Genomic DNA, 115,343 nt, shown 5'->3' with positions numbered 1-115,343 from the left:
CCAACCATCCCAATCATCTTCGGCCATACCGTCTTCAATTGACTTAATCGGATAAGCTTTCACCAAGTCTTGATAATAGCTGACCATCTCATCGACTTTGAGCTTCTTACCCTCACCTGCCAAATTATAGATGCCATCTTCATAAAACTCGGTAGACGCAGAGTCTAACGCCAATGTAATATCGGTTCCGGGCTTATAACCGGCTTTTTCTATGGCCTTCATCACATAATCCAGCGCAGCTTGAGTGGAGGCAATATTGGGCGCAAAACCGCCTTCATCCCCAATGCCCGTGGAGAGACCATCAGCAATCAGCAAACCGCGTAGAGTATGGAAAACTTCAGCGCCCATCCGCACGGCCTCACTAAGATTTGGCGCGGAGACAGGCTGAATCATAAATTCCTGAATATCAATCGGGTTATCTGCATGTGCGCCGCCATTGAGAATATTCATCATTGGTAGCGGCATGACATGCGCTTGCGTCCCGCCAACATAGCGCCAGAGGGGCAAACCCAAACTATCCGCCGCCGCTTTCGCAACAGCCAACGATACGCCGAGAATAGCATTGGCACCGAGTCGGGATTTGTTATCCGTTCCATCCAAAGCAATAAGAGTGCGATCAATATGTTGCTGTTCCAACGCATCAAAGCCACTAATCGCCTGAAAAATTTCCTGATTAACAGCGCTGACGGCGTTCAATACGCCTTTACCATTATAACGATCACCACCATCACGCAGTTCAACAGCTTCAAACGCACCGGTTGAAGCACCCGATGGCACACCCGCACGACCAAAGCCGCCACCCTCGAGCCAAACATCCACTTCAACAGTCGGATTGCCCCGACTATCAATGATTTCACGACCAATTATATCTATGATTGCTGTCATTTTTTCCTTTTCGCTTATGAAAAGCTTCATACAGAAAATTTAAAAAATTTGCAAATATATCCAGAGTTATTGACCTGCTACACTTCACTGTTAGTAATGAAGCATGACAGATTCTCGAACTGCATTGGTACTGTTTTCGGGTGGGCAGGATTCCACAGTATGTCTGGCGCATGCGCTGGCGACCTATAGCCATGTGGAGACTGTCGGATTTGATTATGGGCAAACGCACCGCGTTGAATTGGATTGCCGGCTGGATGTGCTGGCACAAATACGCGCCGCCTTTCCTGATTGGGCGGAAAAGCTGGGCGATGACCATGTGCTTGCCTTGCCTGCCTTAGCGGATATTGGCGGCACGGCGCTGACAGGCGACGGAGAAATCCGGGTTCTGGACAATGGCTTGCCTTCGACTTTCGTGCCGGGGCGGAATCTTCTTTTCCTAACTTATGCGGCGGCTATTGCTTACCGTCGTGGCTTGTCGGTTCTGGTTGGTGGCATGTGCGAGACAGATTACTCCGGCTATCCCGATTGCCGCCGGGATACGCTTGACCATCTCGCCAAAGCCATATCGGCAGGCATGGACGCCCCCATTGAGATTGAAACGCCGCTTATGTATCTCGACAAAGCCGCGACATGGGCTATGACAGAAACATTAGGGGGTGATATGTTAATTGACCTCATTCGCGAAGCCACACATAGCTGTTATCGCGGTGATCGCACCACCCGTCATGAATGGGGCTATGGCTGTAATGACTGCCCGGCCTGCGAGCTTCGATCCAAGGGGTACGCGCAATGGGTAGCCCAAAAAAAGGTATCGCATGACCTATAGTGTGAAAGAGATGTACTACACCTTGCAAGGCGAAGGCGCACAATCCGGGCGTCCAGCTGTATTTTGCCGCTTTGCCGGATGCAATCTCTGGTCTGGGCTTGAAACTGATCGCGCCACTGCGACCTGCACCTTTTGCGATACAGACTTCGTCGGCACGGATGGCGAGAATGGCGGCAAATTCTCCACCGCCGAAGAACTGGCGGACAAAATCGCCGCGCTCTGGCCCGATAAAGACGCGCTGGCTGATGCTTATGTCGTGTTTACGGGTGGTGAGCCACTGCTTCAACTGGATACAAAACTTCTGGAAGCGTGCAAGGCGCATGGCTTTGAAACAGGTGTCGAGACCAATGGCACACAAATAGCGCCCGCCCATCTGGACTGGGTATGTGTCAGCCCCAAACCGGACAGTCCTCTCGTGCAAGATAGCGGGCATGAATTGAAATTCATTTACCCGCAAGAAACGCTCTCCCCCCATGAATTTGCCGACTATGATTTTGAGCATTTTTTTATTCAGCCCATGGAGGTGGAAGACCCAGGGGCCTATCACCATAATATTCAGGCGAGCATTGTTTTTTGCCTGCAAAACCCGCAATGGCGGTTGAGCTTGCAGACGCATAAAATTATCGGCATTTCTTAGCATTTGTCTTTATTGACGATTTCGCACGGATGGGGCATAAGCCGTGAACACCCTTTTTGTTTGGGGAAAAAATGCAACTGACACGTGAATTTTGTTTTGATGCGGCACACTGCCTCGAGAATTACGACCCCGGTCATCCGAACCGCCGGATACATGGTCACTCCTTTCGTGTGCGCGTAACCCTGACGGGCATGCCGGACAACAAAACCGGACAGATTGTTGACCTTGCTGAATTCGGCACGATTTTGGAACATCTGCGCCAGCAACTTGACCATCACATGCTGAACGAGATTGACGGTCTGGAAACGCCGACGCTGGAGAATATTTGTCTCTGGCTGTGGGAACATCTGATGCCCGACCTGCCGGATTTGAGCGCGGTGGAAGTCTTCCGCGATAGTCTCGGTCAGTCCTGCCTTTATCAGGGAAGTCGTCATGTCAACTAAACAGGGAAGCGACACAACTGGCAGCACCATGCTTGGGCAACAAACGCCCATGCCCAACTCACCCGATGAGGCGGTGCTGGAGCGTGTGCCGAACCCGCATCCCGACACCTTATATGTTGCGCGATTTGCCGTGCCGGAATTCACCTCAATTTGCCCCAAAACAGGCCAGCCGGATTTTGCACGCCTGATTATCGACTATGTGCCGGAAAAATATTTGGTCGAAAGTAAAAGTTTTAAGCTCTTTATGGGCAGTTTTCGCAACCATGGCGCGTTTCATGAGGATTGCACCATCGAAATCGCAAAACGCCTGATTGCATGCATGGAACCCCGCTGGCTGAGGATTGGCGGCTACTGGTATCCGCGTGGCGGTATCCCGATTGATGTGTTTTACCAGACCGGCGAACCCCCTGCCGACCTCTACATCCCCGATCAAGACGTCGCCTCCTATTCGGGACGCTAAATTTTTGCTAGGCTGGTTATGCAGATGCGGAACGTCATCTGCGGGGTGCTAAGAACACCTTTAATCTTAGCCGCAATTTGTATTGCGTATGCGGCTTAATGCAAACCTGATAACAGGGACAAGCATTAAACCTTTTTTTATGAATATGCGGAAAACTCGTTCACCCATGACTCAGGTCGAGGTGACGACGAAATAAGGCTATGCCGAATACGTCGTTGCCGTACTCAGTTTCGGTTGTTCTTAGCACCCCGACACCATTCTTTGGATGGTGTCGGTTTTGTTAGGAACAGGAGACCGCGCCATGAAGAAGCGCAGCGCTAAATCAAAAAACACGCCAGAGAGTATGAACGCCGGAAATGCAGAGAATATTCGCGAAGATCTTTGGCTCTAACGCGTCTATAACGGGCTGTCGCGCTATCAAATGGCGGAGGGCATCACCAAGCCCGGACAGTATCGATCTTATGAATGTGGCTTCCAGCACGTCGATGACAAGCCCAATGGTTTCCTTATCTTTCAAGAAACAAAAAAATCTTCCATTCTTCCCTCACGCTTATTTGGTGCGTGTTTGGGAAGACTTTACGGCTAACTCACCGCTTCGTGCAAGACCTTAAGCTGACTGAGCAGGTCGCGGGCGCCACTGAGGGGCAAGCAACTCGGTGCGTCGCACAGCGCGCTATCCGGCTCGGGGTGGAATTCAAGAAACACACCATTCGCGCCCGCCGCCACGGCTGCTTTCGCCAGCACCGGCACACCTTCGCGCCGCCCGCCTGTGGACGCGCTCCCCCCCTGAGCATGGGCGGTGCGCGGGTCGGCACCGGGAAGCTGAACCGCATGGGTGGCATCCATCGTCACCGGCACACCGAGCTTTTTCATCTCGGCAATGCCGAGCATATCGACAATCAGATTATTATAGCCAAAACTCGTGCCGCGCTCGCACAGGATAATCTGCACATCTGGCGACACCTCGCGCGCTTTGGTGATGATATTCGCGCAATCCCACGGGGCGAGAAACTGCGCTTTCTTAACATGTAACCAGCCTTGTTGCGCGCCCACGGCCTTTGCCGCCGCGACGACCAAATCCGTCTGGCGTACCAAGAAAGCCGGCAGTTGCACCACATCGGCAATCGCCGCCACGGGTTCGGCTTGCGCGGGCGTGTGCAGGTCGGTCACAATCGGCACATTATGCGTGGCCTTGACCTTGGTGAGCATGGCAAGGCCGTCCGCCTCTCCCGGCCCGCGATAACTGCTCACGGATGAGCGATTGGCTTTATCGAAACTCGCCTTGAAAATATACGGCAAGCCCAAATCGGCACAGATAAATTTCAACTCGGCACAGACCTCTAACGCCAGCGCTTCATCCTCCAGCACATTCAGCCCTGCCATCACAACCAAGGGCGCACCGTCCCCAATCGCGATATTCCATTTATCAAGTTTCATTTGCATCACGCAGATATCCTATACAAGTCTGCTCTGGTTGAGCGCCGCCTCAATGAATGACGAAAATAACGGGTGCGGCTCAAAAGGCCGCGATTTTAATTCGGGGTGATACTGAACGCCGATATACCACGGGTGGTCTTTAAACTCGACAATCTCCGGCAACAGTCCATCCGGCGAAACACCCGAAAACGACAGCCCCGTCGCCTCAAGCTGATCACGATATGCCATATTCACTTCATAACGGTGGCGGTGGCGTTCGGAAATCACCTCACTGCCGTAAATATCAGCGACCTTACTGCCCGCCGCAAGTCTCGCCTGATAAGCACCCAGCCGCATTGTGCCGCCCATATCGACATCAATGCCACGGGTCTCAAGCTGGTCATCCTTCATCCATTCCGTCATCAAGCCAATCAGAGGCGTTCCATTGACGCCAAACTCGGTTGAACTGGCATCCTTAATGCCGGCGAGATTCCGCGCAGCTTCCAAAACCGCCATCTGCATACCAAAGCAAATACCAAAATATGGCACATTGCGCGTGCGGGCAAAATTTGCGGCGGCAATCTTGCCCTCCGACCCGCGCTCACCAAAACCGCCTGGCACCAAAATGCCGTGCACCTTTTCCAAATAAGCCGCGGCATCTTCGCGCTCAAAAACCTCTGCATCCTGCCATTCAAAATTGACCCGCACACGATTGGCAATGCCGCCATGTTGTAGCGCTTCGGTGAGTGACTTATAGGCGTCTTTCAATTCCGTGTATTTGCCGACAATGGCGATATTCACCTCGCCTTCGGGAGCGCGCACCGGCTCAACCACGCGCCGCCAGCGTGTAAGGTCAGGTAGTGGCGCATCGCTCATGCCGAAAGACTCCAGCACCTCCGTGTCCAGCCCCTCCATATGATATGCTTCAGGCACGGCATAAATCGTATCGACATCCTGCGCCATAATGACAGCGCTCTCGCGCACATTACAGAACAGCGCAATTTTGCGTTTCTCACCTTCAGGTATCGGGCGGTCACACCGGCACAACAAAATATCCGGCTGAATACCGATGGAGCGTAACTCTTTAACCGAGTGTTGTGTCGGCTTGGTTTTCATCTCACCCGCCGCAGGAATATAAGGCAAGAGTGTCAGGTGAATATAAATGCAATGACTGCGCGGCAAATCATTCCCTAGCTGACGAATGGCCTCAAAAAACGGGAGGCCTTCAATATCGCCAACCGTGCCGCCAATTTCACAAAGCACAAAATCAACATCATCCGTTTCCGCGCGCACAAAAGATTTAATCGCATCCGTCACATGCGGAATAACTTGCACCGTGCCGCCAAGATAATCGCCACGGCGTTCGCTGGTGATAATCTGCTGGTAAATCTGTCCAGTGGTGACGTTATCACCCTTGCTGGCTGGAACGCCCGTAAAGCGTTCATAGTGACCGAGATCGAGATCTGTCTCAGCGCCATCATCCGTGACAAACACCTCGCCGTGCTGATAGGGACTCATCGTACCCGGATCAACATTAAGATAAGGGTCAAGTTTCCGGAGCTTTACAGAATAACCTCGGGCTTGAAGCAATGCCCCAAGAGCCGCAGATGCCAGGCCTTTTCCGAGTGAGGAAACCACGCCGCCGGTGATAAAGATAAATCGCGCCATGGGTGGACAGAATACATAGTCCTATCGAGTCGTGCGAGAGGAAAATGCATCGAAATAAAACTTTTTGGGGTTTATTCAGATACAGGCGGTAGCGGAATGTCAGATTGTGTGCCGGTAGGTCCAACAGGCGGATCAATTTCAGGCATGAGCGGTGCTGGAGCCGTTTGCTCGTCAATCTCTGTCGGGACATAACCTTCCAAGATAGACTCGCGTCCGGACATGCTACCCAAAACTGTCAGGCCGATACTGGTCAGGAAAAACACAAAGGCCAGTATCGTCGTCATTTTAGTCAGGGCATTACCAACCCCGCGGCTGGAAAACATGTTGCCGCCGCTACCTCCACCGATGCCGAGTGCACCACCTTCGGAACGCTGAAGAAGCACCAGAACAATCATGGCAAGTGTGATAATCAGATGAATGACCAAAAGGGTCGCGGACATGTTTAACTCCTGAAATTTGGTTGGATTTACCCCAAATAGGCGAAAATGAAAAGAAAAAACTGTGAGGTAAAGCTTTTAAAATGATTTAAGAATAGCTGTGAAATCCTTAAATGACAGGCTCGCACCACCAACCAGCGCACCGTTAACATTCTCCAGCGCCAAAATGTCAGCCGCATTCGCCGCGGAAACAGACCCACCATAAAGAATTCTAAACTTAGCGCCTGATTTAGGATGAAGTTTCAGCAAGGTTTTCCGCAAATGTGCATGTGTCCTGATAATATCGGCGGGTTTTGGTGTTCGCCCCGACCCAATCGCCCAGACTGGTTCATAAGCAATTAAAGTGTTTTGCGGCGTCGCAGTTGACGGTAAAGATCCTCGCAACTGACGACCGACAACCTGCAAAGTTTGCCCCTTGTTAAATTGCTGGCGAGTTTCGCCTAAACAGATAATTGCCTGTAACCCCTGCCCGATGACCGCTTGTGCTTTTTGGCAGACTTGTTTGTCTGTTTCACCATATTCGGTTCGTCGCTCTGAATGCCCGACAATCACAGCCTTGGCGCCTGCATCTTTCAACATGAGCACGCTGACATCACCCGTAAACGCGCCGGACGGCTCGATATGACAGTTTTGCGCTCCGATTTTGAGTTTTGCGCCTTTTATGGCCTCGCCCAAACGGTCAATAAGGGTTGAGGGCGGGCAAATCATGACGTCAGCAACAATCTTTTGCTTATCAAGAAAATCAGCAAATCGGCGAACCAACTTTACATCCCTGCCGGAACCGTTCATCTTCCAGTTTCCGATAATCGCAGGTCTTATCGACATAAATGCTATCCTTTTCACTCTCTTTTGAGTTTAATCTTAAATATGCGAAGTAAGCATGTCATGATTATCTATGATTCATCAACTTTGAAACCACAATTAGAACGATAGACGCGCTATCCTTTGCTTGTTTTTAACTATCGCAAACTTTATGATGCGGCAAAATTCTGGCGTCCTTAGGAGTTATCATGCTGACAAAAATCAGAAAAATATTTAGCGGAGTGCTTGGCTTTGCACTCATCGGATTGCTTGTGATTGCTTTCGCCGCATGGGGCGTTGCGGATATGTTTGACATGGTCGGACGCGGCAGTGTCGCTAAGGTAGGTAATCAAAAAATTCCGACTAATGAATATCGCTTCCGTCTGGCCCAACAAATGGATCAGATTTCACGCGAGCTCAACGAGCCTCTTAGTATTGAACAGGCACGTACATTCGGTGTAGACCAGCAGGTTCTTGGCAGAATGATCACCCTCGCAACTTTGAATGAAGCCACAGATAAACTCGGATTGGATGTTAGTGACGATTATATCAGAGATCAGATTATCAATGACCCCAGCTTCGCTGGGCCAGGGGGCGGCTTTGATGCGCCGACATTTCGTCGTCTTCTTGCTCTGAATGGTCTGACCGAAAAAGTATTTGTTCGTGACAGACGCAACAACAAAACACGTGAGCAAATGCTTGATGCGATTTCATATGCCACTGTTTTTCCTACTAAGTTGAACGAAATTATCTACACGCACTCGCTTGAAACCCGAAAAGTGGAATATATCCTCATCCAGCCGGATATGGCGGGTGTAATAGGTGACCCGTCTGAAGATGAACTCCGCTCACTTTATCAGCAAGTACCAAACATCTTTACCGAGCCGGAACGACGTACCGCTACAATTTTGAACCTCTCACCAAGTAACCTCATTGATACAATCACAGTGACAGAAGAGGAGTTACGGGAAGAATATGACATCCTGCAAGATGATTATATCAATGCCGAAACGCGGGAAGTTAACCAACTTGTACTGACAGATGAAACCGAAGTCCAGAAAGCAATGGATATTTTGGCGTCCGGAAAAGAGTTTGAGGATGTTGCGCAAGCACTCAATCAAAAAGTTTCAGACACTGATTTAGGTGAAATGTCACGCGGAGACTTTATCGCCGATGAACTGGCTGACCTTGCCTTTAGTCTTGAAGAGGGTCAAACAAGCGGGATTATCAACGGCCCACTTGGCAAAGTCATCATGAAAGTGCGGAAGATAAATGAACAAACTGTACAGTCATTCGAAGATATTAAAGAAGAAATTAGATTAAAATTAGCTCAGGAAAAAGCCGAAGATGATTTGGTTGTCCTCTCCGAAAATATATATGACCGCCTCTCAGGTGGGAGCTCGCTGGAAGCCTTATCTGAGGAGAGCAACCTCGAGTTACTTCGGGTAGAAAATATTTCCCGTGATGGGGCCTTAGAGAACGGCTCAATTAATGAGATTATCGGCAAAAAAGAAAAAGTGATGAGCCGCATTTTTGAGTCCGACATGGGCCAAGAAGCCGGCGCCGTTGAGCTTGAAGATGGCAGTCTGATTTGGATACGTGTTGACGGTATCATGCCCGAGCGTGTTAGCCCATTTGAAGATGTACGTGAAAAAGCAACCCAGCAATGGAAGTCCAGAGAGCGTCGAGCTTTACTTGAGGGTCTTGCTGAGCATATTGTCAGCGAGGGTAATAAGGGCAAGAAATTCTCCGAACTTGCCGATGAAGTCGGAAAATCGCCAATTACATCGCCCGCTGTTAATAGACAAACAGATGATGAGACCTTTTCGAGACAAGCTGTTCGTAAACTTTTTGTCGCCGAAGAAGGGGAATTCACTTGGAGTCAGGTTGGTTTCGGAGAGAGTTTGATTGTTATGCGTGTGGCTGAAATTGTAAAGCCAGACCTCAACAATAAAATAATGCTGAATGCTTTTATGTCATCCGCAAATCAATCGGTGAATGATGCCGTGCTCACCCAGCTAATTCGAGATTTCCAAAATGAGTTAGGTGTGAGTGTAGACAATCAGACATTGGAAGCGCAGCTTAGCAGCTTTCAACAATGACCGACAAATTTTCATCCAACTTAGCACCCTCTCGCGCTGATTTTGGAAAAGCCTATAATGATGGCAAAATCCAGCTTGTTAGTCGGAAACTGAGTAGCGACCTTGAGACACCCGTTTCAGTCTACTTAAAGTTATGTCAGGACGAGTCTCACAGCTTCTTAATGGAGTCCGTACAGGATGGCGAAATCAGAGGTCGCTATTCAATGATTGGTTTCGCACCGGAAATGTGTGTGAAAGTTATCAACGGCACAGCCTATCTCAATCAGGATGCATTGACAGATCCGTCAGCTTATGAGGCCCTGCCCGGCAACCCGATTAAAAAACTTGGTGAATTATTACAACAAAATCAGATTGATATGCCCGAAGACATGCCGTCTATGGCAGCCGGTTGGTTCGGCTATATGGCCTATGACATGGTTCGTTATATGGAAACTTTACCCTCTGAGAACCCTGATATTCTTGGTCTACCGGAAAGTATTTTTATCCGACCATCCATTGTTGTGGTGTTTGATGATGCGACAGACACGATGCAAATTGTAACGCCTATCTATCCGCACGCAGAAATGACTGCTGAAGCGGCCTATGACCTGGCAGCACAAAGATTAAATAAAATTTTTGAGCAACTGCAATCAGCACCACCAAAGAATGATTTTAAAAACATGTCATCTCTGCAGCAGCCGATATCTAATATGAGCCGCGCCGCTTATCTGGATATGGTCAAGAAGGTCAAAGAATATATTGTGGCAGGAGATATTTTTCAGGGCGTTGTCAGCCAGCGATTTAGCACACCTTTTTCTTTGCCGCCATTTGAGCTTTATCGTTCTTTGCGGCGGGTCAACCCATCCCCATATCTATTTTATCTGAAAATGGATGATTTTTCTCTGGTCGGTTCCAGCCCCGAGGTGTTGGTTGGTCTCACGGGCAAACAGGTTAATATCCGTCCAATTGCCGGCACACGAAAAATCGGAAAAAACTATGCAGAAAACCAAACGATAGCCTCCGAACTTCTCGCGGATGAAAAAGAACGTGCCGAACATTTAATGTTGCTTGATTTGGGCCGCAACGACGTCGGGCGCGTGAGTGAAAAAGGCTCGGTAGAGGTTACAGAGGCATTTTCTATTTTGCAGGCTTCACATGTCATTCATATCATTTCTAACGTCGTCGGTACGCTGTCAGAAGATTGCGACTTTATTGATGCGCTGATGGCCGGTTTTCCTGCGGGAACGGTGTCGGGCGCACCAAAAATCCGCGCTATGGAAATTATTGATGAGCTTGAACCTGAAAAAAGAGGTGCCTATGCAGGCTGTGTAGGGTATTTTTCAGCAGGCGGAGATATGGATACCTGCATTACGCTCCGTACAGGGATTGTGAAGGATAACCAACTTTATGTTCAGGCAGGTGCTGGTGTGGTTTATGACTCCGTTCCTGAGATGGAGTATGAAGAGACCGTCAACAAAGCTATGGCATTGTTCAGGGCAGCCGAGGCGGCAATAGAGCAGAACAAACCTGATTGATTAGAAACATGATATTACTCATTGATAATTATGACAGTTTTACATTTAATATTGTTCATTTTTTGAGTGATTTGGGCATGGATACCACTGTCGTTCGCAATGATAAAATTACCCCACGGGAGGCGCTGGATATGTCGCCGGAGGCTATTGTTATCTCTCCAGGTCCATGCACCCCCAATGAAGCTGGTATCTGCCTCGATTTAATTAAAGCTACGGCTGAGGCCGAAAAGCCTGTCCCTGTCTTTGGCATCTGTCTGGGGCATCAATCCATCGGGCAGGCTTTTGGTGGTGACGTTATCTCCTGTCATGAGATAAAACACGGCAAGCTCAGCAAAATTACACATAATGAAAAAGGCTTGTTTGAGGGTCTGCCGAACCCCTTAAATGTTACCCGTTATCACTCGCTGGTCGTGTCACCCAAAAATCTACCGGATTGTCTGGAAGTAACCGCGAAAACAGATGACGGCATTATCATGGGTATTTCCCACAAAACCCTCCCCATTCACAGTGTTCAATTTCATCCAGAAAGCATTGCAACACAACAAGGGCATAATTTGTTAGCAAACTTCTTGACAGCGGCGGGGTGCGACCCCTCAGCGCCACCACCAACCCATAATCTTGAACTGGAAATTCCCTCATGAGCGATAACGACACAATGAAACCGTTTATGACCATTCTGGCTAGCGGTAAAAGTCTGACCAAACAAGAAGCAGGAGACGCCTTTAAAGCTATTTTAAGTGGTGCGGCAACATCGGGACAAATCGGCGCTTTTCTAATGGCGCTCAGTCAACGTGGTGAAACGCTTGAGGAACTATTAGCCGGCGCAGAGCTCATGCGCGAGCTTGTTGTCCGAGTAGATGCGCCTGACAACGCCATTGACACATGTGGCACGGGCGGAGATGCGGGGAGCGCAGGTGGTGGAACCTATAACATCTCGACAGCAGTCGCATTTGTCCTCGCAGGATGCGGCGTTCCAGTTGCCAAACATGGTAATCGTTCTCTCAGTTCTAAATCCGGATCGTCAGAAGTACTGGAACAAATGGGCGTTAATTTGAGTTTAAGTCCTGAACGTATCAGCGCCTGTATTCATGAAGCTGGTATGGGCTTTATGTTCGCCCCGGCTCACCACAGCGCCATGAAACATGTAGGCCCTGTACGCGCAGAACTGGGGATACGTACTATTTTTAATTTGCTTGGCCCAATGTCCAATCCAGCAGCAGCAAAATATCAACTTATGGGCGTATTCGATGATAAGTGGTTAATGCCTTTGGCAGAAACACTTAAAGGACTCGGTTCACAAAAAGCATGGGTTGTTCATGGTTCAGACGGGCTGGACGAAATTACGACTACCGGGCCGACATCCGTCGCGGCACTTGAAGATGGCACAGTGCGCCGCTTCGAAGTATCGCCAGAAGATGCCAAGCTCCCTATAGCAAAACCTGAAGACCTACGCGGAGGGTCACCAGAGGAAAACGCAATTGCCATGAAGGCACTTCTGGCAGGCGATAAATCTGCCTATCGTGACATCGTTGTACTGAACAGCGCGGCAGGACTTATTGTTGCCGGTCAAGCCGAGAATTTAGAAAACGGCGCCCGCATGGCGGAACAGGCGATTGACTCCGGCAAAGCGAATGACGCACTCAACAAACTCGTTGAGATTTCACAACAGGGCTGACATGACAGACATCCTGCAAAAAATTTCGGATTATAAAAAGCAAGAAATTAAGGCCGCAAAATCGTCAATGCCTCTGGAAACCTTAACCGCCAAAGCCGAAGCCGCCCATAGCGTAAGAGGTTTTGAAGCCGCCCTACGCGCCAAGCGCCAACAGAGTAAACCAGGATTAATTGCAGAGATTAAGAAAGCCAGCCCATCTAAAGGACTCATCCGCGAAGATTTTAACCCAGCCCTTTTGGCAAAAGCCTACGAGGCAGGCGGCGCAGCATGTCTTTCGGTTTTGACAGACACACCAAGCTTTCAAGGTGCTCCTGAATATCTGGGTCAGGCACGTGAGGCCTGCACCCTACCGGTCTTGCGAAAGGATTTTATGTTCGACACATATCAGGTCGCCGAAGCGCGTGCCTGGGGCGGTGACTGTATCCTTATCATCATGGCGGCTGTGACTGACTCAGAAGCCCGCGACCTACAATTCGCCGCCCGTGATTGGCAGATGGATGTTCTTTTCGAAGTCCATGATGAGGACGAGCTAACCCGTGCCTTAAAACTCAAACCGAGTTTGCTGGGGATCAACAACCGAAATCTCAGAGATTTTTCCGTTAGCCTTGATACCACTTTAAAGCTTTGCAAAATGGCACCGGATGATTGCCTTATTGTGAGTGAAAGCGGGATTTATACACCCGATGATATGCGTCTGCTGGCCAATGCAGGCATCACAACTGTGCTGGTTGGTGAAAGCTTAATGCGCCAGCAAAATCTCAGCGAAGCAACAAAAAACCTTCTTTCTTAAAAATCGTGCTTGACAGATTCGCATGAACTAAACTAGAACATTCACGTTGATGTTTTGTTCTATTTAATGTTAATCATCTTTACTGATTTACATTACTTTGATGGAGCCACCTTTTAAGGAGCTAGCTATGCTAACCAATAAGCAATACGAATTATTGATGTTTATTAGTGAACGACTTAAAGAGAAAGGTGTCGCGCCTTCTTTCGATGAAATGAAGGAAGCCTTAGATCTGCGTTCCAAATCAGGCATCCACAGGTTAATCACCGCGCTCGAAGAACGTGGCTTCATCCGCAGACTTGCACACCGCGCACGCGCTCTTGAGATTATCAAAATGCCGGATGCCGCATCACCGAGTCTGGCAATATCAAACCACACCACTGCCCCTATGGAAGCTGAAGCTTCTAACGACAACAACTCCGTTAGCCTATGCGTGATGGGTCGGATTGCAGCAGGAACACCTATTGAAGCCATTCAGGAAGAAACGCACCGCATCAGTGTGCCGCTGGAAATTATGCGTAGCGGCGAACATTATGCTTTAGAGGTCAATGGCGACTCCATGATTGATGCAGGTATTTTAGATGGTGACACAGCAATTATTCAGCGCAGTGATTCAGCAGAAAGTGGGGACATTGTTGTTGCCCTTGTAGAAGAACATGAAGCCACGCTGAAGAGACTGCGTCGTAAAGGGGATATGATTGCTCTTGAAGCCGCTAACCCTGCCTACGAAACAAGGTTGTTCAAATCCAATCAGGTTCGTGTCCAAGGTCGGCTTGTCGGTATCATCAGAAAATACTAACGCCTAATCCAGCCAAATCCTTTTTTAGTTTTAATCCCACCTGCGAAATGCGTGGGAACATCGTCACCTGCGTTGAATTCATAAAATAACGTCTCTCCCGGTTTCGACATTCCCCTGTGAAAAACTAACGGACAAAAGAGCTTCTTTTTGTTAACGATTGCCAAAATAACTATATCGGCCTTGATGCAAGCTTGTGCAATTCCGGCGTTTTCATAAATGACAGCAAGCCTCTTGTCTTTAAGAGAGATATAACAAACTGGATGTGTACAAATCCTCTGCACTCCTTTTGCCTTGCGATCATCACCATCACTCAACAACCACCGCGACGGCACGAAGCTATTTTTGATTTTAGAGATAATTACCAATGAACCATCCAACTGACGCGCAGCCACATAACTGGCATTACCATTAATCATTAAATCCGGCTTCTTGCCCTGCCCCATCATGAGGGACACCGCCAAAAGCACAGGCCAGGCAGCATGCCTCAATTTACTTTTAACCAGACATAGCCAAACTAAAGCAATACCAAACAGCGGTAATGCAAGCTTTGCTGAAGCGGCGATATAAGATACAGGGGCAGGAAGTGTAAGACACCAGTTTGCAGCCATCAGTGCCTTTTCAATTCCCCATAGCATAACCATGAGCGGTGTTTGCTCCAGACCAAACGGCATGGCAATTAAACCCGCCATTGCCGCAGGCATAATCACCACCCCAAGTATTGGCATAGCGAGGAGATTTGCGAGCAGTCCATGGTTGCCAATCAAATTGAAATGTATAATCCCGACATATCCCGTTGTTAAACCAGCAATGATACTGGTCATAAACAAAGCGATAAAATAGAGCCAGATAAGACGGATGTTTTTTTCAACAAGTCCAATTCGGCGTTTCGGCCATGGCATTAACCGTCCTCTGCCATACACTTCATAAAAAGCAACAAGCGCCACCACAGCAGAAAAAGACATTTGAAAGCTTGCTTGCATCACAGATTGCGGGGCAAGAAGCAAAACAACCATAGCGGCAAGCGCAACATTGCGCATTGTGAGTGCCGCCCGCCCAAGTATTATGGCGAGAAACACCAGCGACATCATAATGAAAGCGCGTTGTGTCGCCACCATCCGACCCGAGATAAACAGGTAAAAAAGTCTAAATGACCACGCAATAAGGACACGAAATATGCGTGTATTATGCGTTTGTACCAACACAGGAATAAAAGCAAGCATCACCCCCAATAAGGCATAGACCGTGCCAGCAAACATCGCCATATGCATGCCAGATATTGCGAGCATATGCGCGAGCCCAGTATGTCTGAGTGTTTCTCTATCAGCGGGTTTTATCTGTCCACGCACACCGGTAATTAATGCAGCTGCAATCCCGCCCGCTGAAGGAGACATGGTAGTTGTAATCCGATGGGAAAGCGCCAGTCTTTTTTGAGCGAGCCAGAATGAGAAACGCTCACTGCGCGATATTTCAGCCGTGGGATTTTCTATACTTTTACAATCCACAGATTTAAATTCCCGGATAAAACCAACAGCACCTTCTTGATGAAAATGCGATACAAAAAGAGGTTCATAAACCTCTGGCCAGATTGCAAACTCATTGGGTCGGAGCTGAACACGAAGCAAGATCTCACAGCCCGGCTGAGTTTCTTCCAAAAAGCTATGTTTTCCATAAACTCTGACACGATGCGGGCGGTAGCGCGGATGAATTTTATCCGCCTTTAAAACCTTTAAGATAAATAGACTGCCATTTACCCGCTTTTCTTGCCATTCAACGAGCGCCACCATATCCGCTGTAATCGGATATTTTAAGAAGGGACTATCAACACGAGATGTCTTGATCTGGGCAAACAGAAAACCTGCTGAAACAATAATCAACGATAGACCCAAATATCGATATATCTGGTCAGGCTGACGAACGGATAACAAAATCCCCACACCCAATGCTGCTAACTGCACGAGCATAACTGGCACAATAGAAGGTTCAAAAGGGAGGCTGAAATAGATGATAATTCCGATTGAGAAAATTACCAGAATCCACAGAATGTATTGGCCTTTAAACCCTTCATGGAAAAGAGAAATCAGTATATTAATTTTTGTTTTGATGACTGACGAACTCCTTGCGCTATGATATGAACGCAGAGTTAACAAAATCGGTGAATGTACTTAACGAAGAGTTTCCACTATTTGAGGAGACGCCACCAGCAACTGAGGCGTGTATTCAGGAGAACCACAAGCAATATGACCAGCTCTGAGACAAAAATCATCACGCGATTTGCCCCCTCCCCGACGGGTTTTCTTCATATTGGTGGCGCCCGCACGGCTTTGTTCAGCTGGGCTTTTGCACGTAAACATCAGGGATTGTTTTTGTTAAGAATTGAAGATACTGATAGAGAGCGTTCGACTGACGATGCAATACAAGCAATTCTGGACGGTTTAGATTGGCTTGACCTGACACCCGACGCACCGCCCGTCTATCAGCATCAAAATATTGAACGCCACCGCGAAATCATCGACCAGATGCTAGCTGAGGGTCTTGCCTATAAATGCACATGCACCAAAGAGGCCCTTGATAAAATGAGAGAGAAAGCCAAAGCCGAAGGAAAACCTATACGCTATGACGGCACATGCAGGAACAAGGAAAGCGTGCCAGATGATTTGCCTTTCACTGTTAGGTTTAAAGCGCCACAAGAAGGCACAACCGTGCTGGGTGATTTGGTTCAAGGAGAAGTCAGCATTGAGAACAACCAGCTTGATGATCTCATTCTCCTGCGCTCGGACGGCACGCCGACTTATAATCTTTCGGTTGTCGTAGACGATCACGATATGGGAATTACGCATGTTATTCGCGGTGATGATCATCTGACAAATGCGGTACGCCAAAGTCAAATTTTTGATGCGTTATCATGGTCGCGCCCTGCTTACGCGCATATACCACTTATTCACGGAGCTGACGGCGCTAAGTTGTCAAAGCGATATGGTGCACTTAGTGTTGAAGCATATAAGGATATGGGTTTTCTACCAGAGGCAATGCGGAATTATTTAGCAAGATTAGGCTGGAGCCATGGTGATGATGAGCTTTTTTCAACAGCTGACCTCATCAACTGGTTTGACATTGCTGCAATTGGCAAGTCCCCCGCCCGACTAGATATGGAAAAAATGCAAGCCACTAATATTCATCATATCCAACATGGAGATGAGGATGTTTTAGCTGATTATGTCATGGAACAACTTTCGCTTTCACCGGAGAATAAAACTAAATTGATGACAGCCTTACCGATGATAAAAAAAACAGCCAAAAGCTTGGATAATCTCGTAGAGAATCTTCGTTTTTTATTCCTTACGCGTCCCGTTAAGCTAAATGACAAAGCGCTAGAAAGCCTGACCGATGACAAAATGGCAAATGTCCGGAAAGTCTTCCCGGCACTCCAAAAGCTTGATGCATGGGACGCAGATGGCATTGCTAATTTTTTCGGAAAATTTATGGAAGAAAATGATTTGAAATTAGGACAGTTCGGCCCCGTGATGCGCAATATATTGACCGGAACGGGTTCGCCATTAGGTGTCTATGATTTATTGCTTTTGCTCGGTAAAGAAGAAAGCTTAGCAAGGTTGGATGATATCCTCGCAAATTGAATAAAAATACCAGTCTGGCTATGGTATTTTTGCTTCAATTTAATTATATTGCCCTCAATTCACACCCCCTTAAGGAGTTCAAATGAGCGAGCCTAAAGATGCACCAGCCGCTAAGCTTGAGTCAGGCGGAAATGACTATAACCTAAACGTTCATGGCGGGAGCATAGGCCCAAGCGTTATTGATGTTTCAGGTCTCTATGGTTCATCTGGTCAGTTCACTTATGACCCCGGTTTCACATCGACAGCAAGCTGTAAATCTTCCATTACTTATATTGATGGCGAGGAAGGTATTCTTCTGCACCGCGGCTATCCGATTGAACAACTGGCTGAAAAAGGCAATTTTATTGAAACCTGTTATTTGCTCATGCATGGCGAACTCCCTAATAATGACGAGCTACAGGAATTTGAACAAGCAATAACCATGCACACCATGGTTCATGAGCAACTGCAAAAATTCTATTCTGGCTTTAGACGCGACGCACACCCAATGGCAATTATGGTCGGCGTTGTTGGCGCACTGTCCGCTTTTTACCACGACAGCACGGATATCAACGATCCTGATCAACGTAAAATCGCCAGTCGTCGTCTCATTGCTAAAATTCCAACAATCGCAGCTATGGCTTACAAATATCATATTGGTCAGCCTTTTGCTTATCCGCAAAATAATCTTAGCTATGCAGCTAACTTTCTACATATGTGTTTTTCCGTTCCCAGTGAGCAGAGAGAAGTTAATCCTATTCTCGCCCGTGCAATGGATAGAATTTTTATTCTCCATGCAGACCACGAGCAAAATGCATCCACATCAACCGTGCGTCTTGCTGGTTCCTCAGGCGCTAACCCCTTCGCATGTATAGCAGCAGGTATAGCTTGCTTATGGGGACCAGCTCATGGCGGCGCCAATGAAGCGGCTCTTGATATGCTGGCTGAAATCGGATCTGTTGACCGTATCCCGGAATTTATTAAACGTGCCAAAGATAAGAATGACCCATTCCGTCTTATGGGCTTTGGGCATAGGGTCTATAAAAACTACGACCCACGCGCCCGTGTGATGCATAAAACATGTCATGAAGTTCTGGGTGAGCTTGGCATCAAAGATGACCCGCTCCTTGACGTGGCAATGGAACTTGAACGCATTGCGCTCAGCGACGATTATTTTATAGAGAAGAAACTCTATCCAAATATCGATTTTTATTCCGGCATTACTCTCAAAGCCATGGGTTTCCCAACAACCATGTTCACAGTTTTATTTGCCCTTGCAAGAACTGTCGGCTGGGTATCTCAGTGGAATGAAATGATTGAGGATCCGAGTCAGCGTATTGGTCGCCCACGTCAACTTTATATCGGTGCGACACATCGCGACTACGTTCCAGTAGAGAAACGCTAACTAGCTTAAAAAATCCAGTATCTGGCTTGCTGTTTCCGAACTTGGATCACCAGTTTCAATACTCATTATATCTTTCAGTGATTTAAATGCTTCAATTTGATTAAGCCTGTCTTCACTCGTCTCATCTAATAAGGGTTGCAACGCGGCTGACAATTTTTCCGGCGTGCATCGATGCAGGAGAAATTCCGGAACAACAGGCTTATCAAGTATAAGATTTGGCATAACAACCGAGGGGGTTTTCGCCATTCTCATAACAAAATAAGCCATCCATCGGTCAATATCATAACCTATAACAGACGGCACCCCTGCCAAAGCTAGCTCTAGAGACACTGTACCTGAGGCCGCAAGGGCAGCCGTCGCACACCCAAAAAGACCCAGCTTATCGCCTTCCCCCTCAATCAAGGTTATCTGAAACCCGTCAAGCGTGCTTGCCTTTTGCTTTAAAGACGCTTCTATTTTATCGCGGATATGAGGCACAGCAGGAATAAACACCCGTAATCTTTGTTTCTTGTCTTCGAGCAAACTAACAGTTTCTAAAAAGGGTGCATTAAGGCGATTAACTTCACTTACACGGCTTCCCGGCAGCAAAGCCAAAACCTGCTCCTCCTCTGTGATGTTATATTTATTTTTAAATTCATTAACATGCTCACCGTTTGGGAGATTTGCGACTGCGGGGTGGCCCACATAGCGACATTCAGATCCATTAAGATATTGATAAACACGCGGCTCAAAAGGAAGCAGAGCAAGGATAAGGTTGTAATATGGCTTAATGGCCTTTGCCCGTCCCGGACGCCAACCCCAAACAGTTGGCGCCCCATACTTAATCATAGGCAAATCAGGTCGTAACCGGCGAAGGCGCTTCGCAACCCGAACCGCAAACTCAGGGCTGTCAATAAAAACAACTGCATCCGTATTAGATTGAATAATAGACTCAACTGTTTCGTCTATTCGTTGATAGATTAATTTCAGACGCGGAAGAATTTGCTGTAAGCCCATAACCGCAATATCTTCCATGGGAAAAACGGATTGGATGCCTGCTTTGGTCATTTCAATGCCACCTACCCCAGATAATGCAATGTCTGAAACCTGACGTCTTAGTGAAGCAATTAATCTGGCACCCAAAAGATCACCGGATGTTTCCCCCGCAATAATTGTTAGGTGAAGCCCCATCAGGGTTTTAAACCTTTTAAGAACATGCCAAGTTCGTCCGCAAGTTTAATGCATGCATCTGCATCAATTAGTTGAGTTTCCTCACCTGCGAAAGCAATACCGGCAAGACCTGCAAGTGAGGCATTTTCAATAGTTGTAAGACCGAGTGTCGGCATATCAATACGGCGATCTTGATTTGTCTTGGGTAGTTTAACGAGCACCCCCTCGCGTTTCGTAACACTTCCTCTCATCGCTTGAGAAAGTTGTGCAACCCTCTTTAACATTTCATCAGTACCTTCTGGTCCTTCAACAGCAAGAACCTGCCCACGACAAACAACGCAACATTGACCAATATCCAAATCTCCTATGGTATCGGTTACAATGCGGCCTCTCTTGATATCAATATCATTTTTGTTTGAAGGTTTGGATTTTGTTAGAACACCTGCAGGTGCCATTATATCTTCAATAATATCTTTGGTCGCACGAATGGTAATGCCGTTTTCTTCAAAAATACTGACGAGTATACTTAAAACGGTATCATCACCAATCCCGTTTTTCTTAGCTTCTAACGCCACACGCGCGACAAACTTCATGGTTCCAAAATCTGGTATGAAACGAAAAAGGTTAGGCCGCGTAACCCCGCCGACAATCACAACTTCTTTACATTTGTTTTTTTTAATTGTTCGAAGGGTCTGTCCAAGACGCTGGGGATAGATTTTATGATCAATTTCAAGCGATAGATCATAAGCATCACTTATTCCAAAAACACAGACATCATATCCTTGTTTTTGCGCTGCCTCGACAACTAAACCGGGTAAAGCACCATTTCCAGCAATAACACCCAATTTTTGTGGTTTGCCCGACATGTTTATTCACTTATTAATTTTTAATTTTGTGGAGGTAAACATATGCCCCGCTTATCAATAGATTTAATAAAACTCAATAAGTCATTAACCAGAGGTGATCCACCAAACTCTTCTTCTGCTTGTTGTACACGCTGCTCTAATAAATCCACATCAGAGGATGAAAATAACAATTTGTAAGCGTTACGTAAGCTATGAATATCCTCACGTTTAAAATTAGCGCGTTTGAGTCCAACCAGATTTAACCCTACAAGACATGCTCTGTCTCCCATGACAGTGCTAAAAGGAATAACATTACCTACGACCATAGCCCCAGCACCAATAAAAGAATATTTCCCAGCTTTAGAAAACTGGTGAATTGCACTGAAACCACCAAAAATTACGTTATTCGCAATCTCGACGTGCCCACCAAGTGCCGCGTAATTCGCCATAACAATATTGTCACCAAGTATACAATCGTGAGCGATATGAACACCCACCATAAACAAACTGTTATTACCTACACGCGTAATACCACCGCCACCTTCTGTACCAAGATTTATGGTGACATTTTCACGGATACGATTGCCATCTCCAATCTCAAGAAAACTTTTCTCATTTTTGAACTTTAAGTCTTGAGGAATATGCCCCAGTGAGGCATATGGGAAAACTTCATTTCCCATGCCTATTGTTGTATGGCCAGAAATGCTCACATGTGAATGTAAAACAGTGTTATCGCCAATTTTTACATTTGGACCAATGACACAAAAAGGGCCAATTTCCACCCCATTCCCTATTTCTGCGCCTTTATCGACTTCGGCTGTTGGATGTATGTTACTCATAGCTGATTTGACCTCAATCAGGGATTGGCGAACATATTGCGTTAGATTCTATTTGGTGAAAACAAATTATTTTATTCGCCTTTATTAGTTTTTCTCTTTCTGAGCAACTGGCCTAATAATGCCGTTTCCTTGCGCCAAAGCGAAGAAGCCCGTGCTGGGTAACCGGCGACTTCTTGACCGGCAGGTATACTTTTCACAACTACGGAAGCCCCTAGTATCCGAGCCCCTTTTCCGACATGAATATGACCGTTAAAAGCTGCTTGCCCTCCGGACATAACATAATCCTCAATTATTGTGCTTCCGGCAAAACCGACTTGTCCGGCAATCAAACAGTGACGCCCAATCCGGACATTATGTGCAACATGAACTTGATTATCTAATTTTGTGCCTTCCCCTATCATCGTATCGCTCAGGGTACCTCTGTCTATATCAGAGCCAACACCGATGCTCACATGGTTTTGAATAATCACCCTGCCCAGCTGGGGAATTTTTACATGGCCTGAAAAATCAGGCGCATATCCAAAGCCATCCTGACCAATTGAAACATTCGGGTGAATATGAACATCATCACCAATAAGAGCAAATTGTACGACGCTGTTAGCACTAATAACCGATCGACGCCCTACAACACAACCCGGGCCAATTACTGCATTAGCACCTATAATTGTATCTTCACCAATTTCAGCCCCAGCGCAAATTACAGCACCATAACCAATCTCAACATTTGTGCCGATAATAGCATCGTCATGAATCTGCTCTGCCTGAACCCCTACCACAGGTTTTGCCTGCGCTTGATCCGGAAAAATTTTTTGAGCAATCAATGCATAAGATTTATAAGGGTCATCAACAACCAATACAGCGGCAGGAAAATCACCGATACTGTCAATGTCGCCAGCGGATATTAATAAAGCGCCTGCACGGGTAACAGCCAAATCATTTTTATATTTGACGTCGTTATAGAAAACGATATCACTCTGCTGAGCATCCAATAAAGAGGAAACACCGTTTATAGAAGCATTCCCATCCCCCTGCTTGATTTCTACATTCAGAAATCCGGCTAATTCAGCAATCGAAAACGTCTTACCAGGGGGATAGAAACGGCTATCTACCATTTATTTTGCAGGTGCCTCAACCTTTACAGAACTCAGAACACCATCAAGGCGTTTTGTGGCAGTGTCTGTAATATCAACATCAGGGCTACCGATAAGAACAGCACTACGTTCGAGAATTGCAATAGCACCCTTCTCGTTCATAATATCTTTCAAAATCGGGCTGAGGCTTTTCAAAATTTCTGCTCTTGCGGCAGCAAGACCAGCATCAATTTTGCGCAGCTCTTGTTGAAGCTCTTGGTTCTTAGCAATTTCTTCAAGTTTAAGCTCATCTGCTTTAGCCTGAAGTGCATCAGGTGCCATCATTGTTTTCTGAGATTCGAGCTTTTGAACCTTATCAGAAAGATCCTTTTGTGCCTTATCTCTTTGAGACTTGATTGCTTCTTGCTTCTTTTGAACCTGAGAAATCATACTTTTGCCAGCCTTAGAGTCGGCAAAAAGTTTTTCAATATTCAAAATCAGAACATTCGACTGAGCAAAGACTTGTTGTGGTACACTAAATAAAAACAGTGCGAACGAAAATATTACGAGTTTTTTAAGCATTAATCCCTCTCTTAAAAACGTGTTCCTGCAGTGAAACGGAAGAACTGAGCACGGTCATATTCCTCTTCCGCTAATGGTCTGGCCAGATCAAAACGAACAGGCCCAAATGGCGATTTCCAGTTAAAAGTTAAACCATAACTTGCCCTGAAAGCAGTATCATCTTGAACATTGGTAGCCTCAACGTCAGTTTTACCAATAACACCAAAATCGGTGAAAATGTATGTTTTTATTCCAAAATCTTTTGGAATTCCTAGTGGGACTTTCGCCTCCAAAGTTCCAACAAGGTATTGCTTAGCACCTAAAACATAATCTGTCTGTAGGTCACGAGGGCCAACACCAGATCTTTTGAAACCCCTAATGATAGAACCACCAACAAAAAAATTGTCGTTATATGAGATACCTTCTTTCTCATAATCTCCAATAATTCCTCCACTCAATTTTGCGTGGAAAACCCATTCTTCAAAAAATGGTTTGTAATAGTCCGCTACAATGGTTGATCTAATATATGTAACGTCACCAAGTGGAGTTGCAATATTTTGAGAAAAAATAAAGTCCCAACCCTCAGTTGGATCAATCACATCGTCTCGCTTATCAATTGTGTAAGTATACCCTAACTGCGCTTTTAATTCTGTAAAAGGTCTAAGATATGCTCCAAATTGAGGCGTGTAAGCATCGTTAATTAACTCATTTTCAGAAAGGCGTACAAAAATATTCAACCTTGCATCCTCTGCAACTGGGAAGCCAATTGAACCACCAAGACCGGTTTCAGATGTCTCAAGGGCTGCCTCTGTGTCATAATCAGTCGTTGTTCTGAACACATCAACACTTCCGAAGAGATCTCTATTTAGGAAATAAGGCTCAGCAAATCTTAGATTTAGAAAGGTACGTTGAGAACTAATTGAAGTGGACAAACTCAGAAGTTGACCACGACCGAGAAGGTTGCGCTCAACAATTGAAAACTGGGTTGAAAGATCCTCGACCGAAGAATAGCCTATACCGAATGCTAACTCACCTGTTGATTGCTCCTCGACATCAATATCAAGAACTACAGAGTCTTCATCATCTCCGGGTGTCTCGGTTATTTCAACTTCACCAAAGAAATTTAAGGCTTTAATATTTCTTTCAGATTTATTCAACAACGCACGGTTAAAGGCATCCCCTTCTCTCAGGTACATTTCACGTCTAATAACGCGATCTTGTGTGCGCACATTATTATTCACATTAATGCGCTCTACATAAACACGCGGCCCCTCTTGAATACGATAGGTGATGTTAACAATCAGGTCTTTTCGGTTACGACGAACACGTGGACGAACATCTGCAAAAGCATAGCCTTTTGTACCAAGAGCCTCTGTTAAATCATCTACCGTGTCGTCAACTTTTTTGGAGTTATAGACGCGCCCTGTCTCGTGTCGAATAAGCTGCTCAAGCTCCTGGATATTTACGTCTTTGAGGTTCGTGTCGATGACCGAGTCACCAAATTCGTATTTTTCACCTTCTTCAACATTAAATGTTACAAAGAATTTTTTACCGTCACGAGTTAATTCTGCAAAAGAAGAAATGACGCGAAAATCTGCATAACCCTTGCTAAGATAAAATCGGCGTAAAAGGTCACTATCATAAGCGATACGGTCAGGGTCGTATTTGTCATTTGAGGACAAAAAGCGCCACCAACGTGACTCCTGTGTGGAAATTTCTTCGCGCAACCGGTCATCATCAAATCTTTTATTACCGATGAAATTAATCGACCGGACGCGCGTGGTTTCACCCTCTTCAATCTCAAAAACAACATCCACGCGGTTTTGTGGTAATTGAATGACTTTTGGTTCAACCTTCGCTGAAAAACGACCAGAGCGACGATATAGTTCGACGAATTTCTCTACATCATTTTGAATTTTGGAACGCGTATAGACCTGTCGTGGACGCAGTGAGGACTCTTCATAGAGGTCATCATCATCCAGCTTATCATTACCCTCAAAAATGACGCGGTTAACAATTGGATTCTCAACCACGGTGACAATAAGCCCACCCCTTTCTCGCCTGATCGTAACATCCGCAAATAGGCCTGAAGCAAACATGGACTTGAGTGACTGATCGAGTAATAGGGGATCAGCAGTCATACCGGGTTTTAAAATCATATAAGACCGAACTGTATCGGCTTCCACACGCTGGCTACCCTCAACCTCAATGAATTGGATACTAAAATCTTCTTCGGCTGGTGCTCTATTCTCTTGCGCAGCCAATGGTTCAGCAATAATTGTGGCTAGGTATGTAAAGGCAAACAAAGCAATGAAAGCTGAGAATTTTGAATTTGTCATAACGTTATGGCCTCAGTTGAACAGGCTTATTTTAGAAACATCATTCCACGTTACGAAAACGAAGAGCATAATAACAAAAGCAAGGCCGGCACGCATACCATACTCCTGAACTTTTTCAGGCATTGGTTTTCCTATAACGGCTTCGTAGGAATAGAACAACAAATGACCGCCATCAAGCATCGGTATCGGGAAAAGATTAATCAGTCCGATACTTACTGAAATTAGTGCAATCCAATTAAAAACCGCAACCCAGCCTAAAGAGGCCATCTGACCTGATATCTGAGCAATTTTAACCGGCCCACCCAACGCATCAGCGCTCTCACGTCCAGAGATAATCCCGCCTAACGACCTGAAGGTCTGAGTGATGATAAATGTAGTTTCTGAGACACCCTTACCAATTGCTGTAATGGGGTCGTAATAAACTTTGCTGACGCGCGTTTGATCTGGTCTGCTCGTAATGCCGAGCCGCCCCAGGCGATATCGGTTTCCGAAATTATCAACATCTTCAACCAGTTCAGGGCGTGCTACCAGTTCAACTTCCATGCCGCTGCGCTCAACAACAAACACCAAATCACGGTCAGGATTAACGGATACTGTCCGGGCGACATCGTTAAAACTCTCAACCGGAGAACCATCAATGGATAAAATAAGATCACCGGGAATAAACCCTGCCCGTTCAGCAGCGCTATTCTCACGGATGGTATCAACAATCGGAAGAGAAATTTGCTTGCCGACAAATGTGAAGAGACAGGCATAAATTAAGATAGCCAGAACAAAATTAGCTATAGGTCCAGCCGCGACTACAGCTGACCGTTGCCACAGGGGTTTAAAGTGGAAAACATCTTTTTGATCGTCTTCGGTCAGCTCTTTTAATTTTTCATTATCTGGGCTGCTGGCAGCATCCTCATCACCGTAAAATTTGACATACCCACCTAATGGCCACAGGCAAATTTTCCATGACGTACCCTTACTATCCATCCATGAATAAAGGGTGTGCCCAAAACCAATAGAAAAGGTTTCAACCCTTACCCCGCACCGCCTTGCGACCCAGAAATGCCCTAACTCATGGAAGAATACCACAACCATGATTACAAAAAGGAAAGGAACAACAACTCCAAACAAGGCGTTAAAGATTATATCCAAAACGGTCTCCATTAAACGGCAATATTGAAAGCATTTATTAACATGGTTTTATCATTAGTGTTTGTTTTTTTTCTTCATTTTACAGAGAGATACTGTCCAATGCCTCTCGTCTGGCAGCTTCGTCAACGGCATAAACATCAGCCAAGCAGGAAATGTCAGCATCGGTCATTTTGTCCATAGTATCGCGAATAAGACCCGCTATATCCGCAAAACCGATTTGCGCTTTTCTAAACGCCTCAACTGCAATTTCATTCGCCGCATTCATAACAGTCTGCATGCCTTGTCCTGCATTAAGGACTTCAAAAGCGAGTTCTAAACAAGGATAACGTTTTAAATCAGGGGTCAAAAAGCTCAATTCCCTTTCATCAGCAAGGTCAAGCGCAGCTATATTAGCCTTTAAACGCTCTGGCCACCCCAAACAGTAAGCAATGGGTATCTGCATGTCAGGCGTTCCCATATGCGCCATGACTGATCCATCATGCATGGTCACCAGACCATGGATAATTGATTGTGGATGTATCAGCACTTTGAGTTTATCTGCTGGCACCGCAAACAGATGCTGAGCTTCAATAAGTTCAAGACCCTTGTTTAACATTGTCGCGGAATCTATTGAAATTTTTTCTCCCATAGACCAGATGGGATGCTTAACTGCCATTTCCGGGGTAACTTCAGCAAGTTGATCTAATGGCAAATTCAAAAAGGGCCCGCCAGAAGCAGTTAGCGTCAGATGCCTCACATCCTCAATAGATTTGCTAACAAGAAGCTGATGCAATGCATTGTGCTCAGAGTCGACAGGTAATACAGTCGTGTTTTGTTGCGCCGCAATGTCCATAAATAGAGACCCAGCCGCCACCAAACATTCCTTATTTGCAAGCATGACAATTGAACAGTTTTCTAGTGCAGTTAATGTTGGCTTCAGGCCAGAAAACCCGGTAATCGCTGCCATCACGCGGTCTGCAGGATAAGCCGCAGCTGCCAACACACCTGCTTCGCCGCAAGCAGTTTCAACTTCTAAGCCAGCCAAAGCAGCTTTGAAATCTTCATATAACGCTTCATCGGCAATCGCGGCGAATTTTGGTCTAAAACGTTTACAAATCTCGGCTAAACGCTCAACATTATTTCCGGCAGTAACAGCAGAAACGCAAAAATCATCTGGATGAGCATCTATCACCTGCAGTGTACTATCCCCGATAGATCCGGTAGCACCTAATATTGAAATCTTCTGTACCATTATTTTACCAGACCAGAACTGCGTTTGCGGTCAATCCTTTGTCAAAACTTCTGGCAATGAGAAGCAGGAATACTGTAATCGCTACGGCGAGCATACCATCTAGCCTGTCAAGCATACCGCCATGCCCCGGCAATATCCCCCCAGAGTCCTTCACGTCATATTTTCTTTTTAAAGAAGACTCAAACAAATCACCTATTTGAGAAATGACCGCCAGAATACCACCAAACACAATGAGATATATGGCTGAGGTATTGGGAATAAAGAAACTCATAACGGCCCCGATAATGGCGGCGCCTATAATACCGCCAGCAAGACCAGCCCAAGTTTTATTTGGCGAAATCACCGGTGCGAGTTTGGCTCCCCCTATCGTTTTACCAAAAACATAGGCCATAACATCGGTAGCCCAGACAACCCAGAAAACAAAAAGTACCAACCAGATGCCATTATCAAGGCTCCTCAAAAGGATGATAGATAAGGTTGCTGCACCAATATAGGCAAAGCCGCCCCCTAAAAGAGAGAGCTGCAACCCAAGTAATAAAGACAAACCAATTGAAATAAGAAGTCCGAAGATATAAAAACCCAGGCCGGCCCCAAACCCTTCATGACTTGCCAAAGCGATTAACACCAACAAACTACTTAACAAAATTTGAGCGAGTTTGGCTTCTTTAGAGATGATATTAATCCACTCAACACCCATGATGACACAAATAATGGCAATGAAAGCCGTAAAGGGAAGCCCACCCTGCCATAAGATAATCAAAACAATCGGAAGCGCTAGAACGGCTGTTATGAAACGTGATTTAAGGCCGCCCTTAGGCGACGAACCGACAGCCTGAACAACTTGTTGGTTCATTTTGAGGCCTTTTTGAGCGAGAACTTTTCATGAAAGCTCTTATCTTTTTTATCGTTAGAGTTGTCATCTTCTATAATCCTACCAAAGCGCCGCTCACGCCTAGAATATTCTTTCAGAGCTATATCAAGTTCCCGTTCATTAAAATCAGGCCAGTACACGTCGGTAAAATAAAGCTCCGCATAAGCAGCTTGCCAGAGCATGAAATTACTAAGCCGATATTCACCACTTGTGCGGATAATCAAATCTGGACTTGGTAAACCAGCAGTTCTGAGATGTTCCTCGAAAACCTCTTTGGTAATATCCGCAGGGGAAAGTTTGTTCTCACTGACTTTAGTTGCAATTGATTTGGCGGCATAAACAATTTCTTCTTGTGAGCCATAATTGAAAGCAATCTGTAGAGTCATTTTGCTGTTATCGCGTGTCGCGTTCTGTGCATGTTCAATCAGCTTAAGCGTGGCTTGAGGTAGCCCATCAATTTCACCGATAATTTTGATATAAACGCCTTCTTCTGCAAGATCCTTCAAATGCTCATCAAAATATCTATGCATGAGGTTAAACAGAAAATTCACCTCGGCTTCTGGTCTGAGGCGGTTTTCCGATGAAAAAGCAAACAATGTTAGAACTGGCAAATTACGATAAAGGGCGGCTTTCACAATCCGTTTAATGGCTTCTGCACCAGCCAAATGACCCTCGGGACGGCTTAACCCTCTAGATTTCGCCCATCGCCCGTTACCATCCATAATAATGGCGACATGCGGAAGTGGCTCAATCGTTTCGGTAATTTCATGTGGAGGTGTCATCAATCAACCATTTAATTGAAACTAAAGTTAAACCTGACGGATTTCAGCTTCTTTTTGCGAAAGCGCTTCGTCGATCTTTTCAACGTAATCATCAGTTAACTTTTGCACATCATCAGAAAGTGACTTTTGTTCGTCCTGACTAATCTCGCCGTCTTTTTCACCTTTTTTAAGCTGATCCATGCCGTCACGTCTAACGTTCCGAACAGCAACGCGGCATTGCTCGGCATATTTACCCGCAATTTTGACCAACTCCTCACGGCGTTCTTCATTGAGTTCGGGCAATGGCACACGAACCATTTGGCCATCCGCCATCGGGTTCAATCCCAATCCAGCCTCACGTATAGCTTTTTCAACAAAGGAAACCTGCCCTTTATCCCATACCTGAACAGAAAGAAGGCGTGGCTCCGGTGCTGAAATCGTACCTACTTGAGACATTGGCATTTGCTGCCCATAAGCCTCCACCATAATAGGTTCGAGTAGCGTTGTGCTGGCACGGCCTGTTCTCAAGCCACCAAAATCGCTTTTCAGGGTGTTTAAAGCCCCTTCCATGCGTCTTTGTAAATCATCCATATCAGCAGACATTTTATATCCCTATTTTTTTAAGTTTAGAAGATTATTGTACAATTTTCATTATCTTCAAGTACTTTGAGAAACGCACCATTTGATTGAATTGAAAAAACCACGATTGGTATATTATTTTCCCTCGACAAACTTACTGCAGATGCATCCATTACTTTCAAATCTTTAGATAGCACATCCATATAGCTTAACGTATCAAATCGAGTCGCGGAACTATCTATTCGCGGATCAGCTGAGTAAACCCCATCAACATTGGTTCCCTTCATCAACGCATCGCAATTCATTTCAGCCGCACGCAAAGCCGCAGCTGTATCAGTAGTAAAAAATGGATTCCCCGTACCGGCAGCAAAAATCACAACCCGGCCTTTTTCCATATGGCGAATGGCGCGTCGTCGGATATAAGGCTCGCAAACCGTCGTCATTGGGATAGCCGATAACACCCGCGTTTGAATGTCTTGCCGCTCAAGTGCATTTTGCATGGCAAGCGCATTCATAACCGTTGCCAGCATGCCCATATAATCTGCACTAGACCGATCCATCCCACCGGCAGCACCAGATAGCCCACGGAAGATATTACCGCCGCCAATAACAAGACAAATTTCAACGCCGGATTGGCGGGCCTGACTAATTTCGGTTGCTATTCTATCGACAGTGCCAACATCAATGCCATATTGTCCGTCACCCATGAGGGCTTCACCAGAGATTTTCAGAAGAACGCGTCTAAATTCTCGTTTTTCTGTCATTTCCAGTAACTCCGGCTGATTTCTATATTCGCTTTATTGTGGTTGGTTTAAGAACTGCCCACTGCGGCGGCAACTTCAGAAGCAAAATCTTCTTCAGGGCCTTTGTCAATGCCTTCACCCAGTCCAAAACGGACGAACCCAGCCAACTTTACCTCACCACCAATATCGGAGGCTGCATTTTGCAAAACTTTTTCAATGGTGTTTTCGCCATCAATCACGAAAACCTGATTAAGAAGCACAACTTCTTCGTAGAATTTACGCAACCGTCCTTCAACCATTTTTTCTATAATCTCTTCTGGTTTGCCGCTTTCTCGCGCTTCAGTAATAAGCACTTCACGCTCACGATCAACTTCGTCTTTCGACAAATCATCCGTTGAAAGTGCCAACGGGTTTGTCGCAGCAACATGCATGGCAATCTGCTTGCCAAGCGCACCAAGCTTTTCACTATCGCCTGAAGACTCCAGAGCAACAAGCACACCAATCTTACCCTGACCCTCAACAACCTGACCATGCAGATAGGATGCCACCACACCTTGTCCGACAGACAGAGCTGCCGAACGTCTTACAGACATATTTTCTCCGATTGTACCAACCATTTCAGCGACATGATCCTGAATAGATTTACCCGCACCGGGGTAATCGGCAGCGACAAGTTTATCAAAATCACCATCAACACTCAGGGCAACTTTCGCAATATCGGAAACCATATTCTGAAACTGGTCATTACGCGCAACAAAGTCTGTTTCCGAATTGACTTCAACAACAGCACCTTTTGTTCCGTCAGTGATAATAGAGACAAGCCCTTCTGCAGCAACGCGGTCAGCTTTTTTAGCTGCTTTAGAAAGCCCTTTAGTTCTTAACCAATCAACTGCAGCTTCCAAATCACCATTCGTTTCGGAAAGTGCTGTTTTGCAGTCCATCATGCCTGCGCCGGTTTGTTCACGCAGTTCCTTGACCATTGAAACAGTAATATCAGCCATTGTCGCTCCATTTTCTTATAGAGTTGGATAAAATTTATGATCTAGTCAGCTTTTTCTTCTGTAGCGTCTTCCTCAGCGGGTGCTTCTTCAACAGGAGCTTCCTCGGCAGGCGTTTCTTCAGTAGAAGTTTCCTCTGCAGGCGCATCTTCTTGAGGCACTTCTTCCTCTGTGGCCTCAAGAGCAGCTTCAGGCGTTGGTTCGGCTTGAGCGCCAATATCCACACCTGATGAAACTGCACCCTGCTCAATACCGTCAATGACGGCTCCCGAGAAAAGTGAGCAATAAAGTTCAATCGCCCGTGTCGCATCATCATTGCCAGGTACCGGGTAAGTAATGCCATCAGGGTTACAATTACTGTCAAGAATAGCAATCACAGGAATACCAAGCTTATGCGCTTCTGCAATTGCGATAGACTCTTTATTCGTGTCAATCACAATCATCAGGTCCGGCAGACCACCCATATCCTTGACGCCGCCAATTGCCAGTTCAAGCTTATCGCGTTCACGTGTAAGGTTCAGAATTTCCTTCTTAGTGAAGCCAGTGGAAGCCTCATCAGACAACAAATTTTCTAGTTCGCGTAAGCGCTTAATAGAATTGGAAATTGTTTTCCAATTTGTCAGCGTGCCACCCAACCAACGTGTGTTCATGTAATATTGAGCACATTGTTGCGCCGTGCGCGCAATAACTTCCGTCGCCTGACGTTTTGTGCCGACAAACAGAACCCGTCCGCCAGCAGCAACAGTATCACGAACCGCGACAAGTGCCTGATGCAAAAGCGGAACGGTTTGCGCCAAATCAATAATATGAATACCGTTTCTGTCCCCAAATATATAAGGGGCCATTTTGGGATTCCAGCGATGTGTTTGGTGACCAAAGTGAACACCAGCCTCTAAAAGCTGACGCATATTGTAATCCGGTAGAGCCATAACTCTCTCTCCTTTCTCCGGTTAATCCGCCATGAGGAAATGGGCTGAACATCTCAGCACCGGAGGGGGTTTACATTTAAGCAAAGCCAATCCCCATGTGTGTAATGCGGCGGGTATAGGACAGGTTGGGCAGGAAAACAAGCCCCAATTATCATTGAAATGAGCTTTTAAATATCTTCAACATGCAACACACCGTTCAAAGCCTTGATAGCCCCTGAAATGCGTGGGTTTATCTGATATTTTCCAGGCAGACGAAGTTCAACCTCATGACGCTCATTTTGCATAATGAGGGTTACAATCCCCCCCTTTGCAGTGCTCAGTTTGATATCTGTGTCACCCTTACTACACCCTTCATCCAGTTGTTTCCTGATATAGGGCAATGCAGTTTTATTTTCGACGAAAATGCGGAGGCTTGCATCATTGCCCGAAGCGACCACCTCATCAAGTGAACGGATATTCTCGGCCTGTAGTCTGATTGTATCATCCTCTCGAGAGACTTTAGCGCTGATAATCACGGATTGCCCGACACTCAGAATCTCGCGTTTATTATTTAAGACTTCTGAAAACACGATCGCTTCAAACTGACCTGTAGGGTCGGAAAGCCCTAAATATGCGAAAGGATTTCCCTGTTTGGATTTACGTTCATCCATCTTAGCAATCGTTCCGGCAAGCAGGACATTATTTTCAACCGATTTGGCAAGGTCTTCAAAACCCAGCACATTCATCCGGCGTAATACCGTCCGGTAATCATCTAACGGATGACCGGAGAGATAAAACCCGATGGCATCAAATTCTCGGGTCAGGCGTTCAACAGGCGACCATGGGGCGACCTCTTGCAATGTGCGGCTCTCAGAAATTTCTTCTTCACCAAAAAGATTACTTTGCCCTTCTTTTCTCTCGTTCTGGGCAATCGAAGCTTCAGACAAAAGCATTTTCACGGATTCAAAAAGTCGAGCGCGGTCAGTTTCCAAACAATCAAATGCCCCCGATGAAATCAAATTTTCCAGAAGTTTGCTGTTAATCCCGACAGCACCTACCCGCCTAGCGAAATCAAAAATATCCTTATAGGGCCCGTTTTGTGTACGCTCGGCAACGAGATCAATCATGGATTGGCGTCCGACATTCTTAATCGCAGACAGAGCATATATGATTTCCTGTTCGCCGGTTTCAAACATCACATCCGAACGATTAATGTCCGGCGCAGATACTTTGATATCGTGGGCCAACGCATCCTGTACAAAAATTTGTAATTTGTCGGTGTTTTCATAATCAAGCGACATTGATGCCGCGTAAAAAGCCACAGGATAATTAGCTTTGATAAACGCAGTCTGATAAGCCACAAGCGCATAAGCGGCAGCATGACTTTTGTTGAAACCATATCCGGCAAACCTATCAACCTGATCAAAAACCGCACTGGCATTCTTTTGGTCAACACCGTTTTCTGTTGCCCCTTCAAGAAATCTACTTTTTTGCGCCTGCATTTCCTCTTTAATTTTTTTACCCATGGCGCGGCGAAGCAAATCCGCCTCTCCCAGCGAAAAGCCGGACATGACCTGAGCAATCTGCATGACCTGCTCCTGATAAATAGGCACACCATAGGTTTCCTCGAGCACAGGCTTCAGCATGTCATGCATATAATCGGGTTCTTCCTCCCCTTTCTTACAGGCGATATAGCGCGGAATATTATCCATCGGCCCTGGACGATACAGAGCAACGAGCGCGATAATATCTTCAAAGCAGTCCGGTTGCATTTTCCGAAGCACATCGCGCATACCGGTACTTTCAAACTGGAACACACCTACCGTATCGCCGTTACCCAGCATGGTGAAGGTTTTCTCATCATCAAGTGCTAATTTGCTGAGATCAATCTCTATACCGGTCTTGGCAAGTAGCTCTACAGCACGCTCCAGTACAGTAAGGGTTTTCAGGCCAAGAAAATCAAACTTCACAAGCCCTGCATTTTCCACCCATTTCATATTGAACTGCGTAACCGGCATATCAGACTTTGGGTCACGGTAAAGTGGCACAAGCTTTTCTAGGGGGCGATCACCAATAACCACACCGGCGGCATGCGTTGAAGCATGGCGATAAAGGCCTTCGAGTTTGAGGCTAATCTCAATCAGTTGGGCGACGGCGGGGTCATTATCCCTCTCTTCTTGAAGACGCTGTTCACTATCAATGGCTTCCTGCAGGGTTACAGGCGCGGCAGGATTATTGGGCACCATTTTGCACAGCCTATCGACTTGCCCGTAAGGAATTTGCAGCACCCGCCCTACATCACGCAAAACAGCCCGCGCCTGTAGCTTCCCGAATGTAATAATTTGCGCGACCTGATCGACGCCGTATTTTTGCTGAACATAGCGGATAACCTCATCACGCCGCGTCTGGCAAAAATCAATATCAAAATCCGGCATGGACACACGTTCGGGGTTTAAAAAGCGTTCAAACAGCAAACCAAAACGTAAAGGATCGAGATCTGTAATCGTCAAAGCCCACGCAACTACCGACCCCGCACCCGACCCCCGTCCGGGACCAACAGAAATGCTATTTTGCTTTGACCACTGGATGAAATCAGCAACAATCAGGAAGTAGCCTGGAAAGCCCATGCCGTTAATAACCTCAAGCTCGTAATCAAGCCGGTTGAAGTAGGTTTCCCGATCTGTAGCGGGTGGCGTGTCCGTAAGGCGTTTTTCAAGCCCTGCCCGTGCCTGACGCGCTAATTCATCGGCCTCGCCCTGCCCGCCATCCCCGGATACAAAATCGGGCAAGATAGGCGCATGTTTTTGCGGACGGAAAGCACATCTACGGGCAATTTCAACAGTATTTTCTATGGCTTCAGGCAAATCTGCAAAAAGAGAAACCATTTCTTGCGGCGTTTTGAGACGATGATTAGGTGTTAGTTGACGCCGTTCCGTTTCGCGCACATATGTTCCCTCGGCAATACAAATCAAAGCATCATGTGCCTCAAAGTCTTCTTCGGACTCGAAGAAACTCTGATTAGTCGCCACAAGTGGGATGTCATGCGCATAGGCAAAATCTATCAGCCCTGCTTCAATTTCCTCATCATCCTGAAGCCCATAGCGTTGCAATTCTATATACAGATTATTAGGGAAAATATCACACAGTCGGTGAAGAATGTTTTCAGCCTCTATTTTGTTTTGAGCGCCTAAATACTTATCAATCGGCCCCTCGCGCCCCCCGGTAAGGCAAATAATGCCTGCCCCTGCTTTAGAAACATCTTCTAAGGTAACACCAGGTGGTTCAATGCCATCGCCCTCCAGATGAGCGCGGCTAACAATGGAAAGCAAATTCAAATATCCCGTTTCATTTTGGGCGAAAAGTGCAATAGAAGGCAGGTCATAGCGGTCACGCCCCGGTAACTCCAGACCTCGCAGAGATAAAGTCACGCCAATAATTGGTTGCACGCCGATATCAGAGAGTTTTTCTGAAATCTCCAGCGCCCCGAAGAGATTATTGCGATCCGTCACGCCAATGGCAGGCGCTTCAAATCGGAGAGCCGCATTAGCCAAAACCGCTGGCTTTAATGCGCCTTCAAGCAGGGAATAAGCACTATGTGCCCGCAAATGTATAAATTTAACGGGCACAGCTTCTTTTACGTCACTCATATTTTCGCTTGCTATGTTTTCTGTCGTGGCCATCATTTTACTCTACTCAATGTGCCACCAGTTCTGAGTCTTGTCAGTCACTGGATGATGTTTTTCACAACATAGAGAGGAATCGATTGTGGGTAAGTCTAAAGAAATACACCTAGACTAAACTTTGCCCGCTAGACACAAATTTAAAGGAAACTACCTATCATAAGAACAAAATAACCAAATGAAATAAGCGATACCAACGCAATTAAATCCTTCACAATCATCAATCCTGACCCTCAATTATAACGCACAGAGCCCCTATTGTTCACTTTTTGTTCTTTACTGTCAATAAATATAATTATCAAATAATTACAGTTAATTATAGGTGTTTAAATAAGTTCATGCATGAATAAGACCGTCCGTAAGAGTTATTTGACGATCCATCAGATTCGCAAGCTCAGGATTATGCGTTGCAACCAGTGCTGCACTCCCACGTTCATTTGCAGTTTCAAGCAGAAGCTCAAAAACCATCCGCCCGGAAGCCGGATCAAGATTGCCCGTCGGTTCATCAGCCAAGAGGAGTACAGGGTCATTTGCCAGCGCCCGGGCAATGGCAACACGCTGCTGTTCGCCACCAGATAGCTGCCCCGGATAATGCTGGTGACGCTCGGTTAAATTTAACCGGTTAAGGAGTGTTGCAGCCTTATCGCGCGCTATATCAGAATTTGAACCTGCCAGACGCATTGGCAGCATGACATTTTCCAAAGCCGTGAACTCAGCCAGTAAATTATGAAACTGGTAGACAAAGCCAATAGACTGACGCCTTAAAAAAGTTTGCTCAGCATCCGAACAACCCGCCACATCTTGCCCCAAAAGCTTTATATGACCTTTATGCGCCGTTTCCAGAAGGCCAACCAAATGCAAAAAAGTTGACTTCCCTGCCCCTGACGGCCCGAGTAAGGCTACATTCTCACCGCGATATAACGAAAAATTGACCCCGTTCAGCACTCTTACCAGCTTATCTGTATCACCATATTGGTGATGTAGATCGATGATTTCCAGAACTGTATCGCGTTTAGTCATTTCGCAACACCTCTACAGGCGCCAGCGATGCCGCGCGCCAGGACGGATAGAGCGTCGACAAAAATGAAAGCGCCAACGACAACCCCGCTACCATCACAACATCTTCAACAATGATTTTGGCAGGGAGTTCATTCAGAAAATATATTTCAGAGGGAAATAATTCAGTTCCTATGAGGGTTGTAATAAGTTGCCTGATGGCTTCAATATTCTGGCAGAACACAACGCCAACAATGACGCCAACCAGCGTACCAATCACGCCGATAGACGCGCCGGTGATGAAAAATATCCGCAAAATCGCCCCTCGCTTCATGCCCATAGTGCGTAAAATAGCAATATCGCGGCTTTTATCTTTGACCAACATCACCAGACCGGAAACAATGTTCAGCGAGGCCACCAGCAAAATCATCGTCAGAATAAGGAACATAACATTGCGCTCCACCTTCAGCGCACCAGAAAGCGCGGCATTGGTTTGTTGCCAGTCTCTAACCCAACCGGCCTCCCCAACAGCGCGGTCAATCGCGGGTCGTAAGTCCTGAATTTTATCCGGTTGCGCAACAACAATCTCCAGCGCAGCCATATCTGTGCTTGTTCCAGTCAAGGCAGAAACTGTATCCATATCCGTGTAGATAAATGTGGCATCATAATCGGACAAGCCAACTTCAAAAATACTCTCCACGGAGTATTGGCGTACACGCGGTGCTGTACCGAAAGGCGTTTTTGCTCCTTTTGGTGCTATCAGTGATAGCGGCATACCTATTTCCAGCCCATAAATTTCCGCCATGCGCTGACCAATAGCTATGCCTGGAGTTGTATTTTCAATTTCTCCAACACGCGATAAATCACCCAGCACTTTATTATCCGTCAAAACAGGAAGTTGAGGAATAAGAGCTTTATCAACACCCCGTAATATCGCGCCGCGTGCGGTTGTACCGACTGAAACCATAACCTGAGCTTCCAGAACAGGGGTAACACGCTGCACGCCGTCCAGTTGGACAAGTCGATCAACTACTTCTTTTTGAGATTGAAATGCCCCACCATAGGGGCGAACTACCGCATGCCCGCCAACACCGAGAATGCGCTCAAGTAAATCCGCGCGAAAACCGTTCATTACCGCCATAACAATAATCAGGGTCGCAACACCAATCATGATGCCAAGGAATGATGCCCAAGCAATCAGAGATATAACCCCTTCGCGGCGGCGAGACCGAATATATCTACCGGCAATCTGCCATTCAAATCGGTTGAAGATACCTGCCATTACTTCTTTTCAGGCGGGGGAGAAACCAGCCTGTCCATCGCTGCCTCCAGCGGAAGAGTTTCTTTTTCTCCGGTAGCGCGGTTCTTAATTTCGACCTCTCCGGCCTCAACACCACGCGGCCCGATTACCGCCTGCCATGGGCAGCCAATCAAATCCATATCCGAAAACTTTCCGCCCGCGCGCTCATCCCGGTCATCATATAAAACATCAATACCCTGTGCAGTGAGGCGTGCGTAAATATCCTCGCACATGGTGTTACACCCTTCATCTGCAATTTTTAAGTTAATCAAACCAACCTGAAACGGAGCAACACTCCAAGGCCAAATAATTCCGTCGTCATCATGCGAGGCTTCAATAATCGCCCCAACTAAACGCGAGACACCAATCCCGTATGAACCGCAATGTAGCGTTACGTTTTGCCCATCAGGCGTTGCCACAGTCGCATTCATTGCTTCACTATATTTGGTTGCAAAATAGAAAATATGCCCGACTTCAATACCACGCGCTTCAACCCTTTTATCTGCTGGAACTGCCGCCTCAAAAGCGGCCTGGTCATGCTTTTCATCCGTGGCAGCGTAGCCAGATATATAAGGTTCAATAACAGGTGTGAGGTCGTCCTCATAACTGACTTCATCACCGGGGGCTGGCAATTCGATTAAATCCCGATGGCAGTAAACCGCAGACTCACCCGTCTCAGCGAGAATAATAAATTCATGGCTCATATCGCCGCCAATTGGCCCTGTATCTGCTGCCATAGGAAGTGCCTGCAATCCGAGTCGTTCAAAAGTCCGCAAATAGGCAACAAACATCTTACGATAGGCAATACGCGCCGTATCCACACTGACATCAAAACTATAGGCATCTTTCATCAAAAATTCGCGCCCCCGCATCACACCAAAACGCGGACGTATTTCGTCTCTGAACTTCCATTGGATATGATAGAGGTTCAGCGGTAAATCCTTGTAGCTCCGGACATTATCGCGAACAATCTGAGTGATTTGCTCTTCATTGGTGGGGCCAAAAAGCATGGGGCGTTCATGGCGGTCGGTAATCCTCAGCATTTCTTTGCCATAACCGTCATATCTACCGGACTCTTCCCACAACTCTGCAGACTGAATAGTTGGCATCAACATTTCAAGCGCGCCTGATCGGTTTTGTTCCTCTCTGACAATATCAGAGATTTTGTTCAATACGCGATGACCAAGAGGCAACCAGCTATAAATACCGGCACTTGCTTGACGCACCAGCCCGGCACGCAACATTAATACATGCGATACAATCTGCGCCTCAGCAGGGTTTTCTTTTAGAGTTGGCAAAAAATAAGCAGATAGACGCATTCAATTTTCCTTTATTTATCATACGCCGAATGCCGCTAAATGCCGACAAGAATATCCGAGGTAAGAAGCCAGTAAACGATTATAAATAAAACGCTCGATATAAATGTTGTGATAAGCAACTTACGTCCGATACGCACATTGGCAGGCGCGCTTCCAGGCGATCCGGGTTCAACATCGCCAGCTTCGTCCTGAGTGACAACCCCAAAAGGCAATACCGTAAAAAGTGTCACAAACCAAATCATGCCATAAATGGCAACGCCAAAGGTAAAACCAATATCAATCATTAAACCTGTTCCAGCTCAATCAGCGTCCCGCAAAAATCTTTTGGATGCATAAACAGAACCAGCTTGTTATGCGCGCCGTTTTTAGGCTCATCACTTCCGGCAAAATGTGCGCCTTCTGCAATCAACTTATCTCGGGCTTCCATAATATCCCCAACTTCTAGGCAAATATGATGCATGCCCCCTTTTGGATTGCGCTCGATAAACCCGGCAATCGGTGAGTCATCACCAAGCGCTTCAAGCAACTCGATTTTTGTATTCGGTAATTCCACAAAAACTGTCGTCACCCCATGCTCGGGCAAGGCAACCGGATCTGTGACCTTGGCGCCCAATATATTCCGGTAAACACTTGCTGCTTCTTCCAAATTTGGAACGGCAATTGCGATGTGATTTAACTGACCAATCATAGTGAACTCCTTAATTCTTATCCCTTTTTTATACTGTGATGAAAGTGACTGCAACTTCAGGCTTTTTACCACAACGCCGCCGCATCTCTGAACGCACTTGTCTGGAGATTTCCTGCTCAGCACGCTTCGGTGTAATTTTTCCATTTTCAGGAATGACACGCTCCAGCGCATCAAACACCCAATCTTCAAGACTTACACCCAAGCCGTCATCATCCGGCAGGCCAATGAGAACCACACCCGGCGCACCTGCTAATCGACTGGCTTTATCCAGCGCTAAACTAATCCCAACAAAGCCATTAAAGGAAAGCTTTCGCCTTTCACGAGAAGGGCATTCATCTGCTGGCATAAACACATCACCATCAAGATGCAGTCGCCCTGCATAAACGCGATCAATAATCTCAGCATTGCCGGGCGCAAGCCTAACCATATCTCCATTACGCGCGCAAACGGGTTGCGGAACTTGTAGGTCTTTTGCCAACTTCTCATGCGCGAGCAAATGTCTAAACTCACCATGTACAGGCACTGCTGCTTTAGGTTTAGCCCATCCATACATTTCAATCAGTTCATCACGGTTCGGATGCCCGGACACATGCAATAGACCATCACTACCAGTCAGCACCTCAACACCTATCGCAGCCAAGCGGTTTTGTAACTCCATCACAGAAGTCTCATTCCCCGGTATCATTTTTGAAGAAAAGATGACCGTATCCCCTGGCTCCAAAACAAGGTGTGGATTTTGCCCAGCCGCCAATCGAGATAACGCAGCCCTCGCCTCACCCTGACTGCCGGTACAAACTATGAGTGTTTTATCCGGTGGCAAATAACCTGCTTCTTGCTCATCGACAAGCGAAGGAAAATCTTTGAGATACCCGGTTTTTTGTGCCGCGTTAAAAATTCGAAACATGCCGCGCCCAAGCATTGTCAAATGCCGGTCATTTTTACTAGCAGCTTTACCGATAGCCGAAAGCCGCGCCACATTCGAAGCAAATGTTGTGATGACAACACGGCCTTTACAATGCTTAACGGTTTCCGCAAGTGACTCGGCAACCAACGACTCGGAACCTGATGTACCGGGAGATAAGACATTGGTCGAGTCGCAAATTATCGCCTCAATACCCTCTTCCCCAAAAGCTTTGAGCTTTTCAACATCTGTAACCTTGCCAATTTGTGGATCAGGGTCAATTTTCCAATCACCGGTATGAAGAAGATTTCCAACAGGCGTGCGAATAGCCAGCGCACACGGCTCCACGATTGAGTGTGTCAGACCAACCAAATCAATCTCAAAGGGGCCAAGTGTTATTTGGCTGTTCAAGGGAAGGATGTTCAGCTCAACCTGATCCTCTAAGCCAGCTTCAAGAAGCTTGCTGCGCACTAATTCAGCGGTGAATGGCGTTGCAAAGACCGGACACCGAAGACGCGGCCAGAGATACGCGACAGCACCAATATGGTCTTCATGCCCATGCGTTAGCACCAAACCTTTTAAGCGTTTCTTATGCTGTTCGATAAAACGTGTATCTGGAAGAATGACATCAATACCCGGCTCTCTCTCATCGCCGAACATGACACCTGCATCGACCATAATCCAATCGCGGTTTCCTGGCAGACCAAATCCATAGAGATTCATATTCATCCCTATTTCGCCTGTCCCACCAAGCGGAACAAATACCACATCTTCTTGTCGCTCAAACTCTGGGTTTTCAGTCATTTATCGCACCTTTGGTTGCACCAAAGAAAATATCCCCGGCTGCAATGAGGTGGATGCTGCCATTGCTTTTTTCAAGTAAAAGCCTGCCATCTGCGTCAATATCTCTGAAAACTCCCGTTAAAGCCTCATTGGTGAGAACGGCGGTTATGTCTGCCCCAACGCCGTAAGCTTGTTCAAGCCACAAGGATCGAATGGCAGAAAACCCGTTACGTTCCCATAATACATGCAAGCGATTAAAGTGAAGTGCCAGAACCTTCATCATCTCTCTGGGTGTCGGAGAAACACCTGCCGCCGCGTTTAGAGAAATTGCCGGATAAGGCGTATCAGTCGGATGGTGTTGTAAATTCACACCAATACCAATGGCCAGACCTATTTCCTGCGCCTCATTCGAAAGGGTCTCCAAGAGAATACCAGCGCATTTAGCCCCCTCTATTAAAACATCATTTGGCCATTTGAGCTTGGCTGGAAGTGATGTCGTTTCCTGAATACTCGCCTGCACCGCCAAACCGGCAACAAACCCCAACTGACCCATTGTACTCAGATCACAATTGGGCTTGCACATTAAGCTCGTCATGAGATTGCCTTCGGGGGAAGACCAATTTCGCCCCATACGTCCGCGACCAGAAACCTGCCTATCTGTCATTATCCAAATGGGCGATGCACTTCCATCGGGTTGAGAAGCAAATAAGCGTCGCGCTTCATCATTCGTGCTATCGGTTTCAGTGAAATGAATAAGACCTGTGGCTTCTGGAAAATCTGATGGGAATACCACCGGAAATTCAGGCAAAGTCATTTAGTTGTATCCTGATAATGCACATAGCCCGGCTGAACATCTATCTCCAGAAAAGCATCTGCAGCATTATCAACCACTGAGACAAGTGGCTTGGGATATATGAAAAATAGAATCATCAAAAAGGCTGATGCCCCCGCCAAAAAACCAAGATTTCTTGGCATAGGAAGATTCACCTCATCATCAGGCGCATCTAAATACATGATTTTTACAATGCGGAGATAATAATAGGCACCGATAACACTCGTAAGAACCCCCAAGACCGCAAGCGTATAAAGCTCTGCATTAATTGCGGCTCTGAACACATAAAACTTGCCGAAGAAACCGGCTAGAGGTGGAATACCAGCCATGGAAAACATGAAAACCGCCAGACAAAATGCCATGAAGGGACGCGTCTGACTGAGACCGGACAAATCGTCAATTTGTTCAACCATGCCCTGTGACCGGCGCATGGACAAAATACACGCAAAAGTCCCAATCGTCATAACGGAATAGATAATGACATAAATTATAACGCCGCTTACGCCTTCTGCGCTGTTATTTCCTGCGATGGCTGCAAAACCGACCAGCGCGAAACCGATATGCCCGATAGACGAATAGGCCATCAAACGCTTAATGCTTTGCTGTCCAATCGCCGCGAGTGAACCCAAAACCATACTGGCGAGAGACATGAAAATAATAATTTGCTGCCATGCATCTTGCGCCTGCGGGAAAATGGTGATTACCGCACGCATGAACAGCGCCATGGCTGCAAGTTTAGGCGCAACGGCCAGAAAAGCCGTCACAGGCGTTGGCGCACCCTCATAAACATCAGGTGTCCACATATGAAATGGCACAGCAGAGATTTTAAAAGCCAATCCAGCCATTAAAAAGACCATGCCAAAGACCAGCCCAATATCGTTGCCTGTAAAGCCAAGACTTGCCAATTCTTGAAAATTAACAGTCCCGGAAAAACCGTAAATCAGCGAGACACCATATAACAACATGCCGGAGCTCAACGCCCCCAGCACGAAGTATTTTAGCCCGGCTTCAGTAGATCTGACGGAATCACGATTAATAGAGGCAACGACATAAAGCGCGAGACTTTGCAGTTCTAGCCCCATATAGACAGCAATTAAATCATTGGCAGAAATCATGATAGACATGCCACAACTTGCCAGAAGAACCAGCACCGGATACTCAAATCGCTCAATTTTTTCCTGATGCATAAAATCATGCGCCAGTACCAAAGAGGCGGCAACGGCGAGTAAAGTCAGTGCCTTCATCAAGGCTGTGAAATCATTCATCAATAAGGCGCCATTAAAGGCAAACTGTGCTTCTTCTGATTGAAACAACACAACAATAGCCGCAACCAGTAATAAAATAATACTGCTCCAACTAATCGGGCGATTCAGATTTGATGAACTGAACACACCAACCATCAGCAAACCCATAGCGCCAAAAAACAGAATAAGCTCTGGCAATATGGCCATTATGTCTAATTGTAGCATCATATTAATTGCCAACCCCTGTCAGTGCGTCTTGGTAATTTGTGATAAGCGCTTCAACCGAAGCGGAAATAAGATCCAAAATTGGTGCCGGCCAGACACCAAATATAATCGTCGCAGCAACCGGCGCAGCTATCACGGCTATTTCTCTGCTGTTCATATCTGTTATGGATTGCAGAGCCTCATTCTCTAACTCACCAAAACTAATTTTACGATACAGGGTCAGCGCATAGCAGGCAGACAAAATAACGCCTGTTGCAGCAAGTAGTGCTGTCCATGTGCTCACCTGAAAAGTGCCGATGATGGTCAAAAACTCTCCTACAAATCCGGATGTTCCCGGCAAGCCTACATTCGCCATAGTAAAGAGCATAAAGACGGCAGCATAAATCGGCATGCGGTTTGCCAACCCGCCATAGGCCGCAATTTCACGTGTGTGCATCCGATCATAAATTACCCCAACGCATAAAAATAGCGCACCGGAAATCCAGCCATGCGACAACATCTGAAAGATTGCGCCCTGAATACCTTGCTGAGTGGTAGCAAAAATACCCATGGTGACGAACCCCATATGAGCAACAGATGAATAGGCGATAAGTTTTTTCATGTCCTCCTGCGCCAACGCAACGAGCGAGGTATAAATGATAGCTATCACACTCAATACAAAAACTAACTCTGTGAACATGTCAGTCGCCAGTGGGAACATAGGCAAAGAGAAACGCAAAAAGCCATACCCCCCCATCTTCAACATCACGCCTGCAAGAATAACAGAACCAGCTGTAGGGGCTTCAACGTGAGCATCCGGTAACCAAGTATGAACAGGCCACATTGGCATTTTTACGGCAAAACTGGCAAAGAAGGCCAGCCAGAGCCACATTTGTTCTGAGCTGGAAAACTGAAAATTAGCCAGCGCGGTCATATTGGTCGTTCCGACCTGCCAGTACATGTAAATTAGTGCCAGCAGCATGAGCACGGAACCGAGGAGCGTATAAAGGAAGAATTTAAAACTCGCATAAACGCGTCTTGCCCCGCCCCAGATGCCAATAATCAGGAACATGGGTATCAACCCAGCTTCAAAGAAAAGATAGAAAAGCAACAAATCCTGCGCGCAGAAAACCCCAATCATCAGAGTTTCAAGAACAAGAAATGCTACCATATACTCGCGTACGCGGATTTTAATTGACTCCCATGATGCAAGAATACATAGCGGCATCAAAGAGGTTGTAAGGGTAATAAAGAGGACGGATATACCGTCCACACCCATAACGTAGTCAATATCGCCACCGAGCCATGAGGCTTGCTCATAAAATTGTAAATCCGTGCGGATTCCGTCAAATTCAAACAACATAACAATGCTGAGAATGAAAGTCGCAACCGTGGTCCAAAGCGCAACAGCGCGCGCATTTCTTCCGACTGTTTCATCCTCACCAGGAATTAAGAGAATGAACAATGCACCCAATAAAGGTAAATAGGTGATGGTGCTGAGAATGGGCCAATCCAACATTATTTGCCACCTCCCAGCATAAACCAGCTAATTAACCCTGCCACACCCAGTAACATTGCAAAGGCATAATGATAAACATAGCCAGACTGCAACCGAACGACATTACGCGTTATATTCATTACAGTTGATGCAATTCCGTCCGGCCCAAAACCGTCAATCACATAACCATCCCCGCCCTTCCAGAAAATTCTGGCAAGCCATTTAGCCGGACGGACAAAAATGAAATTATATAGCTCGTCGAAATACCATTTCTTAACGAGAAAACGGTAAAGTAAATCGTGCTCACGCGCGACGACAGTAGGTAAATCTGGACGGGCGATATAATAATACCAAGCCAAGACAAATCCTGTAACCATCATGATTAAAGGTGAAAATTTCACCAGCTTTGGCACTTCATGCAAATCATGCAGAACATGATTATCCGCTGCTGTGAAAATCGAATTTGCCCAGAAACCAGCCTGACCATCTCCGATAAACAGGCCTTTAAACGCAAAACCTGCAGCTACCGCACCAACGGAAAGCACCAGAAGGGGTATCAACATCACCATTGGGCTTTCGTGAATTCGGCTCAACTGGTCATTTGTAAGGCGTGTCTTGCCATGGAAAGTCATAAACATCAGACGCCATGAATAAAATGACGTGAACAGCGCCGAGACAACCAGCAAGGTAAACCCAAACATATGGGCTGGGTTATGAGCCGCAAAAGCAGCTTCGATAATCGCGTCTTTGGAGAAATAACCTGCCATAAACGGAAAACCTGTAAGCGCCAGCGTACCGATAAGCATAAACAGCCAGGTGAACGGGATCATTTCTCGAAGACCGCCCATTTTTGTCATGTCTTGCTCATTATCAACCGCATGGATGAGCGATCCTGCGCCGAGGAACAATAAGGCTTTAAAGAAAGCATGCGTAAACAGGTGAAAAATCGCGACCTGATAGGCCCCTACACCCAAAGCGACAAACATATAACCCAACTGGGAACAGGTTGAGTAAGCAATAACCCGCTTAATATCGTTCTGAACCAACCCAACAGTAGCCGCAAAAAATGCTGTAATCGCTCCGAATACCACCACAACGGTCATGGCGGACGGCGCAAGTTCAAACAAAGGGGAACAGCGCGCAACCAAGAACACCCCAGCTGTTACCATTGTTGCTGCGTGAATGAGCGCGGAGACAGGCGTTGGCCCCTCCATGGCATCCGGTAACCAGGTATGAAGTAAAAACTGAGCCGATTTGCCCATCGCACCCATAAAGAGAAGCAGACAAATAGTCGGCAGGATTGGCACAATTTGTCCAAGGAACACAAAGCTACCCTCAGCAAGCGCGGGAGCCGCAGCAAAAACATCATCAAAATGTATGGAGCCAACTGTGAAAAAAATCGCACCTATACCGAGGATGAGACCAAAATCACCAACTCGGTTGACAACGAAAGCTTTAATCGCCGCTGTGTTTGCCGATGGTTTTTTGAACCAAAACCCAATCAGCAGATAAGAAGCAAGCCCTACCCCTTCCCAGCCGAAAAACAACTGTAAGAAATTATCTGCGGTTACCAGCATCAACATTGCGAAAGTGAATAAAGATAAATAGGCAAAGAAACGCGACTGGTGCGGGTCATGACTCATATAGCCAATGGAATAGACATGAACCAGGCAAGAGACACCATTCACAACCACAAGCATTACCGCCGTCAGCGTATCAATACGTAGTTTCCAATCAGCTTCAAAATTGCCTGAATGTATCCATTCCAAGATGGTGATGGTTTTCGGCCCCTCATAAATGGCTACATTTGCAAAGGCGATTGCCGAGAGAATGGCTACAAGCACCATGAAACCAGATGTGACATAAGTTGACGCGCGCGCGCCAATAATCGGCCCGAAAATGCCGGCTATAAAAGCACCTAGTAGAGGAAGAAAAACAATGGCTTCATACATGGCTTAACCTTTCATCTGGCTGACATCTTCAACTTCGATGCCGCCGCGATTGCGGAAATAAACAACCAGAATGGCGAGACCAATCGCCGCCTCCCCAGCAGCAACTGTTAAGACAAGAAGCGCAAAGACTTGCCCGACGATATCTCCCAGAAAAGAGGAGAAAGCAACTAAATTGATATTAACGGCAAGCAACATTAATTCGATAGACATCAAAATGATGATGATGTTTTTCCGATTAAGGAAAATCCCAAATATTCCTATGGTGAATAATATGGCCGCAAGGGTCAGATAATTACCAAGACCGATGGCAGTGTTAAATTCCATATGCGCCTCTCAGCTCCCTAAAACCCTTTATAAACCCTGACCAGGTTTAACTTTTACAACCTCGACGCTTTCATCCCGACGACGGGCATTCTGCGCCGCAACGGATTGACGTTTTGGGTTATCACGTTTTTGTAAGGTCAGAACAATCGCACCAACCATGGCGACGAGTAGAATGGCCCCAGCAGTTTGAAAAAAGAAAACATAATCCGTGTAAAGCACCAGCCCCAGCGCTTCGGCATTTGTCATCTCATCAGTCGTCGCCTTAGGTCCACCAGCAATCATATCCGGTGCCATGGCTGACCCGCCCAGCACCATAATCAATTCAGTGAGTAGAACCAGCCCAACAAGCGCCCCGACTGGTAAATATTGCAAAAAGCCTTCATTGAGTTCGACAAAATCAATATCCAGCATCATCACAACAAACAAAAACAGCACCGCAACTGCGCCGACATAAACAATGACCAGCAACAAGGCCAGGAACTCTGCCCCTAACAATAGAAATATCCCTGCCGAGTTAAAGAAGGTCAGGATAAGAAACAGCACCGAGTGTACCGGATTACGCGCCGAAATAACCATGAGCGCGGAAGCAACAGTAACGGTGGCAAACATGTAAAAAGCAAAGCTGGAAAGTGTCATGATTATTCTTATGGCCTCAAATTATCTGTAAGGGGCATCCAGTTTAAGGTTCTGGGCAATTTCAACCTCCCAACGGTCACCATTCGCCAAAAGCTTCTCTTTATCATAAAGAAGCTCTTCTCTGGTTTCAGTGGCAAATTCAAAATTCGGCCCCTCTACAATCGCATCAACCGGACAGGCTTCCTGACAGAAACCGCAATAAATACACTTCACCATGTCAATGTCATAGCGAACGGTACGACGAGTGCCGTCATTATTGCGTGGGCCAGCTTCAATTGTGATGGCCTGAGCAGGACAGACAGCTTCACACAATTTACATGCAATACATCTTTCCTCACCATTAGGGTAGCGGCGAAGCGCATGCTCCCCTCTAAAGCGCGGGCTAAGCGGGCCTTTTTCATAAGGGTAATTAACTGTCATTTTTGGACTGAAAAAATAACGCATAGCCAGCATGAATGCTGAAATAAATTCTGTGAGAAAGAGACCTCTTGCAGTGCGATCAAGCCAAGCCATTACTTATTACCCTATTTCTAATCCCTATATTCTTATGGTGCTAATTGGAAGTACTGAAGAACACCAGCAGTCAAAACAACCCAAATTAATGAGAATGGCAGGAATATCTTCCAGCCCAAACGCATAAGCTGGTCATAGCGATAGCGCGGAACCATTGCTTTGACCATGGCAAACATGAAAAACATCAAACATAATTTCAGGGTGAACCAAATGACGCCGGGCACCATATTAAAGGGCGCAACATCTATGGGCGGCAACCAGCCACCCAGAAATAAAATCGTGGTCATGGCACACATCAAAACAATATTTGCCAGTTCACCAATCATAAAGACCACATAAGGCGTTGAACTGTATTCAACCATGAAACCGGCAACCAGTTCGGACTCCGCTTCAGGCAAATCAAATGGCGGGCGATTGGTTTCAGCCAACGCCGAGATGAAAAAGACAACAAACATCGGGAATAACGGTACGCAAAACCAAATATTATTCTGTGCCAGAACAATATCCGTTAGATTCAGCGACCCAACACATAACAGCACGGTGATAATTACAAGACCGATAGAGACTTCATAAGATACCATTTGTGCGGCAGAGCGAAGCGCACCGAGGAACGGATATTTCGAATTAGAAGCCCAACCACCCATAATCACGCCATAAACTCCAAGCGATGAAATGGCGAGAACATAAAGTATACCAAGGTTAATATCAGCGACTGCCCAGCCCTCATCAAAGGGAATAACCGCCCAAGCACTCAGCGCGAGGAACATAGTCAAGAATGGTGCGAGCAGGAATACACCTTTATTCGCCGTGGTTGGGACAACCACCTCCTTGAACAGGTATTTCAGAATATCCGCAAAACTTTGCAATAACCCGAAAGGGCCAACAACATTAGGCCCACGACGTAGCTGTACAGCGGCCCAGACTTTCCGATCCGCATACATAAAAAATGCCAGTGCCAGCAACAAAGCAATCATAATCGCCAAACTATGCGCTGTTATAAGCATAAAAGGCATCACATAGGCCTGAAAAAAACTGAGGCTTGCATTATCCATCAGTACCCGTCCCTTCGGTAACATTTCTGGCCTGCGCCTGAATACTGCATTCCGCCATAATTTTGGAGGCACGCGCAATCGGGTTGGTGAAATAGAAATCTTGCATGCCATTCACAAAAGGCGCGTCGGATAGCGGCACGTTAATTGTGAGTGAAGAAACATCCGGCAAACCTGCGTCGACAAGCTCATCAAGACCAGCAAGATGCGGCGCTGTTTCAAACATCCGCGCCCGAAGTGTTTCAACATTATCATAAGGCAGTTTTTCACCCAGCACTTCTGATAAGGCACGGAAAATTTTCCAGTCTTCTCGTGCTTCACCGGGCGGGAAAGCCGCTTGTTCAGTCATTTGCGCGCGGCCTTCCGTATTGACATAAATCGCCTGTTTTTCCGTGTAGGTCGCACCCGGTAGAATTACATCAGCGCGATGCGCGCCCGCATCACCATGCGTCCCTATATAAACCACAAAACTGTCACCTAGACGGCTCATATCCAGCTCATCAGCACCCAGAAGGAACACGGTTTTAATATCACCGGAAGTTACACCATTTAGAATACCATCCAAATCATGACCATCCTCTTGCGGTGTGAAACCTATATCTAGCCCCGCAACGCGCCCTGCAGCAGTATGCAGAACGTTAAACCCGTTCCAGTCATCACTTATCATTTTGCTTTTTGAAGCTAGCTCAATTGCCGCTTCCAGAACGGCAAGGCCATCCTCTCGGGCCAGCGCCGATTGTCCGATAATAAGCATGGGGCGTTTAGCTTTTTTGAGCGTGGAGAAAAAACCTCCTTTTCCTGAAGCAAGCTCTGCAAGTGTTTCTGCGCCATTACCCAGATGCTTCGTCGGATAGGTCAAATCTTCATCTTGTCCGATAATACCGATTGGGAAATTACCCGCAACCCAACGCTTTCGGATACGAGCATTCAGAACCGGCGCTTCACGGCGCGGGTTACTGCCGATAATCAACAACGCATCTGCATCGTCAATGTTAGCAATACCTGTATTGAACAAATAATTTGCACGCACACCATTCGAGGGCAGTTGCGCACCATCCTGTCGGCAATCGAGATTCGGGCTACCAAGCTGCGCCATCAAATCTTTTAGTGCCATCATACCCTCGGCACAGGCAAGGTCACCGGCGATTGCAGCTGTATTGGTTTCTTGGCCTTTGACCTTTTCAGCGATGACTTCAAATGCTTCGGCCCAACTTGCTGCTTCCAGCTTGCCATCTTTGCGAATGTAAGGGCTATCAATACGTTGCGTGTTCAACCCATCCCAGACAAACCGGGATTTATCTGACAGCCATTCCTCATTAACGTCATCATGGTTTCGCGGTAAAATTCGCATCACTTCACGCCCGCGTGTATCCACACGGATGTTACTGCCAACCGCATCCATAACATCTATGGTTTCAGTTTTCTTCAATTCCCAAGGGCGGGCCGTAAAGGCATAGGGCTTGGATGTCAGCGCCCCAACAGGACACAAATCAATCACATTTCCTGAAAGTTCAGAACTGAGTGAAGCCTCAAGATAGGTGGTGATTTCCATATCCTCACCGCGTCCGATAGCACCGATTTCTGGCACGCCAGCAACCTCCGTTGCAAAACGAACACAGCGCGTACACTGGATGCATCTTGTCATGATGGTTTTAACAAGTGGCCCCATATTTTTATCTTCTACGGCTCTTTTATTATCCTGAAAACGGCTTTCATCAACGCCGTAACCAAATGCCTGATCTTGCAAATCACACTCACCGCCCTGATCGCAAATCGGACAATCCAACGGGTGATTAATTAGCAGAAATTCCATTACGCCTTCACGCGCCGCTTGCACAGCTTCAGACTTTGTATCTACTTCCATATCGGGAGCGACGGGCATAGCACAACTTGCGACAGGCTTGGGGGCGTTTTTCACATTTACCAAACACATGCGGCAATTACCGGCAATGGACAATCGTTCGTGATAACAAAAACGAGGTATCTCTGCGCCAGCTTCCTCACATGCCTGTAGAATGGTCGTGCCGGGAGCGACTTCCACCTCTACACCGTCAACATTTACTTTGACCAAATCACTCATTATTCGGCAGCCTCCTGCGATGAATGACCACTTAAACGGGCTTCAATCTCGGGGCGGAAATGCCTGAACAATCCCTGAATAGGCCATGCCGCAGCATCACCAAGCGCACAAATCGTATGACCTTCAATCTGCTTAGTGACTTGAAGCAGAGTATCAATTTCTTGGGGCTTGGCCTGACCTTTGGCAATTCGCTCCATAACACGCCACATCCAACCAGTACCTTCACGGCACGGTGTGCATTGTCCGCAACTTTCATGTTTATAAAAATGTGAAATGCGGGCAATCGCCTTAACCAGATCCGTCGATTTATCCATGACAATCACAGCAGCAGTGCCAAGACCGGACTGAACTTCTTTCAAACTGTCAAAATCCATGAGAACTGTGTCGCAAATTTCTTTCGGCAACATCGGGACAGAGGATCCGCCGGGTATAACAGCGAGGAGATTATCCCATCCGCCACGCACCCCGCCAGCATGCTTCTCAAGAAGCTCCTTTAGGGGGATACCCATTTCTTCTTCAACATTGCACGGCTTATTGACGTGCCCGGAAATGCAAAACAGCTTCGTGCCGGTATTGCCTTCCCTGCCAAGACCTGAGAACCAACTTGCCCCGCGACGGCAAATGGTTGGGGTAACAGCAATACTCTCAACATTGTTCACAGTCGTCGGGCATCCATACAGGCCAACATTGGCCGGAAATGGCGGCTTCAGACGGGGTTGACCTTTTTTACCCTCTAGAGACTCAATCAGCGCAGTTTCCTCACCGCAAATATAAGCCCCTGCCCCATGATGGACGTAAATATCGTAATCCCAGTCAGAACCACAGGCGTTTTTGCCGAGCAAACCTGCATCATAGGCCTCATCAATGGCCTTTTGCAGAGCCTCACGCTCGCGGATGAATTCACCGCGCACATAAATGTAACAAGCATGCGCGCCCATTGCGAAACCTGCCAGCAAACACCCTTCGAGAAGTTTATGTGGCTCGTGACGCATAATATCGCGGTCTTTACACGTTCCCGGCTCGGACTCATCAGCATTGACAACAAGGTAATGCGGGCGTCCATCATTTTCTTTTGGCATGAAAGACCATTTCAAGCCTGTTGGAAAACCAGCCCCACCTCGGCCTCTCAAACCCGATGATTTGACTTCCTCAATCACCCAATCACGGCCTTTTGCGAGAAGGTCTTTGGCATTGTCCCAATCACCGCGTTTTTGTGCGGAAGCTAAATCAGCACCGTCAGGGCCATAGATATTCTTGAAAATGCGATCACTGTCTTGCAGCATTACGCGTCTCCTTCAATACTTTTGAGAACGGTTCTACCGCCTTCAGGTTCAGATGCCTGCCGGCTGGTTTGTGGGCCAGGGATAACAGTATCGCCTCTTTTCAAATCCAGCAGAATTTTCTCAAACCATTCGGCGGTCAAATCTTCATAAAAATCATCATTAATCTGAACCATGGGGGCGTTTACACACGCACCCAGGCATTCAACCTCTAGCCAGCTTAATTTTCCGTCTTCAGTAACTGTGTTTTGTTCACCGATAATTTTCCTGCAGACATCTTTTAAGTTATCTGCTCCGCGCAACCAGCAAGGGGTTGTTCCGCAAAGCTGAACAAAATGCTCACCAACAGGTTCCAGATTGAACATGGTGTAGAAAGTAGCAACTTCCATGGCACGCATATGAGGCATATCAAGGAATTCAGCAACGTATCTTATCGCGGGTTCAGGCAACCAGCCACCTGACTGTTTTTGGGCTTGCCATAAAAGCGGGATGATTGCACTGGCCTGACGCCCTTTCGGGTATTTAGCTATCTGCTCTTTTGCCCAAGAAATATTTTCTTTAGTGAAAGCAAAGTCATCAGGTTGGTTTTCTGCAACACGACGCACACTCATCGATCAACCTCCCCAAAAACAATATCCAACGAGCCGAGAATAGCTGAGACATCAGCCAGCATATGGTCGCGACTGAGATAATCCAGAGCTTGCAAATGTGCATAGCCCGGCGCCCGTATTTTACAGCGATAGGGCTTATTGGAGCCATCTGCAACGAGATAGACACCAAACTCACCCTTTGGCGCCTCTACAGCACGGTAAATCTCGCCAGGTGGAACATGATACCCCTCAGTGTATAACTTGAAGTGATGTATCAAAGCTTCCATAGAGCCTTTCATTTCGCCGCGCTTGGGGGGAACAATTTTTCCATCAGTGGAAGAAACCGGGCCATCAGGCATTTGCTCAAGACATTGTTTCATAATCCGAACAGATTGGCGGCACTCTTCAACACGACACAGATAACGGTCATAGCAATCACCGTTTTTACCTATCGGAACATCAAAATCTAAATCCGCATAAACTTCATATGGTTGGGCTTTCCGCAAATCCCAAGCTAGACCGGACCCGCGGGCCATCACGCCAGTAAGCCCCCAATTATTAATGTCGTGATGAGATACCACGCCAATATCAACATTACGTTGCTTAAAAATTCTATTTTCTGTCAGCAAGCTCTCAATATCATCCATGACTTTAAGAAACGGGTCACAAAATGCATGAATATCGTCAAGCAAATTTTGCGGTAGATCTTGATGCACACCGCCAGGACGGAAATAAGCTGCATGCAACCGAGCACCACTGGCGCGTTCATAAAATATCATCAATTTTTCACGCTCTTCAAAGCCCCAAAGCGGCGGTGTCAGCGCACCAACATCCATGGCCTGAGTGGTGATATTCAAGAGATGACTGAGAATACGTCCGATTTCAGAATAGAGAACGCGAATATACTGTCCACGAGCCGGGACAGTTACACCCAACATTGCCTCTACGGCCAGCGCAAATGCATGTTCCTGATTCATCGGCGCGACATAATCAAGGCGATCAAAATAAGGAACCGACTGCAGATAAGTCTTGTGCTCAATCAACTTTTCAGTACCACGATGCAATAAGCCGATATGCGGGTCGATACGTTCTACAATTTCACCATCCAAATCCATAACCAGCCGCAGAACGCCATGCGCAGCCGGATGCTGAGGTCCGAAGTTAATTGTGAATTTTCTATCTTCAGCTTGTGACATAATCTTCCCCGGCCTGTTACAGCCTTACTTAAACCTCGTCCGAAACATCCGCTTCGGCTTTTTCATCTCCGGGCAGAACATCCATCTGCCCGCGCACCCCTTCCCAAGGGCTGACAAAATCAAAATCGCGGAATTCCTGAATGAGTGTCACAGGTTCTTGAACAACCCGCTTCTCATCATCATCCCACCGAACCTCTACGTGACCAGTCAACGGGAAATCTTTTCTTAACGGATGACCTTCAAAACCATAATCCGTCAGCAAACGTCTTAAATCCGGGTGACCAGAAAAAAGAATGCCGTAAAGGTCAAATGCTTCGCGTTCAAACCAACTCGCTGAGTCGAATAAGTCTGTTGCACTTGGCACAGCCGTTTTCTCATCAACAGATAATTTAACCCGCACACGCTGGTTCTGGGTCATGGACAGCAAATGATAAACAACGTCAAAACGCTCTGCTCTTTCGGGGTAATCAACCCCGCACACATCAATAAGCTGGGTAAAAGCACAGGCCGCATCATCTCTGAGATATTTCAAAACATCCAGCACTGTATCGACGGTTACGATGAGTGTAAGATCCCCATGAGAAATAGAAGAGTCAGAGATCTTGTCGGAAATCCCGTTAAGAAGATGATTCAGCAAATCCTGATTCTGATCGGTCATGTTGCTATCTTCCTAACGCTCAATCGTGCCTTTACGGCGGATTTTCTTTTGCAGTTGCAGCACGCCATATAGCAGTGCTTCAGCAGTGGGTGGACAGCCCGGCACATAAATATCTACAGGAACAATACGATCACAGCCCCTCACCACAGAATAGGAATAGTGGTAATATCCGCCGCCATTAGCACAAGACCCCATTGAAATCACATAACGAGGCTCAGGCATCTGATCGTAAACTTTGCGGAGCGCAGGCGCCATTTTATTGGTCAATGTGCCAGCAACAATCATCACATCCGACTGACGCGGGGACGCACGCGGTGCAAAGCCGAATCTCTCCCCATCATAGCGCGGCATAGAGGTGTGCATCATCTCAACCGCACAACAGGCCAACCCAAAAGTCATCCAGTGCAGAGACCCAGTCCGTGCCCAATTCACCAGGTCTTCAACACTGGTAACAACGAAGCCCTTATCTGCCAGAGCATCAGAAACCTCGGCATAATAAGGATCTTTCGAAAAATCTGCATTATCAGTGACAAGTTCCAGTTCTTCAGAAACGGTTTCACTTGGGCCTTTATTTTCGTAATTTTCCAAATCAGCCACCTAGTCCCACTCTAAAGCGCCCTTCTTCCATTCATAGGCAAAGCCGATAGTTAGAACTGCAAGAAAGAACATCATTGACCAGAAACCGAAAAGTCCGATATCGCCAAAGGCAACTGCCCAAGGGAAAAGAAATGCGATTTCAAGATCAAAAATAATGAAGAGAATGGCCACCAAATAAAACTTAACGTCAAATTTCATTCGCGCATCGTCGAAGGCTTCAAACCCGCACTCATAGGGAGATAGCTTCTCCGTATCAGGGTCTGAGGGCGCAACCAGCAATGGAACAACCAACAAAGCCAAAGTTACGATAGCAGCGAGTCCCATGAAAATCAGAATTGGCATATATTCTGTAAGAAGTGCTTGCATCTTATTTCGTCCAATTAATCACTGAATACGGGGTATGAATGTTTATATTTACCCGAAAAAGAATCTACTCGACTATATCCTTACTCTCAAAATTTGAAAAGCATTAGAGAGAGTTATCGTTCAAAATATTCCCTTTTAAAGCCATTTTTTCCGCGTCGGAGTGACGCAGTTTTCTGCAGGGCCTTTCCGGTGAGTGAGAAACAAGAAATTTCTAACGTTACGTGTAGTGAATATTATTTCCATCAAAGGGGAGAAGTGATTAATCCGGTGGGAATGGCGAGAGTGACGGGACTCGAACCCGCGACCTCCGGCGTGACAGGCCGGCGCTCTAACCAGCTGAGCTACACCCCCACACGGAAAAACTATTAGACGATTTACGCCCACCCGAATGACAAGTCAAGGTCTGCAAGACAATTGACCGGATATAACGGATGGTGGGCGGTGACGGGATCGAACCGCCGACCCTCTCGGTGTAAACGAGATGCTCTCCCAGCTGAGCTAACCGCCCTAGAGGCTGATTTATTAAACGACAAGTCAGAAAAAGTAAATCAAATAAAAAGCCGACCGATAATATCGGCCGGCTTAAATACTATTAAGAAGCTTCTTATCTGTTGGCAGCTTCTTTAAGAGCTTTACCAGCTCTGAATTTAGGCTGGTTTGACGCAGGTATCTGGATTGCTGCACCAGTTTGTGGATTACGTCCGGTAGAAGCGTTTCGCCGAGTCACCAAAAAAGTACCAAAACCTATAAGACGAACTTCACCACCTGAAGCGAGTTGAGCAGTTATAGTATCCAACACGCTTTCGATAGCGTTAGCTGCGTCTGATTTAGTCAGGCCAGTATCACCTGCAACTTTACTAATAAGATCATTCTTGTTCATGTAAATATCCCTCCAAATGGGCGCGCTATGTTAATGGATAGATTAAAGCCCCGATTCGAGGTCTGGTCAAAACAAAAAACTCAATGTTTTGACCCGCCTGTGTATATTTTAGGGATAAAATTAACGATTAATTAATGCGCTCTTTGTGTATCTTGAGGGCTGGTCATCGCCGATTGTTGTTTGGCTTCATAAGCGGTCTGATCCCACTCAATGGCTTCAGGCATTCTCGTAAGAGCAATTTCAAGAACTTCAGTCATAGATTGCACCGGAATGATGTCCAGACCATCCTTAATGTTGTCTGGTACTTCGGACAGATCCTTGGCATTCTCATGGGGGATGATAACCCGCTCAATACCACCTCGGCGTGCAGCAAGTAGCTTTTCTTTCAGGCCGCCAATTGGCAACACCTGACCGCGCAATGTAACCTCCCCGGTCATTGCGACCTCCTTGTGAACCTCAATACCTGTCATAAGGGAAACAATAGCTGTAGCCATGGCAATACCTGCCGAAGGGCCATCTTTGGGAGTCGCCCCTTCCGGTACGTGAACGTGAATGTCTTTCTTGTCAAACAGTGGAGGTTCTATGCCCAAATCCACACTTTTAGAACGCACAAAGGATGAAGCAGCGCCAATTGACTCTTTCATGACATCCCCAAGTTTACCCGTTGTGGTCATCTTGCCTTTTCCGGGAAGCATGACACCTTCAATGGTCAATAATTCGCCGCCAACTTCTGTCCAAGCAAGACCGGTAACAACGCCGACTTGATCTTCCTTCTCGGCTATACCGAAGCGATAGCGGGAAACACCCAGAAAGTCTTCAAGGTTATCCGGAATAACAGACACGTCTGAGATATTCTCACGCACAATTTTGGTCACAGTCTTACGGCATACATTGGCAAGATCGCGCTCCAAATTCCTGACGCCGGCTTCACGCGTGTATGTACGGATAATCTGTCGCAAGGCATCATTCGATAACTCAAACTCGCCTTTTTTCAAACCGTGATTTGCGATTGATTTTGGAAGAAGGTGACGTTTAGCGATTTCAACTTTCTCATCCTCTGTGTAACCCGGGATACTAATAACCTCCATACGGTCAAGCAAAGGCCCAGGAATATTGAGTGTGTTTGCAGTTGTGACGAACATCACATTTGACAAATCATAATCAACTTCGAGATAGTGATCGTTGAAAGTTGAGTTTTGCTCAGGGTCAAGCACCTCAAGTAAAGCCGAAGCTGGGTCGCCGCGATAATCCATGCCCAACTTATCAATCTCATCTAGAAGAATAAGCGGATTACTGGTCTTCACCTTTTTCATGGACTGTATGATTTTACCCGGCATAGAACCGATATATGTCCGGCGATGACCGCGTATTTCACTCTCATCACGAACCCCACCAAGAGACATTCTCACAAATTCACGGCCTGTGGCCTTGGCAAGCGACTTTCCAAGTGACGTCTTACCAACACCGGGAGGGCCAACCAGACACAAAATTGGACCTTTGAGCTTATTGGTCCTGTTCTGAACCGCGAGATATTCAAGGATTCGCTCTTTAACCTTTTCAAGGCCATAGTGATCTGACTCAAGCACCTGCTCTGCATTGTCTAAATCCTTTTTGACGCGGCTTTTCTTCTTCCACGGCACAGCAAGCAACCAGTCGAGATAGTTTCTCACAACAGTCGCTTCGGCGGACATAGGACTCATATTTTTAAGCTTTTTGAGTTCAGCTTGGGCCTTATCGCGAGCTTCCTTTGAGAATTTTGTTTTCTCAATTTGGGCTTCGAGCTCGGCAAGGTCATCCATACCGTCCTCACCCTCACCCAGTTCTTTCTGGATGGCTTTGAGTTGCTCGTTCAAATAATATTCACGTTGGGTCTTTTCCATCTGGCGCTTTACCCGCCCGCGGATTTTCTTTTCAACTTGCAAGAGACCAACTTCATTTTCCATGTGACCAAGCACATTTTCAAGCCGTTCGGCAACAGACACATTTTCAAGCAATGCCTGCTTTTCGGAAATCTGGATATTTAAATGCCCCGCAACCGTATCAGCAAGCTTTTGCGGGTCGTCAATCTCGCGAATAACATTCTGTACTTCTTGCGGAATTTTACGGTTCATTTTGACATAATTGTCGAACTGCCCAACCACAGTTTTTGATAAGCTTGCGAGATCCGGGCTATCAAGGTCTTCTTCTTCAATCCCGATAACACTGGCTTGAAAGAATGACTCATTGGGCACAAAATCGATCAATTTGGCGCGACGCAGGCCTTCAACAAGCACTTTAACCGTGCCATCAGGGAGTTTTAGAAGCTGCAAAATCGTACCGACTGTGCCAATATCATAAACATCTTCTTCACTCGGATCATCAAGGTCACCGTCGCGTTGGGCGACAAGCATAATCTGCTTGTCATCAGCCATGACATCTTCAAGCGCCCGTATCGATTTGTCTCTCCCGACAAATAGCGGCACAATCATGCCGGGAAATACGACGATATTGCGGAGCGGCAGAACTGCAAGCACCTCTGGGATTTTAATGTAATCTGTGGTGTCTGTCATATCACTCATCGGATGCTCCTATTTGGGTCTTATATTTACGTGTTTATATTTAATGCCGTCACATTGATGTTGTTAGATGGACATAACCATTACGATTGATTCCAATGACGCAGTCAAAACCATTAGTATGTATATGTTGACACTCGAGACCGTTTTCAACAGTTCGATGCAAATTTCACAAAAAATTACAGAAAAGTTATCTTTAAGATAATTTTTTAAGACGCGCGATCGGCTTCTTCAGTTGTCTTTTCAGAGTAAATATAAAGCGGTTGAGCTTTTCCTTCGACCACTTCGGGGCTGATGACAACTTCCTCGACACCTTCTGTGGTCGGAAGTTCAAACATGCTATCCAACAACATGGACTCCATGACTGACCGTAAACCCCGTGCACCGGTTTTGCGCTCAATCGCCCGACGAGCAATGGCCTGCAATGCCTCGTCTTTAAATGTTAGCTTTGTGTCTTCCATATCAAAAAGACGCTGATATTGCTTAACCAACGCATTTTTCGGCTCAGTCAAAATGCGTACAAGTGCTTTTTCATCCAAATCTTCAAGCGTCGCAATAACCGGCAGACGACCAACAAATTCTGGTATCAGGCCAAATTTCAGAAGGTCTTCAGGCTCAAGCGTTTTTAACAAATCGCCCGTTGATTTACTCTCAGGCTGGGCAACATTGGCACCAAACCCGATGGAAGTTTCACCACCTCGACGAGAAATGATTTTCTCCAGCCCAGCAAATGCACCGCCGCAGATAAACAAAATATTGGTTGTATCAACTTGAAGGAATTCTTGTTGCGGGTGCTTGCGTCCGCCTTGCGGAGGGACAGAAGCAACCGTACCTTCCATAAGTTTCAACAAGGCTTGCTGAACCCCTTCGCCCGATACGTCGCGCGTAATGGACGGGTTATCCGCCTTACGGCTAATTTTATCAACCTCATCAATATAAACGATACCGCGCTGTGCACGTTCAACATTATAATCTGCAGCCTGTAGCAGTTTTAGAATAATATTTTCTACGTCTTCACCGACATAACCAGCTTCTGTCAAGGTCGTGGCATCTGCCATGGTAAAAGGCACATCGAGAATTTTCGCTAAAGTTTGAGCAAACAGTGTCTTACCGCAACCGGTAGGGCCAATGAGCAAAATATTTGACTTACTGAGTTCAATCTCAGCATTTTTCGCGCTGTGATTTAAGCGCTTGTAATGATTATGCACGGCAACAGACAATACACGCTTGGCATGAGCCTGACCGATAACATAATCTTCAAGAACATCGTGAATCTCCTGAGGCGTGGGAACCCCCTCGGAGGTTTTGAGCATAGAAGATTTATTTTCTTCTCGGATGATATCCATGCAGAGCTCAACGCATTCATCACAAATGAATACGGTTGGGCCGGCAATCAACTTGCGAACTTCATGCTGGCTTTTGCCGCAGAAAGAGCAATAAAGAGTGCTTTTACTATCGCCTGTTCCACCAACTTTGCTCAAGTTTAGCTCCTGCTTGTTTGTTATTCATGAGGGCCTCATGTTTAGAGGCCTAAAAATTCTTGAATGGATACGCTCTGATTACTCTATGGTCAAACGAATCACACTTCCAACATTCCTTAAACTGACTCAACTGTCAATCTTAGAATATAAATGGTTTTAACCATTTAGCTTTATTCTGACTCTTCCTTAACGGCTTCACGTTTATCGACAACCGTGTCAATGAGACCAAAATTCTTGGCTTCATCGGCAGTCAAAAATGTATCGCGTTCAAGAGCGTCTTCGATTGTTTTCAAATCCTGGCCGGTATGCGTGCAATAAATTTTATTCAAACGTGTCCGCATATCAAGAATTTCTTTCGCATGGCGTTCAATATCCGAAGCCTGACCCTGAAATCCACCTGATGGCTGATGCACCATAATCCGCGCATTAGGGAGAGCAAAACGCATATTCTCCTCACCCGCACAAAGCAGAAGTGAGCCCATGCTTGCAGCTTGACCGATACATAGTGTGGATACTGGCGGGCGGATATATTGCATTGTGTCATATATTGCCATACCCGATGTGACGACGCCGCCGGGTGAATTGATGTACATTGAGATTTCTTTTTTAGGATTTTCTGCCTCAAGAAACAGCAGTTGGGCCGTAATCAGGCTAGCCATGTAATCTTCAATCGCGCCTGTCACAAAAATCACACGCTCTTTCAGAAGTCGGGAATAAATATCATAGGCACGTTCACCACGATTGGTCTGTTCAACCACCATGGGAACCATTGTGTTCATGTAAGTATCAACAATATCATTCATCTATCTATCCTCTAAATGCTTAAGAGCAACTTCTTAAAAGGGTTAACATGCACATGTTCACATGACTATATTATTCACGTCACTTAGACACAAAAACAAAAGGCAAAGATTGCGAAAAATTACTTATCTGCTTTTTTCTTTGCCGGTGCTTTTTTTGGAGCAGGCTTTTTGGCTGCTGGTTTCTTCGCTGCTGGTTTTTTCGCAGGTTTTTCATCACCCTCTTTGGTATCAGCTTTTTTCGCAGGGGCTTTTTTCGCGGGAGCTTTTTTCGCAGGGGCTTTTTTAGCTGCAGTTTTTTTGGCAGGCTTCTTCTTGGCCTTGGGCTTTTCTTCAGACTCCTCAGGGGGTGCCATAAGTTCCTCAATACTGACAGTAATATCAGTGACATCCGCCTGTTCAATTACAAAATCAATGACTTTGTTTTCAAACAGTGGGGCTCGAATTTGTGCCATCGCTTCTGGGTTATTGCGAAAATAATTAAGGACTTCTTGCTCCTGACCTGGGAATTGACGCACGCGCTCCATCAGACCTTGATTGATTTCTTCCTGGGTAACTTCAATCTCGTTATTAGAACCTATTTCAGCAAGGACAAGCCCTGTGCGAACTCTGCGCTCGGCAATCTCACGATACTCCGTCCTTAATTCATCCTCAGTCTCGTCCAATTCGTCGATTTTCTTGCCCTGATTTTCGAGTTCACTTTCAAACTGATGCCATATCTGATTGAATTCCAAATCCACCATACGGTTTGGTAGTTCAAAATCATGCGCATCGCTTAACTTGTCGAGAAGATCACGCTTTACCTGCTCACGAGAAAAATTTTGATAGTCCTTACTGATTTGTTCACGCACCATCTCTTTGAGCTGGTCAAGTGACTCCATACCCATTGAGGTCGCAAACTCGTCATTAATTTCAATCTTTTTCGGGCCACTCACTTCGTGAACAGTTGTCTCGAAAACAGCAGCTTTATTAGCCAAATCTGCATTGCCGTAATCTTCAGGAAAACTCACTTCTATATCGAAGCTATCACCTGCTTTTTTGCCGATAATTTGATCTTCAAAACCTGGGATAAATTGATTGGAGCCTAGCTCCAGCTCAAAACCTTCTGCTGCTCCACCTTCAAATGGTTCGCCATCAATCTTGCCGAGGAAATCAATTTTTACACTATCTCCTGTTGCCGCTTTGGCGGTTTTCGCCTTTTGTTCAAATTGTTTTCGCGATTCAGCAAGGCGCTGGATAGACTCGTCAACTTCTGTATCGGAAATCTCTGCAACTTTGCGATCAAGAGATATATCTTTAAAATTAGCCAGCGTGATTGGCGGGATGATGTCGTAAATCATGTTGAAAATAAAATCGGCATCACCGTTGATGACATTTTCAACATTTCCTTCGAGATCAACTTCAGGTTGCAAAGCCGGACGCTCATCACGGTCACTCAACGCTTGCTGGCTCTGATCATTGACAACCTCTTGAAGAATTTCACTCATCAACCGCGAGCCATAAATTTTTTTCAAATGCGTCACAGGAACTTTACCTTTGCGGAAACCCTTGAGTTGAACCTGATCTTTCAGTTCAAGTATTTTGGTATCCAACCGCGTTGCAAGAGTGTCTTTTGAAATGGTAATTTTCAATTCGCGGGAAAGGCCTTCTGCAGAGGTCTCTTCAATTTGCATCATTACATCCATTTTTTTTGTTGCTCAATTGTACCAATGAGCAGTGATTAATTTGGTTAGTTCGCTTATGGTGCGGGCGGAGGGACTTGAACCCCCACGCCTCTCAGCACTAGAACCTAAATCTAGCGTGTCTACCAATTCCACCACGCCCGCCTTTAAGCTTAACTAACTATGGCGCGGGGTATAGCAATTTAGTTGACCGATGACCAGTGCCTTGTGAAGATTTGTTGAGAGTCTTTAAGACATTTTTTATAATATTGGGACCTACAATAATGTTTATTTTTTAATCAACTGAACAAAATTTAAGCAAGTGTTCACCTTTTCATAAACGTGTTTTAAAGATTGTAAAAATAATACAGTAAATTCATAGTCTTACACACCACCCTGTTCAGAAAAATTTTTGGCACGGTTTCTGCTTTATCAATAACATAAATTCTGAAAGGACAATTCTATGAAAAAAGTAGAAGCGATCATCAAACCCTTCAAATTAGATGAGGTTAAAGACGCATTACAGGAAGCTAGTCTTCAAGGCATCACTGTAATCGAAGCAAAAGGTTTTGGTCGTCAAAAAGGCCACACCGAATTGTACCGCGGTGCAGAATATGTCGTTGATTTTCTGCCCAAGGTAAAAATAGAGCTTATCATTGGCGATGATATGCTTGAAACTGCGATTGAGGTTATTCAAAAAGCCGCTCAAACCGGTCGCATTGGGGACGGGAAAATATTTGTTTCCGACATCCAAGAAGCCATTCGCATTCGGACCGGAGAATCCGGTATCGATGCACTCTAAACTACCTAACTTAAATTACCCGGAGATAAAATAATGTCTGATGCTTCCAAAATTCTTAGTAAAATTAAAGACAAAGAGATTCAATATGTGGATCTTCGTTTCACTGATCCACGCGGCAAAATGCAACACGTCACGCTCGACTCATCCCTTGTTGATGAGGACTTCTTCTCAGAAGGCGCCATGTTTGACGGCTCATCAATCTCAGGCTGGAAAGCCATTAACGAGTCCGATATGTGCTTGATGCCTGACACTGATTCAGTATCCATGGATCCATTTTATGCACAACCGACCATGACAATTTTCTGCAATATCACGGATCCAATCACGGGTGAGTTCTACAACCGTGACCCGCGCTCAACAGCTGTAAAGGCAGAAGCTTATCTCAAATCAACAGGTATCGGCGATACAATTAATTTCGGCCCCGAAGCTGAATTTTTTGTTTTCGATGATGTTCGCTTTTCATCAGACCCCTACAATACAGGCTTTGCCTTAGATAGTACTGAACTGCCAGTTAATTCAGGCACTGAATATGAAGCCGGTAACATGGGCCACCGCCCACGTACAAAGGGCGGCTACTTCCCAGTCAACCCAGTCGATAGCGGTCAAGACCTGCGTGGCGAGATGCTCAGTGTCATGAAAGATATGGGCCTCGATGTTGAAAAACACCACCACGAAGTTGCTGCCGCTCAGCATGAGCTTGGCCTGAAATTCAGTACCCTAACAAGCATCGCTGACAATCTTCAGCTTTACAAATATGCCGTTCACAATGTCGCTCACGCCTATGGCAAAACAGCGACCTTTATGCCAAAGCCTGTATATGGCGATAACGGTACAGGTATGCACTGTCACCAATCCATCTGGAAAGACGGCAAGCCACTCTTCGCAGGTGATAAATATGCGGACCTGTCACAAGAGTGCCTTTACTATATTGGCGGGATCATCAAACATGCTCGCGCCATTAATGCACTGACAAACCCATCAACAAACTCTTACAAGCGTCTTATTCCAGGCTTTGAAGCACCGGTGCTTCTGGCTTATTCTGCGCGTAACCGTTCAGCGTCTTGCCGGATTCCTTATGCGACATCCGCGCCGGGCAAGAGAATTGAAATTCGCTTCCCTGATCCAACAGCCAACCCATATTTGGCTTTCACAGCGATGATGATGGCCGGACTGGATGGTATAGAGAATAAAATCGACCCAGGCGATCCAATGGATAAAGACCTTTACGAACTGCCACCTGAAGAACTGGCTGAAGTGCCACAGGTTTGCGGCTCACTGCGAGAGGCTCTCGAAGCTCTTGATGCAGACCGCGACTTCCTCAAAAAAGGCGGTGTGATGGATGATGACCAGATTGACGGATATCTGGAGCTTAAGTGGGATGAAGTTTATCGCTTCGAGCACACACCTCACCCTGTAGAGTTCGATATGTATTACAGCGTCTAATAACGCTTCATAAAACAGAAAAGGGCCGGTTCATCCGGCCCTTTTTTATGTGTTGTTTGTAGTGCAACTTTTCAGTCACTGAGCTTATTGCGTGTCTCAGTTGTTACACGCACAAGATCCATTTTGGAGATCTGCCAGCCTTTGCCCGGCACAAAAACCACTTCATCCACATAAGACCCCATAAACATCCAGATCTGGTTATTTGGTAAATCATGCCATGCCTGAACATAACTTTCCAATCCGGCAGAACCACCCGTGACATTACAGTCTGCTGATATCTGCACCTCTAAATTGGTGACACGCTGGGTTCCGGTAAGATGCTGGGTGGGCCCCATTGGCCCGAGGGTCTCTACGACGATATCAGCCCAGGCATCAGGCCCGACGGCACTCATTTCAGGCGCACCCTCACCCGAGACAGAAAACTTAGCATCGGCCGTAAAGATTGTGCGGTAAAGCTCACGCCCTTCATTAAAAGTTTCACCTTCAGTGATGCCGAGCAAATCCGTCGCCTTTGCATAGCCGCGTTGGAGATACTCTATATCCTGACGCGCTGCAGACTCAATCAAACCTGCTGGACAGGCAATCTTGGCTCCGACATCACGCTGCATGAATATCGGCGCGCTGAAGGAGACCAGCACGAACAGAATTATGCCAGCCATTACCCCCTTAACATTTTTCATTAATCTCTCCCCAATTAAATTATCAATATCCGTAATTTTCTTTATAACGCGCAGCAGCTTGTTTCTCAAAAGCTTGAAACCCTGACACAGCTTTCAGAACCCCCATTTTCAAATCTGGTTCTTGCCCCTCGCCCATCCGAATAAGTTGAAGGCAGAACCAGCCCTGACGTCCCCAACCGTTAATGCCGCGAATAAGCGCAAATGGACTGGCATCTCCGAGAATTCCGGGGCCAAGCCTGACGGTTTTTTCAAATTCTGGCGTCGCTTCTACTGCACCTGATAACAGCTTATTCGCAATATCAGAATCACTACACATAGGACGGGCAAGACCAACCATATCACAAGCACCCGCCTCTAGGGCGGCATCCATGCCAGCGCGGGTTCGGAAGCCGCCGGTCACCATCAATGCCCCGTCAAAAACATCTCTGATATCTTTTGCATATTCTAGAAAATACGCTTCGCGGGCGATCGTGCTGGGCAATCGTTCTTCGCTTTTTGATGAGTCCATCGCACCACCCTCAAGACCTGACATGCGCGGTTGTTCATAAGTACCCCCGGAAATCTCGAGAAGATCGAGCTTTTCGTCATTAAGCCACTTGGCAACCTGAACGGCTTCCTCATGACTGAACCCGCCACGCTGAAAATCGGCAGAATTGAGTTTAACGGCAACGGGGAATTTTTTTCCCACGGCTTTGCGGGTTGCACGAGCAGCCTCTAGCAAAAAACGCGCACGGTTTTCAAGCGTCCCGCCCCAGCCATCCGTCCGGACATTTACGTCCGGAGATAAAAATTCTGAAATTAAATAGCCATGTGCCGCATGAATCTGAACACCTGTAAAGCCTGTCTCTTTCGCGGTTTTGGCAGCAAATGCAAAGCCGTCAATTGCAGCCCGAATCTCCTCTTCCGTCATGGCTTGCGGGTCACCAAACATCTTACCGGGCATGTTGACTGGCAAGTTTGATGGCCCCACAGGTGTTTCATTCACAGCTATTGGGGTTTGCCGACCGGCATGGGAAATTTGCATCCAAAGATGCGTATCATTTGCCGTGCCTTGTGTGCTCCAATCTGTAAGCGCTGCCAGTTGTTCGTTTGATTGTGACCCTTCAATGACGACATTTCCTGCGCGCTCCAGATATTTATGATTGATCTGAACATTACCGGTTAACAACATTCCTGCACCGCCATCCGCCCAGCGTCTATATAGCTTAGAGAGCTTCGAAGTTGCGCGGTTAGCTGAGTCAGACAAACCTTCTGTCATAGCACCTTTGGCAATTCTATTTTTAATAACGACGCCGCAAGGCAAGGTGAGCGTATCTGAGAGAGTTGTCATGGTAATCCTTTTACTGAATGAACAAGCACACTACTTTGAAGGAAATATAGTCGCAAGCGTTTCAGGCAGACTAAATTTTTCATAGACCAGATTTTTCACCACGAGAGAACAAACTTGTTTAAAATCCGGTTTATCGAATGATTCGACTTAACATTTCGATTGCCGCAATTTTGCTATAGGTTTGCTCATGCCAGCGCGAAAAAAATCAGACGATACGCCGGACTTATTTGGCTCAGAATCGAAATCAGAAGCAAAAAAACCACCAAAGTCAGAAGCTAAAAAATCTTCTAAGACCGCGGCGCAGTCCACATCCAAGAAACCCTCAAATCCAAAGCCGAAGACACCCGCTAAAAAATCAGGGCAGTATAGCGCTGCCGATATAGAAGTTCTCGAAGGCCTTGAACCCGTAAGGCGACGCCCCGGCATGTATATTGGGGGTACGGATAACCGTGCTTTGCATCACCTGTTTGCTGAAGTGATTGACAATTCCATGGACGAGGCGGTCGCTGGACATGCCAGCTTTATCGAAGTGAATTATCAAGCCGATGGCACACTCACAGTCGGTGATAATGGGCGTGGCATACCTATCGACCCACACCCAAAATTCAAAGACAAATCTGCACTGGAAGTGATCATGACAACCCTACATGCCGGAGGTAAATTTGGCAGTGGTGCCTATGATACTTCGGGCGGTTTACACGGTGTGGGGGTGTCTGTTGTCAACGCTCTATCTGACAAACTGATGGTTGAAGTAGCACGCGATAAGACATTGTATTCTCAGGATTTTTCTAGAGGGGTTGCTAAAGGAAAATTAAAAAAAATAGGCCCTGCTGGTAATCGTCGCGGCACCAAAGTGAGCTTCACGCCCGACAAAGATATTTTCGGCAATAACAGCACCTTTGACCCTTACCGCCTCTATAGCATGTCAAAGGCCAAGGCCTATTTATTTGGCGGCGTTGAGATTAGATGGCACTGCGCTCCAGAGCTAATTTCTGATCCAGAAAAATGCCCGTCGGAAGCTATCTTACGTTTCCCGGAAGGGTTAAGGGACTATCTGGATGAGCAAATCGGCAATCGCCCGACTGTCACCCCCAGCCCATTTGCAGGCAAAGTTCAAAAAGATGGCTCTCATGGAAGTGTCGAATGGGCAATAAGTTGGGTGGGTGGCAGTGACTCACACGTCTCATCTTATTGTAATACGGTCCCGACTCCCGAAGGCGGAACACATGAGCAAGGTCTTAGAGCTGCGCTCACAAAAGGCCTGAAAGCCTATGGTCAACTGGTCAGTAACAAGAAAGCCGACATCATTACCGCCGATGACGTTATGGGATCAGCCACTGCCTTAGTCTCTGTTTTTATCCGTGAACCTGAGTTTCAGGGACAAACCAAAGACAAGCTCGCCTCGCCCGAAGCCACACGCATCACCGAGCAGACTGTTCGCGATGCTTTTGACCTCTGGTTGGCTAGCGATAAGCTTTCTGCAACTAAACTACTTGAGTGGGTTATAGACCGCGCCGATGAGAGACAACGCCGTAAGCAAGAAAAAGAGGTCAGCCGAAAATCTGCCGTGCGTAAACTGCGCCTTCCCGGTAAGCTGGCTGATTGCAGTCAAAACGGTGCCGCAGGCTCAGAAATTTTTATTGTCGAGGGCGACAGTGCAGGTGGGTCAGCAAAACAGGGGCGAGATCGAAAAACCCAGGCGATTTTGCCGCTTAGAGGCAAAATCCTGAATGTTGCGAACGCGACAGCCGCCAAGAAACAGCAGAGCCAGTTGATTTCCGATCTGGTTCAAGCCCTCGGGTGCGGAACCGGAAGTGCATATGACGGCGATAAACTAAGATATGAGAAAGTTATCATCATGACCGATGCCGATGTTGATGGCGCACATATTGCGGCTTTGCTGATTACATTTTTCCACGAAGAAATGCCCAATCTCATTAGAGATGGACATCTCTATTTAGCCGTACCGCCGCTTTACCGACTCGCACAGGGCGGGAAAACCCTTTATGCCCGAGACGAAGAACACCGTGATGAACTTATGGCGTCAGAATTCAGAGCCAACGCCAAGGTTGAAGTCAGCCGTTTTAAGGGGTTGGGCGAAATGCTTCCGGCTCAGCTGAAAGAAACAACCATGAAGCCGGAAAATAGAACGCTCCTACAAATCCAGCTCCCTGAAGAGGAGTCGAAAAAGACCGCTGATTGCGTTAACCGCCTCATGGGTAATAAGCCTGAAATGCGCTTTAGATTTATTCAGGATAATGCTGCTTTTGCCGATGAGCAACTGCTGGATATTTAAGGGCATTTAACGTACCAGATCGCTTTACAAAGCCTTAAATTAAACTATCTTAAAAAATTACCTGCAGGTCAGGCCGTGGGGCCTGAATTTAGCCGTTCCATCGGGGATTGCGCGATTAAAAACAACTTTGAATAAAACAATTATAACGTCACGGAAAATTATGAAATTTGATGAACTGGGTCTCGCACCCGAAATTATGAATGCTATTAATGATGCTGGCTACACCACGCCAACACCCATTCAAGCAGAAGCCATTCCGCATGTGATTGCCGGTAGAGATGTGCTGGGAATTGCCCAAACCGGCACCGGCAAAACAGCAAGTTTTACCCTACCCATGATTCATCGCCTCATGAAAGGGCGTGCGAAAGCCCGAATGCCCCGCTCGCTTATTCTGGAACCGACTCGCGAACTCGCGGCACAAGTGGCGGATAATTTTGATATTTACGGCAAAAACACCAAACTTACCAAAGCTCTCCTTATTGGCGGCGTAAGCTTTGCGGATCAGGAAAAAGCAATTATGCGTGGTGCAGATGTGTTGATTGCCACACCCGGCAGATTACTTGACCATGTGGAACGTGGTGGCGTTTTATTGCGTGGGGTGGAAGTGCTGGTTATTGACGAAGCAGATCGCATGCTTGATATGGGGTTTATTCCCGATATTGAACGGATTGTGAAATTACTTCCCTTTACGCGCCAGACCTTATTTTTCTCGGCAACCATGCCACCAGAAATTACCCGCCTGACGCAACAATTTCTTTCAGCACCTGCCCGTGTCGAAGTTGCGCCCCCCTCCTCTACTAATGAGAATGTAAGCCAACTGCTCATTTCAGTATCCAAATCCCAAAAGCTGAAAACCCTAAAAAAATTATTTGATGAAGAAGACATCACCAATGGCATTATCTTTTGTAACCGTAAAAGAGATATTGGAGATTTGCTGAACGCGCTGCAAAAAAATGGGTACCCTGTGGTCTCATTACACGGGGATATGGACCAACATATGCGGCTTAAAATGCTTGATCGGTTCAAAGGTGGGGAAGCGACCTATCTGATTGCCTCAGATGTTGCCGCGCGCGGACTAGATATTCCGGCTGTTAGTCATGTTTTCAATTATGACGTGCCGACCCATGCTGAGGACTATGTCCACCGTATTGGACGCACAGGACGTGCTGGCAGAAAAGGTGCCGCCATAACGCTGTTCACTAAAGAGGATAGCAAATATATTGACGCAATTGAAAAGCTGATTAATCGCAAAATTGATGTCACCAAAACTAATATTACGCCGGAAGACGTCACATCAGACAAAGAAGAAAAAGCGGCCTCCAAACCGCGCCGTAAAAACGACGATAAAGGTGATAAAAAGGGAAGAGAAAAAGGAGAGAGAAAAGGCCTCGCTGCTTTCTCCAAAAATAAGAAAGAAAAGAAACAGGCAAGTAACGCACCACGCTCAACTAACAAGCCTGTTCAGAAAGAAACCAGAGCTAACAAGGCACCAGTGGGATTTGGTGAAAATATTCCAGCATTCCTGAAAAATGCACCGGAATAATTTTTTCTAATTCGCCATTGATTTCAATAGATTATAGAATTTTTCAGTATAAGGCGGGCGCATCATTTGAAGGGCTTTTTCAATAGGCGTCTGGCGATATATCGGCTTAGCATGTGAGAAGTTTTTAAAACCCTCAATGCCATTATAGGCTCCCATACCACTCGCCCCAACGCCACCGAAAGGTAAGCCTTCCTGTGTCGCATGCACGAGCAGGTCGTTAATTGTCACGCCGCCTGAAATAGTTCGAGAAGTCACTTCATTTTCTTCATTCTTATCAGCACCGAAATAATACAGCCCGAGTGGACGATCATAGGTATTCACATAATCAATCGCTTCATTGATTGTATGATAGGTTTTGATCGGCAGGATAGGCCCAAAAATCTCCTCTTGCATCAGCTTCATATTATCTGAAGGGTTAATCACAAGAGTTGGCGGGATTTTAAAATGTTCTTGCTGACTAAAGTTCTCATTCGCTGGATTTATCTCAATGATTTCAGCGCCCTTTTTCTTGGCATCTGCAAGATAGCCCTTCAATCTGTCATAGTGCCGCTCATTAATAATAGATGTGTAGTCCTGATTATCTTTTATTGTTGGGAACATCGTACGGACACTGTCAATTGCCAAATCTGAGAAGGTTTCTTTCTGGTTTTCAGGCAACATAACATAATCTGGGGCTAAGCAAATCTGCCCTGCATTCAATGTTTTGGCAAACATGATGCGGTCAGCGGTCTGCTTCATATTTGCAGATCTTGAGATAATCACAGGTGATTTACCGCCAAGTTCGAGTGTCAGCGGTATAATATTTTCAGCAGAGCCACGAATAACATGTGGCGCAATGGACGTAGATCCGGTGAAAAGTAAATGATCGAAGGGCATTGTCGAAAAAATTTCACCTGTTTTGGGGCCACCGGTTACGACTGCCAGTTCCGTAACATCGAAATATTGTTCGACAAGCTTCTTCATGAGATGTGTGCAATGAGGCGTATATTCAGAAGGCTTCATGACACATCGATTACCTGCCGCAAAAATACTTCCCAGAGGAGAAAAAGCGAGATTAAAAGGAAAATTCCAAGGAACGACATTACCGACAACGCCAATCGGTTGATATTTTATGGATGCTCTCCCCCCGAGCAAATTAAACGGAAAAGACGCGGCTCTGGAACTATTTTTCATCCATTTTGCACACTTGTTTCGGTTAGATTTTAGAGAGCTTATCGTGGCATAGATATCCGTCATCATGCTGCCTGCATTACTACGATTTCCGTAATCCGCATTTAGAGCCTTAATGATTGCGTCTTGATTGTCACCCAAAAGTGCTATCACGCGATTGATACGGTCAATACGAAGCCTCAAGGATGGAGACCCTTCAGCAAGCTGAGCGTTTTTTTGAGTGTCAATTATAAGTTGGATTTTTTTCCGACTAGTATCAGGTACTCTAGGGGCTTTAGCCATAAACTTATCTCCAAAACAGCGTATTACACCTAAATTCATTCCAAAATTAAGTCAATTACTGCTTATTTATTTTAACTGACATAAATTAGCTTATTAGATATTGAAGTCATAGGTCAAACTAATAGTCAAAATGACGCTGGGCTGATACAAAGAGGCCTATCACATTTATTCGAACTCTAATTCCGTAAATATAACAGCAGAGGAAGCCAAAATGATTGAAATGTCTCTCTCAGATGTCATTCTGAAAATTGATAACGAACTGGCAACCATCACTTTAAACAGACCAGACACTCTCAATGCGCTCTCTAAAGGGGTGCTAGAAGGCATCTATGAAGCTCTAAATCATATCGAGTTTGGCGAACATAACATCCGATGCCTTATAATTACTGGTGAAGGACGCGCGTTTAGCTCAGGTGCTAATCTGAGTGATACAATGGAGGGAGGCGCTAATGAAAATGGTTTCCCCGTGGATGTCGGCCATCAATTAGAGCTTAGTTACCATCCAATCATGCGCCGTTTAAGAAATTTACATTGCCCGATAATTAGCGCAGTGAATGGCCCGTGTGCGGGCGCGGCTGTCGGCATTGCCCTATCATGCGATCTCATTATGGCTGCGCGTTCATCTTATTTCCTCCTCGCCTTTCGTAATATCGGCCTTGTGCCCGATTGCGGTGTAACATGGATTGTTCCAAGGCTCATTGGCGGCGCGAGGGCACGGGAACTAGCACTTCTGGGGGAAAAACTTCCCGCAGAAAAAGCTCAGGAATGGGGACTCATTAATCGCGTATTTGACGACGAGACTTTCATGGAAGAGACAGAGAAAGTTGCAAGAAAACTTGCTGAGGGGCCTTCAGGTCAACGCTTTATTCGTCAAGTTATGTGGGACAGTCTGGATAATAATTTTGAAACTCAACTCGACTTAGAGCGCCAAACGCAATTCCAAGCCGGACAGACCAGTGATTTTTTTGAAGGTGTGAACGCATTTCTTGAAAAACGTCAGGCAAAATTTACAGGCAAATGAGCCGATTGATTATCAAGAAATAACACAGCTTGCCAGAAGGCCAAGAAAGCTCACGCCCATGAGAATCATAAGATGCGGCATGGTCTATTCTTCAATGCCGAGTTTTTGGAGAACCAATTTGTTAACCGATTGCGGATTAGCTTTACCGCCTGTTGACTGCATAACCTGACCGACAAACCAGCCAGCCATTTTTGGCTTTTCTTTGGCTTGTGCGACCTTATCTGGATTAGCCGCCAGCACCTCGTCAACTGCCGCTTCAATGGCGCCGGTATCGGTGACTTGCTTTAACCCCTTCTCCTCAACAATAACCGAAGGGGCTTTGCCTTGATCTGGCCCATCCTCAAACATCATTTCAAACACATCCTTTGCGATACGGCTGGAAATGGTATCGTCTGAAAGAAGATCCACAAGTGCGCCTAAATTTTCTGGGCTAACCGGACTATCGTTAATATTCAAACCAGCTTTGTTCAACCCAGCAAACAGACTGCCAATGACCATATTTGCAACAGCTTTAGCATCCCGTCCCGTTGCTGCCGCTTCAAAATAAGCTGCGCTTTCGGCCTCAGCGACGAGTATCCCCGCATCATAAGCAGACAAACCATAGTCAGTCATAAACCTGGCCTTTTTATCATCGGGTAACTCCGGGAGAGTCGCTGCAATCTCGTCGACAAAATCCTGAGAGAATGTCAAAGGCAATAAATCAGGGTCAGGGAAATATCTATAATCATGCGCTTCTTCTTTTGTGCGCATGGAGCGGGTTTCGCCATTTTTAGGATCAAAAAGACGTGTCTCCTGATCAATCGTACCACCATCTTCTATAATGGCGATTTGGCGACGCGCCTCATATTCAATTGCCTGCCCGATAAAGCGAATAGAATTCACATTTTTAATTTCACAACGCGTCCCAAGAGGGTCACCTTGTTTTCGCACGGAAACATTCACATCGGCACGTAAGCTACCCTGCTCCATATTGCCGTCACAAGTTCCAAGATAACGCAATATCGCGCGGAGTTTTTTTACATAAGCTTGCGCCTCAGCAGAAGAACGCATATCGGGACGCGAAACAATTTCCATAAGTGCCACGCCGGATCGATTTAAATCGACAAAGCTTAAATCAGGGTGTTGGTCATGTAGAGATTTACCCGCATCTTGCTCAAGATGAAGCCGTTCAATACCGACTGTCTTTGTTGACCCGTCTTCAAGATCAATAATGATTTCTCCCTCCCCCACAACAGGCTGGAGAAATTGCGAAATCTGATAGCCTTGCGGCAGATCAGGATAAAAATAATTCTTTCGGTCAAAGACAGAATAATTATTGATCTGGGCTCTTAACCCGAGGCCTGTTCGAACGGCCTGCTCAACACATTTCCAATTAATCACTGGCAACATGCCGGGCATCGCCGCATCCACTAAAGAGACCTGCGTATTCGGTTCAGCGCCGTACTCAGTCGCCGCGCCAGAAAACAACTTAGCCTGTGACAGCACTTGGGCATGCACCTCCAGACCGAGAACAACTTCCCAATCTCCAGTTACGCCACTGATTAAATTATCATTAGTTGCTTCACTCATGACCTTTACCTTATCGCCACCCTATTCCCACCAGACATCAGGACGGGCATCAAACCCGGCAGCCTGTTCAATTTTTTCGGCCATCCCCAACAGGGCCTCTTCTCCGAAAGGCTGACCAATGAGTTGTAGGCCCAGTGGCAGACCCTGCGCATCAAGACCAGCTGGAACAGAAATTCCCGGTAGACCCGCAAGATTAACCGTAACTGTGAATACATCATTCATATACATAGCCAGTGGATCATCGAGATTTTCACCAATCGCAAATGCCGAGGATGGCGTTGCCGGTGTTAGCAGGACATCACATTTCTCAAAAGCCAGCTTAAAATCATCAGATATAAGACGTCTAACTTTCAGAGCCTTGAGATAGTAGGCATCATAATACCCAGCAGAAAGCACATAAGTGCCAATCATAATACGGCGGCGGACTTCAGCTCCAAAACCTGCGCCTCGGGTTTTTTCATACATATCAATGAGGTTCTCGCCCTCAAGCCGCGTGCCATATCTTACGCCATCATAGCGTGCTAAGTTGGATGATGCTTCAGCAGGCGCAATAATGTAGTAAGCTGGAAGCGCATATTTTGTATGTGGCAAGCTGACGTCAACAATTTCCGCACCGGCATCTTTCAACCAATCAATGCCTTGTTGCCAAAGCGCCTCAATTTCACCTGACATCCCATCAATTCTGTACTCTTTCGGAATTCCGACTTTTTTGCCTTTTAAGTCAGCGCCAAGAGCTGCTTCGTAATCCGGCACAGGCGCATCAATTGATGTGGTGTCCTTTGCGTCATGCCCAGCCATTGCACCGAGCATGATGGCTGAGTCTCTTACTGTTCGGGTAATAGGACCAGCCTGATCCAGAGAGGATGCGAAAGCGACAATACCCCAACGGGAGCATCTGCCATAGGTTGGCTTCAACCCGACGGTCCCCGTAAAAGCAGCCGGTTGCCTAATGGATCCCCCTGTGTCTGTCGCGGTAGCCGCTACGCCAATATGCGCGGCAACCGAAGCTGATGACCCGCCCGATGACCCACCTGGAACGAGATTTGTTTCCTTGTCTTTATTACGCCAAGGATTGTTCACTGGCCCGAAGCAGGATGTCTCATTTGACGAACCCATGGCGAATTCATCATTGTTAAGCTTGCCAAGATGAACCGCACCCGCATCCCATAAATTTTGTGTAACCGTACTTTCATAAGGGGGGGTGAAATCGCCCAGAATTTTTGAGCAGGCTGTTGTGCGTACACCTTTCGTACAGAATAAATCCTTTACACCAATCGGCAGTCCTTCAAGCGCGCCACCGTCACCGGTTGAGAGCTTGGTGTCAGAGGTCTTTGCCATATCTAGCGCCTTTGCGGGCGTTTCAAGAATAACAGCGTTGAGCTTCCGACCGGCTTCCATCGCCGCAATATGCTCTTGTGTAAGTTCTACAGAAGTAAAGTCTTTCCGGCGAAGCCCATCGCGAGCTTCAGCAAGTGATAATTCTGTGAGTTTAGAAGCGCTCATTAATTACTCCACCACTTTTGGAACGGCAAAATAATCATCGTCACTGGCAGGCGCATTAGCTGTGACATCGTGAACGTAACCACCATCCGTGACCGCATCCTCGCGCCGCTTAATTTCGGTTTCTACAACAGCGGTCATTGGCAAAATATCATCAGTATTTACCTCGCTAAGTTGCTCGATAAATCCGATAATTGTATTAAGTTCCGTTCCGAGCGAAGCAATCTCTTCTTCGGGAACGGCAATTCTTGCCAACCGGGCGATCCGGTGAACGGTCTTATCATCAACAGACATAGACACCCCTAACCAAATATTCAAAAAGTGACCGGAACCTAACACCCGCATAAATACTAATCAATCTATACGGGAAAATATCGCCCTGTTTGCAGAAAATATCACCAGAAATATCAATAAAAGAGAAAAACTGCTATGGTGAACCATGCCTATTCTGGAAGACCCCAAAACCTTGCCGCAATTTATCGAGTCCGGTCAAAAACTTATGGGGCTTGACTTGGGCACCAAAACCATTGGCCTCGCTGTCAGCGACACTAGGTTTAAAATCGCCACCCCACTTGAGACCATCAAGCGCAACAAGTTTACAAAAGATACGCAAGCTCTGCGAGCCTTCGAAGCAACGCATAATATCGGCGCCCTAGTGATTGGCTTGCCTTTAAATATGGATGGCAGTGAAGGGCCAAGAGTTCAGGCAAGTAGAGCATTTGCCAGAAATCTTCTTCTACAAAAAGACCAGCCTATCGTGTTTTGGGACGAAAGGCTCTCCACTTCTGCCGTGACTCGCACACTTATTGACGCGGATATGAGCCGCGCAAAGCGGGCAAATGTCGTCGATAAAATGGCCGCCGCTTATATTTTGCAGGGCGTTTTAGATTTACTGAATAATTAATAATGGAATTAAAGAGCGCCTTTATTTCGATACCTTTCTTCGAAAGTTTCATTGCGGCACAGGTTCGCCTTGAGTTGATGTGAAAAATAACCTCAATCAATCAGACATTCCCAGAAAGATAAAACTGAAGGTCTATTATTTCTTTTAAAATATACCTTTAAGCCCTTGCCAAGACTCCTACGGACCAGTATATAATCACGTTTTAATGACTGGTACGTCCGAACCATCAGCCTTTGAGGGCTTCCCCGGCCGACATCTTCTCGGCATAGAAGGGCTTTCTCCTTTAGAAATTGATTATCTGCTTAATCTTGCTGACGACTATGTCGAGTTGAACAGGCGTGCTGATAAAAAGAATGATATTCTTCGAGGGCGCACTCAAATCAATTTATTTTTTGAAAGTTCCACCCGCACCCAGAGCTCATTTGAACTTGCCGGCAAGCGACTTGGTGCGGATGTCATGAATATGAACCTTTCCGCTTCCTCTATTAATAAAGGTGAAACACTTGTCGATACGGCTGTGACACTGAACGCCATGAATCCTGATTTGCTGGTTGTCCGGCACGGATCTTCTGGAGCTGTGAACCTACTATCGCAAAAAGTTTCCTGCGCTGTCCTCAATGCAGGGGATGGATCGCATGAACACCCAACGCAAGCCCTACTGGACGCCCTAACTATTCGGCGTGCAAAAGGTAAACTTCAGGGCCTCCGCATCGCTATATGTGGCGACATTATCCATTCCCGTGTTGCCCGATCAAATATTCTCTTGCTGCAAGCTATGGGCGCGACTGTAAATCTGGTCGGGCCTCGTACCATGCTCCCAAAGAGTTTTGAAAATCTTGGCGTCCACTGCTTCCATGACATGAAATCAGGCCTTCATGAATGCGATATTGTTATGATGCTCCGCATCCAAAATGAACGTATGGATGGGGCTTATATCCCTTCTGTGCGTGAATATTTCCATCTCTACGGGCTGGATTATGAGAAGCTTAAATTCGCCAAAGAAGACGCGCTCGTTATGCACCCCGGCCCGATGAACAGAGGTGTTGAGATTGACAGCATCCTTGCCGATGACCCCGAGAGAAGCTTAATTGCCGAGCAGGTTGAAATGGGGGTCGCAGTTCGCATGGCCGTATTGGAAGCATTGGCTAAAAATCTGCCGAATGGATCAGGAAATAGGGGAGACGCTTAATGCGTGCGATATCAAATACCCGTCTTTTTGACCCGGCCTCCAACCTCGACGAGATAGGAAACATCTTGTTTAATGAGGAAGGTATTATTGCCTGCGGAAAAGATATCCCCCTTCCCCAAGACGTCACGACAATAGATGGTACTGGGCTGGTTACAACACCGGGGCTTGTAGACATGCAGGTCTTTATTGGCGAACCGGGCGGGGAATATCGTGAAACACTTGCCACCGCATCACAAGCTGCAGCAGCAGGCGGCGTCACCACCATGATTATGATGCCGGATACGCAACCCGTCATTGATGACGCCGCGCTCGTTGATTACATCTCGCGTCGCGCACGTGGCACAGCACTGGTAAATGTGTACCCCATGGCAGGCATCACCAAAGGGTTAGACGGTGAAATGATGAATGAGTTTGGCTTGTTACATGAAGCTGGTGCGGTTGCCTTTACGGATGGAAGCCGTAGCGTCATGAATGCCCGCATCATGCAAAAGGCAATGAGCTATGCGGCTAATTTTAATGCGCTAATTATGCATCACGCCATTGACACTAATCTTGTTGGCGAAGGGGTAATGAATGAAAGCGAGCTTGCAATCCGCTTGGGTCTGTCAGGCATCCCCGTTATTGCCGAAACAATTATGATTGAAAGAGATATCCGCTTGGTAGAAGCCACCGGAGCAAGATATCACATCGCGCAAATTTCATCGCGAAAGAGTATCGATATTGTCCGCCAAGCTAAAGATAAAGGTCTTCCGGTGACATGCGGAGTCTCATCAAATCATCTGATGCTCAATCAAAATGATGTCGAAAATTATCGAACTTTCGCGAAATTAATGCCACCGCTTCGGACGGAAGAAGATCGCCAAGCGTTGATTGAAGCGATTGCGGACGGAACAATTGATGTGATTGTCTCTGGCCATAACCCACAAGGTGAAGACGCAAAAAGAAGACCTTTTGGGGAAGCGGAATTTGGCTCGATAGGGGTCGAAACGCTGCTCGCTGCTGGATTAACACTGCATCACGAGGTTAAAGTCCCGCTCACCCGCCTTATTGAAGCCATGAGCACGACACCGTCGCGACTACTCGGGCTTTCTGCGGGTACACTGTCAATCGGTCACCCTGCAGATTTGATTCTTATTGATATTGACGCACCTTGGATTGTTGACGCGGACAACCTCCATTCACGATCTAGAAATGCGGCAATTGAAGGTCGGAAAGTTCAGGGAAAAGTCACAGAAACGATTGTTTCCGGCAAAACTGTTTTTAGTAATAATGACTGAGATAGAAATCATCTTTGCATTTATTCTTTTGGGATATCTTATCGGCTCTTTCCCCTCTGGTTTGGTTTACACGCGCCTTTCCGGTATGGAAGATATCCGCACTATCGGTTCGGGTAATATCGGCGCGACCAATGTTTTAAGAACCGGCAACAAAAAAATCGCGCTGGCAACGTTATTTACTGACATGCTTAAAGGTATTGCCACTATTCTTATAGCAAAACATTTTTTGTCAGATAACGAGGCAGCCTTTATCGGCATGGCGGCATTTTTGGGGCATATCTATCCAATCTGGCTAAAATTTAAAGGCGGAAAAGGTGTCGCGACTTATATCGGGGTTCTTGCTGGTCTATCAATCTGGGCGGTAACGAGTTTCGCAATTATATGGCTGGCAATGGCATGGTTGTTTAGATACTCATCACTTGCGGCTTTAACAGCAAGTCTGGCTGTTCCTGTGATTTTTTATCTCCAACCGGAATCGCAAAATATTGCCGCAATAAGTCTAGTGATGACATTTATTGTTTTTTTCAAGCATCTTGAAAACATTCAACGCTTGTGGAAGGGTGAAGAAACCAAAATTGGTAACACCTAAAAATAAAAAGAAATAATCCTGTGTTTCCCTCATCCTATAGTTCGATGCTTAAGAGCTCTAACGCGCCATCTTGCTCAGACGCTGGAGTTGCTCATCAGGTCATTTCGCGGGGTCAGCATGCTCGAAGAAACCGATGGCTAATCACACCAACCGCTTCTTTTGCCCCCACTATATGCGCGAGCGAGTTTTTTGGAAATAAGCGTGTCGCGTAAATCTGGAGCAGATACCAGTAATCGACCATATTTACCTCGTTTGCCGTCTGTATATAAAAGCCCTTGCTTTTCCAAAAACTCTTGAGTCAATTTACGCGCTTTTTCCGCAAGCTTTCTTTCTGACACACATTTTGCACTACCCAATTCCGGAGTATCAAAATCAACAAATCGAACTTTTTGTGTTGCGAGAAAAGGCGGTGCTTCTTGAAAGCTTAGAGTGCACGTATCGCCATCATAGCACCCAAGCAAAACCGCCGTGTACAGAACACCAGAAAAAACAACACTCACCATCTACCACACCCTCAAATAACTGAAAAACCAACCACGCAACTATCTAGTTTGAATAAGAAATAAATTCATATCTACCAACCAGAAGATGCAAAATTATAAATTTTTTTATGGCGTTTAGCATTCCAAATTTGACATCTTGGTCAGTTTCACCCATTTATGCGTCTCATAACTAATTTGCCCTATTGTGTTAGAGGATTTGGAGAAACTGATGGACCTTGTCATTGTCGAGTCACCGGCCAAAGCAAAAACCATCAATAAGTATTTGGGGAACGACTATAAAGTCCTTGCCTCCTTTGGTCATGTGCGCGATTTGCCTGAAAAAAACGGTTCGGTTGATCCGGATGAAGAATTTTCCATGATCTGGGAAGTTCAGTCAGCTTCAGGGCAGCGTCTGAACGAAATCGCAGATTATCTTAAAAAATCCGATCGCCTTATTCTTGCAACCGACCCAGACAGAGAAGGTGAAGCAATTAGTTGGCATGTTTTAGAGGTCATGCGAGAAAAGGGGGTTCTTGACGGCAAACAAATCCAGCGCGTTGTATTCAACGCCATCACGCGCAATGCTGTTACAGAAGCGATGAACCACCCGCGTGAACTGGATGAAAAGCTTGTCCACGCCTATCTGGCTAGGCGCGCCCTTGATTATCTGGTTGGGTTTAACCTATCGCCTGTTCTTTGGCGCAAGCTACCCGGCGCGCGTTCCGCAGGCCGTGTGCAATCCGTTGCGTTGAAGCTAATTTGTGAGCGCGAACTGGAAATTGAAAAATTTATCCCGCGTGAATACTGGTCCGTATCCGCTGATTTCACCACACAAAACGGGGACAAACTGCCAACACGTCTAACGCTTTTAAAGGGCGGCAAGGTTGAGAAATTCACCCTTACCAATGAAGCTGAGGCTATGGCAGCCAAGGATGCTATTGAAACCGGGCGCTTTAAAGTCAACCGCATTGAAAGTAAGCCAGGGCAGAGAAACCCCTCTGCACCTTTCACAACTTCAACCTTGCAACAGGAAGCGGCGAGAAAACTCGGCTTTAACGCCAAACGCACTATGCAAATTGCCCAACTTCTTTATCAGGGCATTGAAATTGACGGCGAAGCCACTGGCCTCATTACTTATATGAGAACAGATGGCACGCAAATCGCACCTGAAGCGGTTACTGAAACAAGGGATGTCATTAAGGCCGACTTTGGGCCAGATTATCTACCTGAAAAGGCTAGAGAGTATCAAACTAAAGCCGCCAACGCACAGGAAGCGCACGAGGCTATTCGCCCGACATCGCTGACTAGACGCCCAGAATATATTGCTTCTACATTAGATGTTGATCAGGCTAAGCTTTATGAGCTCATCTGGAAACGCACCATGGCAAGCCAGATGGAAAACGCACGTGTGCAACGTACAACCATCGACATTACTGATGAGTCCGAAGCTACTGGTTTGCGCGCCAGTGGGACGGTAATTACCTTCCCGGGCTTTTTGAAACTCTATGAAGAAGGCAAGGATGACGAAAAGTCCGATAAAGAGGAAGAACAGACATTACCTCAGGTGATAGAGGGCATACCTCTTGATTTACAAAAAGTATCGCCCGATCAACACTTTACTGAGCCTCCACCCCGCTTTAGCGAAGCTACATTGGTGAAAAAAATGGAAGAGTTGGGCATTGGCCGTCCGTCCACCTATGCAAGTGTTTTGAGTGTATTGCGTGACAGAGATTATGTTTTTATGGATCGCAACCGTTTCCATCCTCAGGATAAAGGACGCCTCGTTACCTCCTTTCTGGAAAGTTTTTTCAACCAATATGTTGAATATGATTTTACGGCAGCCCTGGAAGGGGATCTCGATAAAGTCTCAAATGGTGACCTCGACTATAAGGATGTCCTGAGAAAGTTCTGGGAGAATTTCTCATACAGCGTGGACTCAACCATGGAGATTAGAAACACTCAAATTCTCGACAAAATGAACGAGGTACTCGGCCCGCATATTTTCAAGGATACCGGAGACGGAGACCCACGTATTTGCCCGAAATGTAACGAGGGTGAGTTAAGCCTGAAAACAGGTAAGTTCGGTGCTTTTGTGGGGTGTACACGTTACCCAGAATGTCGCTTCACGCGTCCTTTTGCACAGGCTGAAGGCCGAGAAGGTGATATTGAGCGCGAGCTCGGCAACGATCCTGAAACTGGATTAATTGTTTATCTCAAGGACGGACGCTTCGGGCCTTATATTCAACTTGGTGATGCGGGCGAGGATAATGAAAAACCTAAACGCTCCGGTTTGCCAAAAGATATGAGACCCGCCGATATGACGTTAGACTATGCGTTGCGTCTGCTCTCCCTGCCCCGCCTTGTCGGCAAACACCCTGAAACCGGCGAAGATATAACCGCTGATCTGGGACGTTACGGGCCTTATTTAAAACATGGCAAACAATCAGCCAGCCTTGAGACAATTGATGAGATTTTCGAGATTGGTGTAAACCGTGCAGTAACGGTTATTGCTGAAAAGAAATCTAAAGCCCCTGCACGCGGGAGTTCTGTGATTAAAGAACTGGGTGAACATCCTGATGACGGCAAACCCGTCAACATAATGAATGGGCGTTATGGACCCTATGTGAAGCATAACAAAATCAACGCGACAATCCCTAAAGACGAAGACCCCGACTCTGTTACGCTGGAACGTGCTTTGGAACTTATCGCCGCACGCGCTGCAAAGGCGGGGGCTGGTAAGAAAAAAGCAAAGAAATCGTAATCGCAGCTTTTTAATCTTTTTGCCAATTCCCGCTCTTAGTTTGGCACAAACAAGAAGCGGGAATGCGTTAAGGAAAACAAAGTGTGTAGCCATTCAGTCAGACCCGAACGTCAAGATATCCTGGACTTTATCGCTCAAAACCCTGGCAAAACCGACAAGCGAGATATTGCCAAAGCTTTTAAAGTTAAAGGTTCTGACCGGATTTATCTAAAGCAACTGCTCAGAGATATGACAGCCGAGGGGCTTATCGAGGGCAATCGTAGGGACGGCGTTAGAAAAGCCGGTATACTTCCTGCTGTTGGCGTGGTCGAGATTACCGCACGCGATGAAGAAGGCGCGCTACATGGCAAGATTATCCTGCGCGGTGAACAACAAGATTTTCCGGATATAATTATTTACTCCAAACGCAAGCAGCCCGTAATAGGTGACCAGATACTCGCTCGCCTTAATGAGATCTCAGCAGGTGTATATCGAGCAGATACGATAAAAGTTATCACCCGTGCGGGAAGTGAAAAAGTTATAGGTATTCTCAAAGGCAATCTCGAAGCCGACAAGAAAGGTAGAATTTCTGCTTATATTGAACCGATTGAAAAACGCTCACGGCATATTTTTAATATCAGCGGTGCTCTGCCGGATAATTGTCAAGATGGCGATATTGTTGTCGCAGAAAAAATATCAACCACCCGTTCTGCCCAAAGACATCATCCTCAACAGGTAAAAGTGACGGAACGCGTTGGCGCTGCCGATGCGCCGGATGCGTTCAGTCTGATTGCTATTGCCGAACAAAGTATACCTATTGAGTTCCCTGATACTGTAATCCAGCAATCAGAGACACTGACACAGTTCAGCATAGAAGGTCGTCAGGATTTAAGAGGACTCCCGCTGATTACAATAGACCCCGCCGATGCCCGTGACCATGACGACGCCGTTTATGCTTGCCCCGACGATAATCCTGACAATGAAGGTGGATATCTCGTTTGGGTCGCCATTGCCGATGTGGCAACTTACGTTCCCCCAGAAACGTCCCTAGATAAAGAAGCCCGCAAGAGAGGTAATTCCGTTTACTTACCTGATCGCGTGGTGCCGATGTTGCCGGAGAAAATTTCAAATAATCTCTGCTCTCTGCGTCCGGATGAAGAGCGCCCATGTCTCGTCGTCAAAATGACGATTGATAAGAACGGAAACCGGATAGATCACAAATTCTCCCGTGCAATAATGAAGTCGGCAGCACGGTTAAGTTATCAGCAGGCGCAGACAGGCTTTGATGGCAAACCTGATGCGGCCGCCGCGCCGGTTTATGAAACCGTCCTGCAACCCCTTTGGGCGGCCTATCAATTAATGGCAAAGGCACGAAATAAACGTGCACCGCTTGATCTTGATATTCCAGAGCGCAAAATCATTATGAATAACGGGAAAATTGAAGATATCTTCATACCGCAACGCCTTGAGGCCATGCGTTTAATTGAAGAGATGATGGTTAGCGCCAATGTCTGTGCGGCAGAAACACTCGAAAAACATAAAACACCTCTGATTTACAGGGTACATAATATTCCAAGTGAAGAAAAAGTTTATGCACTTGCCGGTTTTGTAAAACCGCTTGGCGTGGTGATTGACCTAGGTCAGCCCATGATACCTCGACTGTTTAACCGTTTGCTAGATGGTGCACGGGAGACAGATTATGAATTTATGGTTCAAGAAGCGGTTTTACGCACTCAGTCCCAAGCTGTTTATGACCCCGAAAATATTGGTCATTTTGGTTTGAATTTATCACGCTATGCTCATTTTACCTCTCCGATTAGACGCTATGCAGATTTAATTGTACATCGTGCTTTAATCCGCGCTCTGAAATTCGGCAATGACGGCTTACCTGACAATCAAATCGAAAGTCTTGATGAAACGGCTGTTCATATTTCAGCAACAGAAAGGCGGGCAATGCTCGCCGAACGAAGCGCAAAAGAACGCTATCTGTCGGCTTTTATGTCAGTTCGCATAGGAGATGAATTTGCGGGACATATTACAGGCGTAACAAAATCAGGGCTGTTCATTCGCCTCGACGAAACCGGCGCAGAAGGTTTTTCTCCTATGTCTTACCTCGGACGTGAGCGTTTTTTTGCCAATGATGACGGTATGTCACTCACCGGTGGCACAACCGGCAAAAGCTACCGCATCGGGCAGGCTCTTACCGTTAGATTACTCGAAACAAATCCTATTGCCGGTGGCATGTTAATGGAACCCGTATCAGATGATGAATCCAATAATGGGGTGACACCTCGCCGAGCAAGCTTAAGAAGGCCTACTCATGGTAAAAGAGAAGGTGCTGGTAAAAAACAAATGCGCCCGACCACCAAAAAATCAAAATCTTACAAGGGCAGGAAAAAAAGCACTTCAAGGGCTGGTCGTCGCAAAGCAAAAAAGCTAGAAAAACCCAAGGGTGATTAAGAGGTGGCATTTATGCAAAAAATAAAAGAACTTTCAGAACTCGACACCAAAATCGAGAATAGCGAGGATGAACGTGCCGACCTTACCCTACCCTATATACGTCCAGTTGATGCCGCGACATTGATTATTGTCAACCGACAATCGAAAACCCCGAAAGTTTTGATGGGTAAACGATCTGCCCAACATAAATTCATGCCAAATAAATTTGTATTTCCTGGGGGACGTGTTGATCCTTGTGATAGCCGTCTAGTTGTACCATCAAAAATGCGGACACCAGTAATTCGGCACCTGCAAGCCAAAACCAAAAAAAGCATGACACCAGCCCGCCTAAAAGGGTTGGCGCTTGCAGCCATCAGAGAAACCTATGAAGAAACAGGATTGGTATTAGGGCGGCCCACAACATCTGATGTAACCTCGCGCCATCCTGTTTGGCGAACATTTTTGGAACTGGGTGTTGAACCAGCCTTGAGTAATCTTGATTATGTCGCACGCGCTATAACGCCGACAAAGCGCAATAGACGCTTCGATACACGTTTTTTCATGGCTGATGCGTCAGAGCTTCATAACAAACCTAGTGATATAAAAAATGGCAGTGGGGAGTTGCTTGACTTGCACTGGATTGGCCTCAAGGAAGCTCTAAAACTCGACCTTCCAATTATCACGTATGAAATTGTCAAATGTATTGAGGAACGACTGCAATATCCTGATACCCGCCGCTATACCCGTCCAGTACCCTTTTACCGATTTGAGCATGGCAAATTTATCATTTCAAATCTGCGGGCAAGCTGAATAGTCTTGACTTTCCGGTGTAAATCTTTAGTTTCCCAAAATCTAATTTAGGCAATCATCTTGGGGAAAGCTTATGGCGAAACCAACAACAGTTAAGATTAAGCTCGAAAGTACGGCAGGCACAGGGTATTACTATGTTACCAAGAAAAATGCACGTACCATGACGGAAAAAATGGTTGTTCGGAAATATGACCCCGTTGCCCGTAAGCATGTTGAATTTAAAGAAGGTAAAATCAAATAAATTTGATTAAATCTCTTTGACCCAATAAGCATTAAGCCGGTTCCGTCCGGCTTTTTTATTGTTCTTTTCTCCTCATATATTTTGTTACATCGTGAATTTGCGCTATCTGGAGTAATGTATCATTTTGAATTCCCGACTCGATAAGACAAAATATGGCACAACAGGAAACAGCTGAAATTCTTGCCCTTAATATGCTGACATGGATGGCAGGCAATGAAGACGCGATGAACAGTTTTTCATTACAAAGCGGCATGGCAATTCAGGATATACTGGATCAAATAGGCAATCCGGCAGTTCTGGCAGAGCTTCTAGCAGGCGTGATGGACTTCATGCTCGGTCATGAAGAATTACTTACACAATTTTGTGACGATAATGATATGAACCCAGAAGAACCAGTTCATTTCAGACGCCATCTTCCTGGCGGTGACGCTCCCGATTGGGGGTAATTACGGAGTTAAATGAGTTATATGCTATCCGAAGAAATCTCTAACCAAATTGAAACATTGGAGCTTGATCCTGATCGCCCGCTTGTCATTTCAGATGCAGACGAGGTTCTACTTCAATTTATGCGCCAATTTGAAATTTATCTTGATCGCAATGATATGTGGATTGATTTGAGCAGTTTCAGATTGCAGGGAAACATTAAATATAAGGGTAGCGACGAAGCCGTCGATATGACGAACAGAAATATCATTGATGATTTTTTTGCTGCCGAAACATTAAACTTCTCCCCCGTGGAAGGCGCAGCGGAAGCTTTGAACGCTCTCAGTAAGGAAGCACAAGTTATCATTCTGACTAATCTGCCATTAGCACAAAAAAGCGAACGCCAGATAAATCTGTCAAAGCACGGCATGGATTATCCTGTTATTGTTGGCTCTGGTCTTAAAGGCCCGGCGGTTAAAAGCCTCGGCGAGAAAATCAATGCGCCTTTATTCTTCTTGGATGACATTCCTCATAATATCAATTCGGTTGCCGAATATGTTCCAACGTCTGGGCGTATTCATATGATTGCTGACCCGCGTTTATCAAAACTCATTGGGGCAGCGGAAGGCGCCTCTGCCAGAATTGACCAATGGCAGGAAGCTCAGGCTTGGATACTGGATAAACTCACAGGCTAAGTTAAGCAGATATATTTTGATGAGCTATATCTAGTGCTTGAATTTCAGCACAGCTCTCGCAAGAATAGAATATGCCGAAACCCCACTCCAAACGAGAGTCAAAACCCTCTGCTATCACTGGCTTATGCCGTGACTGTGGCATACGCATTAAAAGCCCTCGGGCTGACAAAAAACCTACAAGATGCCCCAGTTGTAAAAGCCCTCGCCTGCTGTTTCATCCTGAGCTTTTTGACCTTGGCATTGCCCATATTGATTGTGATGCATTTTTTGCAGCCATTGAAAAACGTGATAACCCTGAACTGGAGGATAAGCCTGTCATTATTGGCGGCGGGCAAAGGGGTGTTGTATCTACCGCATGTTACATTGCGCGTATTCGAGGCGTAAATTCTGCAATGCCAATGTTTAAAGCATTAAAATTATGCCCTGATGCCGTTGTCATAAAACCGCAAATGGAAAAATATGCAGAAGCGGGATACCAAATCCGAGAATTGATGAAGAAATTAACTCCCCTCGTCCAGCCTATCTCTATTGATGAGGCTTTTCTGGATCTGCGTGGGACAGAAAAACTTCATGGCCTTACACCGGCTGAAACAATTCTAAATCTCGTTAGAAACATCCGTAAAAATGTCGGCATAACCGTATCTGTGGGTCTCAGTCACAATAAATTTTTGGCTAAATTATCCTCTGACCTTGATAAGCCGAACGGCTTCACAGTCATCGGACAATCTGAGACACTTGACCGGCTTGCGCCTATGCAGGTTGAAAAAATCTGGGGTGTCGGAAAGGCCATGCAGAAAAAACTTTCAGCTAATGGTGTGAAGACAATAGGACATCTCCAAAAGCTGGACGAAGAATTTTTACTAAAGCAATATGGCAATGTCGGGCAACATTTATTCAGGCTTTCTCGCGGACTGGATGACAGGCCTGTTTCCCCGGAACGGGAAGCTAAAAGCATTTCTTCAGAAACGACTTTTGATAAAGATATTTCTGATGCAGACAGCCTTTCCCAAACCCTCTGGCATTTAAGCGAGAAAGTTTCCTCGCGATGTAAAAAAGCAAGCAAGGGTGGCAAAACTGTTGTTCTAAAACTTAAAACCGGCAATTTTAAATCGCTTACCCGAAACCGCACTCTCCCTGTTTCAACCTGTATGGCTGAAAGAATTTTCAGTGCTGGAAATGATTTGCTTAACGCAGAACTCCAAAACAACCCTCGAACTGCCTACCGACTAATCGGTATTGGTGTTACGGGACTTGTTGAGGCAGAATTCGCAGACACACCGGATTTGGTTTCAACGGATAAAAGAAACCTACAAGCTGAATTGGCTATGGACAAAATTCGAATTAAATTTGGTCATGAGACAATTCTTAAAGGGCGGTCTCTTAATCGCAGGAAAAAATAAACCAATTAAGGAAACATAATGACAAATCCTGAAGACAAAATTGAACAACTCGGTCTAATCCTTCCTGCGCCAAAATCGGCTGTAGCGAATTATTTACCTTATACACAAACCGGCAATCTATTGCTGATTTCGGGCCAAGGCCCTGTTACGGCTTCAGGTGATGCCATTAAAGGCCGACTGGGTGAAACTATTGAAATTGAAGACGGGCAGCGTGCTGCCCAACTTGCAGCATTAAACTTACTGGCTCAGGTGAAATCCGCACTAAATGGTGATTGGTCGCGCTTTGGTCGCTGCCTCAGATTATGCGGTTTTGTTAATTCCACGCCGAATTTCACGCATCACCCTGCAATTATTAATGGTGCTTCAGATTTAATGGTTGAACTTTTTGGCGATAACGGGCGACATAGCCGCTCTGCAGTTGGTGTAACAAGCCTGCCTATGGGTTGGGCTGTCGAAATTGACGCCATATTTGAGGTTCATTAATGGGTGATATTGAACCCCCCATATTGCGCACTGTAAGCAAAGTGGCTGAGATACCTGCTGACCAATGGAACGCCTGCGCCAATCCACATCCGGCACGTTATAACCCTTTCACCGACCATGCTTTTCTACTCGCTCTGGAGGAAAGTGGTTCGGCAACACCTGAGACAGGCTGGGCGGCCCAGCATCTCATCATAGAAAGTAGCGAAGCCGGTCAGATTGCAGGAATTGTCCCGCTTTATCTTAAATCACACAGTCAGGGTGAGTATATTTTCGATCATGGCTGGGCTGAGGCGTGGCATCGTGCCGGCGGGCAATATTACCCAAAGCTTTTAAGTGCTATTCCCTTCACACCCGCAGGTGGACCAAGACTGTTAATACGCCCAGGCCCTGAGGAACAGATGGCGCGCGCTGCCCTCACAGAGGGATTAATCGCGCTGACAAGACAATTTAACGCCTCATCTTTGCATATTAATTTTCTCCCTGAAGAAGAATGGAACGATTTGGGTGCACATGGATTTTTACAACGTACAGATCAACAGTTCCATTGGCTCAATCGCGACTTTGAAAATTTTGACGGGTTTCTGGCGAGCCTAACATCTCGTAAAAGAAAGAATCTGAAAAAAGAACGCCAGCGTGCACTGGAAAATGGCATAGAGGTTGAATGGCTCACGGGCGATGATTTAACCGAGGCACACTGGGACATTTTCTATGACTTTTATCTCGATACAAGTAATCGAAAATGGGGACAAGCCTATCTCACCCGATCTTTTTTCAGCCATATTAACTCAACCATGCCCGATAACACCTTACTGGTCATGGCGCGGCGGGACGGCAAGTATATTGCCGGAGCTCTTAATTTCATAGGTGGTGATGTCCTGTTTGGGCGTAATTGGGGTTGTATTGAAGACCACCCTTTCTTACATTTTGAACTTTGTTATTATCAAGCTATTGATTTTGCAATTGCGCGGGGACTAAAGCGCGTAGAAGCAGGTGCGCAGGGAACCCATAAGCTTGCTCGAGGCTATGAACCGTGCCGTACATATTCTCTTCATTATATTCCCCACGACGGCTTTCGTCAAGCAATTGAAAATTTCCTGGAGCATGAAAGGCGTCATGTTGAGCAAGACATTGAAACGCTGAAAAATTACACGCCTTTCAAACAGGATGAAAATCAAATCCAAAACAAAGCAAATAAGGAGAGTAATGATGAGTGATTATGATGAGGACAATATTTTTGCTAAAATATTACGTGGCGAAGCCCCATGTGTGAAAATATATGAAGATGCCGACACGCTAGCTTTCATGGATGTCATGCCCCAAGCCGAAGGCCATGTCCTCGTGATTCCCAAAGCAGAAGCTTGTGACATGATGGATCTCAATGGCGCGATGGCGCAAAAGCTGATTGTAAATGTCCAAAAAATTGCGCGTGCCGTAAAGTCTGCCCTTGGATGTCCGGGAGTCATGCTGGCGCAACTCAATGGTTCAGCCGCAGGACAAACAGTGTTTCATACACATTTTCATATCATCCCACGCCATGATGGGGTTGATTTGGGTTTTCATGCCAAGGAAATGGAAGCCCCTGAAGCACTTGAAAAAATTGCCGAAAAAATCAGGCCACTCATTTCTGAAACGACAGCTTAGACTTTTTCGGTCTTCTTATCGGCCTCATCGCTTTTTGGCGCATCATCCTTATAGCTTATGGAAAGGGCATCATCTTCGCCCACATCCACAACGACGACACCACCTTGCGTCAAGCAACCGAATAGTACTTCGTCGGCCAACGGTTTTTTGATTTTCTCTTGAATGAGACGTGCAAGTGGTCGCGCACCCATTTGATTATCGTAACCACGATTTGCGAGCCATTTAGTCGCCTCAGGACTTAATTGAATAATGACATTTCTATCTGCCAGTTGAGCTTCTAGCTGAAGAACAAATTTCTCAACCACACGGTAGACGACCTCAGGCGGAAGATTGGCAAAAGGAACGGTGGCATCAAGGCGGTTGCGGAATTCAGGCGCAAACATCTTCTTGATGGCATCCTCATCCTCACCTTCCCGTAGGGAACGTCCAAAGCCCATCGGCTCTTTCGCCATATCAGCCGCACCAGCATTCGTCGTCATTATCAAAATAACATTACGGAAATCGACTTTACGTCCATTGGCATCCGTCAGACTACCATTATCCATGACCTGCAAAAGAATATTGAATAAATCAGGATGCGCTTTTTCAATTTCATCAAGTAGCAAAACACTATGAGGATGCTGGTCAACACCATCAGTCAGGAGACCGCCCTGATCGAAACCAACATATCCGGGAGGCGCACCCAATAGCCGAGATACAGTGTGACGTTCCATATATTCCGACATGTCAAATCTAAGAAGTTCAACGCCCATAATATCAGCGAGCTGTCGAGCGACTTCTGTCTTACCGACACCTGTCGGGCCGGAGAACAGATAACATCCAATTGGTTTGTTTTCTTCACGCAATCCGGCTCGGGACAGCTTAATTGCTGCTGACAATGCATCAATCGCCGCATCCTGACCAAACACCACGCGCTTGAGCCCGCTATCAAGGTCGCGCAATTTTTCTGTATCAGTTTTGGAAACTGATTTGGATGGGATCCGCGCCATTGTCGAGATCGTGTTTTCAATATCACGCACACTGATTGTCTTTTTACGCTTGGACGTCGGCAGAAGCATCTGCGACGCGCCAACCTCGTCAATAACATCAATAGCTTTATCCGGCAGTTTCCGGTCAGTCATGTATCTGGCTGACAACTCAACCGCCGTTTTCAAGGCTTCATTCGTGTAGCGGATATTGTGAAATTCCTCGAAATAAGGTTTCAGACCACGCAAAATTTTAATTGTATCCGGAATGCTTGGTTCATTGACATCAATCTTTTGGAACCGCCGAGCCAGCGCACGGTCTTTTTCAAAATGTTGACGGAATTCTTTATAAGTTGTTGATCCGACACAGCGGAGGCCACCATTTTGTAAAGATGGTTTGAGGAGGTTCGAAGCATCCATCGCCCCGCCCGAAGTTGCACCCGCACCAATAACAGTGTGAATTTCATCAATAAACAATATTCCTTCCGGCATATCCTCAAGCTCAGTCATAACCTGCTTGATGCGTTCTTCAAAATCACCGCGATAACGTGTACCGGCAAGTAAAGCGCCCATGTCCAGCGCGAAAATAACATTGTCTTGAAGCACTTCCGGCACATCGCCTTCAATGATTTTTCGGGCCAGTCCCTCTGCAATTGCTGTTTTACCGACACCAGGGTCACCTACGAGCAAAGGATTATTTTTACTGCGGCGGCATAAAATCTGGATGGTACGCTCAACCTCGCGTTGACGCCCGATCAGCGGATCAACCTTCCCGACTTTGGCTTTTTCATTAAGATTGACACAATAGTTTTCAAGCGCTGTTTCACCACTGGACATAAAACCATCTGGATCAGCGTCATCATTTTCTCTGTCCATGTCCGCATTACTGCTACCGGCTTTTTTTGAAACGCCATGGGCGATAAAATTAACCGCATCATATCTCGTCATATCCTGCTCTTGCAGGAAGTAGGCCGCATGGCTTTCTCTCTCGGCAAAAAGAGCCACCAAAACATTGGCACCTGTAACCTCGTCCCTTCCGGAAGACTGAACATGAATAACTGCACGCTGGATAACTCGTTGAAAACCTGCCGTAGGCTTACAATCTTCATCTGTATCCATCACAAGCCCGGATAAATCATTATCAATATAACCCGTTAGATTATCCCGCAGTAACTTCATGTCCACGTTGCAAGCATCAATGACGGCTTTAGCGTCTTGATCTTCTGTCAAGGCAAGCAATAAGTGCTCCAGAGTTGCGAATTCATGCTTTCTCACATTAGCCAGTTCGAGGGCTGTGTGCAGAACGGTTTCTAAACCTTTAGAGAATGCCGGCATTTATCACTCCTTTTCCATAGTGCATTGTAGCGGATGTTGGTGTTGACGTGCTAGGTCAATTACCTGCGTCACTTTCGTTTCTGCGACCTCGAATGTAAAAACGCCACATATGCCGACACCATTTTGGTGAACGTGAAGCATGATTTCGGTTGCTTCATTGATATCTTTATTAAAAAAGCGTTGTAAAACATGCACAACAAATTCCATCGGCGTGTAATCATCATTCAGCAATAACACCTTATAAAGAGATGGTTTTTTGGTTTTTGGCTTGGTTTTCGTAACAATAACGACATCCCCGCCATCGTCTCCACCCTGTCGGTCATCATTATTGGGATTACCGGGGGTGGAACTGCTCTGAACAGGCATTCTGGTAAGCTTAATATCTTTATTGCCGTTTTTATGTGCCATTTTTGTCATGCAACCTAATCATACAACTATAAGTTTATGTAAGACAATCACCCTATCTTGCAAGATACGAAAAGGTGTAAATTATATTTTTACGCCAGGTAGATTAAGCCCCTGAATGAGATTAAAAATCTCAGCGCGAGCAGCTACATGGGAAATAGTGAGGCTGGTATTAGCTTCCTCTGTTGTCAAATCCAGCAAGGTGAGACCTGCAGGATACATTTCACGGAAAATCACACGCTCTGAAAGACCCTGCAATAATCTGAAATGCGAACGACCTGACAATTCCTGAAGGGCGGCCTCGACCCTTTTCCGGTTTTTTGCATAAACATGACTATATCGATTTCTAAGAACAACCCAATCAATTTTTCCATTATCTGCCTGCATACGTGCTTTGCGGCATTCCCAGACCAGGTCGGAATATATACTCGGGCCTAAAACCTCAAGCGTGTCTGGGTCAACTTTACCGAGCAGGTCAAAATCCACAAAACTGTCATTTATTGGAGTAATCAGCGTGTCCGCCGACGCATGCGCGAGCCGAGATAAGTAAGTGTCTGAGCCAGGGCTATCGACAATCACAAATTGATTGCGTGTTCGAAGCCCAGACATAGCTTTTAAGAAGTTTTCTTGCTCGAAATCCTGGCGTTCTTTGATGGTGATACCAAAAGGAGGGTCGGCGATCTGGTGTTCAGGCATCGGGACACTTCTTCCAGACCTTAAAGACCAAGCCTGCCTATTTTCAATGTAACGGGATAGAGATTTTTGACGAGAGTCGATATCAAGCGAGCCAACGGAAAACCCCATATCCAGAAGCGCAGCCATGATATGCATAGCCGTTGTTGTTTTGCCTGACCCGCCCTTTTCATTGCCAACGACAATAACGTATGGGTAAACGGTTTCTTTTTTACTTTGGTTATTAAAAAAGCCCATTTTCGACCTCTTTGCGTATATATTTTTACAACGATTCCGCTTTTCTCAGAATATATGTTATTGAAATCGTTGCTGGGAATACTTCGAGCTTCAAAATGGACAAAAAATGCGCGGTTTAAAGGATAAGGTGATTATTTTAACCGGTGCCGCCGGTGGACTGGGTCAAGCACTTGCCAAACGCCTGACGCAAGAGCAAGCCTATCCGGTTCTTGTAGACCACAATCAAACAGCCCTTCTGAAGCTGTCTGAAGATCAATTACTTAATAATCCACTTTGTCTAAGTGGAGATATTGCTGATCCTGATTTCATCACAACTATTATGGCTGAAGCTATTGAAAAATATGGAAAAATTGACGGACTTGTCAACAGCGCCGCTATTTTACTGCCTGATGATGGCGATATTTCACAAACGCCTCTGCCATGTTGGTTAAAAACGATGGAGGTAAATCTCACTGGTGTATTTCTCACCTGCCAAGCTGTTTTGCCACATCTTGAGAAACAAGGCGGCGCGATTGTTAATCTGTCTTCCGTGGTCGCACACGCAGCCTCTGCTACTTCCCAGATTGCCTACACAACGGCAAAAGGGGGGGTAGAAGCCCTTACTAAAGAAATTGCTATCAGTCATGCCCGCCATAATATCCGAGCAAATTGTGTAGCACCCGGCCCGGTAAAAACCGACAGAACAGCACATTATTTTGAAGATACGGCGAAATGGGAGTTGCGACGGCGGCATATTCCAATGGGACGCCTTGGAAAACCCGATGAAATAGCTGGGTTGGTCTGTTTTCTCCTCAGCGATGATGCCGGATACATTACCGGCGCAAGCTATCTTGCAGATGGTGGCATTGCCAATGCCTATGTCATTGACGATGTTAACGGCCAAGAAACTCCCTGACGATACTGATGGACGTCTGCACAACAAGTGGGGAACTATCCCTTAAACGCGAAAACTGGCGACAGGCTGGTATGAAAGTCGGACTCGTACCAACCATGGGCGCCCTTCATGCGGGGCATTTATCATTGGTAGAGGCGATTTCGGCGCAAGCGGATAAAATCATTGTTAGTTTATTTGTAAACCCAACGCAATTTGCCGAAGGGGAGGATTTTGACGCTTATCCCCGCACCACTGAAGATGATTTACAAAAACTCCGAGGCACCAAAGCAGATATTGTCTTTATGCCCGATGCTTCAGAGATATATGGCGATGCGGTAACCGCATCTTTACCAGCCGGCAATTTAGGGGACGGACTTGAGAGCGAGACTCGCCCTCATTTTTTTAGCGGGGTTGTGACAGTTGTACATAAACTTTTTGAGCTGTGCCAACCAGACGCCGCCATTTTCGGTGAGAAGGACTATCAGCAATTGCTTGTCATAAAGCAGATGGTCGCCACTCACGATATGAAAATTGAGATTTTACAAGGCCCCACTTTGCGTGAAGCTGATGGCCTCGCCATGTCTTCAAGAAATGCCTACCTCAGTGAGAGCCAGCGTAAAACTGCCGCTAATTTAAACAAAATTATGCGCGCTTTATGTGAAGATTATCATACAGCACAGGCTTTAAGCCGGCTCCCCGCATTGGAAGCGCAAGCCATCCAAAAGCTTAAAGAAGCTGGTTTTACTGAAATTGATTATATCACTGTCAGAGATTCCGATACGCTGAAGACTCCAAACCTAGAGACAAAAAATTTACGTCTTCTGGCGGCAGTACGACTTGGCGATATTCGACTGATTGATAACTGCCCTGTTTGATAACAAAAGATTTATAAAAGCCCTAAAGCCATAAGTTCAGCCTTGAGATGTTCAGGAAGCTCGTCATCTCCCTCTGCTACCATTGGCATATCCTCAGGCGCATCACTCGCAGGCAGATATCGCCAGCCCTGAAAAGGTCGCCGCGATTGCTGGCGGGTTGCAATGAGTTCGGGATCAAGAAAAATATGACACCTTTTAATACCTGCTTCATCAGTGAAAGGTTGAATATCAAGGATAGTTTGACGCACGCGGATTTTACGCTTGATAACCCAATAGATTGACCCATCATCTAACAATTCATTAACCCTTTTGGGCATCATGCGCGTGGTATGAAAAAGTTCTCCATGGGTTTCTCTAACATAGGTCTGCCAATTAATGAGATCATCTACGCCGGTGGCACGCGCGGCTAACTTAATTAGGTGTAAAGTCATATCAACAAACTAGACGATTTTATGAAACAGGCAAAATGCCTTACTGGGAAATCAGGGCTTAAATATATAAACTGTGTCTGTTGCCGTAAACGGGGCAAAAAAACCACTGCCAACAGCGCCACCCATAACAATCAGTTGGTCATCAACAACCGCATAGCCAGCATGATGACGTGCCTCAGGTAATGGCTCTATGTTCTGCCATTTACGCGCCTTACTAGCCAGTAGATAATGTCGGCTATGAGTCTTCAGAGGTTCATTTGTGTACCCCCCGACAACATGAACCCCATCTGAAAGAACGCCTAGTGCCGGTGCGATTAACCCTAATGGTATGGATGGCAAGCGCCGCCAGTCAAGCGACTGGACGTTAAAAACATGCACCTCGCGTGATGCCTGTCCTGTCGATGTCATACCACCAGCTATAATGATGTCATTGTCTGCCACTGTAATTCCGGCCTGAGATAATGTTACTGGCATTGTCCCTGGCAAAATCGACCACTCGCCTGAACCAAGATTATAGCGATATATTTTATCTGTTTCATCACCGGCACCTCCAAACACATACAGGAAGTTACCGACGATAGCAGACATATGCTCATAACGCCGACCGGGCATAGGGGTGATTTGCGTCCAATAAGACTTTGCCGAACTGAACATCCAACTACTATTTGTCGACTCCGAAGTACCCGCAACGCGCCCACCGGTCACGACAATCTGACCACTCCCCGCAGCCACAGAAAATTGTGTTCTGTCAACCGGAATGGGTGTCAAAGGACGCCAACCATCCTCTACGACGTTATAAGCTTCGAAAAATCTCTTAAAACCTGTGCCCGATGAGCCGCTCAGCAGATAGACCGCGCCATTCAATGCCGTGGCACCCGACTCGGGTACGGCTTGAGAAAAAGAGTCACCACTCCGCCACTCGGCCTTCAAACCGGGAGCCATAGCAAATACAAACCCAAAAGCTAAAACTGCGGAAATTAAAAATCTCATTTGTCTCTTTACCATTAGATTAAGAAAATTGTAGCAAAACCCAGAAAAGCGAAAAACCCAACAATATCTGTAATGGTGGTCACAAACACACCCGAAGCAATAGCAGGATCAACACCGACCTTGTTGAGCCATATAGGTACAACTATGCCCGCCAAACCCGCGACAAACATATTCACAATCATCGCCATTGCCAGCACAATACCCAGCATCTCACTACCAAACCAAAGCCAGCCCGTAATACCAAGCAAGATCGCAAACAAAATACCGTTTAACAGACCAATCCCTATTTCACGTCCGATAACCCGCAAGGTGTTAATGGCAAGCAATTCTCGTGTCGCCAGCGCACGAACTGTGATGGTTAATGTTTGCGTTGCCGCATTTCCACCCATTGAGGCAACAATCGGCATAAGAATAGCTAATGCAACCATTTGTTCAATCGTGCCATCAAAAACGCCAATAACGATAGAGGCCAAAATAGCCGTCAAGAGGTTGACCAGTAACCACGAGAACCGGCCACGCATAGCGCGGAACATATCATCGCCGACAGTCTCATCACCCACACCACCTAAGCGAAAAATATCTTCTTCTGCCTCTTCTGTAATAACCTCAAAAACGTCATCCGCTGTTATCACGCCAACCAGTCGGTTGTCTTCATCAACAACAGGCGCGGAAACAAGATTATAGCGTTCAAACATCCGCGCCATATCTTCTCGGTCAAGCTCAGCTGAAATTGGCGTAAAATTATCGTCCAGAATTTCTTGCATTAAAGTCGGACGCCCAGAACGCATGACTTTATTAAGTTTGACCATGCCAAGTGGCGTATGGGTGGGATCAACAACAAAAATTTCCAAAAAATCATCTGGCAAATCTTCAGTGACGCGAAGGTAATCTATCACCTGTCCTACCGTCCAGAATGGCGGCACAGCCACCACATCGGACTGCATAAGACGACCTGCACTTTCATCCGGATAATCTAGGGAGCGTTGAAGAACAATACGTTCCCCTTCAGGGAATAAGTCCAGAATTTCCTTCTGCTCATCATCATCCAATTCACCAAGGACAAAAACAGCATCATCGGTTTCCAGCTCCTGCAAAGCTGCTGCGAGAAACTCAGGATCTAACCGTTCAGCAATCCATGCCTGAGTATGGTCATCAAGCTCTGCCAGCACGCTGGGGGCAAGATCTTCACCAATGAGCGCGAAAAACTGTTCACGCTGCCCCCCATTGAGTAGCGCAATCATTTCTGCAATATCGGACTCGTGATGCGTCTCAAGCAGCTTTAAAAGCGCGTTTTTGTTTTCTTCTTTTAGGACGGAAACAGACGCATTAACCAGATCGGCAATATGATCACGTGTATCGCCGATTTGTTCAGACTTGGTCAGCTCTATTTTTTTTTCAGACATTGAAATTCCCGCACGAAAAACAGAGTTAACCCTTGGGTACTCCTTCGCAGGTATTTTTGCAATGTGATTTTGTAGAATTAGGCCAGACGTCAATCTAACCTAAAACATGAAGCTATTCAGCAGCAGTTTTTTCGAAATTATCGCGGTTCGTCCCTCTAGTCACAACAACACCATTCACCTGATCCTGATAATCCTTGGCTTTATCACGAGGGTTATAAAATTGTTTATACCAAATACGGGTTTTACCGAATGGGCCATCTCCAATGACCTGCAAAACATTCAGGCAGGGGCGCTTATTGAACCAAATTTCGAAATCCTGAAGGAAGGCGGCTTTACTTACCTCATGATACTCATTGGCAACCGCTTGATCTTCCTCATTAGCAACATCATTTTTGCCTTTAACGAGAATGCCGTAAAACACCCGAATGAGACCATCCTCTATGGGTGTATTGGAAATCATCATCATTGAAGGGTAATCACCTTCAATTTTTGAGAGAAGAATCCCCGGGCCAGTATACCATGTATCATTAATCATCTGCGCTTCAGACATGGTGCGGTGACCTGCTGCCAGTCTTTGAACAAGCACGTGATCATTAAATTCATTCTCAAAATATTCCATATTGGTGCTGCCGTGGATAGGCCCAAGATGCGCCTTGTCAGCCATATTATCAATGACTTCCATCGGATGCTGGTTCAGTTCACCAAGATCATCGATCTTCCAATTTACCCAAGACGGGTCTTCCCATTGTGGGAGTTCTGGCGGATCAAAATTTGGTTCGCCTTGTTCTGTGTCATGCCACATAAGTACGCTACCGCCCCATTCTTGAACGGGGTAAGTCCGGATACAGGCGGAAGCCGGTATCGGCGCAGGTGAATATGGAATTTCGATACATTTACCATCAGGCCCAAATTGCCAACCATGATAAGGACAACGGATATTATCACCGTCAACATGCTCGTTATCCATCACAACATAAGATGTTTCATTTTGGCCGATATGCGTCCCCATGTGTGGGCAATAGGCATCCATAAGCACGAGCCGACCACTGTCGCCACGATACAGCACCATATTTTGTCCGAAATACCTTAAATTCAGAGGTTTTTTGGAAACCTCATCTGCACGGGCAATCATAAACCACCCTCTTGGAAAGGTAAATTCACCCAAATCATAATCTGCAGTTTTAGCCATTTGTATCTCCAGTTTTTTATTATTTAAATTTAAGCCGCCTCGGATGCCATTTCAACATTTATAGGACAGATAACCCCATCATCCGAGTCGATATGGGCTACACACCGGTTGCAGGATATGCAGCCTGATGTTGATTTCTCTCCTGACTCATAAATTTTTGGTAAGTCTGGTTCATGGATAAGCGTCCGCCCCAGCACAATACCGTCAAAATCTTCATTCATAACAGTCTTAAAATTCGCCATAGATTTAATGCCTCCAACCAAAGCAATCGGCATATTAACCGCTGCACGAACTTTTTTAGCATCCTCCAGGAAGAACATTTCCTTAAAAGGCATGTCAGGGAATTTTTTAGCTGCAAGCGTATAAACCAGCTTCGCAATGAAGTTTTTCTGTATTGCAATCAATGGTTTAATCGCTGAAGGCCCACGGAAAAGATACATCGGACTTTTTGCACTGAAGCCGCCAGTGAGAACCAGCAAGGATGCGTCACCATCTTGTTCGATAATCTTTGACGCTTCGATACAATCATCCAGTGTCGACCCGCCTTCAAATCCGTCTTGAAGATTCAACTTCACAACAATAGGCACATCCGGCCCGACAGCTTCGCGAACACGGCGCAATGCAAGACGTGGAAAGCGCATACGGTTTTCAAGACTGCCACCAAATTTGTCGCGCCTTGTATTGTAAGCTGGGGACATAAATTGACTGAATAAATAGCCATGCCCCATGTGAAGTTCTAACATATCAAAACCTGCTTCAACTGCGCGTTTGGCAGAAATGGCATAATCATCGCAGGTTTGCTCAATCACCTTTTCGGGCATAGGGCGCATAAACGGAATACCTGATAGCAAACCATAAGGGTTCAGCCCCCAAGACGCACTGTAAGAAAAAGGTTTAGAGGACAATTTTGAGTAGCGTGTTTGCATGCCACAATGCGCCAGTTGAAGAGAAGCAACTGCGCCGTGCTTGTGAATGGTTGATGTAACTTTTTTGAGCACATCCATAATTCGGTCATCCTGCATACACATTTGATGATCAAAAGTACGCGCATCATCATTTACCGCACCATATGCAACGGTCACGACACCAGCACCACCGGCAGCAAATTTTTCATGAAATTGAACAAGTCTCTCATCAGGCACGCCACCTTGCGCGAGGCCTTCAAAAGTTGCAGCTTTAATTATTCTGTTTTTGAGTGTCAGGTTTCCAAGCTTCCACGGCTCGAAAACAGACTTATTCGTTTTTACTTTTGACATGCAAATCCTCCGACAATCATAATAGCTAATCAAGCAATAATTTACAAATTATAAGCACATGAAAAGCACGGTAAAATAAGCAATCTGACATTTATTTTATAAAAAATCATGTTTTGCGTAATATTATTTTGCGTTTTCTACGCAATATGCGCTTAATGGCCACAGTCATTTTTTTGTTTAGGGTGGGGAATTCATGGTCGAGGACACAACAAATAAAAAAAATACAGCAGATACAAAACCTACTAAAGGGTATGCCGCCTATGTGCTTTTGATGCTCTCCGCACTCTATACGGTGAATTATGTTGATCGTTTTCTTGTCTCTGGATTACTCGACCCCATCAAGGTCTCGTTAGACGTTTCCAACACCTATATGGGATTTCTTGTCGGCCCAGCCTTTGCCCTTTTTTATACCACCTTGGCGATTCCGATAGCACGTATGGCAGATAGATATAGCCGTGTTAAAATTATTATCACAGGGACACTGGTTTGGAGTCTGTTTACAGTTCTCAGTGGTTTTGCAGAAACCCCGGAAGCATTTCTTGTAGCGCGTATCGGGGTCGGCATTGGTGAAGCCGCTTTTCTGGCCCCCGCCTTTTCCCTATTGGCAGATTATTACCCGCCACGCCGGCGCACGATGGCTTTCGCAATTCTCAACCTTGGGGTTTACTTCGGACAAATGGGTGGGTTGATTGGGGGGCCTGCTATTGAGTCTGTTGCAGGCTGGCAAGCCGCTTTTATCGCATTGGGGCTTCCTGGGATTATTTTGGCAGGTTTAGCCATCATCACTATCCGCGAGCCGATTCGTGGGCAACTTGATGATGCGCGTCCTCAAAATACACAAAAAGAAGAAATTGCTATTCCAATAAAAACTTTAGCCGCATTGCTTATCAAAACCAGAAGCTACCTAATGATGACGGCAGGCACAGCACTTGGGGGATTTGCTGGATATGGTTTTGGTTATTGGGGGCCAACACTTTTCAGTCGGGGCTTTAATCTCTCACTGACTGAAGCGGGTGGCAGATTTGCTATTTCTTTTGGAATTAGCGGTTTATTTGGCGCGCTTCTCATGGGCTTCATGTGTGACCGCCTTGCACAAAAAAATCACCGCTGGCCTTTCTGGTTGTCAGCAGGCGGTGTCGTAGGGAGTATGGCCTTTATGATGGCGGTGTGCCTGACTGAGAATGTGCAAATCGCGACATTGCTGGCCTTCCCCGCAGGATTACTTGGCGGTGGTTGGGTGGTTGCGCTTCAAGCCGCGTTGCAAGATTTACTCCCTGGAAATATCCGCGCGACATCGTCGTCCATATGGGCTTTTGCACTGACATTTGCAGGTCTTGTAGGCGGCGTTCAGTTTGCCGGCTTCATGATAGACATCTTCGCCGCCTACCCGCCGGATTATGCAATCCGCTACGCGTTGACCATCACCTTATTACCATGTATTCCGGCCTCTTTCCTGATTGCAAGCGCGGGATACACGATTGTCTCGGATAGGGAAAAGCTCAAGCAGACCCTCGCTTCCGAAACAAACTAGGGGCTACTTAGAAGTAGTAAGAACCACCATTGGCTACCAGAACACTACCAGTTACAAATGATGCATCTTCGCTCATCAAATACGCTACAGCTGAAGCAACTTCATCTGGCCGCGCCATACGCCCAAGCGGAATCGCACTTTCCATATCTGCAATCCATTGCTCAGGAATGCCTTGCATAATTGGCGTATTTGTTGGCCCGGGTGCCACGGCATTAACCCGAATATTTCGACCTGCAAGTTCTCGCGCAAGCTGCCGGGTTAAACCGATAACAGCTGTTTTTGAAGTCACATAATGCGGTGACCCTTCACCGGATTGCGCTGAGGTCGACGACACATTCACAATTGAACCACCACAATCATCTTCAGCCATTATGCGCACAACTTCGCGGCAAACATAGAATGTGCCATTAAGGTTAACACCCAACACACCGGCCCAGCCGTCATCACCCATATGAATGAGATGATCAACATGCGTTGTCGGCTCGTGTCCAGATGTGATTTCTTCTGTGCGCTTGCCCATAGCTTCATAAAATTTGTCAGATCCATCTCCCGGCGCCTGACCGATACCGGCATTATTGACCGCCATATCAAGCCGCCCGAATGTTTCACGTGCCTGTCTGATAGAAGCAATGACCGAAGCACTATCGGCAACATTGGTTTGCAATGCGAGATGATTTGCAGGCGTATCAAGCCCCTCAACAACTTCTTTCGCATTATCTGGATTCATATCCAAAACGGCAACCCGCGCACCTTCTGCGGCAAGTCTTTCTACAACTGCACGACCAATTCCTTGCCCGCCCCCAGTTACAATAGCAGCTTGACCTTCTAGCTTCATTTTAATCTCCTAAACAATTGATTTTAAACAATTAACCTTGGTTTACAGCAAGCTCATTTGCTTTGCCGCCATCCACAGGAATATTCGCGCCCGTCACATAGGAGGACATATCTGAGGCTAAAAACAGAACCACATTGGCAACCTCTTCAGGCATGCCCATGCGCTGCATCGGAATACCTGCGGCAATAGCTTCACCTGCCTTTGGGTCGGACTGAATAAATGCCTCAGTGCCGGGTGTCATAATCGGCCCGGGCGTGACAGCATTGACCCGAATATTCTGCCCGGCAGTTTCCATGGAGGCGAGACGGGTGAGATGCAAGAGCGCGGCTTTTGAAGAAGAATAACCCGCCATGCCCGGCATAGCGCGGTCACCATTAATGGAAGAAATATTGATGATTGACCCGCCATTATCTGACATGGCCTTAATTGCAGCCTGCATGCCGGCATAGGTTGCATCGACATTCACTCTGAAATTTTCACGAAAATCCTCAAGGCTGGCGTCAGCAACAGAACCAAACCCCACATGGGCGGCATTATTTACCAAAATATCTAATCCATTGGAGGAAGCCACATCTCCAATCATGGCAGCGAAGCTATCCGTATCGGCAACATCTTGAACCCGCGTTTCAACTGATCCACCAGCGGCTCTAATATCCTCGGCAACAGACTCCAGTTTTTCTGCATTTCTGGCGCAAATAACAACATGCGCGCCCTCGCTCGCCAGTTTTGCTGCAATGGCTCGCCCAATTCCATCACTACCGCCTGTAATGATACTTGTTTTTCCAGTTAAACTCACAACACCCTCCTATTTTTCTTGGTATTACCTGAAATTCGTAGAATAGATACCCTTATATTACGCAAACAATATTTTTTGATGTATTGAAATATGCTAATGCGTAATTTATACTCCCCTAGATTAAACAGATAAGCATATTTTTTTAAATGAGTAAAACAAAAGAAATCGATCCTGTTCTCACCAAGCTTATGTCTCCAGGGGCGCCATTTGAAGTGGTGGAAAAAACCCATTCGGGACGGTCATTGCGTGTGTTTAGCCAGTCGCCGGAAAGTGTCTGTGCGATTTTCAATGCCGCACGCACGCATGGTGATAAAGAATTCATAATTCATAATGATGCGCGTATCACCTATACAGAATTTTTCAGAAGAGCTGATGCACTTTCAGCCTGGCTGGTTACTGAAAAAGAGCTATTGAAAGGTCAATCCGTTGCCATAAATATGAAAAATTGCCCCGAATGGATGATTGCTTATGTCGGCATTGTTCAAGCCGGCGGCGTCGCTGTCCTTATTAATAGCCGCAATGACACCGAAAGCATGATGGCAGCCCTTAAAGATAGCGACAGCGTTTTTGTTATCGCAGACGAAAAAAGACTCACGAAACTAAGAGATTCTGGATGCGACCTTCCCGCTTTGGTTTCAGCCCCCGATAGCCAGTTTGCGTCGGACAAGAATAGCACCCTATTTGACAGTGTGCTGACTCATGCCCCGATGACTACACCCGTCAATCTAACGCAAACCGATAATGCATCCATGCTGTTCACCTCCGGCACTACGGGAAGAGCAAAGGCGGCGATTTTGAGTCATCTCAATGTGATTTCAAGTGTGATGAATACCGAAATGGCGATGGAAACCATTATTCACAGACTTGCCGACCAGTATGATACGGCTGTTGAAGTCATTAAAGAACACATGCCGCCGCCATGCGGCCTTCTGATATATCCGCTTTTCCATGTGAGTGGTCTCACGAGTGTTTTTCTGACAAACATGACCATTGGTGGCAAAATTGTAGTGATGGACAGGTGGGATGCAAAACAGGCGCTCGCACTTGTGGAAAAGGAAAAAATCACCGCCTTAAGCGGCGTGCCTGCTACCCATTGGGATATGTTAAATGCGGTCAAAGAAACCGAATATGATTTGTCATCATTAAATTCTGTATCCAATGGCGGACAGGCAGCCACACAAAATCTTTTAAAAAATATTTCCGAAACCTACCCGAATGCGCAGCTAGGGGCAGGTTATGGCATGACCGAAACCACCGGTGCGGTATCACAGGCCAATGGTGAAGCTTTCATGCGCGCACCACAGAGCGCAGGTCTCGTTTTACCGATGGTCGATATGAAAATTATTGGTGATGACGGCAATGAAACGCCTCTGGGCGAAGCCGGTGAAATTTGTATTCGCGGCGCCACCGTGATGCAGGGTTATTATAACCGCCCCGAAGATACAGCAAAAGTCATGAAAGATGGCTGGATGCATACCGGCGATGTCGGTTATCTGGATGAGGAAAGTTATCTCTATATCGTCGACCGCAAGACCGATATGATTATTTCAGGCGGCGAGAATATCTACTGTGCCGAAATCGAACAGACACTGGGTCAACATGAAGCGATTAAAGAGATTGCCGCTTTTGGTGTTCATGATGACAGGCTCGGAGAGAAGTTGATTGTTGCTTTATCACTCAACATGCCGACTGAAACTGAGCAACTTGATACTTATGCGCGCGAGAAACTCGCAGATTATAAAGTGCCGCATGCCTATATTATTACAGATGAATTTAACTACACCGCCACCGGTAAAATAGAAAAACACAAATTAAGAAAGGCTTTTCTGGACGCGGAAAAGAATTAGTGCATGTCTTACCCTAAAGATATCGGAATAATAGATACCATGCTCGGTATTCCCAGCCGGGAAGATCGGCAGGATTGGTATGAGAGCTTTAAACCGCTTCTAAAAGATGAAGAGAGCCGCCAGTTATTCAGCATGCCGGCGCAATATATGTTTAAGGATATTCCTGAAACCAATAATGTCGATGACTTCGTAAAATGGACGGTTGACCATTTGGATCGTCATAACATTGAAACGGCATTGGTAGGTTTTAACCCTGACGGTACGAGCGAAGCGGCAGCAAAAAATTTTCCTGGAAGATTTGCTTTTGAAGCGCCAGCAGACCCGAATGGCGGCATGGCAGAAGTCCGACGCCTTAAGGCATTAAAAGAAGAGCATGACATTAAAGCTGTATCAGTATTTCCTGCGGGGACATGCCCACAGATTGCAATAAATGACCGCGAAATGTATCCGATTTATGCCGCCTGTGTTGAAATGGATGTGCCGATAATTCTCAATGTCGGTGTGCCGGGCCCGCGTATCCCGTTACAGACGCAAAAAGTCGAGCATTTAGATGATGTTTGCTGGTTCTTCCCCGAACTGAAGGTCGTCATGCGCCACGGCGCAGAGCCTTGGGAAGATTTGGCTGTTAAACTGATGTTAAAATATCCAAATCTTTATTATTCAACCAGCGCCTTCGCGCCGAAATATTACCCGCAAGCAATTATCGACTACGCCAATAAACGAGGCAGCGAAAAAATAATCTATGGCGGCTATTTCCCGATGGGATTGTCCCTGGACCGTATTTTTTCCGATATGGAAAATGTGCCATTCAATGAAAATGTCTGGCCAAAGTTTTTACGTGAAAACGCAAAACGCGTATTTAAAATCTGAAAGGAACCGATATGAGTGACATTAAGCAAGAAGATGCAAGAACAGCCCCAGTAGGTGTCTGGCAAGTACTGGAATCGCTCAGAGGGGAAGAACTCACCAAATGGCGAATGGCTGAACTGGATAATGTCTCCACCGTTGAAATGAGAAATCTCGATGTTCTGCCTTACCCATATGGCTGGTTTATGGCCTGCTATTCCGACGAATTGGCCATAGGAGAAGTGAAACCTCTTCAATATTTCGGACGCGATTTGGTTTTGTGGCGCGGTGAGGACGGGCAGCCAAGACTCATTGACGCCTATTGCCGCCACCTTGGCGCACATATGGGCTATGGCGGTAAAGTTGAAGGAAACGACCTCGTCTGCCCCTTCCATGCCTGGGCCTATAATGAACAAGGTTGCGTGACCAATGTGCCGTATGCGAAAAGACTTCCACCATCAGCAGCCAAGCCACCGGCGACACAATATCAGACATGCGAAGAAAACAAGGCTGTTTGGTTTTGGTATCACCCTTATGATGAAGCTCCGAAATGGGAAGTTGACCGCTTTGAAGAGATTTTTAATCCGGATTGGACCGAATTTGACAAACATGAGTGGATTGTCCGAGGCCCTATTCAAAATTTAGCCGAGAATGGGGTAGACGCCGCACATTTTAAATATGTCCACGGCACAGCAACATTTCCCGATTACAAAATGAATTTTGACGGACATAAACGCACTGCCACAGTTGAAGCAAAAATGGGGACGCCTAAAGGCGAAATTGACGGCAAAATTGCCTATGGCACAGTTGGCCCAGGCCAAAGCTGGACTAAATTTTCCGGGATTTCAGAAACCCTTTTGATTTCCGGTGTGACACCCATTGCCCCAGACCGCATCCATATCCGCTTTGCCTTTACCCAGCCAAAAGAAGAGGCAAACGGCCCGATGCAAGGTCTAGCAAAAGCTTTGAAAAAAGATATTTGCAAACAGCTTGATCAGGATAAGGTTGTCTGGGACAGACAAAAATATCTTAATCGTCCGATTATATGTGACGGTGACGGCCCTATTCCGGCATTCCGGAGTTATTTCTCGCAGTTTTACGCAGAATGGGAGAAGGAGGGCAAAAAAACTATCACCTCACTCGACGTGGACAAGAAATCAGATTAGTAAATTATTGAGTGCATCCAATAGAGTGAACCTATGTCCATCAAGCTGACATTTTCTGAGCATTACGGGTCAGTTCATCGCGATGATCTACATCTTTATAGAAAAACGTCATCATGACGGATAAAAAAATCAAGTTCAGCGAGCTGGACGAACGTATTGTTGAGATATTGAAAAAAGACGGGCGTGCAACCAATCAACGCATTGCGAGCAAACTCGATATATCCACCTCATTGGTCGCCTCGCGTATTCGCCGTATGGAACAAAATGGCCTTATGCGGCTCGTCACCGTCGCTGACTTTAGCGCTTTTGATTACAATGTTTTGCTACCCGTTGGCGTTGACGTGAAAGGCAGACCTGCAAATGAGGTTGCCGATGACATTGCTGCTCTTGATGAAGTCGCTTCGGTTCAACTTGTTACCGGCAAGCATGACATTGAAATTCTGGTGACGCTGCCAAACCTAGCTGCCATGGGCGACTTCATGCTGAACAAACTGTCTAATATTGACGGTGTGTTGAGCCTCGATCCAGCTTTTGCAGTCGACATCATAAAATATGAATTTGATGTTGCTCCGATATAGAAACTTGGGAAGATAAGCCATGGGTCAGAAAATCGACAATCTTGATCGCAACATCATCAAATTACTTTCCGGAAATGCCCGTCTAAGCAACCGGAAAATCGCAGCACAACTTGGCTTTACGGAGGGAACAATCCGTGAGCGCGTCAAACGTCTGGAAAAAGATAATTTTATCCGTTTCACAGCCGTCACCAGCATGGAGCATCAACCCCGCACCCAACTCGCCTATATCGGTGTTTATGCTGAACAAAAAAAGATTCAAGCTGTAGCATCAGAAATCGCTAATATACCTGATATTGGCGCCGTCATTATTTTGCTCGGGCGTTTTGATATTATGGCGATTGGCCTTTTTGACGGGCTGGAAAATTTTCAGAAAGTTGTCAATCAGTCCATACTTTCAATAGACGGCGTCAGACGCATCGAGACCAGCGCCGCCTCTGAAATTATCAAATACGACAATAAGGTGGCGAAAATCATCACCCCGCTTGAAGACTTTACACTCGAATATCGCTAAATCCGATTAGCCGAATTTGATATCCGGTGCACCTGGGTGTCCATAATAATAAAGACCTGCTGTGAGACCGCCATCTATTGCAAGCTCTGATCCCATGCAATAGCTGCCATCATCACTAGCGAAGAACAACACACCCTGAGCAATTTCTGTTGGGTCGCACGCACGCTGAGCCGCAAAGGTTACAAAGCGCTTATTATATTCCTCACGCTCCTCATTCATCGGATTGGCAAGCGGTGTGTCCACCCCGCCCGGGTGAATGGAGTTAACGCGAATATTTTCAAGTCCCAATTCCAGCGCCGCAGCTTTAGTAAAACCGCGCACACCCCACTTGGAAGCAATATAAGCAGCATGAGCATTTGATCCGATAAGACCATCTGTTGAGGAAATGTTTACAATTGATCCAGCACCACGTTTACGCATGGGCGGGATTACAGCCTGTGTTCCAATAATCGTACCGTACAAATTAACATCCAAAGTCTTCCGGACTTCTTCTGCTGTCAAATCAGCAACGTGATTAAAAGTGAGAATGCCAGCACAGTTGACCAAAATATCTACACCGCCAAATTGTGCCTCGGCAGTGGCCACAGCATCTGCCCAGCTTTCTTCTTGCGTCACATCCAGCTTTTTAAACACAACTTTGTCGCCAAGTTTATCCGCCAGTGCTTGGCCATCTGCTTCCAACACATCGCCGATGACAACATTCGCACCTTCTTGTGCGAAAAGCTCCACACAAGCACCACCAATTCCTCTGGAACCACCTGAAATAATTGCAGTTTTATCTTTTAGCTTCATAAATCTCTCCCTTTATAATTTGGTCTAGTGACCGGATATATGTTGCGCCGCCCTGCGCCCAGAAAAAATACAATCAGCGACTGACAACCCGCTGACATAATTCTTGGATGACACCCCAATCGCATTACGACCAGAAGCATAAAGCCCTTTGACCACATTGCTGTTATCATCCAATACCTGACCAGTCGCCTCATTAATTTTGAGGCCGCCAAGTGTTAACGCCGGACAAGGGAAAAGCTTGGCATCTAGGCTAATATCAATACCGTAAAATGGGCCAGTTATTTCGACCAAATCATCATCGGATTTTTCAAAAATATCACTGCCATTTTGCGCACGTGCCGCCTGATTATAAGTTTCAAGCTGATCTTTGAGAGCATCTGCAGGCAATGATAACTTTTCTGCCAGCCCTTCAATAGTTGACGCCTTTACAGCAGCAAACCATACATTCAGCCGCGCCAAATCACGTTGAAAGTTGAGGGCTTTGCCGCCACTGACTTCCTCAAGGGCAGCTTTAATGAGCTTCTTATCCAAAATAAGCCAAGCTTTGCCCTCCTGATTTTCAACCATCTCAACACCCAGTGTTGCGCCGTAAACCAATTCGTCGATGAATCTCTGTCCATGCTTATTAACAATAAAGCCGCGCCCGAATGAGAGAGGCGGGTTTATAAAACGCCAAGCAGAAATACAATCCATATTTTCTGCCTTACCACCGACAGACTGGCCGAGGCGAATGCCCGATCCATCATCCCCTTCGGTACCAAGCGGTAAGCTGGCATTATATTTCGGCGCATAATGGTTCAACATATCGGCATTATAAATAAAGCCGCCTGCTGAAAGCATAACGCCCATTTTAGCCTCTATCATTTTCTGGCTTCTTTTTGATTCCAAAATTTTAGCTTTTTCCAAAACAGCCATGGCACGTTTGGCGAAAAAATTATAACCGGGCAGAATTGGCGGCAAAACCATCAATAGACGCTCAGCACGTTTTTTGAGTTTTTGATATTTTTTCAAAAGTTTTTCATCGTCAAAATATAGCGCCACAACACCAAGAACTTCTTGATTGTCGTCCACAATAAGCTGTCTGACCTCATGGTAGGTTTCCAGCAACAGCCCTTTGTCGAGCGCGGATTGTTTCAACGGATTAAAAATGGCATAGCCGAGATTGGTTGCCTTACGGCCTTCTTCTATTGGCACATAAGCGCGATGACCCCGTGCGGCTGGGGTTGCGTGTTTACAGTAGCTTTTGGCGAGCGAGTTATCGCTATGATAGACA

105 protein-coding genes and 3 tRNA genes (2 of these 108 cut by a window edge) are annotated in these 115,343 nt (G+C 46.3%); 39 read left to right on the top strand and 69 right to left on the bottom strand.

Annotation, left to right across the window (positions count from 1 at the left end):
* Positions 1-885: the 5' portion of a phosphopyruvate hydratase gene (gene eno / locus RS24_RS01125; RefSeq protein WP_021776333.1), read on the bottom strand. Its footprint begins 378 nt before the window's first position; the window shows 885 of its 1,263 coding nt (coding positions 1-885); the start codon lies at positions 883-885; the stop codon falls past the left edge of the window.
* A gap of 103 nt (positions 886-988) precedes the next feature.
* On the opposite strand from eno, the gene queC reads away from it, so the two are divergent.
* The 4 genes from queC (at position 989) to queF (ending at position 3,251) form a co-directional block, all read left to right on the top strand.
* Entirely contained in the window at positions 989-1,711 is a 723-nt protein-coding gene (gene queC / locus RS24_RS01120; RefSeq protein WP_021776332.1) for a 7-cyano-7-deazaguanine synthase QueC, read from the top strand.
* Complete coding sequence (gene queE / locus RS24_RS01115; RefSeq protein WP_021776331.1) at positions 1,701-2,348, top strand: 7-carboxy-7-deazaguanine synthase; 648 nt, start codon at positions 1,701-1,703, stop codon at positions 2,346-2,348. Before queC ends, queE begins: the two co-directional genes overlap by 11 nt.
* A 71-nt stretch (positions 2,349-2,419) precedes the next feature.
* Positions 2,420-2,791 (top strand): 6-pyruvoyl trahydropterin synthase family protein, encoded by a 372-nt coding sequence (locus tag RS24_RS01110; RefSeq protein ID WP_021776330.1) that lies wholly within the window; start codon positions 2,420-2,422, stop codon positions 2,789-2,791.
* Positions 2,781-3,251, top strand: a complete 471-nt coding sequence (queF, locus tag RS24_RS01105; RefSeq protein ID WP_021776329.1) for a preQ(1) synthase — start codon at positions 2,781-2,783, stop codon at positions 3,249-3,251. Before RS24_RS01110 ends, queF begins: the two co-directional genes overlap by 11 nt.
* A 582-nt stretch (positions 3,252-3,833) precedes the next feature.
* Here queF and kdsA read toward each other — a convergent pair.
* The 4 genes from kdsA to tpiA all read right to left on the bottom strand — a co-directional run bounded on the left by kdsA (position 3,834) and on the right by tpiA (position 7,597).
* Entirely contained in the window at positions 3,834-4,697 is an 864-nt protein-coding gene (gene kdsA / locus RS24_RS01100) for a 3-deoxy-8-phosphooctulonate synthase (RefSeq protein ID WP_420885936.1), read from the bottom strand.
* A 9-nt stretch (positions 4,698-4,706) separates the two neighbouring features.
* Entirely contained in the window at positions 4,707-6,335 is a 1,629-nt protein-coding gene (locus tag RS24_RS01095; RefSeq protein WP_021776327.1) for a CTP synthase, read from the bottom strand.
* 71 nt (positions 6,336-6,406) lie between these two features.
* The gene (gene secG, locus RS24_RS01090; protein ID WP_021776326.1) at positions 6,407-6,775 is read right to left on the bottom strand and encodes a preprotein translocase subunit SecG; all 369 of its coding nucleotides are present in this window, start codon (positions 6,773-6,775) and stop codon (positions 6,407-6,409) included.
* A gap of 75 nt (positions 6,776-6,850) precedes the next feature.
* On the bottom strand, positions 6,851-7,597 hold the full coding sequence (gene tpiA / locus RS24_RS01085) for a triose-phosphate isomerase (protein WP_021776325.1): 747 nt from the start codon (positions 7,595-7,597) through the stop codon (positions 6,851-6,853).
* A 185-nt stretch (positions 7,598-7,782) separates the two neighbouring features.
* On the opposite strand from tpiA, the gene RS24_RS01080 reads away from it, so the two are divergent.
* From RS24_RS01080 to lexA, 6 genes are all read left to right on the top strand, one after another.
* Positions 7,783-9,675 carry a peptidylprolyl isomerase gene (locus RS24_RS01080; RefSeq protein ID WP_021776324.1) on the top strand — a complete coding sequence of 631 codons (1,893 nt, stop codon included), beginning with the start codon at positions 7,783-7,785 and terminating at the stop codon, positions 9,673-9,675.
* The gene (trpE, locus tag RS24_RS01075) at positions 9,672-11,189 is read left to right on the top strand and encodes an anthranilate synthase component I (RefSeq protein ID WP_021776323.1); all 1,518 of its coding nucleotides are present in this window, start codon (positions 9,672-9,674) and stop codon (positions 11,187-11,189) included. Before RS24_RS01080 ends, trpE begins: the two co-directional genes overlap by 4 nt.
* An 8-nt stretch (positions 11,190-11,197) precedes the next feature.
* Positions 11,198-11,830 (top strand): anthranilate synthase component II, encoded by a 633-nt coding sequence (locus RS24_RS01070; RefSeq protein ID WP_021776322.1) that lies wholly within the window; start codon positions 11,198-11,200, stop codon positions 11,828-11,830.
* On the top strand, positions 11,827-12,864 hold the full coding sequence (gene trpD / locus RS24_RS01065) for an anthranilate phosphoribosyltransferase (protein WP_021776321.1): 1,038 nt from the start codon (positions 11,827-11,829) through the stop codon (positions 12,862-12,864). Before RS24_RS01070 ends, trpD begins: the two co-directional genes overlap by 4 nt.
* A 1-nt stretch (position 12,865) precedes the next feature.
* Complete coding sequence (gene trpC / locus RS24_RS01060; RefSeq protein WP_021776320.1) at positions 12,866-13,654, top strand: indole-3-glycerol phosphate synthase TrpC; 789 nt, start codon at positions 12,866-12,868, stop codon at positions 13,652-13,654.
* 127 nt (positions 13,655-13,781) lie between these two features.
* The gene (gene lexA / locus RS24_RS01055) at positions 13,782-14,450 is read left to right on the top strand and encodes a transcriptional repressor LexA (protein ID WP_021776319.1); all 669 of its coding nucleotides are present in this window, start codon (positions 13,782-13,784) and stop codon (positions 14,448-14,450) included.
* Here lexA and RS24_RS01050 read toward each other — a convergent pair.
* Entirely contained in the window at positions 14,447-16,411 is a 1,965-nt protein-coding gene (locus RS24_RS01050) for a ComEC/Rec2 family competence protein (RefSeq protein WP_021776318.1), read from the bottom strand. The two genes, lexA and RS24_RS01050, sit on opposite strands and share 4 nt — an antisense overlap.
* Before the next feature lie 276 nt (positions 16,412-16,687).
* On the opposite strand from RS24_RS01050, the gene gltX reads away from it, so the two are divergent.
* Both gltX and gltA read left to right on the top strand, forming a co-directional pair.
* Complete coding sequence (gene gltX, locus RS24_RS01045; RefSeq protein WP_021776316.1) at positions 16,688-18,082, top strand: glutamate--tRNA ligase; 1,395 nt, start codon at positions 16,688-16,690, stop codon at positions 18,080-18,082.
* Positions 18,083-18,164: 82 nt separating this feature from the next.
* Positions 18,165-19,466, top strand: coding sequence for a citrate synthase (gene gltA / locus RS24_RS01040; RefSeq protein ID WP_021776315.1), 1,302 nt, complete (start codon positions 18,165-18,167; stop codon positions 19,464-19,466).
* Here gltA and lpxB read toward each other — a convergent pair whose 3' ends face one another.
* The 44 genes from lpxB to RS24_RS00820 form a co-directional block, all read right to left on the bottom strand.
* Positions 19,467-20,636 carry a lipid-A-disaccharide synthase gene (lpxB, locus tag RS24_RS01035; protein WP_021776314.1) on the bottom strand — a complete coding sequence of 390 codons (1,170 nt, stop codon included), beginning with the start codon at positions 20,634-20,636 and terminating at the stop codon, positions 19,467-19,469.
* Entirely contained in the window at positions 20,636-21,481 is an 846-nt protein-coding gene (locus RS24_RS01030) for an LpxI family protein (protein ID WP_021776313.1), read from the bottom strand. The genes lpxB and RS24_RS01030 overlap by 1 nt, the downstream gene beginning before the upstream one ends.
* 20 nt (positions 21,482-21,501) lie before the next feature.
* Entirely contained in the window at positions 21,502-22,299 is a 798-nt protein-coding gene (gene lpxA, locus RS24_RS01025) for an acyl-ACP--UDP-N-acetylglucosamine O-acyltransferase (RefSeq protein WP_021776312.1), read from the bottom strand.
* A gap of 71 nt (positions 22,300-22,370) precedes the next feature.
* Complete coding sequence (gene lpxD, locus RS24_RS01020) at positions 22,371-23,411, bottom strand: UDP-3-O-(3-hydroxymyristoyl)glucosamine N-acyltransferase (RefSeq protein WP_021776311.1); 1,041 nt, start codon at positions 23,409-23,411, stop codon at positions 22,371-22,373.
* Positions 23,412-23,951, bottom strand: coding sequence for an OmpH/Skp family outer membrane protein (locus tag RS24_RS01015; RefSeq protein ID WP_021776310.1), 540 nt, complete (start codon positions 23,949-23,951; stop codon positions 23,412-23,414).
* An 11-nt stretch (positions 23,952-23,962) separates the two neighbouring features.
* Entirely contained in the window at positions 23,963-26,269 is a 2,307-nt protein-coding gene (gene bamA, locus RS24_RS01010) for an outer membrane protein assembly factor BamA (protein WP_021776309.1), read from the bottom strand.
* Between the two features lie 12 nt (positions 26,270-26,281).
* A complete protein-coding gene (rseP, locus tag RS24_RS01005; RefSeq protein WP_038300410.1) occupies positions 26,282-27,424 on the bottom strand; it encodes an RIP metalloprotease RseP in 1,143 nt (380 codons plus the stop codon).
* Positions 27,425-27,491: 67 nt separating this feature from the next.
* The gene (gene dxr, locus RS24_RS01000) at positions 27,492-28,643 is read right to left on the bottom strand and encodes a 1-deoxy-D-xylulose-5-phosphate reductoisomerase (protein WP_021776307.1); all 1,152 of its coding nucleotides are present in this window, start codon (positions 28,641-28,643) and stop codon (positions 27,492-27,494) included.
* Between the two features lie 4 nt (positions 28,644-28,647).
* Positions 28,648-29,496 carry a phosphatidate cytidylyltransferase gene (locus RS24_RS00995; RefSeq protein ID WP_021776306.1) on the bottom strand — a complete coding sequence of 283 codons (849 nt, stop codon included), beginning with the start codon at positions 29,494-29,496 and terminating at the stop codon, positions 28,648-28,650.
* A complete protein-coding gene (locus tag RS24_RS00990) occupies positions 29,493-30,296 on the bottom strand; it encodes an isoprenyl transferase (RefSeq protein WP_021776305.1) in 804 nt (267 codons plus the stop codon). The genes RS24_RS00995 and RS24_RS00990 overlap by 4 nt, the downstream gene beginning before the upstream one ends.
* 27 nt (positions 30,297-30,323) lie before the next feature.
* Positions 30,324-30,878: a ribosome recycling factor gene (frr, locus tag RS24_RS00985; protein WP_021776304.1), complete on the bottom strand. Its 555-nt coding sequence runs from the start codon at positions 30,876-30,878 to the stop codon at positions 30,324-30,326.
* Positions 30,879-30,901: 23 nt separating this feature from the next.
* Complete coding sequence (gene pyrH, locus RS24_RS00980) at positions 30,902-31,618, bottom strand: UMP kinase (protein ID WP_021776303.1); 717 nt, start codon at positions 31,616-31,618, stop codon at positions 30,902-30,904.
* Between the two features lie 47 nt (positions 31,619-31,665).
* On the bottom strand, positions 31,666-32,598 hold the full coding sequence (gene tsf, locus RS24_RS00975) for a translation elongation factor Ts (RefSeq protein ID WP_021776302.1): 933 nt from the start codon (positions 32,596-32,598) through the stop codon (positions 31,666-31,668).
* Between the two features lie 41 nt (positions 32,599-32,639).
* Entirely contained in the window at positions 32,640-33,524 is an 885-nt protein-coding gene (gene rpsB / locus RS24_RS00970; RefSeq protein ID WP_021776301.1) for a 30S ribosomal protein S2, read from the bottom strand.
* Positions 33,525-33,691: 167 nt separating this feature from the next.
* Complete coding sequence (gene dnaE / locus RS24_RS00965; RefSeq protein WP_021776300.1) at positions 33,692-37,186, bottom strand: DNA polymerase III subunit alpha; 3,495 nt, start codon at positions 37,184-37,186, stop codon at positions 33,692-33,694.
* A 333-nt stretch (positions 37,187-37,519) separates the two neighbouring features.
* Positions 37,520-38,203: an ABC transporter ATP-binding protein gene (locus tag RS24_RS00960; RefSeq protein WP_021776299.1), complete on the bottom strand. Its 684-nt coding sequence runs from the start codon at positions 38,201-38,203 to the stop codon at positions 37,520-37,522.
* Positions 38,196-39,461 carry a lipoprotein-releasing ABC transporter permease subunit gene (locus RS24_RS00955; RefSeq protein WP_021776298.1) on the bottom strand — a complete coding sequence of 422 codons (1,266 nt, stop codon included), beginning with the start codon at positions 39,459-39,461 and terminating at the stop codon, positions 38,196-38,198. The genes RS24_RS00960 and RS24_RS00955 overlap by 8 nt, the downstream gene beginning before the upstream one ends.
* Positions 39,461-40,798 carry a proline--tRNA ligase gene (gene proS / locus RS24_RS00950; protein ID WP_021776297.1) on the bottom strand — a complete coding sequence of 446 codons (1,338 nt, stop codon included), beginning with the start codon at positions 40,796-40,798 and terminating at the stop codon, positions 39,461-39,463. The genes RS24_RS00955 and proS overlap by 1 nt, the downstream gene beginning before the upstream one ends.
* A 35-nt stretch (positions 40,799-40,833) precedes the next feature.
* The gene (locus RS24_RS00945) at positions 40,834-41,082 is read right to left on the bottom strand and encodes a DUF1467 family protein (protein WP_021776296.1); all 249 of its coding nucleotides are present in this window, start codon (positions 41,080-41,082) and stop codon (positions 40,834-40,836) included.
* Complete coding sequence (gene mce / locus RS24_RS00940; protein WP_021776295.1) at positions 41,082-41,486, bottom strand: methylmalonyl-CoA epimerase; 405 nt, start codon at positions 41,484-41,486, stop codon at positions 41,082-41,084. The genes RS24_RS00945 and mce overlap by 1 nt, the downstream gene beginning before the upstream one ends.
* A gap of 28 nt (positions 41,487-41,514) precedes the next feature.
* Positions 41,515-43,191 (bottom strand): ribonuclease J, encoded by a 1,677-nt coding sequence (locus tag RS24_RS00935; protein WP_021776294.1) that lies wholly within the window; start codon positions 43,189-43,191, stop codon positions 41,515-41,517.
* A complete protein-coding gene (locus tag RS24_RS00930; RefSeq protein ID WP_021776293.1) occupies positions 43,184-43,984 on the bottom strand; it encodes a biotin--[acetyl-CoA-carboxylase] ligase in 801 nt (266 codons plus the stop codon). The genes RS24_RS00935 and RS24_RS00930 overlap by 8 nt, the downstream gene beginning before the upstream one ends.
* Complete coding sequence (nuoN, locus tag RS24_RS00925; protein ID WP_021776292.1) at positions 43,981-45,474, bottom strand: NADH-quinone oxidoreductase subunit NuoN; 1,494 nt, start codon at positions 45,472-45,474, stop codon at positions 43,981-43,983. Before nuoN ends, RS24_RS00930 begins: the two co-directional genes overlap by 4 nt.
* Before the next feature lies 1 nt (position 45,475).
* Positions 45,476-46,969: an NADH-quinone oxidoreductase subunit M gene (locus RS24_RS00920; protein ID WP_021776291.1), complete on the bottom strand. Its 1,494-nt coding sequence runs from the start codon at positions 46,967-46,969 to the stop codon at positions 45,476-45,478.
* Complete coding sequence (nuoL, locus tag RS24_RS00915; protein ID WP_021776290.1) at positions 46,969-48,900, bottom strand: NADH-quinone oxidoreductase subunit L; 1,932 nt, start codon at positions 48,898-48,900, stop codon at positions 46,969-46,971. The genes RS24_RS00920 and nuoL overlap by 1 nt, the downstream gene beginning before the upstream one ends.
* 3 nt (positions 48,901-48,903) lie before the next feature.
* Positions 48,904-49,224, bottom strand: a complete 321-nt coding sequence (nuoK, locus tag RS24_RS00910) for an NADH-quinone oxidoreductase subunit NuoK (protein WP_008517421.1) — start codon at positions 49,222-49,224, stop codon at positions 48,904-48,906.
* A gap of 27 nt (positions 49,225-49,251) precedes the next feature.
* Complete coding sequence (locus RS24_RS00905; protein WP_021776289.1) at positions 49,252-49,860, bottom strand: NADH-quinone oxidoreductase subunit J; 609 nt, start codon at positions 49,858-49,860, stop codon at positions 49,252-49,254.
* 21 nt (positions 49,861-49,881) lie between these two features.
* Positions 49,882-50,373 carry an NADH-quinone oxidoreductase subunit NuoI gene (nuoI, locus tag RS24_RS00900; protein ID WP_021776288.1) on the bottom strand — a complete coding sequence of 164 codons (492 nt, stop codon included), beginning with the start codon at positions 50,371-50,373 and terminating at the stop codon, positions 49,882-49,884.
* A 32-nt stretch (positions 50,374-50,405) separates the two neighbouring features.
* The gene (nuoH, locus tag RS24_RS00895; RefSeq protein WP_038300403.1) at positions 50,406-51,425 is read right to left on the bottom strand and encodes an NADH-quinone oxidoreductase subunit NuoH; all 1,020 of its coding nucleotides are present in this window, start codon (positions 51,423-51,425) and stop codon (positions 50,406-50,408) included.
* Positions 51,418-53,493 (bottom strand): NADH-quinone oxidoreductase subunit NuoG, encoded by a 2,076-nt coding sequence (gene nuoG / locus RS24_RS00890; RefSeq protein ID WP_038300501.1) that lies wholly within the window; start codon positions 53,491-53,493, stop codon positions 51,418-51,420. Before nuoG ends, nuoH begins: the two co-directional genes overlap by 8 nt.
* A gap of 8 nt (positions 53,494-53,501) precedes the next feature.
* Positions 53,502-54,785 carry an NADH-quinone oxidoreductase subunit NuoF gene (nuoF, locus tag RS24_RS00885; protein WP_021776285.1) on the bottom strand — a complete coding sequence of 428 codons (1,284 nt, stop codon included), beginning with the start codon at positions 54,783-54,785 and terminating at the stop codon, positions 53,502-53,504.
* Positions 54,785-55,393, bottom strand: coding sequence for an NADH-quinone oxidoreductase subunit NuoE (gene nuoE, locus RS24_RS00880; protein WP_021776284.1), 609 nt, complete (start codon positions 55,391-55,393; stop codon positions 54,785-54,787). The genes nuoF and nuoE overlap by 1 nt, the downstream gene beginning before the upstream one ends.
* Positions 55,390-56,568 carry an NADH-quinone oxidoreductase subunit D gene (locus RS24_RS00875; RefSeq protein WP_021776283.1) on the bottom strand — a complete coding sequence of 393 codons (1,179 nt, stop codon included), beginning with the start codon at positions 56,566-56,568 and terminating at the stop codon, positions 55,390-55,392. The genes nuoE and RS24_RS00875 overlap by 4 nt, the downstream gene beginning before the upstream one ends.
* A 28-nt stretch (positions 56,569-56,596) precedes the next feature.
* A complete protein-coding gene (locus RS24_RS00870; RefSeq protein ID WP_021776282.1) occupies positions 56,597-57,226 on the bottom strand; it encodes an NADH-quinone oxidoreductase subunit C in 630 nt (209 codons plus the stop codon).
* Between the two features lie 12 nt (positions 57,227-57,238).
* Positions 57,239-57,766, bottom strand: a complete 528-nt coding sequence (locus RS24_RS00865) for a NuoB/complex I 20 kDa subunit family protein (RefSeq protein ID WP_051295578.1) — start codon at positions 57,764-57,766, stop codon at positions 57,239-57,241.
* Positions 57,767-57,823: 57 nt separating this feature from the next.
* Positions 57,824-58,189 (bottom strand): NADH-quinone oxidoreductase subunit A, encoded by a 366-nt coding sequence (locus RS24_RS00860; protein ID WP_021776280.1) that lies wholly within the window; start codon positions 58,187-58,189, stop codon positions 57,824-57,826.
* A 274-nt stretch (positions 58,190-58,463) separates the two neighbouring features.
* Positions 58,464-58,540 (bottom strand) — tRNA-Asp (locus RS24_RS00855).
* An 81-nt stretch (positions 58,541-58,621) separates the two neighbouring features.
* Positions 58,622-58,697 (bottom strand) — tRNA-Val (locus RS24_RS00850).
* A gap of 96 nt (positions 58,698-58,793) precedes the next feature.
* Positions 58,794-59,069, bottom strand: coding sequence for an HU family DNA-binding protein (locus RS24_RS00845; RefSeq protein ID WP_021776279.1), 276 nt, complete (start codon positions 59,067-59,069; stop codon positions 58,794-58,796).
* Positions 59,070-59,200: 131 nt separating this feature from the next.
* Complete coding sequence (gene lon, locus RS24_RS00840; RefSeq protein ID WP_051295577.1) at positions 59,201-61,618, bottom strand: endopeptidase La; 2,418 nt, start codon at positions 61,616-61,618, stop codon at positions 59,201-59,203.
* A 215-nt stretch (positions 61,619-61,833) separates the two neighbouring features.
* Positions 61,834-63,105, bottom strand: coding sequence for an ATP-dependent Clp protease ATP-binding subunit ClpX (clpX, locus tag RS24_RS00835; protein ID WP_021776277.1), 1,272 nt, complete (start codon positions 63,103-63,105; stop codon positions 61,834-61,836).
* A gap of 170 nt (positions 63,106-63,275) precedes the next feature.
* On the bottom strand, positions 63,276-63,908 hold the full coding sequence (locus RS24_RS00830; protein WP_021776276.1) for an ATP-dependent Clp protease proteolytic subunit: 633 nt from the start codon (positions 63,906-63,908) through the stop codon (positions 63,276-63,278).
* A gap of 119 nt (positions 63,909-64,027) precedes the next feature.
* Complete coding sequence (gene tig / locus RS24_RS00825; RefSeq protein WP_021776275.1) at positions 64,028-65,578, bottom strand: trigger factor; 1,551 nt, start codon at positions 65,576-65,578, stop codon at positions 64,028-64,030.
* Between the two features lie 68 nt (positions 65,579-65,646).
* Positions 65,647-65,731 (bottom strand) — tRNA-Leu (locus tag RS24_RS00820).
* A 298-nt stretch (positions 65,732-66,029) separates the two neighbouring features.
* Here RS24_RS00820 and RS24_RS00815 point away from each other — a divergent pair.
* On the top strand, positions 66,030-66,368 hold the full coding sequence (locus RS24_RS00815; RefSeq protein ID WP_021776274.1) for a P-II family nitrogen regulator: 339 nt from the start codon (positions 66,030-66,032) through the stop codon (positions 66,366-66,368).
* A 33-nt stretch (positions 66,369-66,401) separates the two neighbouring features.
* Positions 66,402-67,811, top strand: coding sequence for a type I glutamate--ammonia ligase (gene glnA, locus RS24_RS00810; RefSeq protein WP_021776273.1), 1,410 nt, complete (start codon positions 66,402-66,404; stop codon positions 67,809-67,811).
* Positions 67,812-67,882: 71 nt separating this feature from the next.
* Here the strand turns inward: glnA and RS24_RS00805 are convergent, their stop codons facing one another.
* Positions 67,883-68,491: a nuclear transport factor 2 family protein gene (locus RS24_RS00805; protein ID WP_021776272.1), complete on the bottom strand. Its 609-nt coding sequence runs from the start codon at positions 68,489-68,491 to the stop codon at positions 67,883-67,885.
* Positions 68,492-68,513: 22 nt separating this feature from the next.
* Positions 68,514-69,821, bottom strand: coding sequence for an NADH:flavin oxidoreductase/NADH oxidase family protein (locus RS24_RS00800; protein WP_021776271.1), 1,308 nt, complete (start codon positions 69,819-69,821; stop codon positions 68,514-68,516).
* 187 nt (positions 69,822-70,008) lie between these two features.
* Between RS24_RS00800 and parE the strand changes: the two genes are divergently transcribed.
* Positions 70,009-72,117 carry a DNA topoisomerase IV subunit B gene (parE, locus tag RS24_RS00795; RefSeq protein ID WP_021776270.1) on the top strand — a complete coding sequence of 703 codons (2,109 nt, stop codon included), beginning with the start codon at positions 70,009-70,011 and terminating at the stop codon, positions 72,115-72,117.
* Between the two features lie 160 nt (positions 72,118-72,277).
* Positions 72,278-73,660, top strand: a complete 1,383-nt coding sequence (locus RS24_RS00790; RefSeq protein ID WP_021776269.1) for a DEAD/DEAH box helicase — start codon at positions 72,278-72,280, stop codon at positions 73,658-73,660.
* A gap of 6 nt (positions 73,661-73,666) precedes the next feature.
* Here RS24_RS00790 and RS24_RS00785 read toward each other — a convergent pair whose 3' ends face one another.
* The gene (locus tag RS24_RS00785; protein ID WP_021776268.1) at positions 73,667-75,112 is read right to left on the bottom strand and encodes a coniferyl aldehyde dehydrogenase; all 1,446 of its coding nucleotides are present in this window, start codon (positions 75,110-75,112) and stop codon (positions 73,667-73,669) included.
* 220 nt (positions 75,113-75,332) lie between these two features.
* On the opposite strand from RS24_RS00785, the gene RS24_RS00780 reads away from it, so the two are divergent.
* Positions 75,333-76,133, top strand: a complete 801-nt coding sequence (locus RS24_RS00780; RefSeq protein WP_038300499.1) for an enoyl-CoA hydratase/isomerase — start codon at positions 75,333-75,335, stop codon at positions 76,131-76,133.
* A gap of 84 nt (positions 76,134-76,217) precedes the next feature.
* Here the strand turns inward: RS24_RS00780 and gatB are convergent, their stop codons facing one another.
* From gatB to gatC, 3 genes are read right to left on the bottom strand one after another with little or no spacing between them, the layout of a single operon-like run.
* Positions 76,218-77,702, bottom strand: coding sequence for an Asp-tRNA(Asn)/Glu-tRNA(Gln) amidotransferase subunit GatB (gene gatB / locus RS24_RS00775; RefSeq protein WP_021776266.1), 1,485 nt, complete (start codon positions 77,700-77,702; stop codon positions 76,218-76,220).
* Between the two features lie 21 nt (positions 77,703-77,723).
* Entirely contained in the window at positions 77,724-79,205 is a 1,482-nt protein-coding gene (gene gatA / locus RS24_RS00770; protein ID WP_021776265.1) for an Asp-tRNA(Asn)/Glu-tRNA(Gln) amidotransferase subunit GatA, read from the bottom strand.
* Positions 79,206-79,208: 3 nt separating this feature from the next.
* The gene (gatC, locus tag RS24_RS00765) at positions 79,209-79,496 is read right to left on the bottom strand and encodes an Asp-tRNA(Asn)/Glu-tRNA(Gln) amidotransferase subunit GatC (RefSeq protein WP_021776264.1); all 288 of its coding nucleotides are present in this window, start codon (positions 79,494-79,496) and stop codon (positions 79,209-79,211) included.
* A gap of 145 nt (positions 79,497-79,641) precedes the next feature.
* Between gatC and ruvX the strand changes: the two genes are divergently transcribed.
* The 4 genes from ruvX (at position 79,642) to plsY (ending at position 83,161) form a co-directional block, all read left to right on the top strand.
* A complete protein-coding gene (gene ruvX, locus RS24_RS00760; protein ID WP_021776263.1) occupies positions 79,642-80,106 on the top strand; it encodes a Holliday junction resolvase RuvX in 465 nt (154 codons plus the stop codon).
* Positions 80,107-80,311: 205 nt separating this feature from the next.
* On the top strand, positions 80,312-81,295 hold the full coding sequence (locus tag RS24_RS00755) for an aspartate carbamoyltransferase catalytic subunit (RefSeq protein WP_021776262.1): 984 nt from the start codon (positions 80,312-80,314) through the stop codon (positions 81,293-81,295).
* On the top strand, positions 81,295-82,572 hold the full coding sequence (gene pyrC, locus RS24_RS00750; RefSeq protein WP_021776261.1) for a dihydroorotase: 1,278 nt from the start codon (positions 81,295-81,297) through the stop codon (positions 82,570-82,572). Before RS24_RS00755 ends, pyrC begins: the two co-directional genes overlap by 1 nt.
* Entirely contained in the window at positions 82,565-83,161 is a 597-nt protein-coding gene (gene plsY, locus RS24_RS00745) for a glycerol-3-phosphate 1-O-acyltransferase PlsY (protein ID WP_021776260.1), read from the top strand. Before pyrC ends, plsY begins: the two co-directional genes overlap by 8 nt.
* Positions 83,162-83,298: 137 nt before the next feature.
* Here plsY and RS24_RS09605 read toward each other — a convergent pair whose 3' ends face one another.
* Positions 83,299-83,664: a thermonuclease family protein gene (locus RS24_RS09605; protein WP_021776259.1), complete on the bottom strand. Its 366-nt coding sequence runs from the start codon at positions 83,662-83,664 to the stop codon at positions 83,299-83,301.
* 208 nt (positions 83,665-83,872) lie between these two features.
* Here RS24_RS09605 and topA point away from each other — a divergent pair, with 208 nt between their 5' ends.
* From topA to RS24_RS00690, 10 genes are all read left to right on the top strand, one after another.
* Positions 83,873-86,404: a type I DNA topoisomerase gene (topA, locus tag RS24_RS00735; RefSeq protein WP_021776257.1), complete on the top strand. Its 2,532-nt coding sequence runs from the start codon at positions 83,873-83,875 to the stop codon at positions 86,402-86,404.
* 81 nt (positions 86,405-86,485) lie between these two features.
* Positions 86,486-88,843 carry a ribonuclease R gene (rnr, locus tag RS24_RS00730; protein WP_021776256.1) on the top strand — a complete coding sequence of 786 codons (2,358 nt, stop codon included), beginning with the start codon at positions 86,486-86,488 and terminating at the stop codon, positions 88,841-88,843.
* A 12-nt stretch (positions 88,844-88,855) separates the two neighbouring features.
* The gene (locus RS24_RS00725; protein WP_021776255.1) at positions 88,856-89,632 is read left to right on the top strand and encodes an NUDIX hydrolase; all 777 of its coding nucleotides are present in this window, start codon (positions 88,856-88,858) and stop codon (positions 89,630-89,632) included.
* 73 nt (positions 89,633-89,705) lie between these two features.
* The gene (gene rpmG / locus RS24_RS00720; protein WP_021776254.1) at positions 89,706-89,873 is read left to right on the top strand and encodes a 50S ribosomal protein L33; all 168 of its coding nucleotides are present in this window, start codon (positions 89,706-89,708) and stop codon (positions 89,871-89,873) included.
* 152 nt (positions 89,874-90,025) lie between these two features.
* A complete protein-coding gene (locus tag RS24_RS09600; protein ID WP_021776253.1) occupies positions 90,026-90,319 on the top strand; it encodes a DUF3572 family protein in 294 nt (97 codons plus the stop codon).
* Between the two features lie 12 nt (positions 90,320-90,331).
* Entirely contained in the window at positions 90,332-90,991 is a 660-nt protein-coding gene (locus tag RS24_RS00710; protein WP_021776252.1) for a hypothetical protein, read from the top strand.
* A gap of 71 nt (positions 90,992-91,062) precedes the next feature.
* Positions 91,063-92,391 carry a DNA polymerase IV gene (locus RS24_RS00705; RefSeq protein WP_021776251.1) on the top strand — a complete coding sequence of 443 codons (1,329 nt, stop codon included), beginning with the start codon at positions 91,063-91,065 and terminating at the stop codon, positions 92,389-92,391.
* 18 nt (positions 92,392-92,409) lie between these two features.
* On the top strand, positions 92,410-92,874 hold the full coding sequence (locus RS24_RS00700) for a RidA family protein (RefSeq protein ID WP_021776250.1): 465 nt from the start codon (positions 92,410-92,412) through the stop codon (positions 92,872-92,874).
* Complete coding sequence (locus tag RS24_RS00695; RefSeq protein WP_021776249.1) at positions 92,874-94,088, top strand: GNAT family N-acetyltransferase; 1,215 nt, start codon at positions 92,874-92,876, stop codon at positions 94,086-94,088. Before RS24_RS00700 ends, RS24_RS00695 begins: the two co-directional genes overlap by 1 nt.
* Complete coding sequence (locus RS24_RS00690; RefSeq protein ID WP_038300401.1) at positions 94,078-94,515, top strand: HIT family protein; 438 nt, start codon at positions 94,078-94,080, stop codon at positions 94,513-94,515. The genes RS24_RS00695 and RS24_RS00690 overlap by 11 nt, the downstream gene beginning before the upstream one ends.
* Here the strand turns inward: RS24_RS00690 and clpA are convergent.
* The 3 genes from clpA to RS24_RS00675 all read right to left on the bottom strand — a co-directional run bounded on the left by clpA (position 94,512) and on the right by RS24_RS00675 (position 98,150).
* Positions 94,512-96,815, bottom strand: a complete 2,304-nt coding sequence (clpA, locus tag RS24_RS00685; protein WP_021776247.1) for an ATP-dependent Clp protease ATP-binding subunit ClpA — start codon at positions 96,813-96,815, stop codon at positions 94,512-94,514. The two genes, RS24_RS00690 and clpA, sit on opposite strands and share 4 nt — an antisense overlap.
* Before the next feature lie 3 nt (positions 96,816-96,818).
* Complete coding sequence (gene clpS, locus RS24_RS00680) at positions 96,819-97,181, bottom strand: ATP-dependent Clp protease adapter ClpS (RefSeq protein WP_108912104.1); 363 nt, start codon at positions 97,179-97,181, stop codon at positions 96,819-96,821.
* Positions 97,182-97,304: 123 nt separating this feature from the next.
* Positions 97,305-98,150, bottom strand: coding sequence for a division plane positioning ATPase MipZ (locus tag RS24_RS00675; RefSeq protein ID WP_021776245.1), 846 nt, complete (start codon positions 98,148-98,150; stop codon positions 97,305-97,307).
* Positions 98,151-98,256: 106 nt separating this feature from the next.
* Between RS24_RS00675 and RS24_RS00670 the strand changes: the two genes are divergently transcribed.
* Both RS24_RS00670 and panC read left to right on the top strand, forming a co-directional pair.
* Entirely contained in the window at positions 98,257-99,045 is a 789-nt protein-coding gene (locus RS24_RS00670; protein WP_021776244.1) for an SDR family NAD(P)-dependent oxidoreductase, read from the top strand.
* An 8-nt stretch (positions 99,046-99,053) separates the two neighbouring features.
* Complete coding sequence (gene panC, locus RS24_RS00665) at positions 99,054-99,899, top strand: pantoate--beta-alanine ligase (RefSeq protein ID WP_021776243.1); 846 nt, start codon at positions 99,054-99,056, stop codon at positions 99,897-99,899.
* Between the two features lie 11 nt (positions 99,900-99,910).
* On the opposite strand, the gene RS24_RS00660 is transcribed toward panC, so the two are convergent.
* From RS24_RS00660 to RS24_RS00640, 5 genes are all read right to left on the bottom strand, one after another.
* Complete coding sequence (locus RS24_RS00660) at positions 99,911-100,330, bottom strand: DUF1489 family protein (protein WP_021776242.1); 420 nt, start codon at positions 100,328-100,330, stop codon at positions 99,911-99,913.
* Between the two features lie 51 nt (positions 100,331-100,381).
* A complete protein-coding gene (locus tag RS24_RS00655) occupies positions 100,382-101,320 on the bottom strand; it encodes a Kelch repeat-containing protein (protein ID WP_038300396.1) in 939 nt (312 codons plus the stop codon).
* Positions 101,321-101,334: 14 nt separating this feature from the next.
* Positions 101,335-102,723 (bottom strand): magnesium transporter, encoded by a 1,389-nt coding sequence (mgtE, locus tag RS24_RS00650; RefSeq protein WP_021776240.1) that lies wholly within the window; start codon positions 102,721-102,723, stop codon positions 101,335-101,337.
* A 112-nt stretch (positions 102,724-102,835) separates the two neighbouring features.
* Positions 102,836-103,912, bottom strand: a complete 1,077-nt coding sequence (locus RS24_RS00645; RefSeq protein WP_021776239.1) for an aromatic ring-hydroxylating dioxygenase subunit alpha — start codon at positions 103,910-103,912, stop codon at positions 102,836-102,838.
* 29 nt (positions 103,913-103,941) lie between these two features.
* Positions 103,942-105,168, bottom strand: a complete 1,227-nt coding sequence (locus tag RS24_RS00640; protein ID WP_021776238.1) for an NADH:flavin oxidoreductase — start codon at positions 105,166-105,168, stop codon at positions 103,942-103,944.
* Between the two features lie 193 nt (positions 105,169-105,361).
* Between RS24_RS00640 and RS24_RS00635 the strand changes: the two genes are divergently transcribed.
* Positions 105,362-106,699, top strand: a complete 1,338-nt coding sequence (locus RS24_RS00635; protein WP_021776237.1) for a spinster family MFS transporter — start codon at positions 105,362-105,364, stop codon at positions 106,697-106,699.
* A gap of 7 nt (positions 106,700-106,706) precedes the next feature.
* Here RS24_RS00635 and RS24_RS00630 read toward each other — a convergent pair whose 3' ends face one another.
* Together RS24_RS00630 and RS24_RS00625 are read right to left on the bottom strand one after the other, a co-directional pair.
* The gene (locus RS24_RS00630) at positions 106,707-107,534 is read right to left on the bottom strand and encodes an SDR family NAD(P)-dependent oxidoreductase (protein WP_021776236.1); all 828 of its coding nucleotides are present in this window, start codon (positions 107,532-107,534) and stop codon (positions 106,707-106,709) included.
* A gap of 31 nt (positions 107,535-107,565) precedes the next feature.
* Complete coding sequence (locus RS24_RS00625) at positions 107,566-108,330, bottom strand: SDR family NAD(P)-dependent oxidoreductase (RefSeq protein WP_021776235.1); 765 nt, start codon at positions 108,328-108,330, stop codon at positions 107,566-107,568.
* A 146-nt stretch (positions 108,331-108,476) separates the two neighbouring features.
* On the opposite strand from RS24_RS00625, the gene RS24_RS00620 reads away from it, so the two are divergent.
* From RS24_RS00620 to RS24_RS00600, 5 genes are all read left to right on the top strand, one after another.
* The gene (locus tag RS24_RS00620; RefSeq protein WP_021776234.1) at positions 108,477-110,177 is read left to right on the top strand and encodes a class I adenylate-forming enzyme family protein; all 1,701 of its coding nucleotides are present in this window, start codon (positions 108,477-108,479) and stop codon (positions 110,175-110,177) included.
* Between the two features lie 3 nt (positions 110,178-110,180).
* Positions 110,181-111,047 carry an amidohydrolase family protein gene (locus RS24_RS00615; RefSeq protein ID WP_021776233.1) on the top strand — a complete coding sequence of 289 codons (867 nt, stop codon included), beginning with the start codon at positions 110,181-110,183 and terminating at the stop codon, positions 111,045-111,047.
* An 11-nt stretch (positions 111,048-111,058) separates the two neighbouring features.
* Entirely contained in the window at positions 111,059-112,189 is a 1,131-nt protein-coding gene (locus RS24_RS00610) for an aromatic ring-hydroxylating oxygenase subunit alpha (protein WP_021776232.1), read from the top strand.
* A 113-nt stretch (positions 112,190-112,302) separates the two neighbouring features.
* Positions 112,303-112,767, top strand: coding sequence for an Lrp/AsnC family transcriptional regulator (locus RS24_RS00605; protein WP_021776231.1), 465 nt, complete (start codon positions 112,303-112,305; stop codon positions 112,765-112,767).
* 19 nt (positions 112,768-112,786) lie between these two features.
* Positions 112,787-113,278 (top strand): Lrp/AsnC family transcriptional regulator, encoded by a 492-nt coding sequence (locus tag RS24_RS00600; RefSeq protein ID WP_021776230.1) that lies wholly within the window; start codon positions 112,787-112,789, stop codon positions 113,276-113,278.
* A 6-nt stretch (positions 113,279-113,284) separates the two neighbouring features.
* Here RS24_RS00600 and RS24_RS00595 read toward each other — a convergent pair whose 3' ends face one another.
* Together RS24_RS00595 and RS24_RS00590 are read right to left on the bottom strand one after the other, a co-directional pair.
* Positions 113,285-114,070, bottom strand: a complete 786-nt coding sequence (locus RS24_RS00595; protein WP_021776229.1) for a glucose 1-dehydrogenase — start codon at positions 114,068-114,070, stop codon at positions 113,285-113,287.
* Positions 114,071-114,094: 24 nt separating this feature from the next.
* Positions 114,095-115,343, bottom strand: partial view of an FAD-binding protein gene (locus RS24_RS00590; RefSeq protein ID WP_021776228.1) — the 3' portion only. 449 nt of this gene lie beyond the right edge of the window; only the last 1,249 of its 1,698 coding nucleotides appear in the window; its start codon lies beyond the right edge, outside the window — the gene reads right to left on this strand; its stop codon occupies positions 114,095-114,097.

The organism is Candidatus Micropelagos thuwalensis (assembly GCF_000469155.1).
Taxonomy (GTDB): Bacteria; Pseudomonadota; Alphaproteobacteria; order RS24; family RS24; genus Micropelagius; species Micropelagius thuwalensis.
Note: the sequence above shows the minus strand (reverse complement) of the source record. Positions and strands in the feature narration are given on the sequence as shown.

Coding starts and splice junctions, on each gene's coding strand:
- queC (WP_021776332.1), top strand. CDS start 989: ATGACAGATTCTCGAACTGCATTGGTACTGTTTTCGGGTGGGCAGGAT.
- queE (WP_021776331.1), top strand. CDS start 1,701: ATGACCTATAGTGTGAAAGAGATGTACTACACCTTGCAAGGCGAAGGC.
- RS24_RS01110 (WP_021776330.1), top strand. CDS start 2,420: ATGCAACTGACACGTGAATTTTGTTTTGATGCGGCACACTGCCTCGAG.
- queF (WP_021776329.1), top strand. CDS start 2,781: ATGTCAACTAAACAGGGAAGCGACACAACTGGCAGCACCATGCTTGGG.
- RS24_RS01095 (WP_021776327.1), bottom strand. CDS start 6,335: ATGGCGCGATTTATCTTTATCACCGGCGGCGTGGTTTCCTCACTCGGA.
- secG (WP_021776326.1), bottom strand. CDS start 6,775: ATGTCCGCGACCCTTTTGGTCATTCATCTGATTATCACACTTGCCATG.
- tpiA (WP_021776325.1), bottom strand. CDS start 7,597: ATGTCGATAAGACCTGCGATTATCGGAAACTGGAAGATGAACGGTTCC.
- RS24_RS01080 (WP_021776324.1), top strand. CDS start 7,783: ATGCTGACAAAAATCAGAAAAATATTTAGCGGAGTGCTTGGCTTTGCA.
- trpE (WP_021776323.1), top strand. CDS start 9,672: ATGACCGACAAATTTTCATCCAACTTAGCACCCTCTCGCGCTGATTTT.
- RS24_RS01070 (WP_021776322.1), top strand. CDS start 11,198: ATGATATTACTCATTGATAATTATGACAGTTTTACATTTAATATTGTT.
- trpD (WP_021776321.1), top strand. CDS start 11,827: ATGAGCGATAACGACACAATGAAACCGTTTATGACCATTCTGGCTAGC.
- trpC (WP_021776320.1), top strand. CDS start 12,866: ATGACAGACATCCTGCAAAAAATTTCGGATTATAAAAAGCAAGAAATT.
- lexA (WP_021776319.1), top strand. CDS start 13,782: ATGCTAACCAATAAGCAATACGAATTATTGATGTTTATTAGTGAACGA.
- RS24_RS01050 (WP_021776318.1), bottom strand. CDS start 16,411: ATGCTCGTGCAGTTAGCAGCATTGGGTGTGGGGATTTTGTTATCCGTT.
- gltX (WP_021776316.1), top strand. CDS start 16,688: ATGACCAGCTCTGAGACAAAAATCATCACGCGATTTGCCCCCTCCCCG.
- gltA (WP_021776315.1), top strand. CDS start 18,165: ATGAGCGAGCCTAAAGATGCACCAGCCGCTAAGCTTGAGTCAGGCGGA.
- lpxB (WP_021776314.1), bottom strand. CDS start 20,636: ATGGGGCTTCACCTAACAATTATTGCGGGGGAAACATCCGGTGATCTT.
- RS24_RS01030 (WP_021776313.1), bottom strand. CDS start 21,481: ATGTCGGGCAAACCACAAAAATTGGGTGTTATTGCTGGAAATGGTGCT.
- lpxA (WP_021776312.1), bottom strand. CDS start 22,299: ATGAGTAACATACATCCAACAGCCGAAGTCGATAAAGGCGCAGAAATA.
- lpxD (WP_021776311.1), bottom strand. CDS start 23,411: ATGGTAGATAGCCGTTTCTATCCCCCTGGTAAGACGTTTTCGATTGCT.
- RS24_RS01015 (WP_021776310.1), bottom strand. CDS start 23,951: ATGCTTAAAAAACTCGTAATATTTTCGTTCGCACTGTTTTTATTTAGT.
- bamA (WP_021776309.1), bottom strand. CDS start 26,269: ATGACAAATTCAAAATTCTCAGCTTTCATTGCTTTGTTTGCCTTTACA.
- rseP (WP_038300410.1), bottom strand. CDS start 27,424: ATGGAGACCGTTTTGGATATAATCTTTAACGCCTTGTTTGGAGTTGTT.
- dxr (WP_021776307.1), bottom strand. CDS start 28,643: ATGGTACAGAAGATTTCAATATTAGGTGCTACCGGATCTATCGGGGAT.
- RS24_RS00995 (WP_021776306.1), bottom strand. CDS start 29,496: ATGAACCAACAAGTTGTTCAGGCTGTCGGTTCGTCGCCTAAGGGCGGC.
- RS24_RS00990 (WP_021776305.1), bottom strand. CDS start 30,296: ATGACACCTCCACATGAAATTACCGAAACGATTGAGCCACTTCCGCAT.
- frr (WP_021776304.1), bottom strand. CDS start 30,878: ATGTCTGCTGATATGGATGATTTACAAAGACGCATGGAAGGGGCTTTA.
- pyrH (WP_021776303.1), bottom strand. CDS start 31,618: ATGACAGAAAAACGAGAATTTAGACGCGTTCTTCTGAAAATCTCTGGT.
- tsf (WP_021776302.1), bottom strand. CDS start 32,598: ATGGCTGATATTACTGTTTCAATGGTCAAGGAACTGCGTGAACAAACC.
- rpsB (WP_021776301.1), bottom strand. CDS start 33,524: ATGGCTCTACCGGATTACAATATGCGTCAGCTTTTAGAGGCTGGTGTT.
- dnaE (WP_021776300.1), bottom strand. CDS start 37,186: ATGATGGCCACGACAGAAAACATAGCAAGCGAAAATATGAGTGACGTA.
- RS24_RS00960 (WP_021776299.1), bottom strand. CDS start 38,203: ATGACTAAACGCGATACAGTTCTGGAAATCATCGATCTACATCACCAA.
- RS24_RS00955 (WP_021776298.1), bottom strand. CDS start 39,461: ATGGCAGGTATCTTCAACCGATTTGAATGGCAGATTGCCGGTAGATAT.
- proS (WP_021776297.1), bottom strand. CDS start 40,798: ATGCGTCTATCTGCTTATTTTTTGCCAACTCTAAAAGAAAACCCTGCT.
- RS24_RS00945 (WP_021776296.1), bottom strand. CDS start 41,082: ATGATTGATATTGGTTTTACCTTTGGCGTTGCCATTTATGGCATGATT.
- mce (WP_021776295.1), bottom strand. CDS start 41,486: ATGATTGGTCAGTTAAATCACATCGCAATTGCCGTTCCAAATTTGGAA.
- RS24_RS00935 (WP_021776294.1), bottom strand. CDS start 43,191: ATGACTGAAAACCCAGAGTTTGAGCGACAAGAAGATGTGGTATTTGTT.
- RS24_RS00930 (WP_021776293.1), bottom strand. CDS start 43,984: ATGACTTTGCCTGAATTTCCGGTGGTATTCCCATCAGATTTTCCAGAA.
- nuoN (WP_021776292.1), bottom strand. CDS start 45,474: ATGATGCTACAATTAGACATAATGGCCATATTGCCAGAGCTTATTCTG.
- RS24_RS00920 (WP_021776291.1), bottom strand. CDS start 46,969: ATGTTGGATTGGCCCATTCTCAGCACCATCACCTATTTACCTTTATTG.
- nuoL (WP_021776290.1), bottom strand. CDS start 48,900: ATGTATGAAGCCATTGTTTTTCTTCCTCTACTAGGTGCTTTTATAGCC.
- nuoK (WP_008517421.1), bottom strand. CDS start 49,224: ATGGAATTTAACACTGCCATCGGTCTTGGTAATTATCTGACCCTTGCG.
- RS24_RS00905 (WP_021776289.1), bottom strand. CDS start 49,860: ATGACACTTTCCAGCTTTGCTTTTTACATGTTTGCCACCGTTACTGTT.
- nuoI (WP_021776288.1), bottom strand. CDS start 50,373: ATGGCTTGGCTTGATCGCACTGCAAGAGGTCTCTTTCTCACAGAATTT.
- nuoH (WP_038300403.1), bottom strand. CDS start 51,425: ATGGATAATGCAAGCCTCAGTTTTTTTCAGGCCTATGTGATGCCTTTT.
- nuoF (WP_021776285.1), bottom strand. CDS start 54,785: ATGCTGCAAGACAGTGATCGCATTTTCAAGAATATCTATGGCCCTGAC.
- nuoE (WP_021776284.1), bottom strand. CDS start 55,393: ATGAGTGTGCGTCGTGTTGCAGAAAACCAACCTGATGACTTTGCTTTC.
- RS24_RS00875 (WP_021776283.1), bottom strand. CDS start 56,568: ATGTCACAAGCTGAAGATAGAAAATTCACAATTAACTTCGGACCTCAG.
- RS24_RS00870 (WP_021776282.1), bottom strand. CDS start 57,226: ATGACCGATCAGAATCAGGATTTGCTGAATCATCTTCTTAACGGGATT.
- RS24_RS00860 (WP_021776280.1), bottom strand. CDS start 58,189: ATGCAAGCACTTCTTACAGAATATATGCCAATTCTGATTTTCATGGGA.
- RS24_RS00845 (WP_021776279.1), bottom strand. CDS start 59,069: ATGAACAAGAATGATCTTATTAGTAAAGTTGCAGGTGATACTGGCCTG.
- lon (WP_051295577.1), bottom strand. CDS start 61,618: ATGACAGACACCACAGATTACATTAAAATCCCAGAGGTGCTTGCAGTT.
- RS24_RS00830 (WP_021776276.1), bottom strand. CDS start 63,908: ATGAATGATATTGTTGATACTTACATGAACACAATGGTTCCCATGGTG.
- tig (WP_021776275.1), bottom strand. CDS start 65,578: ATGCAAATTGAAGAGACCTCTGCAGAAGGCCTTTCCCGCGAATTGAAA.
- RS24_RS00815 (WP_021776274.1), top strand. CDS start 66,030: ATGAAAAAAGTAGAAGCGATCATCAAACCCTTCAAATTAGATGAGGTT.
- glnA (WP_021776273.1), top strand. CDS start 66,402: ATGTCTGATGCTTCCAAAATTCTTAGTAAAATTAAAGACAAAGAGATT.
- RS24_RS00805 (WP_021776272.1), bottom strand. CDS start 68,491: ATGAAAAATGTTAAGGGGGTAATGGCTGGCATAATTCTGTTCGTGCTG.
- RS24_RS00800 (WP_021776271.1), bottom strand. CDS start 69,821: ATGACAACTCTCTCAGATACGCTCACCTTGCCTTGCGGCGTCGTTATT.
- parE (WP_021776270.1), top strand. CDS start 70,009: ATGCCAGCGCGAAAAAAATCAGACGATACGCCGGACTTATTTGGCTCA.
- RS24_RS00790 (WP_021776269.1), top strand. CDS start 72,278: ATGAAATTTGATGAACTGGGTCTCGCACCCGAAATTATGAATGCTATT.
- RS24_RS00785 (WP_021776268.1), bottom strand. CDS start 75,112: ATGGCTAAAGCCCCTAGAGTACCTGATACTAGTCGGAAAAAAATCCAA.
- RS24_RS00780 (WP_038300499.1), top strand. CDS start 75,333: ATGTCTCTCTCAGATGTCATTCTGAAAATTGATAACGAACTGGCAACC.
- gatB (WP_021776266.1), bottom strand. CDS start 77,702: ATGAGTGAAGCAACTAATGATAATTTAATCAGTGGCGTAACTGGAGAT.
- gatA (WP_021776265.1), bottom strand. CDS start 79,205: ATGAGCGCTTCTAAACTCACAGAATTATCACTTGCTGAAGCTCGCGAT.
- gatC (WP_021776264.1), bottom strand. CDS start 79,496: ATGTCTGTTGATGATAAGACCGTTCACCGGATCGCCCGGTTGGCAAGA.
- ruvX (WP_021776263.1), top strand. CDS start 79,642: ATGCCTATTCTGGAAGACCCCAAAACCTTGCCGCAATTTATCGAGTCC.
- RS24_RS00755 (WP_021776262.1), top strand. CDS start 80,312: ATGACTGGTACGTCCGAACCATCAGCCTTTGAGGGCTTCCCCGGCCGA.
- pyrC (WP_021776261.1), top strand. CDS start 81,295: ATGCGTGCGATATCAAATACCCGTCTTTTTGACCCGGCCTCCAACCTC.
- plsY (WP_021776260.1), top strand. CDS start 82,565: ATGACTGAGATAGAAATCATCTTTGCATTTATTCTTTTGGGATATCTT.
- RS24_RS09605 (WP_021776259.1), bottom strand. CDS start 83,664: ATGGTGAGTGTTGTTTTTTCTGGTGTTCTGTACACGGCGGTTTTGCTT.
- topA (WP_021776257.1), top strand. CDS start 83,873: ATGGACCTTGTCATTGTCGAGTCACCGGCCAAAGCAAAAACCATCAAT.
- RS24_RS00725 (WP_021776255.1), top strand. CDS start 88,856: ATGCAAAAAATAAAAGAACTTTCAGAACTCGACACCAAAATCGAGAAT.
- rpmG (WP_021776254.1), top strand. CDS start 89,706: ATGGCGAAACCAACAACAGTTAAGATTAAGCTCGAAAGTACGGCAGGC.
- RS24_RS09600 (WP_021776253.1), top strand. CDS start 90,026: ATGGCACAACAGGAAACAGCTGAAATTCTTGCCCTTAATATGCTGACA.
- RS24_RS00710 (WP_021776252.1), top strand. CDS start 90,332: ATGAGTTATATGCTATCCGAAGAAATCTCTAACCAAATTGAAACATTG.
- RS24_RS00705 (WP_021776251.1), top strand. CDS start 91,063: ATGCCGAAACCCCACTCCAAACGAGAGTCAAAACCCTCTGCTATCACT.
- RS24_RS00700 (WP_021776250.1), top strand. CDS start 92,410: ATGACAAATCCTGAAGACAAAATTGAACAACTCGGTCTAATCCTTCCT.
- RS24_RS00695 (WP_021776249.1), top strand. CDS start 92,874: ATGGGTGATATTGAACCCCCCATATTGCGCACTGTAAGCAAAGTGGCT.
- RS24_RS00690 (WP_038300401.1), top strand. CDS start 94,078: ATGATGAGTGATTATGATGAGGACAATATTTTTGCTAAAATATTACGT.
- clpA (WP_021776247.1), bottom strand. CDS start 96,815: ATGCCGGCATTCTCTAAAGGTTTAGAAACCGTTCTGCACACAGCCCTC.
- clpS (WP_108912104.1), bottom strand. CDS start 97,181: ATGCCTGTTCAGAGCAGTTCCACCCCCGGTAATCCCAATAATGATGAC.
- RS24_RS00675 (WP_021776245.1), bottom strand. CDS start 98,150: ATGGGCTTTTTTAATAACCAAAGTAAAAAAGAAACCGTTTACCCATAC.
- RS24_RS00670 (WP_021776244.1), top strand. CDS start 98,257: ATGCGCGGTTTAAAGGATAAGGTGATTATTTTAACCGGTGCCGCCGGT.
- panC (WP_021776243.1), top strand. CDS start 99,054: ATGGACGTCTGCACAACAAGTGGGGAACTATCCCTTAAACGCGAAAAC.
- RS24_RS00660 (WP_021776242.1), bottom strand. CDS start 100,330: ATGACTTTACACCTAATTAAGTTAGCCGCGCGTGCCACCGGCGTAGAT.
- RS24_RS00655 (WP_038300396.1), bottom strand. CDS start 101,320: ATGAGATTTTTAATTTCCGCAGTTTTAGCTTTTGGGTTTGTATTTGCT.
- mgtE (WP_021776240.1), bottom strand. CDS start 102,723: ATGTCTGAAAAAAAAATAGAGCTGACCAAGTCTGAACAAATCGGCGAT.
- RS24_RS00645 (WP_021776239.1), bottom strand. CDS start 103,912: ATGGCTAAAACTGCAGATTATGATTTGGGTGAATTTACCTTTCCAAGA.
- RS24_RS00640 (WP_021776238.1), bottom strand. CDS start 105,168: ATGTCAAAAGTAAAAACGAATAAGTCTGTTTTCGAGCCGTGGAAGCTT.
- RS24_RS00635 (WP_021776237.1), top strand. CDS start 105,362: ATGGTCGAGGACACAACAAATAAAAAAAATACAGCAGATACAAAACCT.
- RS24_RS00630 (WP_021776236.1), bottom strand. CDS start 107,534: ATGAAGCTAGAAGGTCAAGCTGCTATTGTAACTGGGGGCGGGCAAGGA.
- RS24_RS00620 (WP_021776234.1), top strand. CDS start 108,477: ATGAGTAAAACAAAAGAAATCGATCCTGTTCTCACCAAGCTTATGTCT.
- RS24_RS00615 (WP_021776233.1), top strand. CDS start 110,181: ATGTCTTACCCTAAAGATATCGGAATAATAGATACCATGCTCGGTATT.
- RS24_RS00610 (WP_021776232.1), top strand. CDS start 111,059: ATGAGTGACATTAAGCAAGAAGATGCAAGAACAGCCCCAGTAGGTGTC.
- RS24_RS00605 (WP_021776231.1), top strand. CDS start 112,303: ATGACGGATAAAAAAATCAAGTTCAGCGAGCTGGACGAACGTATTGTT.
- RS24_RS00600 (WP_021776230.1), top strand. CDS start 112,787: ATGGGTCAGAAAATCGACAATCTTGATCGCAACATCATCAAATTACTT.
- RS24_RS00595 (WP_021776229.1), bottom strand. CDS start 114,070: ATGAAGCTAAAAGATAAAACTGCAATTATTTCAGGTGGTTCCAGAGGA.